This window comes from Sphingobacteriaceae bacterium (assembly GCA_002319075.1).
Classification (GTDB): Bacteria; Bacteroidota; Bacteroidia; order B-17B0; family Aurantibacillaceae; genus Aurantibacillus.
Map to the genome: position 1 here is coordinate 173014 of NVQB01000001.1, position 115343 is coordinate 288356.

Genomic DNA, 115343 nt, shown 5'->3' on the forward strand with positions numbered 1-115343 from the left:
AGCAAAAGAACCCGTAAATTTGCCCCATGATTTTAAGCGAACACCATCCACAAAGTCTTCTCGCAAATTCTTCTTATTCTCCCGAATTAAAAGCCATTGCAGAAAAAGTTTTTAACGGCGAACGCATCACCTTTGATGAAGGCGTTACTTTATATAAAAAAGCCGAACTTGGATTTTTAGGAGTACTTGCTAATTATGTGCGCGAGAAAAAAAGCGGTAACTATGTTTATTTTAATCACAATTTCCACGTAGAGCCTACTAACGTTTGCGTCTACTCCTGCTCTTTCTGTTCATATTCACGTTTGATAAAAAATCGTGATCAGGGCTGGGAACTATCCGTTGACCAGATCATGAACATCATTAAGGGTTACGACAACCAGGCTGTTACAGAAGTTCACATTACCGGCGGCGTAGTCCCTAAACAGGACCTTGCTTTTTATACCGAATTATTTCAAAAAATCAAGGCACACCGTCCTGATTTGCATATCAAAGCATTAACCCCAGTTGAGTTCCACTATATTTTTAAAAAAGCAAAACTAACTTACGAAGAAGGTTTGAAAATTTTTAAAGAAGCAGGACTGGATAGTCTGCCCGGTGGAGGCGCAGAAATTTTTGATAAAGACATTCGCGATAAAATTGCCGGTGGAAAATGTACTTCTGAAGAATGGTTGTCTCTTCACGAGATCTGGCACAAGATGGGCAATCAAAGTAATGCCACCATGTTATACGGCCACATAGAAACCTTCGAACACCGCATTGATCATATGAACCGTCTTCGCGAATTGCAGGACAGAACACATGGCTTTAACGCATTCATTCCTCTTAAATTTCGCAATAAGGAAAATGAAATGGCCAACGTGCCTGAAGTAAGTGTGATTGAAGATTTAAGGAACTACGCCGTGGCGAGAATTTACCTTGATAATTTCCCGCACATCAAAGCCTATTGGGCAATGATTGGAAGAAATACAGCACAATTGTCTCTGAATTTTGGCACCGACGACCTTGACGGAACGATAGATGACACAACTAAAATATACAGCATGGCCGGTTCTGAAGAGCAGAATCCAAAACTCTCTACACAGGAACTGGTAGACCTGATTAAATCCGTTGGCAAAACACCTGTTCAACGCGACACTCTTTATAACGTTGTAAAAGAATATTCGGAAGCATAAAAAAGAAAAGGATTATCCTTATTTTTATAGCCAGATTATTCACACACACATTTTACAATGAAAAAACTATTTACTCTCTCGCTAATATTTTTAGCGGTTCAATTTTTTAATGCACAGGATTCTATCCGTCCACAGGTACGCGATACATCGTGGAAATTTTCAGGATTTTTCGGATTAAATGCAAGCCAGACAACCCTAAGCAATTGGCAAGGTGGAGGACAAAACAACGTTGCCATAAACGGAATTTTCAATTATCAGGCAGTCTACAAAAGGGATGCTTTTGAAGAATGGACGAATAAAATAGATGCTCAATACGGTATTTTCAGACCAGGACAAGCCGGTTTCCGTAAAAACATCGATCAACTTTTCGCGCTTTCTAAATATGAAATCCTGGCTTTTAAAAAGGTATATTTCTACACAGCGCAGGCCGATTACCGCACTCAGTTTGCACCAGGTTACAAATATGCAGGCGACACTATCCAGGGACGTGCTACTTCAGATTTTAATTCGCCAGGCTACATTCAATTAGCATTAGGTCTTTCTTATAAACCGAAAGACTATTTCTCAATAACTGTTGCACCCCTGGCAGGAAAAATTACCTTAGTGAACCGTCAATATTTAGCAGATGCCGGTGAATATGGTGTTGAGCCCGCCAAATATGACGAGGCTGGTAATATGACTGAAAAAGGCAAGAGAATGCGTTATGAATTTGGGGGAAGGATCATTGTAAAATTTAAAAAAGATATATTTAAGAATGTAAACCTCGATTCTTATTTGGACCTCTTTTCTAATTACACAGATCATCCACAAAACATCGACGTGATTTTTAATAATCTTATAACGATGAAAATCAATAAATATTTCTCTGCGAGTCTTATCTGCCAAATGATCTACGATGATGATATCACTGTAAAACGTTATAGCACAACTTTTAATGCGAAAGATAATATTGATGGGCCAAGACTTCAAACCCTTACAACCCTGGGCGTAGGCTTCGGCTACAAATTCTAAAGTTTGTATGCGCTTTATTATTTGCATATTTCTGGTTCTTTCTTATGCAGGTACAGCGCAGGATAACACTTCTGTTTTTTCACTTAAACCCTCTTTGGGTTTAAATGCCTGCCAGGTGCATGGCGATAATTACAGCGGCTATAAAAAGCTGGGTATTTTCGCTGGGATGGCGGTGAACGCGAAAATTAACGAAAGGTTAAGTTTCGAACTGGGATTCTATTTCTCGCAAAAGGGCGCACGTAAAAATCCAAACAAATACGATTTAAATTATTATCGTCTGAATCTTAATTACATTGATCTTCCTCTGTCTTTGAGGTATATGCTCAACAAGCGTTATTTTATTACCCTCGGACCTTCCCTTGCTTATCTTATAAATTATAACGAGGATATTAATTACTCCAACTTTACAGGCATGTATACTTTTAAGAAATATGAGATGGGCGTGAATATTGGTTTGGGAAGAACCGTAATTCGAAATCTAAGTGTGGAAGTACGTTGCTCCAATTCAATTACTGCGATCCGCGAGTATGGAATTGCCTCCAGTGTTTACTATTCAAATCCGGTGGCACGCTTTTTTAATAAAGGTTTTTACAACAATATCCTTACTTTAATGTTATCTTATAAGTTAGGCAAGACAAACCAAAGTGAAAATCCATAAACAAAAAATAGCAATAGCAGTAACCGGCGCAAGTGGCAGCATTTATGCAAAAGTATTATTGGATAAAATTTCTAAACTTTCTGAGCAGATCGAAGAAGTAAGTCTTGTTTTTAGTGATAACGCTAAGGATGTCTGGAATCTGGAATTAGGCAACCGCGATTACGAAAACTATAAATTCAAAACCTACGCGAAGAACGATTTTTTTTCCCCCATTGCCTCTGGATCTGCAAGATATACCACTTTAATTATCTGCCCCTGTAGTATGGGAACACTAGCCCGCATTGCATCGGGCATCAGTAACGATTTAATTACCCGTGCCGCAGACGTAATACTTAAGGAGCGTCGCAAATTAATTCTGGTAACGCGTGACACACCTTTAAGTTTGATTCATATCAACAATATGAGAACCGTTACAGAAGCCGGCGCCATTGTTTGTCCGGCATCGCCTTCTTTTTACTCCAATCCCAAAACCTTTGAAGAATTAGCGGCTACGGTTGTAGACAGAATTATCGATCTGGCAGGACTTCAGCAGGATTCCTTCCGTTGGGGAGAAAAATAAAGGGATCACCACAATCAGACATCCCTAATTCTATCAGTGCAAGCCTCTTCATCTCACGGTAAAACGCGTCTAATCTATAAGGGCTAAAAACCTATGTTAAAGCGCAAACACCCCCTATAATTTTTTCTGTATATCTACGTTAACAGAAAAAACATTCTCCATGTCAAAAACCCTTAAGATTATTTCACTATCGCTTATCAGCACTGTATTAGTGGCGGCTCTCGGATACTTCGGATTTCGCCAGTTCGCCCACTCCATCTACCTTCAGCGGACATGCGAATGGGCTAACATTGATAATCTTGAAATGCACACAGGCATAGACATTCCTAAAATAAAAAGCAGTGAGTGTAAATATGAAAAGGCTCAAAACACAAAATTAGCCCGTTTCGACCTTGATAAAAGTGTGGAAATGAACGCTTATCTCCAGCGAAATAAATTTAAAAAATTAGAGAAATTGACAGGAATTGATTTTGGGACCTTTTTAGATGGAGCACAGATCAACACAAGTCTAAGTCAGACATCTGAACTCTACTACATGGAAGGTTTTTATGAGACAGAAAACTGGAAAGGTCTACTTGATAAATCAACCGGTAAACTTTGGATAACACTTAAATACAAGGATTAAAAAATAACGGTAAAGTAATCTGTTGTTAGATATGTATGCAAGGGGCACGATAGAAAATACATCTTACTAGGAACTCTGCACTACCAACTTCCTCCTGATCCGCCACCGCCAAAACTACCCCCGCCAAAGCCTCCAAACCCACCTCCTGAAGAACCGCCACCGCCAAAGCCTCCGCCACCGCGACCGCTACCACCAAGCATGCTACCCCAAAAAAGAGCGCTGCCGGCACTTGAAAATGTACGACCACCGCGACCACCGCCGCCAAACATGCTTCTTAAAAGAATAATTACCACAATAACAATAATGATAAGCGCCAGGGGTGTTTTACCTTTTCCACCTCTTTCACGGGTATAATCCTTCACATTGATCTCGCCCTTTGCAAGTTTCATCAGGACATCTGTTCCGTTGTCAAGTGCCTTAAAGTATTCGCCGTTTTTTAAATAGGGAGTAATTTCATTGTCGCGAATTTTTTTAGTCGCTAAATCAGGAATAGCACCTTCAAGACCTTGTCCTGTAGCAATAAATAAGCTACGTCCTCCATCAGCTTCAGTTGGTTTAATAAGAATAACAATACCATTGTCTTTATCCGCTTTACCAACTCCCCAGGTATTACCAATTTTAAATGCGTAAGAAGAAGCATCCAGACCATTAAGATCATCAACAATCACCACTACAATTTGATTGGAGGTTTCGTTACTAAACACTTCCAGCTTCTCTTCTAACTGAGCCGCTTCTGAAGCGTTTAAAAAATCCGGAAACTCTTTTGAGAGATTGTTATATAAACGAGGTGGATTCGGACGTTCAGCTACCTGCGAATTCAGTATTCCTGCAAAAATGATAGAAAGAAAAATCAGTATTTTTTTCATGATTAAAAAGAAATGCTGTTACTTAATTCGTTTTTATCATCGTCTTTTAACGGAAAAAATTTACCGAGCTGTTTTCCACATTCTACTATAGCTCCACACAATGCCTCGGCTTTTTTATCCGCTTTAAATTGCAGAATCAGATTTGCCACAAGCTTGTCCCAGTAGTCTGTTCCAAGTTTTTCATGAATTCCGGCATCACCAATAATAGCTACCTTTTTACTTAGTGTTGCCATATAGATAAGTACCCCATTTTTCTCTGCCGTATTTTGCATGCCCAATTTTTCGAAAACTTTTTGCGCCGTCTTAACTTCATTACCAAAACAAAAATTTTCCATGTGAAGGCGAATTTCGCCACTGGTATGTAATTCTGCTTGCGTAATGGCATCAATAAGAGATTGCTGCTCTTGTTCTGTAAAAAAATTACGGGCTGTTGGCATAGCTGATTATTTTGCTTCGCTGAAATCTACTTTAGGAGCATTTTCAGATCCTGCACTTTCTTTGAAAGGCTCTTTCTTAGGAAAAGTTTCTTTGTTTAAAAACATGCTATTAATAAACCCACGAATGTGAGAGTTATATTCTTTTACCGATTCGTTATAATTCTCACGGGCAACAGCAATTCTGTTTTCTGTACCTTCTAATTGCGTTTGAAGTCCTGCGAAATTTTCAGTAGAACGAATTTGCGGATAAGCTTCAAAAGCGAGGTTGATCGCTGTATTGATTTTTTTACCAGCTATGTCCATATCTTCAGGAGTTTTAGCAGCTACAATTCCAGCACGTGCCTGAGTTACTTCAGTAAGAATTCCCCTTTCATTAGCTGCAGCTCCTTTTACAGTTGCTACTAATTGTGGAATTAAATCCGCTCTGCGCTGATACGTTGCGCCTACATCGCCCCATTTTTCGTCAACATTTTCCTGGTAACTTACAGCAGTGTTATAAGAACTTCTGTACATCATAAAAACAATAAATGCGAATAAGAGTACACCTCCTATTATTAATACACCTTTTTTCATTTTATTTTAAATTTTAATGTAAATGTAATATTAAAATCGCACCTCGATCAAAAGCATTAACAATAATTCTATCTTTAGATCGACCTTTCGGATGAGGGGCTCATTTTAATTATGAATGTGCTTTTTCCCTGAGGAAAATTCATCTAAATTTCCATTTTGTAACGGTATGATTTTTAGAGCACTCTGTAAATGAAAAAGTACTTAAAGGCAGAAGAACTTCAACTTGTTTTTAGTGGCAATAATTATTTTGACCTGCTACACGAAATCATCGATAACAGCAAAGAAATTCTTCAGCTTCAAACCTATATATTTGAAAGCGACGAAACCGGCCTTAAAGTGATTGCTTCTCTAAAAAAGGCTGCTGCGCGGGGTGTGAAAGTAATTGTGCTGGCGGATGCTTACGGATCTTTTCCTTTTAATAAAGATTCTGAACGCGAACTAAAATCGGCAGGAATACAGTTCCGCCTGTACTCGCCGCTTTTTTCTTCTGAAAGTGCTTTTTTTGGCAGAAGATTGCATCATAAAATTGTTGTTGCTGATAAAAAAATAGGGATGATTGGAGGCATTAATGTTGCTAACAAATACAACGTCAATAAAGATGAAGCCACTTGGTTAGACTACGGTGTGCTGGTAAAAGGACAAGTTTGCGAATACCTCGATTTACTTTGTGAGCAGGTTTACGATAAAAGAAAAAGAAGCAAACTGCAAGGCTGGGAATTAAAAAAGCAAGATCCTGTACCTGGAGATTCTCTCATTCGCTTTCGTCGCAACGACTTTATTAAAAGCAGAAACGAAATACACCAGAGTTACCTCGAGAGTATTAAACACGCGAAAACATCTATAACAATTGTAGCTAGTTACTTTTTACCTGGAAATAATTTCCGGCGTCTGCTCCGGCAAGCTTCTGCACGCGGAGTAAAAATCCGTATAATTCTTGCAGGTATTTCAGATGTAAACTCTGTTAAACTGGCGCAGGAATACCTCTACGAATTTTACCTGACTCATAACATTCAACTTTTCGAATGGCAAAATTCTGTATTGCATGGTAAAGCTATGATGATTGACGATAAGTGGATCACCATTGGTTCTTACAACCTTAATTTTTTAAGTCATTACATTAGCATAGAATTAAACGCCGACATTATCGATGAAAAAGTCATTCAGGATTTTTCGAAGCATATAGAAACCATCATTCAACAGAGTTGTTCGAAGGTTGAGCTCAAAAACGTAAAACGAAAAGCAACTTACTTCGGAAAATTAAAAATGAAAGCTGCCTATCTTTTCCACAGAACACTCATGAATGTAGTAATGATGAGTAAAAAACACAAAAAATAAAATAACATGGATACACTCACGCACACCGTTCTTGGCGCCTGTTTAGGGGAAGTTATAGCCGGAAAAAAACTGGGCAAAAAAGCTATGCTTATCGGAGCGCTGGCGAATAATCTTCCAGATATTGATGTGCTAACTTCTTTGTGGACCGGCCCGGCGAAAGAACTGCTTGTTCATCGCGGCATCACACATTCTATTTTGTTTGCCCTGGTAGTCTCACCACTGTTAGCCTATGCTTTTCAAAAAACGCTTCGAACCTACGATGTCTCTTTTAAACGTTGGTTAGTTTTGATTGGAAGTGGCTTATTCATTCATATTATAATGGACGCCTTCACCACCTATGGCACAGGTTGGTTTGAACCATTTAATCATTATAGGGTTAGTTTTAATACACTTTTTATTTTAGATCCTTTTTTATCGGTGTCTATGCTGATTGGTTCAGTTATTTTATTGATCGTTAAACGTACAAGGTATCCTTCGCGAACAAGAATCGCCGTAATAGCGCTTAGTATAACAGTTCTCTATCTGGTAACCACTATTTTTATAAAGCTTCATGTTAATGGTGTAATCGAAAAAGACCTCACTAGTCAAAATATTCCTCACCAGGAATTTATGGCCACTCCTACCCCACTTAACACTATGCTTTGGTATTCGGCTGTTAAAAGTGGAGATAATTTTTACGTGGGGTATTACTCCATCTTTGATAAACATCCAAAACTCAGATGGGAATTTTTTGAAAAAAGAGATTCTCTGCTTCATACATTAACAGCAAACGAAGACGTAAACTACTTAAGACAATTTTCTAAACATTATTACTGTGTTAGTAAACAAGACAGTGTGCTAAATTTCAGCGACATCCGTTTCGGCCAGATTGGCGGTTGGTATACACCTCAGGCTCCTTTTGTTTTTAATTTCGATTTACATCTTAAAAAAGGAAATGAAATTAATTTACAGCAAGGACGATTTAAATCGGTTAGTGCTAAAGAAATGGGCTACCTGATTGATCGGATTAAAGGGGTTGAAAACTGATCGCCCGACCCACGCTGATCTCACAAATTTCGCCGCACTGCACCCCTGAAATTTAATTTAATTTAATTCGCTGGAGCTAATGATCTACGTATAGATTACAAAAACTCGTACTCGATTGACATCAGGTAAACTTATCTACGAAATTATACTCGCCATAGGCGAAATATTCTCCTTGAAAAAAAATCGGTTAAATCCGTGAAATCTGCGTCCAACCAATTGAGTAGAATAGATCCCAAATTTTTAGTCGAAAGACTGCGATGCCTTTTTCGAAAGTTCCACCAGCATCTCGTACTGCTGCGGCGAAAGATCATTGTAGTAATAGTTGATTGGATTTACTTTCTCACCATTACGAATAACTTCATAGTGAATGTGCGGAGCAGTGCTCAAACCCGTACTTCCCACATACCCGATCAATTGTCCCCGGCTAATTTTTTGCCCCGTTTTTACCGCAAGGCGGCTCATGTGGCCATATAACGTTTGATATCCAAAACCATGATTAATAACCACGTGATTACCGTAACCTTGAGCTAAATTGTCAGCGCGATCTACCACACCATCGCCGGTTGCATAAATGAGAGTTCCTTGTTCAGCAGAAAAATCCATTCCAGGATGAAACTCCTGCGTTTTGTAGATTGGATGGGTTCTCCAGCCAAAACCGCTAGTTACCGCATGGGCCAGATCTTTTTGATTGATGGGCATAATAGCGGGGATTGACGCTACAAGTTTTTCTTTGTTTTTGGCAAGATTTACCACTTCATCAAACGACTTTGACTGCACATAAATTTGTTTCGAAATCCTATCCATTCGCTCAGTAGCAGACTTCAAAAGATCTGCATTGTCGTAACTGTCAAAAATAGAATACTTGTCACTCCCTCCCGAACCACCGTATCGCATAGATTTCGGTAAAGGATCACTCTCAAAAATGGCTCTGTAAATATTGTCGTCGCGGTCTTCAAGGTCCTTTAAAACCTGTTCGGCCTGATTCATTTTTTTATTCAATAATTCGTATTGCAAACGCAGCGCCTCAATTTCACGCTTTCCTTTTTTCTCTGTGGGAGAAGGTAAAAATTGCCGTGCCAAACCAATAGTAATAGTCGCAAATACTAATCCCGTAGCTACATACGACAAAAACTGCCAGAAACGCTGACGAAAAGTAATCTTTACTTTTTCGTAGGTCAATGACTTTGTATTGAATCTATATTTAACTTTTGACATTAGTAAGCCTTAAATATAAGGATTAAAATAAAAAATAGCGACAAAAAAAGAGTCTCCCCATTTCCTGCTTTTTAGCAATAATTCAGAAGTCTGCACGAAGATGAACTGTAGAGATTTTGGCTGAAATCTTGTAAACTATTGCTTTAAAAAGCTAAGAGTTTAGTATCTTCGCAGCTCATTTTAAACTATTATGGACTCTAATAAAGTACGTCAAACATTTCTGGATTTTTTCAAAAGCAAAGGACATCACATTGTGCCTAGTGCACCTATGGTGGTAAAGGGAGATCCCACGCTGATGTTTAATAACAGTGGTATGGCCCCTTTTAAAGATATTTTTTTAGGCAACTCTCCCATCAAATACCCGCGTATTGCCGACACTCAAAAATGTTTACGTGTAAGTGGTAAACACAATGACCTGGAAGAAGTTGGAGTAGACACCTACCACCACACCATGTTTGAAATGCTTGGCAACTGGAGCTTTGGCGACTACTTTAAAAAAGAAGCCATTACCTGGGCATGGGAATTATTGACCGAAGTTTATAAAATTGATAAAGACCGCTTGTATGTTACTGTTTTTGAGGGAAGCAAAGACGAGGGTTTAGCTTTTGACCAGGAAGCTTACGATACCTGGAAACAATTTATTGCAGAAGACAGAATTTTAAACGGAAATAAAAAGGATAACTTCTGGGAAATGGGTGATATGGGGCCTTGCGGACCCTGTTCAGAAATTCATTACGATGGAAGAAACGAGGAAGAACGTGCTAAGGTACCAGGAGCGTCGCTTGTAAATAATGACGATCCTCAAGTGATTGAAATCTGGAACAACGTCTTTATGGAGTTTGAACGTAAGGCGGATGGCTCACTGGTAAAACTTCCTAAACAACATGTGGATACAGGGATGGGATTCGAACGTTTGGTGCGTGTACTGCAGGGAAAACAAAGCAATTACGATTCAGATGTTTTTACGCCGCTCATTCACAAGATTGAAGAATTAAGCGGACTCCGCTACAAAGCAGATGAAAACGACAAACAGAAAAAACAGCAATTAATAAATATTGCCATGCGTGTGATCGCCGATCACATCCGCACTATTTCTTTTAGTATCGCAGATGGCCAGCTACCGGGCAATACAGGTGCAGGGTATGTAATAAGAAGGATTTTACGTCGCGCAATACGTTATGGGTACCAAACTTTAAATTTAAAAGAACCCTTCATGTACCGCATCGTGCCAACCCTGGCGCATCAAATGGGGAACGCTTTTCCGGAATTAAACACACAAAAAATCCTGATTGAAAAAGTAATTAAAGAAGAAGAAATTTCATTCTACAAAACTCTGGAAGTCGGCTTAAAACGCATTGACCAGGTGTGTATTGATACAACTGCCGCAGGTAAACAAGTTATCGATGGTAAAATTGTTTTTGAACTTTACGATACTTTTGGTTTTCCTTTCGACTTAACATCACTCATTGCCCGCAGCTATAGCCTTAGTGCGAACGAAGATGATTTTAAAGCGCATTTACAGGAACAAAAGGATCGTTCAAGAGCTGCTACAGCAGTAGATACAGACGACTGGATCTACATTGAAGAAAACAAAAACCTTACGGAAAGCCAGGAGAAAGAAACTGAATTTATAGGTTACACGGAGCTGGAATGTGAAGCTGTAATTATCCGTTACAGAAAAGTAAAAGCAAAAAATAAAGAACAGTATCATCTTGTGCTGAACAAAACACCTTTCTATGCCGAAAGCGGTGGTCAGGTGGGTGATACAGGAGTGATTGAAAATATAAACGAAAGCGTTTTTATTACAGATACTAAAAAAGAAAATGGCGTTATTATTCATTATTGCGATAAACTTCCCGTAAAGCTTACTGCAACCTTTAATGCGAAAGTAAACAAAGAGAAACGCCTGTACACAAGCAATAACCATTCGGCCACTCACCTGCTGCATGCCGCCCTCCGAAACATCTTAGGAACGCATGTGGAGCAAAAAGGAAGTCTGGTGAATGACGACTATTTACGTTTTGACTTTTCACACTTCTCTAAAATCACCGACGAAGAACTCAGCCAGATTGAAAAAATGGTGAACACAAAAATTCGCGAGAACATCCTTTGCAAAACAGAATTAATGCCGATTGAAGAAGCTAAAAAGACAGGGGCAATGGCATTGTTTGGCGAAAAATATGGCGATGTTGTGCGTGTTGTTACCATTGATAAAAAATACTCTGTAGAACTTTGCGGAGGAACACATGTTACCTCTACAGGACAGATCGGATATTTCAAATTGAGCAGTGAAGGTGCTGTAGCCGCTGGAATCAGGCGTATTGAGGCCATTACATCCATTAAGGCGGAAGAGTTTTTCGACAATCAAAGTAAATTGATAGAAGAAGTAAAGCTACTTCTCAAAAATCCACGCGATATCGCAAAAGGTATTTCCGGACTTCTGGAAGAAAACGCGAACCTTCAAAAACACTTGCAAGCCTTATTTAAAGAAAAGGCAGCAGTAATTAAAAAAGACCTGATTTCAAAAATTGAAAAAAAGGGCGATATAAATTTCATTTCGCATCTCATACAATTTGATAGTGCCGAAGAAATTAAGAATTTACTTTTTGAATTGAAGAACGAAGTACCGAATCTGGTTTGCGTGTTAGCAGCTGAAGTAAATGGTAAACCTAGTATTTCCATAGTTATAAATGAAAGCCTGGTAAAAGAAAAAAATCTGAACGCAGGAACGCTGGTTCGTGAATTAGCGAAAGAAATTAACGGTGGTGGTGGCGGTCAACCCTTCTATGCCCAGGCTGGCGGAACCAAAATGGAAGGACTCCAAAGCGCGCTCAACAAAGCGAAAACGATGATCTAAATAACCTATTAAGAGGCTGTATCCGAATAGATCAGCCTCTTTTACTGTTTTTTAAATTAATTATATTCTAACCAGAATAATTGAAACGCTGCCCTACTTATTATTTCTCTTTCAGTATTTTTAACCCTGCATAATCGGGAGCATACATCATAGTTTTGAAAACCCGGTTACTCATAACGCCACTTCCGGGGCTAGCTTCACCAGAATAAGGATTTAGATAACTCCACACAATTTTTTTATTGGCATCAATCTCAAAAAAATATCCTTTAGCGCCTTCGCAAATAAAAACATGACCATTCGGCAATACTTGCGCACTTGATACATTTGCCGAATAAAAGTCTGAACGTTTTTCAGCTGTATAAGACCAACTGGATTTTTCGGGAAAATAAGTTTTGTTTTCCTGCAAACCGAATGTTCCGTTTTTTTTGCGATGCGTAGGTAGAATCTCAACACTTGAATATTCTTCAGAAGGTCTCCCTAGTCCGTTATTAAATACTATAATTTTAGAACTCGAATCTCCAAGCCATGCGGCGCAGTGCTGACTAAAAAGTTTCTGATCTTCCACTTTACCTCTATCATAAGCCCTTGTATTTCCCCAACGGTATAATAAATCTCCACCATGCCCGCTTTTACCTCCCTTGTGACTTGCTGCCTGCTTAGTGGTAGTACTGTGATCCAGCACAAAAATCTCACTTAGGTTTCTATTGCTGATCACAACCTGGTCATAAGTTGCGTCGTAGGAAATAGAATTAAAATGGAGCCAGTCTCTGTCAACAGTAGCCATAAAATTTATGTTCAGCAATTGCGGATTGTCTTCTACTTTACCGAAATTTTTTTTTGATTTATCAAAATCCTGCACGAGGTGATCCCATACATGCCACTCCCATACTACGTTTGCCGAATTCTTTCCTTTAGGACGAAGCTCGACAATCTTTTCACTCCATAATAATTCTCCCAGGAGTTTAGGATTGCGACCAGCTTTTATGGCCTCTTTTTTTGTTTTTACTTCCCAAACAAGCGCCAGTATATTTCCATTAGGAAGCGCACAAATATCGTGATGCCTGCGTTGCTTTTGGTCTGAAATAAGGAATGACCAAATAAGCTGATTATTCCAGTCAAATTCTTCTATCCAGCCGCCGCTTTTTGGAAAGTTTGTATTAAACAGTGTATCAATCCCTGTTCTCAATAAATGCCCATTAGGCAGCAGGTAGGCTGATTGAGCTGGCAACCACTCACTTTTCCAGGTTTTTACTTCCGTTCCAGCTTTGTCAATAAGGTAGGTTGTTTTCGATAAAAGAGGAGCAAAAAGAATATAGCCTTTTGTATTTGAAGAATCCGCCGAAATAACACCGCTCTGCTGGGCAGTAGCAAATCCAACTGTCAGGATTAAAAAATTGAGACTGATAAAATATTTCACCTGGTAAATTTGACTGTTTAAACTGTAATTTTCAAGAAATAATAAATCGCGGCAATATCGGTAAAAAAAAAGCCGTCTTCCCAGACGGCTTTTTAAAATTTATTACTTTTTAGCCTTTAGATAAAGTTCATTTACTTTATTCCAGTTGATGACATTAAAAAATGCCGCCATATAATCCGGACGTCTGTTTTGATAATTTAAATAATAAGCGTGCTCCCAAACATCCATTCCTAAAATCGGAGTTCCTTTACAGTCGCTTCCCACGTCCATAAGAGGATTGTCCTGGTTAGCTGTGCTGCATATTGCAAGTTTTCCATCAGCTTTAACACATAACCAAGCCCATCCACTACCAAAACGTGTTGCACCAGCCTGAGAAAAATCTGTTTTAAATTTTTCAAACCCACCCAGATCAGTTTCAATTGCTTTAGCTACTTCATTAGTTGGAACACCGCCAGCGTTTGGTGCCATAATTTCCCAAAATAATGAGTGATTGTAGTGTCCTCCGCCATTATTTCGTACAACCGGCTCATATTTTGAAATATTTTTGCAGATTTCTTCTATACTAAGCGCGTCAGCATCGGTGCCTTTAATAGCGTTATTTAAGTTGGTTACATAAGCCTGATGATGTTTATCATGGTGAATCTCCATGGTTTTAGCATCAATATGTGGTTCAAGCGCATTAAATGCGTGGTTTAATTTTGGTAATTCGAATGCCATAATATTAGTTTTAAGTTAAGTAATGCAGCAAATTTAGCATTTATGAATTGTTTTAAATAAAAAAAGCCCCCAAAAATTGGGGGCTTTTAAAGATTTAGAGTTAAATAACTATTGTTTTACAACTTTAATTACTTCAGTAGCATTTTCAGATTTAACTTTTACATAATAAACACCATTAGCAAAAGTGCTGATGTTGATGTTAGTATTTAAATCAGAGTTAGTGTTTGTTAAGATTACTCTTCCTGTTAAATCTACAACTTCAATTGTTTTTACAGAAGTTGAGTTTGATTCTACCACGAAAGAAGCTGCAGTTGGATTTGGATAAAGTTTAATTCCGCTTGTAGCGTTTACTTTACTTAATCCTGTACATGCATCAACGTTTAACACATAAGTAGTTTTTCCTACACAACCGTTAGCTCCTGTTCCTGATACTGTATAAACAGTATTAGCTACCGGGTTAACCATGGCTACGTTAGACTGAATAAAACCAGTAGAAGAAGCCCATGCAAATGAAACAGCTCCGTTACCAGTTAAAGTAGCATACTCACCAACACAAATTTGATTTGAATTAGCAGTACTTGAAACTGTAATAGTTGGATTTGGATTTACAATTACTGAGTACTCAGTTGAAGTTGAACAACCTGCTGCGTTTGTACCTGTAACTGTGTAAGTTGTGCTTTGACCTGGAGTTACAGTAATTACTGCTCCTGTTGCATTGGTATTCCATACATAACTTGGTGCACCATTTGCCATTAAAGTAATGTTATCGCCTACACAAACCGCTGGTTTGCTACCAACAACAATTATTGCCGGACTTTGAAGTACAGTTACATATTGAGCGTTTAATGTTTGTGAACAACCACTTAAAGTGTTTGTTGCTACAACATAATACTGCATGTTTTGGTTAGGATACTCTGTGATGTTTCCACCAGTTGCTCCATTGTTCCAGGTATACTCATCTGCTCCTGTAGCTGATAAATCAAGTGGCTGACCATTACAAAGAACATTTGTGCTGGTAGATACCGTTACACTTGTAGTGTTTAAAGAACAAGGAATAATAATATCTAAATCATCCCATGACAAGTAATTAGTACCGTAACTACCATTAGTAGTAACTTGAAGAGATACATAATAAAGTCCTGAAGTTGCAACCACAAATGTATTAGTTAAAGGAGTGTAGATACCACTTGAAGCAGGACCACCGGTTGTAGCGATAGTTGTTAAACCTGTTTGAGATTGTGTAGTACCATATTTCATTGACAGATCAGTTACGTTAGTATAACCATAAAATTCTGTTTTCCACCATACAGATGCAGAATAAGTTACACCTGCAATTAACTGAATACCGTTAGTATAATAAGCATTTGTTCCTGAAACATAAGAAGTAGCAAAAGCTCCAAATTTAGTACCTGTGCGGGCACTTCTGTTTTGGTTGGCAGAACCTGTATAAGTAAGTGCTGTACCTCCCTGGTTAGGAGCGAACCATGAACAGTTTGGAAAGTCATTCGGCATATTGATACCTTCAAAACCTTCGTGAACCGGAACTACACTAGTGCTTGTTCCTGCGATATTAATAACGTTAGCTACAGTTGCAGTTGTACCAACTAAAGTACAGCTCACTGCTACTCCATAATAAGTAGTAGCATTTAAGTTTGGTGTTGTGTAATAAACAGAGTTAGCACCGCTAATAACTGTCCATGGACCTACTGAAGAAGTAGTAGAAGTTAACCATTGGTAAGTAACTCCTAAATCACTTGTATATCCATTTACTCCGATATCTGCATTTTTATTAGGACAAAGAGCATAAGTTGGAGTAACTACTGATATATTAGTTGGAGTAGAAACACAAGTATTGCTTAAAAATTCTAAAGCCCCGATATCAGGATTGGTTTGGCTTCTTGGAGCTCCATCGTGGTCAGTACCAACATTTAAAGGAGTACCTGTGTTGTTAATGGTATTGTTAGTTGGATGTAAATCTCCCGCTGCAGAGTTAGTGTAAATAGGATCCACATTAAAACCATTTGCCTCTACACTATAAGTTTGTAAAGAAGAAAATGAAGAAACGTTTGTTCCGTTTAATTGAGCAAAGTAATTATTTCCACCAAGACCATTAATATACCAATCGTTATAATTGAATTGATGCCCTGTAAAAGTTGAGTTGTAGTCCCAGTATCCAATTTTTTGTCCTGAACCACCTCTGGTAATTGTAAAAATATTGTTTTTTACAGTTAATACTTGTCCACCACTACTGTAGCAGTAGTAAAACATATAAGTATAAGTGTTACCACCTGAAGCGGCAGTATGATCTAAATTGATAGTGTTATGTGAGATCTCAATACCACCATAGCAATACATAAACATATAAATGTAACCGTTAAACTGAATGTTACGAACGATGTTATTTGTAATTTTATTTGTATTAGATGGATTTGGGTTACCACCCACATTGTAAAAGCAAATAAACTGGCCAGTACTTGACTGAGATGCATTCATTACTTTTTCGATAGTATTATTTACAAACCTAAGACCTTGAGGGCCGTAACCATAAAACAAATAAGGGTAGTTATTTGTGGTTGAAGTTAAACGGTCAAATAAACAACCATCTACTTTCAGATTTCTTGAGTAATAAGCACTAATACCATATTGGTACCAATCTGAGATATGGCAATTTTTGAAAGTATTGTTAGTTGTACTTGCTCCACTGTAAGCACCATCAGCATAAATACACATGTAGCCACCAATTAGTGTAGTGTTCTCTACCATATTGTAGCTACCAGCATTTCCACCAGACCAGTATGAGCTGTTTGAACTCAAAACAAATGCCCCGGTATAATACCCAGTTGCATTTACAGGTACAGAAATCGTACATGTTGTAAAGGCATTGTAATTTGCCTGGTTAGTTAAAAAAACCGGCCATGCATAATTGGTGTTAGTACCACGGATCTGAAGATTATTTACATAAAAATAATCAGTACCATCTAACTTCATTGTATGCATTGATCCCGAAGTGGCGTTGTAAGTCAATATATACCCGTTACCGTTAATAGTAATAGTATTAGTCGCGCTTGCTCCGGTAATCTGGCTAAAAGTTACCTGTTCGGTGTAAGGACCGGTACCGCCAACGTTTACCACAAGTGTTCCTGTTAAACCACCTGTATTTAAGGCGGCAGCAAAACTTGTAAAACTAGTGTAGTTAGTTGCGGAAGCCGCAATGGAATTGTTAATGGTCACTACTCCTGAAAGAGCTCCCATTTTTAGCGTTAGCATGCTTAGAAGCACAATAAACGCCGTGAGTGATTTGTAGTTTTTTTTCATTTGGTGTGTTTTTTTTAGTTATTTACCAAACTTATTAAAAAAAATGTTAAGTCCAACATTTATATTGATAAAAATCAACCAGAAACTCGAATTTAACAATTGACTTGTAGTTGCAGTCATTACAAGTTCTACAAGCTAAGGCCTATTTGATCATGACGTAACAAAATAAAAAAAGCCCCCAAAAATTGGGGGCTTTTAAAGATTTAGAGTTTAATAATTATTGTTTTACAACTTTAATTACTTCAGTAGCATTTTCAGATTTAACTTTTACATAATAAACACCATTAGCAAAAGTGCTGATGTTGATGTTAGTGTTTAAATCAGAGTTAGTGTTTGTTAAGATTACTCTTCCTGTTAAATCTACAACTTCAATTGTTTTTACAGAAGTTGAGTTTGATTCTACCACGAAAGAAGCTGCAGTTGGATTTGGATAAAGTTTAATTCCGCTTGTAGCGTTTACTTTACTTAATCCTGTACATGCATCAACGTTTAACACATAAGTAGTTTTTCCTACACAACCGTTAGCTCCTGTTCCTGATACTGTATAAACAGTATTAGCTACCGGGTTAACCATGGCTACGTTAGACTGAATAAAACCAGTAGAAGAAGCCCATGCAAATGAAACAGCTCCGTTACCAGTTAAAGTAGCATACTCACCAACACAAATTTGATTTGAATTAGCAGTACTTGAAACTGTAATAGTTGGATTTGGATTTACAATTACTGAGTACTCAGTTGAAGTTGAACAACCTGCTGCGTTTGTACCTGTAACTGTGTAAGTTGTGCTTTGACCTGGAGTTACAGTAATTACTGCTCCTGTTGCATTGGTATTCCATACATAACTTGGTGCACCATTTGCCATTAAAGTAATGTTATCGCCTACACAAACCGCTGGTTTGCTACCAACAACAATTATTGCCGGACTTTGAAGTACAGTTACATATTGAGCGTTTAATGTTTGTGAACAACCACTTAAAGTGTTTGTTGCTACAACATAATACTGCATGTTTTGGTTAGGATACTCTGTGATGTTTCCACCAGTTGCTCCATTGTTCCAGGTATACTCATCTGCTCCTGTAGCTGATAAATCAAGTGGCTGACCATTACAAAGAACATTTGTGCTGGTAGATACCGTTACACTTGTAGTGTTTAAAGAACAAGGAATAATAATATCTAAATCATCCCATGACAAGTAATTAGTACCGTAACTACCATTAGTAGTAACTTGAAGAGATACATAATAAAGTCCTGAAGTTGCAACCACAAATGTATTAGTTAAAGGAGTGTAGATACCACTTGAAGCAGGACCACCGGTTGTAGCGATAGTTGTTAAACCTGTTTGAGATTGTGTAGTACCATATTTCATTGACAGATCAGTTACGTTAGTATAACCATAAAATTCTGTTTTCCACCATACAGATGCAGAATAAGTTACACCTGCAATTAACTGAATACCGTTAGTATAATAAGCATTTGTTCCTGAAACATAAGAAGTAGCAAAAGCTCCAAATTTAGTACCTGTGCGGGCACTTCTGTTTTGGTTGGCAGAACCTGTATAAGTAAGTGCTGTACCTCCCTGGTTAGGAGCGAACCATGAACAGTTTGGAAAGTCATTCGGCATATTGATACCTTCAAAACCTTCGTGAACCGGAACTACACTAGTGCTTGTTCCTGCGATATTAATAACGTTAGCTACAGTTGCAGTTGTACCAACTAAAGTACAGCTCACTGCTACTCCATAATAAGTAGTAGCATTTAAGTTTGGTGTTGTGTAATAAACAGAGTTAGCACCGCTAATAACTGTCCATGGACCTACTGAAGAAGTAGTAGAAGTTAACCATTGGTAAGTAACTCCTAAATCACTTGTATATCCATTTACTCCGATATCTGCATTTTTATTAGGACAAAGAGCATAAGTTGGAGTAACTACTGATATATTAGTTGGAGTAGAAGCACAAGTATTGCTTAAAAATTCTAAAGCCCCGATATCAGGATTTGATTGACTTCTTGGCGCATAATTATGATCAATACCAATGTTTAAAGGAGTACCTGTGTTGTTAATGGTATTGTTAGTTGGATGTAAATCTCCCACTGCAGGGTTCGTGTAAATAGGATCCACATTAAAACCATTTGCCTCTACACTATAAGTTTGTAAAGAAGAAAATGAAGAAATGTTTGTTCCGTTTAATTGAGCAAAGTCATTATTTCCACCAAGACCATTAATATACCAATCATTGTAATCTATAACATTTCCGGTAAAAGTTGGATTGTAATCATAGTATCCGATTTTTTCGCCTGAACCACCTCTGGTAATTGTAAAAATATTATTTCTTACATTTAATATTTGTCCACCACTACTGTAGCAATAGTAAAAGATGTAAGTGTCAGTGTTACCACCTGAAGCTGCTGCATGATCTAAACTGATAGTGTTATGTGATACATCAACACCACCGTAACAATACATAAACATATAGATGGAACCGTTAAACTGGATATCGCGAGCGATGTTGTTCGTGATTTTGTTTGGATTAGATGGATTAGGATTACCACCAATATTATAAAAGCAAATAAATTGCCCTGTACTTGACTGAGTAGCATTCATAACTTTTTCGATAGTGTTACCTGTAAAATTAAGACCCTGACAAGCATAACCGTACATCAAATAGGGATAGCTATTATTCGTTGCCGTTAAACGGTCAAATAAACAACCTTCCATTTTGAGATTTTTTGAATATGGATTGAAAACACCATACTGATACCAATCAGCGATATGGCAATTTTTAAATGTATTGTTAGATGAAGTAGCTCCACTGTAAGCACCTTCAGCATAAACACACATGTAACCACCAATTAGTGTGGTGTTTTCCACCATATTGTAACTAGCTGAATTTCCACCACCCCAGTATGAGTTGTTTGAACTCATAACGAATGCCCCGGTATAATATCCAGTTGCATTTACAGGGCAAGAAATAGTACATGTTGTAAATGCATTGTAATTTGCCTGGTTAGTTAAAAAAACCGGCCATGCATAATTGGTGTTAGTACCACGGATCTGAAGATTATTTACATAAAAATAATCAGTGCCATCTAACTTCATTGTATGCATTGCTCCTGAAGTAGCATTAAAAGTTAGTATGCGACCATTACCGTTTATAGTAATAGTATTAGTAGCACTTGCTCCGGTAATCTGGCTAAAGCTAACCTGTTCCGTGTACGAAGCAGAGCCTCCTACGTTTACCACAAGTGTTCCTGTTAAACCACCTGTATTTAACGCGGCGGCAAAACTTGCAAAACTCGTGTAGTTAGTTGAAGAGGCGGGAATTGAATTGTCAATGGTTATTACTCCCGAAAGAGCTCCCATTTTTAGCGTTAGCATGCTTAGAAGCACAATAAACGCTGTAAGTGATTTGTAGTTTTTTTTCATTTTTATTATGTTGGTTAAGTTATTTTTCAAACATATTAAAAAAAAACTTTCCTTCAAAAAATTAACTAAAAATTTAAGCATATAATGGCCCTACGCTCTGTTAATTAACTTTTATCTTTTAACTAAAAAGGCCTTAGATTGAAAATAGACAGTTAAAAAATCCCTAATATAAAAAAAATAAATACGCGTGTTTATCTGCGAAGTATGGGTAATAAAAAAAGCCCCCAAAAATTGGGGGCTTTTAAAGATTTAGAGTTTAATAATTATTGTTTTACAACTTTAATTACTTCAGTAGCATTTTCAGATTTAACTTTTACATAATAAACACCATTAGCAAAAGTGCTGATGTTGATGTTAGTATTTAAATCAGAGTTAGTGTTTGTTAAGATTACTCTTCCTGTTAAATCTACAACTTCAATTGTTTTTACAGAAGTTGAGTTTGATTCTACCACGAAAGAAGCTGCAGTTGGATTTGGATAAAGTTTAATTCCGCTTGTAGCATTTACTTTACTTAATCCTGTACATGCATCAACGTTTAACACATAAGTAGTTTTTCCTACACAACCGTTAGCTCCTGTTCCTGATACTGTATAAACAGTATTAGCTACCGGGTTAACCATGGCTACGTTAGACTGAATAAAACCAGTAGAAGAAGCCCATGCAAATGAAACAGCTCCGTTACCAGTTAAAGTAGCATACTCACCAACACAAATTTGATTTGAATTAGCAGTACTTGAAACTGTAATAGTTGGATTTGGATTTACAATTACTGAGTACTCAGTTGAAGTTGAACAACCTGCTGCGTTTGTACCTGTAACTGTATAAGTTGTACTTTGACCTGGAGTTACAGTAATTACTGCTCCTGTTGCATTGGTATTCCATACATAACTTGGTGCACCATTTGCCATTAAAGTAATGTTATCGCCTACACAAACCGCTGGTTTGCTACCAACAACTACTAAAGCAGGACTAGGAAGTACAGTTACATATTGAGCGTTTAATGTTTGTGAACAACCACTTAAAGTGTTTGTTGCTACAACATAATACTGCATGTTTTGGTTAGGATACTCTGTGATGTTTCCACCAGTTGCTCCATTGTTCCAGGTATACTCATCTGCTCCTGTAGCTGATAAATCAAGTGGCTGACCATTACAAAGAACATTTGTGCTGGTAGATACCGTTACACTTGTAGTGTTTAAAGAACAAGGAATAATAATATCTAAATCATCCCATGACAAGTAATTAGTACCGTAACTACCGTTAGTAGTAACTTGAAGAGATACATAATAAAGCCCTGAAGTTGCAACCACGAATGTATTAGTTAAAGGAGTGTAGATACCACTTGAAGCAGGACCACCGGTTGTAGCGATAGTTGTTAAACCTGTTTGAGATTGTGTAGTACCATATTTCATTGACAGATCAGTTACGTTAGTATAACCATTAAAATCTGTTTTCCACCATACAGATGCAGAATAAGTAATACCTGCAATTAACTGAATACCGTTAGTGTAATAAGCATTTGTTCCTGAAACATAAGAAGTAGCAAAAGCTCCAAACTTAGTACCTGTGCGGGCACTTCTGTTTTGGTTGGCAGAACCTGTATAAGTAAGTGCTGTACCTCCCTGGTTAGGAGCGAACCATGAACAGTTTGGAAAGTCATTCGGCATATTGATACCTTCAAAACCCTCATGAACCGGAACTACACTAGTGCTTGTTCCCGCGATATTAATAACGTTAGCTACAGTTGCAGTTGTACCAACTAAAGTACAGCTCACTGCTACTCCATAATAAGTAGTAGCATTTAAGTTTGGTGTTGTGTAATAAACAGAGTTAGCACCGCTAATAACTGTCCATGGACCTACTGAAGAAGTAGTAGAAGTTAACCATTGGTAAGTAACTCCTAAATCACTTGTATATCCATTTACTCCGATATCTGCATTTTTATTAGGACAAAGAGCATAAGTTGGAGTAACTACTGATATATTAGTTGGAGTAGAAGCACAAGTATTGCTTAAAAATTCTAAAGCCCCGATATCAGGATTTGATTGACTTCTTGGTGCATTATCATGATCAATACCAATGTTTAAAGGAGTACCTGTGTTGTTAATGGTATTGTTAGTTGGATGTAAATCTCCAGCTGCAGGATTCGTGTAAATAGGATCCACATTAAAACCATTTGCCTCTACACTATAAGTTTGTAAAGAAGAAAATGTAGAAATGTTTGTTCCGTTTAATTGAGCAAAGTAATTATTTCCACCAAGACCATTAATATACCAATCGTTATAATTCAACACATTTCCGGTAAAAGTTGAATTGTAATCATAATATCCAATTTTTTGCCCTGAACCACCTCTGGTAATTGTAAAAATATTATTTCTTACATTTAAAATTTGTCCACCATTACTGTAGCAATAGTAAAAGATGTAAGTATAAGTGTTACCACCTGAAGCTGCTGTATGATCTAAATTGATTGTGTTGTGTGATACCTCAACACCACCATAACAATACATAAACATATAAATGTAACCGTTAAACTGAATATCGCGAACGATATTATTCGTGATTTTATTTGTATTAGATGGATTTGGATTACCGCCAATATTATAAAAGCCAATAAACTGCCCTGTACTTGACTGAGTAGCATTCATAACTTTTTCGATAGTGTTACCTGTAAAATTAAGCCCCTGACAAGCATAACCATACATCAAATAAGGATAGCTATTATTCGTTGCCGTTAAACGGTCAAATAAACAACCTTCCATTTTGAGATTTTTCGAGTAAGGATTATAAACACCATACTGATACCAATCAGCGATATGGCAATTTTTGAATGTATTGTTAGATGAACTAGCTCCACTGTATGCACCTTCAGCGTAAACACACATGTACCCACCAATTAAAGTGGAATTTTGAACCATGTTATAGCTACCTGCATTTCCACCAGACCAGTATGAGCTGTTTGAACTCATAACGAATGCTCCGGTATAATACCCAGTTGCGTTTACAGGACAAGAAATCGTACAAGTTGTGAATGCATTGTAATTTGCCTGGTTAGTTAAAAAAACAGGCCATGCATAATTGGTGTTAGTACCACGGATCTGAAGATTATTTACATACAAATAATCAGTACCATCTAACTTCATTGTATGCATTGATCCTGAAGTGGCGTTGTAGGTCAATATATACCCGTTACCGTTAATAGTAATAGTATTAGTAGCGCTTGCTCCGGTGATCTGACTAAAAGTTACCTGTTCGGTGTAAGGACCGGTACCGCCAACGTTTACCACAAGTGTTCCTGTTAAACCACCTGTATTTAAGGCGGCAGCAAAACTTGTAAAACTTGTGTAGTTAGTTGCGGAAGCCGCAATGGAATTGTCAATGGTCACTACTCCAGAAAGAGCTCCCATTTTTAGCGTTAGCATGCTTAGAAGCACAATAAACGCTGTAAGTGATTTGTAGTTTTTTTTCATTTTTATTATGTTGGTTTAAGTTATATTCCAAACTTATTAAAAAAAAACCTCGGTTCAACATAACCAAAATAAAAAATAAAAGAAAAATAATTCAGGCACTGTAAATTTATTCCCATTAAAAAAAGAAATTTAAATCCCTGATAGCCCGACTTTTAAAAAAAAAATAATTTTAGATCCTTGGTAGTGCCCGAAAATGCAACAAAAAAAACACTTTTGACACCTATGTCTTTTTAGAGAACTACGAAAAATTTTCACGTTTTAATACACCGGAAGCTAACCTTTTCGAAAAAAAATATGCTATAAAAACATATCAACACATATTTAAAAAAGATAAAAACTTGATAAAAATCAATAAAAAAAGCCTTTCCACTTCTGGAAAGGCTTTTTTACTGCATTCAGACTTTTTAATTCTTTACAACTTTTACAACTTCCGTTGTATTGTCGGATTGAATTTTTACGTAATAAATACCTTTAGACAGATGTGAAATATTAATTTTAAAAGATTTCAAAGTGCTGGTACCTGAATATACAAGTTTACCCATAACATCTGATACTAAAATTACTTTTTCTTCTCCATTCTGGGTAGAAATGTTTATATCACCTGAAGTTGGATTAGGATAGATAGTTAAAGCCGATAGTTTATTATCTTTCAAACCCAGGCAAGCACTTACATTCTGTGTTACGCTGCTTCTGTTTATACAGCCGTTAGCATCACTACCAGTTACAGTATAAACAGTATTCACAACAGGGTTTATGATAATTGAAGATCCCTGGTAAATACCGCCACCGCTGGAAATCCACTGGTAAGATAAGCCGCCGTCTGCCGTCAAGGTTTGAGTTTCACCAGCGCACATCATAGGTTGTTGACCTGAAATACTCACATTTGGCGCACTCAAAACAGTAACGGTTTGCATGGCCGATGCAGTACACCCAACACCGTTAGTGCCCGTTACTGTATAAACAGTTGTAACACTTGGACTAACAGACATAAATGCTCCTGATGCTCCTCCTACCCAATTATAAGTAATTGCATTTCCTACAGCAATGAGGTTAGCCGATTTACCTGGGCAAATAACCAAACTGTTGGTTGTAATGTAAACTTCTGGTTGAGGGTTAACCGTTATCATTTGTGAAACTGTAGTAGTACAACCACTTAAAGAATTAGTTCCCACAACTTCATAAGTAGTGGAATAGGCAGGCATTTCGTTAAGCGACGCATCCGTTGAGCCTGTACTCCATGTGTAAGAGTCTGCTCCGGAAGCTGTAAGACTCACGGTGCTATTACTACATATTACAGTAGAATTCGTGGCTATTGCCATACTAGGAGCGTTAAAAGAGCAGGGAATTGTAATGGAAAGATCATCCCATGTTAAATACTGAGCAGATCCAGAACCAGAGGTTGCGCGAATTGCCACATAATAAAGCCCGGAAGTAGCTACCGTAAAGGTATTGGACAATGACTTGTAAATATTACTTACAGCTGGTCCATTTGAATTAGCTATAGAAATGAGGCCCGTTGTGCTCTGTGCAGCTCCATACAAAATTGAAAGGTCAGACCAATTGGTATACCCGTAGTATTCTGTTTCATACCAGAGTGCAGCTGAATAGGTAATACCTGCGTTTAAATAAATGCCATTTGTATAAAAATGATTTACACCAGCAGGACTATAATAAAAAGAAGCAAATTTGGTTCCGGTACGGGCTATTCTTCCCAAAGTGTTACTGGATGTGTAGGTAAGAGAAGCACTACCAAGGTTAGTGGCTGACCAGGAGCAATTAGGTAACTTGTTTTCACTTGTTATTCCTTCAAACCCTTCATAATAAGGAACATTAGAGGTAATTACAGGCGATACAGTTACCATGCCAACGCTGGCCGTTGTTGTGATATTGCTAACCGTGCAGGTAATAACAGCCTGAAAATAAGTAGAGGTAGTTAAATTAGGTGAAGCAATAACAGGATTAATACCTGGAATTTGTGTAAAAGGCCCTACAGATGAAGTAGAAGAAGCATACCACGCGTAAGTTAAGCCTCCAACCGTATAATTATTTGCCAGGCTTAAATTTGCAGACGAATTCGGACATATCTGGAAAGTGGGTGTAATTATCGAGTTGGCAGCAGGAGTACCACTACAAGGCGTTGGATTGATCCACTCAAACCGAATGTTAGGACGGGTGGTAGCGGATGTTGAAGTACTTGGATCTGTGCAGTTAGTAGAAATATCTGCATTTCTCCAGCGTGTTTTAATCGAAGTTCCACTTAGGTTAGTAGTCCAATAAGTAGAATAATTATAAGTATAGGATGAATTATTAAAACAAGTTTCAATGACAAGGTTATCGGCACCATTCCATATGAATGGAGTCACTAAAGCTGTTTGATTCCAGCCGGTAGTACCAGTAGCAGTTATTGGTGATGTTTGAGCCACGAGACCAGTGCTCACCCATCCGCTAAGCAAAGGGTCTGTAGAACTTGTAGTATACACTTTCACATTCCAGCCAACATGATTTGCAGCCGAATTCGTTGAAAAAATATTAAAACCAATGGTGTTAATTTGGGCTCCGCCAGAAATACCTGCCGCAGAAAGTTCAGCAGCGGTGATAAACATTTGGTGCCTGGCTCCCCACCAAAAATTTCCATAAGGGGAAGGGAATGATGTGTTGGTATTATAGGTGGTGCCGGTACCAACCGCGCTAAACACTTGAGCGCTCAGGCTGGCCGTAAAAATGCTGGATAAAAATAAGCAAAGATTTAGTAGTTTTTTTTTCATTGACTTTAATTTAGTTAGTTTAAAATTGGTCTAAAAAAAGAAACCATGCCGTTTGGCATGGTTTCTAAGGGGAAAGATTAGTGTTTTACTATCTTAACAACTTCCGAAGAGGAGTTGGATTGTATTTTGACATAATAAATTCCATTTGCAAAATTTGAAAGATCAATTTTAGTAGACTCTTTCGAACTTGAATTTGAAGAAAGTACACGGCCAGTTAAATCTATTACAGTGATAATTTTATCAGAATTATCAGGTAAAGTAACCGTTAGTTCGCTTGAAGCTGGATTAGGGTAAACACTTAAACCTTTTAAGCCGTTAACTTTTAAACCTAAACACTGACTCACATTTTGAGTAATAGCTGCTTTACTAGTGCAACCATTAGCATCGGTACCTGTTACACTGTAAACAGTAGATACAAGAGGGCTGATAACGATGGATGCACCTTGAGAGATAGCACCTGTTCCACCTGAAACCCATTGATAAGAAACACCACCACCTGCAGTTAAAGTTTGTGGCTCACCAGCACACATTTCATTAGGCTGAGAAGTTGAAACCGTAATAACCGGAGCATTTTTTACTGTAATCATAACAGAAGCTTCTGTATCGCATCCATAATTGTTAGTACCTGTAACACTGTAATTAGTGGTAACTGTTGGACTCACAGAAATATTTGGACTTGTGTTGTTGTTACTCCATACGTAACTGATAGCATTACCAATCGCATTTAGATTAGCAACTTGTCCTGCACAAATACTCATTGAATTTGCAGTAATAAACACTGAAGGAGCTGGATTTACATTAACCATTTGAGTGATAGTACTTGTACAACCACTTAATGCATTCGTAGACCAAAGTGTGTAAGCTATGTTGCTAGCTGGTGTCTCACTGATACTGTTCGAGTTTGATCCATTGCTCCATGTATAAGTATCTGCTCCACTAGCTGTAGATGTAAACTCATCACCTGCACAAATAGTTGTTGTATTTGTGTTTAATGTAACAGTTGGTTGGTTTAAAGCACAAGGAATAGTAATTGATAAATCATCCCAGCTTAAATAGTATGCGTAGCTACCAGATGCTGAAGTTGCTCTAACATCGATATAATACATGCCAGAAGTAGCTACAGTAAATGTATTCGACAATTGTTTGTATACATTACTGATGGCAGGGCCACCTGTACTAGCAATAGAAACTGCTCCTGTTGTAGTTTGTGTAGTACTGTAAAGAATAGAAAGATCTGTCCAGTTGTTGTATCCATAATATTCTGTTTGATACCATACAGAAGCTGAATAAGTAACACCTGCATTTAAATAGATACCGTTAGTGTAAACATGGGCTTGTCCGTAAGGCATATAATTAAATACGCCAAATTTTGTGCCTGTACGAGGGTTTCTTCCCTGTGTATTTGAAGATGTATAAGTGTTAAGAGACGGACCTGTACCTGGTGCATACCAAGAACAATTAGGAAGTTCATCTGCTTTGTTAATTCCTTCAAAACTTTCAAAATACGGAACTACACTTGTAGTAGTAGCTGCAATATTAATAACGTTTGCCACAGTTGCAGTAGTTCCCACAAGAGTACAGCTAACTGCTACTCCATAGAAGGTAGTTGCATTTAAATTTGGTGTAGTGTAAAGCACTGTGTTAGCACCGCTTACAACTGTCCACGGACCAACTGAAGAACTTGTAGAACTTAACCATTGGTAAGTAACTCCAAGATCACTTGTATACCCATTTACGTTGATATTCGCACTGCTGCCAGGGCAAATTGCGTAGGTTGGTGTATTTACAGAAATATTTGTAGGGGTAGCAGCACAAACGTTGCTTAAAAATTCATAAGCCCCAACATCCGGAGTTTGTTGACTTCTAGGAGCACCAAGAACATCCATTGCAACACCTACCGGCGCGCCTGTGTTGTTCATAGTTGCATTTGTAGGATGTAAATCTCCTGTTGCAAGACTCACATACTGCGGATCTAAATTTGATCCATTAGCATCAACACCTTGTGTTGTCCAAGTTCCCATTGAATTTGCCTGAGCCGTTACATATCCTATGTAGTTATTTCCGCCAAGACTATTTACGTAATAATTGTTATTGTTTACTACTACTCCTGTTAAGGATGTTCCACCATTGTAGAAACCGTATTTAGTACCAGTTCCACCTCTTGTAATTGAAATATTATTATTCATTACAGACGCATACATACCATTACCACCGTAGATGTAATAAAATCCATAAGTAGAACCACCAGTTGCTGCAGTATGATCAAAAGATAAAGTATTGTGTAAGAATTTTGTGTCAGAATAATAAGAATAATAGAACGCATAAATTGTTCCGTTAAAATTGATATCTCTGAAAACGTTGTTTGTAACACGGCAAGGATTCACATCCTGAGCCATTGGGTTATAAGACCCCACATAAGCTAAACCATATAAAGTTCCAGTGTAGGCGGTATTTCCGTTATATAATTTTTCATAAATGTTACCGTCAAGTACCATCCCTTGAGATCCGTAACCATAAAGTAAATAAGTAGTTGTGAAAGTTGTTCTGGTTAAACGGTCAATTTTACACCCTTTAATAGTGAGGTTTTTAGAGTAATAGCAATAAACGCCATAGTAGTAAAAATCAGTCATGTAACAATTTAAGAAACTGTTATCATGTGTGTATGCACCTGAACTAGCTCCGTAGTGATAAATACCGTAATAACCACCCACCAAAGTAGAAGTTTTAACCGTATTGTTATTTCCCGGATCTCCGCAGCAGCTGATACCTGTAGCCGAAGAGCTAAAAGCAAAAGGACATTGCGAAGAACTTGTGCCGTTTGCAGGAGCAGAGAACGTACAAGCCGTAAAATTGTTGTAGTTCGCCTGATTAGTTAATAAGGCAATAATTGCGTAAGTAGTATTTGTACCCATCATGTGCAGATTGTTCACATTAAGGTAATCTGTACCATTCAACAATAAAGTATGCGGCGCAGTAGAAGTCGAGTTAAACGTCAAAATACTGTTGTTACCATTTATTGTAATGGTATTTGTAGCCGAGGCACCTGTAATCTGATTAAAAGTTACTTGTTCGGTATAGGTTCCGTTGGTAACGTTCACAGTAAGAGGGCCATTGATTCCACCTGAATTCAAGGTAGTAGCCAGACTCGTAAAACTTGTGTAATTGGTAGCAGATGCAGGGGCAGCGGCGTTAATAGTAACAATGCCGGAGATTTGCGCTCCCATCTTCAACGTGATCATGCTTAGTAGCACAATAAACGTGGTGACTAATTGGTAACTTTTTTTCATAGGTAATTGTGTTAGATTGTTATAAAAACAAACATAATAAAAAAGATTAAAAGTTTAACAAATATTTACAACAAGCGTAACGATTAGATAACCTGAATAGATTTAGACTTTAAACCTTAAAATAGGCGAAAACCCCTTATTGGCAAAGGATAGCAGCGCGAAAAACACAAAATTTATTATAACATGCCCCGTTTATTTGAGGCGAATAAAGGTATCTTTGAGGTAAATAACCTAAAAATATATTTTCTAAAAGTAGAGGTTCAAGCGCAGGGAAGCCGAAAGTCCTCCTAAAAGATTGGTATTATCCGTATCAATTCCCACATGATTAGAGGCGCCCCCATCAATAGTTGTACTTTTTACAGAGGCTCCCGTAGAACCTTGTATATTCGATTGTCCAATGGACTCAAGTTTCGTTTCAGACCTTCCGGAAGTTGAAAATGCGGCACCCCATCCAAACTCTCCGCCTATACTCATCTTTGGCAGTACAAAATATTCTGCCCCAACAAATACACGCGCGCCAATCGTTAATGCCAGGCCGTTTTTCCTTTCTGTTACACGCGCCGATCCTTGCACACCTTGTATCCTTGGAACGGTGTCTACATTGTTTGCGTTACCGAAAATGGGGCTAGACATGGCGTCTCCCGCAGGATCAATAACCAATTGAGGAGAAGAGGAAACGTTTAATTTGTTTCCGTATGTAAATTTATCGTTCGTAGTGGAAAGATAAACACCGCCTTCAACACCATAAACGCCTTGCAAACGCGTTGCTCCACGACGTTTTTCAATTCCAAAACTTAATCCGATGGATGTAGATGCTCTTCTCCAACTATTTTCTTTAGAAGGAACAGCCGCAGGATAAGCTATAATGGTGCTTGATGCCGCTGCGCGGTCTGTTACCATGGCTTTAGTAGTCCAACTGTTAACCCCTATTCTAACTCCTATTCTGTAGGCTGTAGACGCATCCTTAAAATATTTACCAGTGATAGCTTGTGAAGTAGAAACAAAATCAAAACTGGCATTTTTTATCAGGCGTGTGGCATCTAAGCCTATGCTCCAGTCTTTGGCTTGAGGCAAGATAGCCTCCCCATTTTTGGAGGTTAAGTCTTGTGCAAAAGTAGCACCACTAATACATATGGATAAGGCAAGAAGTAAATTTTTCATAGTTGGATTCTATTTCGTGACAAATTTAAAGGTAATATAAATAGTATGGTACAATTAAACGCAAATAAAATTACTTTAGTGTAGACAGAAACTTATTTTTATGCTTCATAAAGCGAGAACATGCAAACCTATTTCTCTGTTGATTTTATTAACTCCCTGATTTATTCTGCAACAAGGGCACAAATTTAAAACTACCCAGAACTTTCTTGTCGAAGTTGCTTTCACTCATTTTTTTTAGCCACACCATTTCTTGCGTTTGCCCTTCACCAAGAGGGATAAGGAGAATGCCGCCAACTTTTAATTGTTGTAATAAATCGTTTGGAATGTAAGGTGCTCCCGCGGTAACAATAATTTTATCGTAGGGAGCATATAATGGCAAGCCTTTGTACCCATCGCCATAAATTAATTTTGCGCCACTGTAACCTATATAGGGCAGAAATAATTTTGTTTTATCAAAAAGGGTTTTCTGGCGTTCAATACTATAAACCTTCGCCCCTACTTCCAGTAATACAGCAGTCTGGTAACCACAGCCGGTGCCTATTTCAAGAACTTTCTCCCCTGGCTTTATTTCTAATTGCTCGGTTTGAAAGGCAACTGTGTAAGGCTGCGAAATGGTTTGTCCGGCTCCAATAGGTAAAGCTTTATCGCTGTATGCGTGATCCAGTAGGGCCGGACGGGCGGTACTGGTGTCAAAAAATAAATGTCTTGGAATTTTTTCTATAGCCGACAAAACCTTTGAATCCTTTATTCCTTTTGTTTTTAGCACATCGACCAAACGTCGCCGTTTGCCCTGGAACAGGTATTCATCTTCTTTAGAAACGTTGTAAAACACGGGTAGTAATTTGAACAGTAAATCTAGAGTAATAAACAAGGGGTGTTTTAAAATTAAATTTTAATTACCAACAGCCGGTTTTTAAAAGAAGTAGTTTTAGGGACTATGATAAAAGATATCGCCTTAATAGGATTAGGGTACATTGGGAAGATCCACCTGCGTTTATTGAAAGAAAACCCGAACTGGAATTTGGTGGGAGTGTTTGATATAGATCAAAAAATAACGAAAGATCTCGCTCTTCAATACAACGTTAAAGCATACCATTCTCTGGAAGAAACTCTGCTAGAGTGTGAAGTTGTAGACATTACCACGCCAAGCAGCACCCATTTTGACATCGCCAAACAAGCCATAATTGCCGGCAAACATATTTTTATTGAAAAACCAGTAACCTCCACACTTAAAGAATCAAAACAGCTTCAAAACCTTATCAAGGAAGCAGGAGTTATCTTCCAGGTCAGCCAGGTTGAGCGCTACAATCCTGCTTTTATAGCTGCCCTGCCCTACACCAAAAATCCGGTTTTTATTGAGGTACATCGCCTGGCCCAATATAACTCCAGGGGGACAGATGTTTCGGTTGTGTTGGATCTTATGATGCACGACCTGGACCTTATATTAAACATTGTAAAATCAAATGTCAGAAAAATACATGTTTCCGGAGGTAACCTTGTAAGTGCTGCCGCTGATATTGTGAATGCAAGAATAGAATTTGAAAATTCGGTTGTTGCAAATATTACCACTAACCGTATGGCTTTTAAAAACAGTCGCAAGTTTAGGGTATTTACTAAAGACAACCTTGTGAGTATTAATTTATTAGATAAAATTACGGAAGTAATTAAATTAAAACCTGCAGTAGCCAATACCAAAAACCTCGTATTAGATCCGGGCAGAGGTTTGCCAAAAAAAGAAATTGTTTTCGAGCATCCAATTATTTTACCAACAAACGCAATAAATGAAGAGTTAAATACGTTCCATAATAACGTTAATTCAAATAAGGTTATAAAAGCCGGCATCGACGATGCTATTCAAACCCTCGAACTGGCGTTTGATATAGAAGAAAAATTGAATTTGTAAAGTTCTTTTTTTTAAGTCTGAACCGTTTTATTTCATTATTTTTGAAACGACGCAAGACAGATTTTATTGGCATTGTATGAGATTACTTTTACTTTTTTGTTTATTGGTTAACCTGTTTTTGCTCAGTTCCTGTAAAAAATACCAAGCGGCAAATTCATCTTTTTTTATTAAGTCTGATGTTATTTCGGTAACAACCGCTTCTGCATCTGAAGGTTCGGGCAGTCATAAAATTACAGACCTATGGCTCTATGTTAACGGCAAATACCAGGGAACCTATCCTGTTGGCAGTCTTATGCCCATTGCTAATAAAGACCAGGCAACCACAATTAACGTATTTGCCGGGATTAAAAATAATGGCATTTCAGACACTCGTATTTTTTACCCTTTTTACCAATTTCTCACACTTGATACGTTTGTAACGGCAGGAAAAACAATTTCAAGGTCTTTTAGCTTTAACTACAAACCGAATACACAGTTTCTTTGGATGGAAAATTTTGAAAATTCGGTGGGCTACTCCCTTAAAACTTCCGATAATAATGTGGGCACACTGCAGTATGCCAGCGCTGGCGATAATTTTGAAGGTAAGTCAATTCTAGCTTCTTTAACCGGCAGCCAGAACTATGCCAGGTTTGAATCGACGGGCAGCGGCTTCGAACTAAAAACCGGGGTGAGCGACATTTTTCTTGAACTTAATTATAAATCCAATGTAGCCTTTACGGTTGGCCTTGCTGATCTCGCAGGCACGCAGGAAGCAGAAGCTGTAGTTGTAAATCCCCAGGCAAGCTGGAATAAAATTTACATTCAGCTTGCCAGCTCTGTAAACGCAATAACTGCAAACAAATACAAAGTATATTTCAAGTTTGTAAAGACCGATGATATTGACAAACAAGTATTTATAGATAACGTTAAACTGCTTTATCTGCCCTAACGTATGAGTCGGAAATTACGAACCCTTTATTATATCCTAACGGATTTTTTGTCAGCGGCTCTGGCATGGACACTGTTTAATTATTACAGGAAGACTCAAATTGATATTTTAAAAACCGGTGGACAGCAGCAAGGGTCTATATTTGATGATCAGTATTTTATCAGTATAAGTATTTTACCTTTAATCTGGGTACTTGTTTATTATTTATCTGGCTCCTACAACAATGTGCTTCGTAAATCGCGTATCAATGAGTTTGTTCAGTTATTGGCCACTTCTATTATTGGTGTAACTGTTTTATTCTTTGTGTTGTTATTGGATGATTCTGTGGTGTCTTACAGACTATATTACAAACTTTATTTTGTTCTTTTTACTTCTCATTTTATAATCACCGCATTTTTCAGATTGCTATTGTCGAGTAATACGAATAAAAAAATACACAAACGCGAATTTGGTTTTAATACGGTTATCATTGGAAGCAACGAGCGTGCTTTAAAAATGTTTAAGGAAATTAACGCGCTTAAATATGGCATTGGGAACAAATTTATCGGCTTCATTCACATAGAAGGAAAAAACGGCTACTCGGAACAATTAAGAAAAGAACTTCCGCATTTGGGGGAATACCACGAAGTGAAAAGCATTATCGAGAGGCACCAGATCGAAGAAGTGATCATTGCCCTCGAAAGCTGGGAACACGAATACATTAAAAACATTGTAAACGATTTAGGTGATCTTGGTGTCATCATAAAAATCATTCCCGATATGTATGATATTTTGAGCGGACACGTGAAGATGACCAGTATTCTTGGAACGCCGCTTATCGAGATAAAAAACCAGATCATTCCGGAGTGGCAGATTTCTGTAAAACGCTTTATTGATGTGAGTGTTTCCATCGTCGTAATTATCTTTTTCAGCTGGCTATATGTGCTTATCGGCATCATTGTAAGACTTGGCTCCAAAGGCCCCATGTTCTTCAGACAGGAGCGTATCGGCATTCATGGTAAACCTTTTTATATTTTTAAATACAGAACAATGGAGATTGACGCCGAAAAAGATGGTCCATCGCTTTCCAGCGCAAACGATCCCAGGGTTACTTCTTTCGGAAGATTTCTTCGTAAAGTGCGGCTCGATGAAATGCCTCAGTTCTTTAATGTAATTATCGGAGATATGAGTTTAGTAGGTCCGAGACCCGAACGTAAATATTACATTGAACGTATAGTTCTAAAGGCACCACATTACAAACATTTACATAAAATTCGCCCTGGTATTACCAGCTGGGGACAAGTAAAATTCGGTTACGCAGAAAATGTGGACGAGATGATTGATCGTTTAAAATTTGATATTCTGTATGTGGAGAACATGAGTTTGCTTCTGGATTTTAAGATCCTGGTGCATACTATTTTGATTGTTTTGCAAGGGAGAGGGAAGTAGTTCTCGACTACGCTCGAACTGACATCGACTACGCTCGAACTGACATCGACTGCGCACAGGCTGGCCTTAACATCCACTGGATGTTAATCCTGCTCGAACTGACATCGACTGCGCACAGGCTGGCCTTAACATCCACTGGATGTTAATCCTGATCGAACTGACATCGACTGCGCACAGGCTGGCCTTAACATCCACTGGATGTTAATCCTGCTCGAAATGACATCGACTGCGCACAGGCTGGCCTTAACATCCACTGGATGTTAATCCTGCTCGAACTGACATCGACTGCGCACAGGCTGGCCTTAACATCCACTGGATGTTAATCCTGCTCGAACTGACATTCTTCCAAGCTTGAGCTGACATTTCTTTCGCGACTGCCGGCCTTAACATCCACTGGATGTTAATCCTGCTCGAACTGACAGCGACTACGCACAGGCTGGCCTTAACATCCACTGGATGTTAATCCTGCTCGAACTGACATCGACTACGCACAGGCTGGCCTTAACATCCACTGGATGTTAATCCTGCTCGAACTGACAGCGACTAGGCTCGAACTGACAGCGAAAACTCCAACTAACAGAGTACATTTCAACTAAAAAGGAGGATTACAGCGTTTCTTGTTTCTTGTTTACTGTATCCATATCTTTGCGGTGCTTATGATCAAGTCCATCAACAATTATTTATCCCTTATAAAATTCTCTCACAGCATCTTTGCATTGCCCTTTGCTGTTATTGGTTTTTCTCTGGCGGTTCAATCGGGTAAAGCCGAATTTAGCTGGGAAAAATTTATGCTGGTAATTTTATGTATGCTCTTTGCGAGAAGTGCGGCTATGGCTTTTAACCGTTACATCGACCGTAAATTCGATGCTAAAAACCCAAGAACAGCGGTACGCGAAATTCCTGCGGGAACAATCGCTCCAGGCTCTGCTTTGGCAATGGTTATTATTTGCTCTACTGGGTTTGTAGTTTGCACCTGGCTCATTAATCCACTTTGTTTTTACCTTTCGCCTGTGGCCTTATTAGTCATTCTTGGTTACAGTTATACTAAACGTTTTACTCCATTGTGTCACTTAATTCTGGGTGTGGGACTGGCCCTGGCGCCAATTGGCGCTTATATCGCGTTAACTGAGGAGTTTGACCTTATTCCTGTATTACTAAGTGTTGTTGTTTTTTTATGGGTGAGTGGTTTTGATATTATTTACGCTTTGCAAGATGATGAATTCGATAAAAGCCAGAACTTAAAATCTATTCCTGTTTTTTTGGGAAGAAAAAATGCTTTACGTCTTTCTGAATTTTTGCACCTGATCGCAGGGTGTTTAGTTGTTGCCGGTTATTTTTCCGGACTCTTTGGATGGCTCTACGTTATTGGCGCATTAGGCTTTGTAGCATTGTTGATTTACCAGCATTTACTTGTTAAACCAGACGATCTGAGTAAGGTCACTTTAGCATTTGGAACTACTAATGGTGTTGCCAGTGTTGTATTTTGCGCTTTTGTATGCGCGGATATTTTCCTTTGAGGCCTAAGTTTAAAATCATGCACAAAATTTGAGATTTAAAAACTTCGCCCGGTTTTAAATTTGATTAATTTTTAAACGCCTCCCCTCAAACAATTTATAAATCGAAAAATGAAAGGCAGTTAGTACGACTGATCTCTTGAGAAAATTCTTACTTTATTGCAACATTTAATTATGTGATTCAAACCTCAGGCCTATAGTTGCCGTTACCTGAGCTGTGAAGAAATGGTGATTAGCATTGCCGTTGCCGCGACCAAGAATGAAACATCTTCTGTAATCCGCATAGGAACCTTTGGCAACAAGTTCGAATAAACCATATTTCAAAAATTCGATTCGTAAACCACTCTCCACACCTACTATCCAACCGGCTACATGCCAATCGTTATTTAATTCCTGTCCGAAAATAGTGACATCTGTTCTGGGAAAAACAACTCCCGCGCCTGGTTTAATAACTGCTGATGCAGAAAAATTTTTATTCGGTTTATAAAACTCAATTTTTCTTACAGCGTTTAACATCCAGAAATTTGCGCCATCGGTATGTTCAAAATGTAAAAAGCGATCCGGATTCAAGATTGTGTCTTTGTCTATAGGTTCTCCATCGATCTGACCTTTTATGCGCACTTTCTGCCAATCATTAACGACATATTTTGTATGATCGTAATTCATCTCAATACCCCATTTATCGTTTATCATAAAACCAACTCTTCCAACAAACTGAGGAATAGTTACGTTGATGACGTCCTTAATTTTATCCAAATCGGGACGATCAGAAGCATGCACATTATAAATAGTAAAATCGTAATTATCTGGTTTACCCCTATACTCATTGGGTTTCATGGAAGTATTCTTAAAATGAATGGTGCTTTTACTATAGGCCGCTTTAGTGTAGCCCCAGGATAAGTAAAATTGTCTGAATTTTTTTTTCGGTAAAAGAGAATCCTTTTGAGCAAACAGACATCCTGAAATCAGAATTGTTGTAAGCAATAAAAAATAGCGCATGAATCAACTAAAAGTGTGAAGCGCGAAGGTAACGATTATTTTCGGTTACTTCTATCTCCATTTTCAGGTAGTCTGACCCTATCAAATTCTCTACGAGCTCGGGCCACTCAAAAAAACAGTAATTTCCAAAACTTAGATGTTCTTCGATGCCAAGATCCAATAACTCCTCCTGACTTTTAAGACGGTAAAGGTCGAAGTGATAAATTTTTCCCTCTGGATAATCGTATTCGTTGATGATTGAATAGGTTGGACTACTGAACTGATCAACACTTCCCAACTGAATACAAAGCTCTTTTATTAGCGTAGTTTTACCCGCTCCCATAGGTGCATAAAGCAAAAACAATTTAGTGTCGGGCGCGAAATCAAGAATTGCCTTCGCGTGTGAAGAAATATCATTGATATCTGAAATATCAAGTTCTAGTGCAGCTTTCATTTTTTCTGAGTTTTTAGATAATGGATCCAGGCAATTTCATTTTCAGTAAGAGTAGATGTCTTATCGAAAAAATCAATTTGCCGGTTTGGGTCGAGATAATACATCACGTTATCCCCCAGGCCCAAAGAGATAAGCTCTTTGGTATCTTCGTTTATAAATCCAATTAAAACCTTGTCGTCATAATTTTTTAAATCACTTGTCTCTTTTTGATAAACATCTGAAAACAGCAAAAGGAACTTTACTTCGCGGTGCTTCAACAAAAACAAAGTACTGTCAACTCGGCCGAGACAAGGTTGACAATAAAGGTAATTGTAGTTTACTACCATTTCTTTTCCTGAAAAATCAGACAGGGCATAGACTTTGTTTTCGGCATCTACAAAATTAATATCCGGAAAATTCATATTAGCTAACTTACCGGTTAAAGGACTTAAACTGTCTTTGAAAAAAAGAGCGCTTCTAACCTGTAATTCTTTAAAGGCAGAAGTATCTTTCCGTTTGATAACCTGTACTTCATGAGAATCAGCTACTTTTTGTCTTTTTAAAATAGCATCAATCTTGTTATGAATACTAAAAAAGTCATCCTGCGAATAGGCAAGATGACTAAAAACAAAAAAGGATATGAAAACTACTACCTTCATTCCAGTCAAAAAAAATTATTTAGCGCTTAATACAATATAAGGAATAATAACTTCCTCAAGACTAACGCCGCCATGCTGAAATGTATTCTTATAATAATTCACGTAGTGATTAAAATTATTTGGGTATGCAAAAAAACGATCTTCCCTTGCGAACACAAAACGTGTGCTGGGATGCTGTTTCGGTAAAAATGCATCAGCAGGATTTTTAATTTCAAAAACCTCTTTAGCATTGTATTCGAGTGCCTTACCTTGTTTGTAGCGGAGATTCGAATTAACATTTTTATCGCCAAGAATCTTAGTCGGTTCATGAACATGCACTGTTCCATGATCGGTAGTGATCACAATCTTTACTTTTTTAGCTGATAATTGTTTTATAATATCAAATAAAGGCGAATGTTCAAACCAACTGTAGGTTATACTTCTATAAGAGGTTTCGTTCTCTGCCAATTCGCGAATCACTTCCATTTCGGTGCGGGCGTGACTTAACATGTCTACAAAATTATAAACAATCACGTTTAATTTATTCTGAAATAAATTATTGATGTTATCAGAAAGTTTTTTGCCGGCATTAAAATTGGTGATCTTATTGTAACTGATTTTAATATCCTTACCTAAACGTTTAATTTGATTTTGGATAAAGGCTTCTTCGTGAAGATTTTTTCCACCTTCTTCTTCATCGTTCAGCCACTGATCCGGAAAACGTTTTTCAATCTCACTTGGCATTAATCCGCTGAAGATCGCATTGCGTGCATATTGAGTAGCGGTAGGCAAAATACTGTAGTATGATTCTTCTTTATCTACTTTATAATATTCCTGAATTAAAGGCTGAATAATTTTCCATTGATCGAAACGCAAATTATCGATGAGTATAAAAAACACGGGCTCTGGTCCATTGCCTAACTCCTGCAAAAAACGATTTTTTACAAGTGTATGACTCATGATTGGAGGATTTGGATCTTTGCCGTTTAACCAATTGATGTAATGCTTTTCGATAAATTTAAAGAACTGGTTGTTGGCGTCAGATTTCTGCATCTTTAATACATCGAGCATACTTTTGTCCTGAAGTTTGTCCATCTCCAACTCCCAGTAAATAATTTTTTTGTAAAGGTCTGCCCATTCGTCCCAGCTCAAATTTTCGTTGATGGTCATTCCAATTTGTCCGAATTCCTTACGGTAATCGGTGTTGGTTTTTTCACTTATAAGACGCCTGTTATCCAATGCCTTTTTAAGAGACAACAAAATTTGATTTGGATTCACCGGTTTAATAAGATAATCGGCAATCTTACCTCCAATAGCATCATCCATAATGTGCTCTTCCTCACTTTTGGTGATCATAATCACCGGTAAATCAGAATTAAGTTGTTTAATTTTCAATAAAGTTTCGAGTCCTGAAATTCCTGGCATGTTCTCATCCAATAAAACGGCATTGATACTGCGGTCTTCTCTAACAATATCAATAGCTTCATCTCCGCTCAGTGCCGGTACAACTTCATAGCCTTTTCCATCCAAAAACAAAATGTGTGGTTTTAAAAGTGCTATTTCATCATCGGCCCATAATATTTTTATTTTATCCATTCTCTGATTGTTTTATTAAGATATAACGTATTAAATTTATCTCTATTATTTTAATTGACGAATATATTAACGAATTTTGGAGTTTTAGATTTTAATGTACACAAACAAACGCAAAATCATTAACGATCCCATTTATGGTTTTGTTACAATACCCAACGATCTTATTTACGATCTTATCAATCACCCTTATTTTCAACGCCTGCGAAGAATTAAGCAATTAGGTCTTACCAATTTGGTTTATCCCGGTGCTTTACACACGCGTTTTCATCATGCGGTAGGTGCCATGCATTTAATGCAGGAGGCGGTTCTAACTTTGCGACAAAAAGACATTAGTATTACAGATAGTGAAGAGCAGGCGGTTTTAATTGCCATATTATTGCACGATATAGGACACGGTCCGTTTTCACACGCGCTTGAACATAGCATTGTTAAAGGAGTAAGTCACGAAGCCATCAGTACTCTTTTTATGGACAAGCTCAATGAAGAATTTGGAGGTCAGTTAACTCTTGCCCTTGAAATTTTCAACGACCGTTACCCGAAAAAATTCCTGCATCAATTGGTGAGTTCTCAATTGGATATGGACCGTCTCGATTATTTAAAGAGAGATAGTTTTTTTACAGGCGTTAGTGAAGGGGTTATTAGTAGTGACCGAATTATTAAGATGCTTAATGTGGTTAATAACGAATTAGTAGTTGAGCACAAAGCCATTTACAGTATTGAAAAATTTCTTATCGCCAGGCGTTTGATGTATTGGCAGGTGTATTTACACAAAACTGTTTTAAGCGGTGAAACTTTACTGGTAAACATTTTGAAACGTGCAAAAGAACTTTCAGCAGAAGGAAAAGAATTGTTTGCTACACCGAATCTCTCGTTATTTCTGAAAAACAATTTCACGCAAGAAGATTTTAAAAAAGATGACAAGCTGCTGGCAAAATTTGCCAAGCTTGACGATAGTGATCTGGATGCTGCAATAAAAGTCTGGAGCGAGAACGACGATAAAATTCTCTCTAAACTCTGTCAGAATCTTTTAGATCGAAAATTATTTAAGATCGAGATTCGCAACGAACCTTTTAGCGATGCCTATATAAACGGTTTTACCGAAAGAGTGTGCGAACTTTACAATATTAATAAAAGAGAAGCCTCTTACTTTGTTTTGACTGATGTAGTGAATAACAGCGCTTACAATGCCAATCAATTCAATATAAATATTTTAATGAGCAATGGCGATCTTATTGATGTTGCTGAGGCAAGCGATCAACTGAATATACAGAGTTTAAGTAAAACGGTGAGCAAATATTTTATTTGTTATCCGAAAGAATTGAGACTTCCTTAAATTGAAACTTTGCTGATTCAGGTTATAGTGTTTGACTTTTTACCGTTGCAAACCCAGCAAATAAATACTAAACTTGTATCCTTATAAAAAAACCAGCATGAAAAATTATCTTACCGTAGCGGCCCTGGCTGCTGTATTAGTCTCCTGCAAATCTTCAGATAATGAACTTGCAGCTTTAGAAAACGCAAAAAAAGACAGCGTTGCTGTTGATTCTGTAAAACCTATGGATGATTTTAAATATGTATCCGAACAGTTCGCAGACCTAAGAGTTTTGCGTTACAATGTTCCTGGATTTGAAAAATTAGATCTCAAAACCAAAACTTTACTTTATTATTTATCGGAAGCCGCTTTATGCGGGCGTGATATTAATTTCGATCAAAACTATAAATACAATTTAGTTATCCGTAAAACTTTAGAAGCTATTTTGAGTACGAGTAGTCACGATAGCAACAGCGAAGATTTTAAAAAATTAGAATTGTATGCAAAACGCGTGTGGTTTAGCAATGGAATTCACCATCACTACAACAATGATAAATTTGTTCCTGAATGTTCACAAGATTTCTTCACACATGTTTTATCACACGTTGATGAAGCTAAACTTCCAATGCAGACAGGACAGACAAAGGCAGACTTCATTAAGTTTGTAACTCCTTTGATTTTTGATGCGAATATCGCTGCTAAAAAAGTGAGTTTAGATTCTAAAACGGATCTGGTTAAATCATCAGCGGTTAATTTCTACGAAGGCGTAACTCAGAAAGAAGCTGTGGCTTTTTACGCAGCCCAGGTTAATAAAAAAAGCAATGAAAACCCAATGTACGGTTTGAACAGTAAATTGGTAAAAGAAAACGGAAAGCTGGTTGAGAAGGTATATAAAGTTGGAGGCATGTACACACAGGCTATTGAAAAAATTGTTTATTGGTTAGAAAAAGCAATTACAGTAGCGGAAAACGACAAGCAAAAAGCTTCTTTAGAAGCACTCGTAAAGTTTTATAAATCAGGTGACCTTGTCGATTTCGACTTGTATAATATTGCCTGGGTAAAAGACACTGAAAGCGCTGTAGATGTGGTGAATGGATTTATCGAAGTTTATGAAGATCCGTTAGGTAAGAAAGGGTCCTTTGAATCGGTTGTCTCTATAAAAGATTTTGAGGCCAGTAAACGCATTGCAACAATTGGTGCAAACGCACAATGGTTTGAAGACAACTCAACTCTTTTACCTCAACATAAAAAGAAAGACGTAAAAGGAATCTCTGCCAAAGTAATCAATGCAGTGATGGAAAGCGGCGATGCTGCGCCAAGCACTCCAATTGGCATCAACCTTCCTAACAACGAATGGATTCGCGAAGTACACGGAAGTAAGTCGGTAAACTTAGGAAACATTGTAGAAGCTTACGACCAGGCAGCAGGTGGAAGTGTGGTAAATGAATTTTACTACAACGATGAAATTAAACAACGTGTAATTAAATATGCCGCTTTAGCAGATAAACTTCATACCGACATGCACGAGGTAATCGGTCATGCGAGTGGAATTATCGAAGAAGGTGTGGGCGCTTCTTCAGAAACCCTTAAAAATTATGCAAGCGCTTTAGAAGAAGGTCGCGCCGACTTAGTTGCACTTTATTATTTAATGGATCCAAAATTGATTGAACTAGGAGTAATGCCAAATTTAGAATGTGGAAAATCTGCTTATGATGAGTACATTACCAAGGGCCTGATCGTTCAGCTCTCACGCATTAAACCGGGCAAGGAAATTGAAGAAGCGCATATGCGTAACCGTAAAATGATCTCTGCATGGGTTCTTGAGAAAGGAGCTAAAGAAAATGTGGTTGAGAAAAAAGTAGAAGGCGGAAAAACATATTACGTCATAAATGACTACAACAAACTCCGTATTTTATTCGGGGAGCTGTTAAGAGAGATTCAACGCATTAAATCACAGGGCGACTACAAAGCCGGACATGATTTGATCGAAAATTACGGTGTTAAAATTGATCCAAGCCTTCATGCCGAAATCATTGAAAGATATTCTAAATTGAATATTGCACCTTACCAGGGCTTCATTCAACCGAAGCTGGTTCCTGTGATGGAAGGTGATAAAATCATTGATGTTCAGATCTTCTATCCGGAGAGCTTTAAAACACAAATGATGGAATACGGCAGAGATTACGGGTATTTACCTGCTTATAACTAAGTTGATAACCCATTTTAGGGTAATGAATTCATCCCCGGTAGATTCTTAAATTTAAAGAAACTTACCGGGGATGTTTTTTAAACAATCGGCACTCTTTGTTCTTCTTGCTTTCGTTTTAGGATTTAAATCAGATCCTGCATTTCTTCATATTGAAGGTCTGGTAACAGTTGATGGAAAGCCAGCTCAAGCACAGATTGAAATTAATTCTGTGCAGAAAAATGCGGTTGAACGTATTACTGCCGAGGCAAAAAAAGAGGACGGTAATTTTATTTCGCGCTTGCCCGCAGGCAGCGAATACGAAATCGTTGTGCGGGTAGATCACTTTCCTCAACAGGTCATTATTTTAAATACCATACGCTTAACTTCCGATCAGGCGCTGAGTGTTTTTGCCGACTTTACTTCCCCCGAATATGATAAAAAACTGGAAGAACTAATTACTTCAACAAAGGAACTCTTAAAAAACAAATCTTTCGATACCCGGAGTTTTGCATCCAAATACGGTAGTGCTAAAAAAGAAGATCTTCTATACAAAGTACAGATTGGTGCTTATAAATTTTATGAAAATTTTAATTACAACAACGTCCTTGGACTTCCTAAAATAATTCGCAAAGTAGAAAACGATCAGATCACACGTTTTACCATGGGTGGCTATGGCACGTATAATGAGGCTAAACTACTTTTAGAAAAACTACAAAAAGCAAATGTTAAAGATGCTTTTATAGTGGCAGTTTACAAAGACGAACGTAAAGTTCTACAACAATTGATTGACGAGAATATTCTGGAGTAATTATCTTCTTTTTTTCTTATCACAATTTTCACATTCAGGAAACCAGGTTTCAATTATGTCGGGCAGTTTTACAATGTGGCCGTCTTCTTCTTCGGCAGAAATTTCAGTAAAGAATAGTTTTGCAGCAGTACTTTGTTTATTAAGGTATTTGATCATCTCTGCATTGAGTCTATTACTATAGCCAGTAAACTCTTTGGTTTCTCTTTTTCCTTTTACGTACAATTTATACGAAAGAATTTTATTCTCCCGGGGATTTCCAAAACGGTCTACTACAAAAAGTCTGGTTTCTGTATTATCAAAAACTGCTTTTACCAGGTTTGACTCCCTTTTTATGCGAATAGTCTGAGGTTCTTGCGCACGAAGCGTAAGAAAAGAAATACTGATAAATAAACACTGAAACAGGAAAGACTTCATAATTTAAATTTAAGTAATTTGAACGAAAAAGAAAATCCTACTCATCCTTAAAAAAGCTTAGTTTATGCAGGTCGATCAACTGAATATCCTGATAATAAAAATTGAGTACATCCGTATAAGAGTACCCCAGCTTTACCATGCGCATCGCACCTTCCTGACACATTCCCAACCCGTGGCCGTACCCACGTCCTCTAAAGAGAATTGTATCCTTATTAATTTCACTGATGCTGAAAAAAGTAGATTTTAATTGCAAGTCGAGGCGCACATTTTTTAAGGGCACTTTCGAATTATTGCATTCTAAAAAAATCTTTCTTGTTTCCTGGGTGAAATGCAAAGCCGCATCTTTTTCTTCTTCATTCTCGATAGGAAAATTATGTTTCAGTTTTAAATAACTTAGCCAGTCTTCTTTGAGCATGCGACGCTCCCAGCGGGCGTTTGGCATCTTCGTACTAAAAGTATCCACAATGCTTCTCAAGTAAGTAGTACGGGAGCCCCACACATCCTCGCTATTTGCGGTTTGCCCTCCACTATTGCTATGAAAGGCTGCAACAATTAAATTCAGATTTTCGTCTACAACAACCTTACCTCTTGTTCCCGCCATTGCTTTGTAAATATTCTGATCGCGTGGTTTTCCGTAATAAGCCTGGCAGTGTACCTGGTCGCAGAGACTGAATCCTTCCAGGGCGTGTTTATTTACATGTGCTAAGGCGAAAGTTCTTGCAAGAATAGCCTGTACTTTGTAAAACTCCATTGCAGAGCGGGATCCGGCTTCTGCTTCGGTTACTCCGGCAATATAATTATCCAGTACTATCTGGTTAATAATTTTCATAGCACCTTCACTCACAGAAAAGCTGAGATCATCCTGGTACGTTCTTACTTTGCGATCAGGACTAGTTAATTTCAATTTTAATTCACTGTCGTTGTCGCTTACAAATTTTATATATTTAAAAACGCCCATGAGAATGTCGTTTTTTCTCACTTCAATGCTATCGCCGTTTACAGAGAGTTTAAAATCCATTAGGGGGCGACAATCCGCTATCATAAGACCATCGCCCAGTAATTGATAAGTACCAAGATTAATAATTGTGTGTAGCTCAGTAACCTTTAGATGGGCAAAGACCCGAATTTGAATACTTTCAGCCGGGACAAAAAACGAAGTCGAACCCGCAAAGGCTAAAATGGGGATTAGTAAAAACTTTATTTTCGCCGTGGCGAATGCCTTTAATTTTTTCATTCTTAATTTTTCTCTTTAGCATCAAGTACCAGGTGTTCTGCAATTCTTGCAGATGCACCTCCACCTCCGAGATGTTTTATAAGTTCGTCGTACTCATGAAGCATGTTATTACGATAAGTTGTATCGTGAAGCAACAATTTTAATTCCTCTGAGATATTTTTAGCTGTAAGCTCTTCCTGCATTAACTCTTTAACGATGAGCCTATCCATAATAAGATTCACCAGGCTGATGTATTTTACGTTCACCAAACGTTTCCCAATAGCAAAAGACAGTTTTCCTGTTTTATAACAAACAACTTGAGGGAGTCTGAACAAAGCACTTTCGAGTGTGGAGGTGCCTGATTTTATAATTCCTGCTTTTGCATAGGTCATTAATTCGTAGGTCTGGTTAAACACTACTTTGATATGATGTTTTTGAAGCGCATCATAATTTGATTTTGGAAGATTCGTAGAGCCAGCCACCACAAATTGATAGTCTTTAAAATGGTTTGTAACCTCAAGCATGATCCCCAACATGCGTTCAATTTCCTGAACGCGACTTCCGGGAAGCACGGCAATAATAGGTTTTCCAGATAAACCATTGTCTTTGATAAAATCTTCCAGCGCTCTGAACTTCGGTTTCTGCTGTTCGATGGCATCAATCAGCGGGTGTCCGGTAAAATAGACTTTGTGATTGTGTTTTTGATAAAAAGCTTCTTCAAAAGGAAGAATAACAAAAAGTTTATGGGTATATTTTTTAATCTGTTCTACCCGCCCCTCTTTCCACGCCCACACAGTAGGAGAAATATAATAGTCTACCTTTATGCCCTGCTCTGTTGCCCATTTGGCCATGCGCAAGTTAAAGCCCGGGTAATCCACCAATATTAAAAGGTCAGGTTTAAATTTTAAAATCTCCTGTTTAACTATTTTAAAATTTTTATTGATGGTTTTTATATTTTTAAGCACATCAATAAAGCCCATAAAAGCCATTTGCTTGATGTGAATTCCAGCCTTAACTTTTGTCACTTCTTCCATCAAATCACCACCTGTAAAAGCAAATTCCGCCTGAGGATCACGTTTCAGGATCTCTCTCATGCAATTGCTTCCGTGAAGATCACCACTTGCTTCGCCCGCTATAAAATAGTACTTCATGTTTAAATGTATTCGGGTTCAAGATAATAGGTAACGTAAGCAATGAGCAATACATAAGCTATTACTGAAATAATAATACCTCTGTTAAATCGATCAATCTTTGCATTCAGACCTAAATAGAAAATCAATAAATTACCAAGTCCGCAAATTTTAATCACATTACTCAACAGGTATCCATTTTTAAGGTACCTGATAAAACGGTGAGGAAAAGTAATATTGTGGTGAAAAAAGAGCCAGTAAAAAAAGAACATGATCGCAGGAAATAATAATCCTGCTAATAAGCCAATCCACCATTTATCCGCTTTTTGTATCCAGGTCATAATGTTTCAAAATGTTTTAAGTGTGATAAAGAACTATGCGCTGTTAAATCAGCCTGAGTCGGCACTACCGAAATGTAACCGTTGGCAAGGGCCCATTCATCCGTATCTGTAGATTCCGGTTCAAAATTTACAAATTCTCCTGTAAGCCAGTAATAATTTCTTCCATAAGGATCTTTGCGTTCTTCAAAACGCTCTACCCAATTGGCTCTTGCCTGACGTACAACCTTTATGCCTTTAAAATCTGCCGCTTTTAACTTTGGAATATTTACATTGAGACAAACTCCCTTAGGCATTTTATTTTTCAAGGCTTCTTCAATAATGCTGGACACGAATTTTTCAGCTTGTTCGAAATCAGCTTCCATGGCGTAATCGCAAAGACTAAACCCAATGCTTGGCGTTCCTTCCAAGGCACCTTCAATAGCAGCACTCATGGTACCACTGTAAATAACGTTGATCGAACTATTGCTTCCGTGATTTACACCGCTTACTACAAGATCGGGACGTTTTTTTAGAATATGGTTTACAGCCATTTTTACGCAATCCACGGGTGTTCCACTGCAGGCGTATTCTATCTCAGCATTGTGATAATTTGTTTTTTGAATACGAAGTGTTGCATTTATGGTGATAGCATGCCCCATTCCACTTTGTGGTTTGTCTGGCGCTACCACAATGATACGGCCGAATTTAGAAGCAACTTTTGCAAGAAAAGTTATTCCCGGTGCAAAAATGCCGTCATCGTTGGTTACTAATATTACAGGTTGTTCAGAGCTTTCCATATTTTTATTAAAACTAAGGGAAAGATCGCAGAATTAGGGTGAACAGCTGTTAAACTTACTAAAGCTATTTTGTTAATCTCTTTGCACTTTTCTGCGCCACTTTTTCACTTAAATGCCTTTATCTATGCAATTTTGACAGGGTTGTGAAGTGGCATAACACTTGTTTCCTTATCCCTAAAAAAGACACAATGTTTGATATAGGACTAATAGTAATTGCCGGAATTTTTATGTTGATTGGACTTTTAGTAAGTTCTCAGCTAAAGGCAAGATTTAAAAAATACTCTCAGGAGCGTTTGAGTTCAGGTTTGAGCGGAAAAGAAATAGCTGAGAAAATGTTACGTGAAAATGGAATTTACGACGTAAGGGTTACCAGTGTGGAGGGGTCATTAACCGACCATTATAACCCTGCAAACAAAACAGTGAATTTAAGTCACGAGGTTTACAGTCAGAGAACCGTAGCGGCAGCGGCGATTGCAGCGCACGAATGCGGTCACGCCGTGCAGCACAGCACCGCATATGCCTGGTTAAAAATGCGAAGTGCGTTAGTGCCAGCTGTGCAAATAGCTAGCCAGGTGATGAGCTTTTTATCTTTTGGGTTGCTTCTTGTAGGTGTAGGTTTACCGCATTTAGGAAACACGATGCTATTACTTTTTATTGTTTTACAGGCAGCGATCACATTATTCAGTGTGGTGACTTTACCTGTTGAAATTGATGCAAGTAGGCGTGCATTAGTATGGCTAAACCATTCTGGAATTACTTACCGCCAGGAACACGAAGACGCTAAAGATGCTTTGAAATGGGCTGCCTATACGTATGTAGTGAGCGCTTTAAGCGCGATAGCCACATTGCTTTATTTTATCTGGAGATTCACGGCTAATAACCGCGATTAGAAATTTTAATAAGATGGCGGGTTGCTTTCTCGACTACGCTTGAAATACCATTTCTCGACTACGCTCGAAATGACAAGTCTCGACTACGCTCGAAATGACATTTCTCGACTACGCTCGAAATGACAAGTCTCGACTATGCTTGAAATGACAAGTCTCGACTATGCTTGAAATGACAAGTCTCGACTATGCTTGAAATGACAGAGCTCGGGTACGCTCGAAATGACAAGCCTCGACTACACTCGAAAAGACATTTCTCGACTACGCTCGAAATGACAAGCCTCTACTATGCTTGAAATGACATTTCTCGACTACGCTCGAAATACCATTTCTCGACTATGCTTGAAATGACAAGTCTCGACTACGCTCGAAATGACAGAGCTCGGGTACGCTCGAAAAGACAAGCCTCTACTACGCTCGAAATGACGGAGCTCGGCTACGCTTGAAATGACAGAGCTCGGGTACGCTCGAAATGACAAGCCTCGGCTATACTCGAAATGACAGAGCTCTACTACTATTGAAAGAACACCCCTTGAAATATCCTGTCGGGCGAGGTCGAAACATAAAAAAACCGGAACATTTCTGTTCCGGTTTTTTGTTTAAGATTATTTAAACCTTCTCTATGGAATATTTTGTCATAAACTCCATGGCTTTATCCACCATCTCTGAGCTTCCTAAGAATAAAGGCGTACGTTGGTGTAATTCTGTAATAGGAATTTCCATGATACGTTTTCCACCAGTAGTGGCTTTGCCTCCAGCTTGTTCAATAATGTAGGCCAAAGGATTACATTCGTAAAGCAAACGTAATTTCCCATTAGGAGATTTGGTTGTAGTTGGATAAATGTAAACTCCACCGGTAATTAAGTTACGGTGAATATCTGCAACACCCGAACCAATATAACGTGAAGAATAGGGACGATTTGTGGCCTTGTCTTCTTCCTGGCAATATTTTAAGTATTTTTTTACACCATCAGGAAAATGCAAATAGTTTCCTTCATTTATAGAATATACTTTTCCTTGTTTAGGAGTTTGCATGTTTGGATGCGATAAACAAAACTCTCCAATACTAGGATCGAGTGTAAATCCGTTAACTCCCTTGCCTGTTGTGTAAACCAGCATACAGCTTGACCCGTAAATAATGTAACCCGCAGCAACCTGTTCGGTGCCACGTTGCATAAAATCTTCAAGAGTACCAGGACCACTTAAACTTACCCGGCGGTAAACCGAAAAAATGGTTCCAATAGAAACGTTTACATCTATATTGGAAGAACCATCCAATGGATCCATCGCAACAACATATTTTGCGCTCTTTGAAATTTCTGAATCAATAGGAATAATATCATCGTTTTCTTCGCTGGCAATTGCACAAACTTCACCTCCGGCTTTAAAAGCGGCGATAAACTGTTCATTGGCATAAATGTCTAATTTTTTTACGCGTTCGCCCTGAATGTTTGTCTCACCGGTCTCTCCTAAAACATCTACAAGTCCCGCTTTATTTACTTCGCGGTTCACGATTTTTGCAGCAATACCCAAATCGCGCAAAAGTCTTGATAATTCTCCTTTTGCATAGGGAAAATCAGCTTGTTTCTCAATAATAAATTGACCTAATGTTTTAACGTTCATAAATTAAATTTTGGAACCCAAATTTAGGTAAATTAAACGTAAAGAAAATGATTTTTTTAGGAAATATTAGCTAGCAAAGTCCTCTTTAAGGAACTCTTTCCAATCACTAAGATTGGCTATTACCTGAATCTGGCGGTATTTGTAGTGGAATTTTTGCTCGTCGGTTTGCGAATTCAAAACGGTAATTCTGTATTTATCAAAATTAGACAAAGCAGTTTTTTCTTCTCCAGTTAATTTTATACCACTGAATTCCTTGTCGCGCAGATCATTGATGCTAACAACAAGTCCAGTAGTTTTCTTATTTAAAAGCGCTGATAAAAAATCTGTTTTATAATCCACAAAGTAAAAATAATCTAAACGCCAGCAAGTATAAAGCTATTTCCATTTATTATACTAACATTGCGCTGTTAATTGTCATTTTTTAAGAAATGTAATGCATGCTTCAAAAGTTCCTGCTACTGTTTGTACTTTTTAATTTCACCTTAGGGGCACAATCTCCTAAAGTCAGTGGACCAGAATTGGGTTGGGCCCTGGCTCACCCTTTTGCAGCTATAAAGATTAAACGGCTGACAAACACATGCAACCAACTGAACTCCGTTAGTAAGCCAACACTACAACTGGATAGCTTTAGTAATGGGGGCAAAGCAGATGCCTACCGACATGCATTCTATATGGCTGCATATGCGCAGAAAATAACGATTCGTAAATTAAGAAAACTTGGCAGAGCTCATGAAAAGGCAAACTACCAGCAATTTCTTAAAGCGAAAAAAGAAGATGGTGAAGTGGCTGATAGTTTAAGCTGCGTTATGGACCTGGCAAATAATGAATTAGGATTTAAAATTGGATCTGAGCATAAAAAAAACGCTTTAAAGGAATTAAGTCTGATTACCATTAAAGAAATTCAAAATGGACAAGCCATTATTATGAAGCGCGATGGGCAGGGAAACTATTTGATGTGTGATGGCAGGAGAATTAACTTGAGTTTGTACAGAGGAGTATGGTATGTGCCTAAGTGTTTAGTGAAATCTTCGGATGGAAAGTAGCGGCAGGTTTCAACGATTGTTTTTGCTGCCTAAAGAATTAAGACTTTATTTGTTTAAAATGAATTGTGAGATGATGTCTAACTACTGATTCTTTCATTGAGACTACTCAATGAAAGATTTTTCCATCCCTGAATTTGAAAAAATACTGCTCAAAATTGTCGGCCGCTGAAATCTGTTTAATCTGTCTGTTTTTTTTCTACACCTTTAGAATACCTAAGACTTTTGCAATTGCATATCGCTCAACTTACAGTTAATCCACTCGCCATCAAAATTAGCCTTGTATTTTTTATAGAATTCAATAGCGGGCGTATTCCAATCTAAAACCTGCCACTCCATGCGGCGGACTTTTTCTTCTTTAGCAACCTTTACAACTTCATTGAATAATAATTTTCCAAAACCATTCTGACGTTCTTTTTCCGTGACAATGAGATCCTCTAAAAATAAACATTTCCCTTTCCATGTTGAATATTTGTAATAGTAGAGTGCCATACCAACGATGACGTTTTCTTTTTCAAGGACAAAAAAATCGAAAAGTTTATTTGGACCGAAGCCCCAGTTGCGCATTTCTGTGGATGTAACTTCCACCTCAGCAGGAGCTTTTTCAAACACAGCAAGTTCCTTCACTAAATTTAGCGCTGCCTCTAAATCTTTTTCTGTTCCTTTTCTTAAAACAACTGACATATTATGACGAAAATTTTTTTCTTAAAATAACCTTTTGCAAAACCCGTTTGATAATAAGTTCAGCCAATACTTCTTCAAAATCCATGGTCTTATTTTCCTGTTGATACCTTCGTAGTTGAAAATCACTAATATCTATACGGTAGAGCAATCCGGGAAGAGCAGAAGCATTTCGTTGAGACAACCTAACTAATTCGTGATGGATTTTCTCTTTCAGACTTTCAAATGCAGGAGGAAGAGTTTCTGCAAAATCTCCGTTCAGACCAGAGCCTTCAAAATCTTTTTTGAGTTGAACTTTAAACAATTCAAAAAAATCTTCTTTGAGAAGCTGTTTATTTACATCTATTTCCAATCCTTCAACAATAAACGCTCTACCGGAATTTTATTCACTATATGTGATTGTATAATTTCTTTCACATCTTCCTTTTTAACACCCACATAGAATGTCCCTTCCGGATAAATGGCCACAGTAGGACCAAAATCGCAAATACCAAGGCAGCCGCTTTTATTAGCTCTTGTTTTTAAACCTATGTTGAGATCCTTTAATTGCTTTTTGAATTCGCCTGCTAACTCCAGACCATGCGCCTCACCACAACTTAATTTCTCACTGCCTGTGCGTTGGTTGTTACAGACAAAAATATGAACATCAAAAATCATAAACTTTTTGTAATTTAAACTGTTAGTAAAAATACTATGGCAAAGATATTAATTACCGGCGGAAGTGGTTTGGTTGGAAAAGCTATTTCTGATTTATTACTAACTCAGGGGCACGAGGTTCGCTGGTTAAGTCGCGAAGCGTCACAAAGTCCTTCAGGATCAGGAAAAATTGTAAGTTTTAAATGGGATATCAAAACCGCTTACATCGATGAAAAAGCGATGGAGGGTTTAGACCATATCATTCATTTGTCAGGTGCTGGTATTATTGACAAACGCTGGACCGAAGCTTACAAGAGAGAACTCGTTGACTCACGGGTAAAGAGCACCGAGCTCCTATTTAAAACCATTTCTAAACGGGCACCTAAATTAAAATCCTTTATAGGAGCAAGCGCTGTGGGGTATTACGGCAGTGATGTAACAGATCATGTATTTACTGAAACAGATGAAGCGGTTCTTGATAACTCCCGGCATGATTTTCTAGCCGAAGTTTGCATTGCCTGGGAGAACAGTTATAAACCCATCGCTCAAACTGGCCTGCGCACAGCAATTATCCGTACAGGAATTGTTTTGAGTAAAGAAGGAGGCGCTTATGCGAAAATGGTTACACCCTTTAAGTTTGGTTTGGGTGCAGCGATCGCAAGCGGCAAACAGTACTTTCCCTGGATTCACATAAAAGATCTGGCACAAATTTATGTCTATGCTTTGTTTCAGGATAACGTTAGCGGCGCCTACAATGCAGTAAGTTCTGTGTCTATAAACAATGACAATTTTTCCAGAGCATTAGCAAAAAGTTTAAACAAAGCTTTTTTTCTCCCGAATGTTCCGGAGTTCGCTCTAAAACTGGCACTTGGAGAGCGCGCTGTGACTATAACGCGGGGTGTGCAAATTTCAAATGAAAAAATCAAAGCGGCGGGCTATAATTTTGCGTTTGATGATCTTGAAGAAGCTTTAAGGAGTTTAAACTAAGATCAGTAGATCCATTTAATATCCTTAACATCCATTTCTCTTTCTCCACCAGCTGAATCTTGCAACACCAGCAGACCGCTCTCACCTACTCCTTTCACACAAAAACTTTCCGTCTTTCCATTCAACTCAAAGTCGCGGAATGTATTTAAGCCGAAAAGATTTTTCAGGTAAGACGAGGTAATGTTTTCTTTTTTTGAATTTAACAATGCCAGGTAGTGTTTCTCCAGCTGCTGGCAAAGTATCTCCAAAACATACTGGATAGAATAAGTTCTTCCGGTAATACTTTTAAGAGACGCGGCTTTTAAATTTTCTCCAAAAAATTCCTGGTTTACGTTTATTCCAATACCCGCTACACACCAACTTATTTGTCCATTGTGAATGGTATTTTCAATTAAGATTCCCGCAATTTTTTTCTGATTTACCAATATGTCATTTGGCCATTTTATTTTAATGTCAATTTGGCTACTATCCAATATTTGCGCCATTGCGTCATAACAAGCTAAAGCGGCAACCTGGTATAAAAAAAATTGATTTTTAAGTTCCAGAAAAGTAGGACGTAAAATAAACGAAGCCGTCATATTCCGCTCTGGCTCTGCGGTCCAGAGTGAGCCACGCTGACCCTTACCATGCGTTTGATTTAGAGCATGCACCACTGTGCCCTCAGGAAGGTTAACGTTCTTTAACAAGTCTATGGCATAAGAATTGGTACTCTCTATCTCAGGTAAAAAAATGATGTTTTTCCCAATAAATAATGTTTCCATTACGCCAAATAAGTTAAATTTGTTGTTTAGTGTAAACCTAAGAAAATTAATTAAAAGCTAAGCAAAATAAATATCTTCATGGCCAAAAAACCAGTAACAAAAATCGCTGCAAAAAAAACTTCAAAATCACCAGCAAAAAAAACAACTGCTAAAAGTTCAGGTTCTTCAAAAAAAGTTCTGGTAAAAAAATCAGTAGGAGGAGCAGGCGCTAAAAAATCCGCAGTAAAGGTAAAAAAGCCATTAACAGATAAAGAACGTGAATTGCGCGAAGCAAACGTTATAGCGAATTCTGAGAACAAGAAAAAACCTTCAACTACAAAAAGGCCAAAAAAAACCAGCACCGCTAAACAAACCACAGGTTTGCTTGATTCGATTGTAGAAGGGATGCAGGAGCGCAAAGCTAAAAACATTCAGATTTTAAACCTGCAAGGTCTCGAAAACCGTGTAACAGATTATTTCGTTATATGCGATGCCGAGAGTAATACACACGTTAACTCTATTGCCGACAGCGTAGAGGAAACGGTTGAAAAAATGACCAGTGAAAGACCGTACCACTCCGAAGGCCAGCAAAATGGCGAATGGATTCTGATCGATTACATCAACATTGTAGTACACGTTTTTTTACGTGAAGCAAGAGAGCATTACAATATTGAAGGTTTGTGGGGTGATGCGGAAATTACAGAGGTTAAAGATTAATCTAAATTAGAACTTACAAAATGAGCGACGAACAAAAACAGGAACCAACACAAAATACAAACAGCAACGATCAACCTTCTTCGCAAGAGGAAGAAAGAAAGAAGCAGTTTGAACGCATGAAAGAAAAATTCGGGCGTCAGAACTCTCCTTTTGGAGGAAACAAAGGTGGTAACGGTGGCAATAATTTCTATTGGATCTACGGTGCCGTTGTAGCTATTTTACTTTTTATTGTTTTTTACGGAAATGATTTTAGTTCCCGTTTAAAAGAAGTGCCACAAAGCAAATTTTATCATGACATGCTCTTAAAAGGGGATGTGCAGGAAGTAGTGATCGTAAATAAAAACATTGCCCGTATTACCGTAAATCCGGATAGCGCGGCAACACTCGACCGATACAAAGATCCTAAAACAGGGCAATCCTATTTCCCGGATAAAAAATTTAAAGGCCCTCAATTCTTTGTAACCATTCCTTCGATTGATTATTTCTTATCGAGTATGGAAAAAGTGCAAACAGATGCGGGGATTCCTAAAGACAGACAAGTGTCGGCACGCAGTGTGGAAGAAACAAACTGGATGACAGATAATTTGTCTTTTATCATTCCAATTTTATTAATGCTGGTTATCTGGATAGTAATGATGCGCCGCATGGGCGGTGGTGGAAGCGGTGGTCCGGGACAGATCTTTAATATTGGAAAATCGAAAGCGACTTTATTTGATAAAGACACCCATGTAAATATCACCTTTAACGATGTGGCCGGCTTAGACGGTGCAAAAATGGAGGTTATGGAAATTGTAGACTTTTTAAAGAATCCGAAAAAATATACAGACCTGGGTGCGAAAATTCCGAAAGGAGCCTTATTAGTAGGACCTCCGGGTACAGGTAAAACTTTACTGGCTAAAGCAGTTGCCGGTGAAGCAAAAGTTCCGTTCTTTTCTTTAAGCGGATCTGATTTTGTGGAAATGTTCGTAGGAGTTGGAGCTTCACGTGTACGTGATCTATTCAGACAAGCGAAAGAAAAAGCACCTTGTATCATTTTTATCGATGAGATAGATGCTATCGGACGTGCTCGTGGTAAAAGCGCTTCAGCTGGTGCCAACGATGAACGTGAAAACACTTTAAATCAATTGCTAACGGAAATGGACGGTTTCGGAACTAATAGCGGTGTTATTATTTTAGCGGCTACTAACCGTGCGGATATCTTAGACAGAGCGTTAATGCGCGCCGGCCGTTTTGATAGGCAGATTTATGTAGATATGCCCGACTTAAATGAACGTAAGGAAATTTTCGCGGTGCATTTAAAGAAAATTAAAATCGACGATACTGTAAATATTGATTTCCTTGCCAAACAAACACCTGGATTTAGCGGGGCCGACATTGCTAATATTTGTAATGAGGCAGCTTTAATTGCAGCCCGTTCAAACAAGAAAAATGTTCAGAAACAAGATTTCTTAGATGCTGTTGATAGAATTATCGCAGGTCTTGAAAAGAAAAATAAAATTATCACTGTTGGAGAAAAACGTGTGATCGCGTTTCACGAAGCTGGTCACGCTACTGTGAGCTGGATGTTGGAACATGCCAGTCCTCTGGTTAAAGTAACTATTGTACCTCGCGGTAAGTCTTTGGGTGCTGCCTGGTATTTACCGGAAGAGCGCCAGATTACTACGCTTGACCAGATTTTTGATGAGATGTGCGCTGCTTTAGGCGGACGTGCTGCAGAAGAAATCGTTTTTGGAAAAGTAAGTACGGGTGCATTGAGTGATCTTGAAAAAATAACCAAACAAGCTTATGCCTGTATCGTGTATTACGGTTTAAATGAAAAGATCGGTAACATAAGTTACTACGACAGCTCAGGACAAAGTGAATATAACTTCAGCAAACCTTACAGCGAAAGCACTGCTAAAACCATTGATGAAGAAGTTAAGAAAATGACGGATATTGCTTATGCAAAAACGAAACAAATCTTAATGAGCAATAAGGATAAGCTGACTATGTTAGCAGAGAAATTGCTTGAGAAAGAAGTGATCTTTAAAGAAGATTTAGAAGAGATCTTTGGTAAACGTCCATTCGATAAACACGAAGAGGCAATGAAACCACAGATTGATATTCCACCAATTTCAATTTAATCTGAATGAAAATAAAAAAACGCAATCTCAAAAGGGTTGCGTTTTTTGTTTAAGGTCTAAACTACTTTTCCAAAAAACCGGAAAAGGTTATGCGATGTTTTCGAATAAATTTTTAAGTAGTGGCTCAGGTTAATTAAAGCCTTTTTTGATTGTCTGAAAATGCCGACTGTTCTATGCGCCACCGAAGAGCGATCCTGGTAAAGTTGCCATAAGAATTCACGAAAAAAATTGCTAATTAACCAATATCTGAAGGATGTTCACAGTGCATCCAATAGGTAATAATGCTTTTTATTTGTTCTTTAATGATAGAATAGTTGTGCTCTTTCTTAAAAAAGCCCTGAATAGTTAAGTCCTCATAAGCTTTTGTGACCACGTATTTGTCAACAGCAGTGGAGTAAAATATAAATGGAATACTTTTTCTTCTTAAGTGTTCATTAGCCTCTATTTCGTGTTTAAAGGCAATTCCATTTTGTTTTGGGAGATTTACATCACATACAATCAGGAAGGGTTGTCCACTGCTGTTAGTAAGGTAATCCATTGCAGTTTGAGTGTCTGAAAACCACAACAAATTATTCCCAATTTCAAGCTCGAGCAATACCGTTTTAAAAAGTTCGGCATCATCTTCATCATCTTCTATTAATACTATAGGTCCAGTCTTAGCCATGCAGCATGTATGAAAATACTGTGCCTATTGCCTTCTCCTTTGTATTGCCTGTTCTGAGATATTCTATGTGAAAGCATCACCAATTAGTGTAATTAAGACCTCACTTTGAGTCTTAGGGTTTGAATTTTATTATTACGCCAGAACACTTATTTTTGCTTATGGCCTATGCAGAACATATTGCAGATCGTATTCGCGAAGCATTAGTAGATCTTCCGCTTGTGGATGAGAAAAAAATGTTTGGTGGCGTTTGTTTTATGGTGGATGGAAAAATGTGTGTGGGCGTTATTAAGGACGAAATGATGTGCCGCATTGATCCGGAAATAGAGGAAATGGCTTTAGAACAAACGGGTTGCCGGCAAATGGATTTCCAGACCAAACACATGAAAGGGTACGTTTACATCAGCGACGAGGGTATGCGATCCAAAAAAAAATTCGATTATTGGATAGATTTATGTCTTGATTTTAATAAAAGAGTTCAGCCCTCAAAAAAATCAGCTAAAAAAAAGAAGCAGGGGTGACATTTCATAAAGCTTACTAGTTGAATTTTAAACGCTAACCAGCGAAAAATAAACGCAATTCTTAAGATGCATACCCTTGCCGATAGAGTTTCAACTATAAACTTTCGACTATACCCTTTACTACTGAATCACCAGCTTCCTTACTTCATGCTTAAACAAATTAGAAGTATAAGAAATAAAATAAACCCCCGGTTTTAATTTTACAGGTACCAATATAAAATTAGTTCCCTTCTTTAGATCCATTTTTTCAGAATGGCACAGTCTACCGAGATTATCGGTAATAGAAAAAGTACCGTCTAAATCACTTGCTGAAACATTAAAAACAAGATTTATTTCGTTGCGGGCTGGATTTGGGAAAAACCGAAACTCGTTCTGAGCAAGATGACATTGACTCACAACAGTTTTAAGCATCTCTTTGTGTTGATCTTTATCTACTTGCCACAATCGGTAATAAGATGTTTCATCGGCAAAATTATTATCTGTCATAACATAAGTTTTCTTTAACGCAGAATTAGCTCCAGAATATTTTTTTGCTATCTCTACCCACTCTTTTCCGTCAACACTTCGCTCGATATAAAAATAATCGTTGTTTCTTTCGCTTGCCGTAGTCCAGTTAAGCTGTACCCCTTCCTGAACACAAACTGCCGTAAAATCCAGTAATTCAATAGGCAAAGGATTTAAATTTGTTTTAGATCCGAGAGTAAAAGGACTAAATACCGTAACCGGAGAACTACTTTGCATAGAACCTGCAGCGTTAGTGCCGGTTACATTTATCGCTCCGTGATCTTTCCATTTCACCTGGCCAGCGTCCCAACGGGCAATAACAAGGTCGGTGTAAGTGGTAATACCGCAACTATTTGCAGCCCATGTTAAATTAACATTCACGATAGACGATCCTCCTGTTCTGTTTAAAATCCAATGCTCGCAACTACTAATATGATCAATGGTTGCATCTTTAGAAGTGCTTGTATACGGAGGACTAGGATTCGAATAAAAATATTGTGCTGTGAAATTATCACTTGTATTTACCGGCGCTGAAATGGATACAGGTCTGTATAAATCATTTAAACCAATTGGAAAAGTAAAAGCCTGATTTCCGAATTTAACAACGGGTCCTTCGACATAACTCACATCACTTGCATTAGTAGCGGTGGCTCCATTAAGAAACTGCAATGTTCCTGTAGATACAACTACTCCATTTTGAAAATCCATGTTAGAAGTAATTCTGTGAATAGTTGGAGATAATGTTACATCACCCACATTATTTATAACCAGCCTGTTAAAAGTTTGAGTGGTATTGCAACTCATTGTTTTTGCACCCGTTCCCAATATACTTACTGTTCCCGTTCCAGCATTAAAAAATCCCCGGTTAATCCAGTCACCATACACCGTTAGGCCAAAAGCGCCACTTACTACAAGACTCGCTGCAGGAATTGCAGCGCTTGTGGCTGTTGCGGCCGCAGCGCCAAAAATTGTAAGATCCAGGCAGGTAGCGCCTGAAGCTCCTATAACAGGTTGAAATGCGGTACCTGAATTAAAGATGATGGCGTCATCTGTAACGCTCGGTGTATTTGATCCGCACCAGTTGGCGGCATTAAACCAATCTGAACTAACGGCTCCGGACCAAACGGCAACGGAAGAAGTTATTGAAGCTGGTACAAAAGCGATATTCAAACTGGCAGTAGAAGTATTCTGAAGTAACCTTATTTCTACCGTAGTTAAGTTAGAAAGTACACCTACCCAAAGAACAACGCTGGCGCTTGATGTTGCGCGCGTAGCTACCTGCGTTCCATTTATATTCACATAAACGTTGTCGTCGTTACCGAGGGCTATTATCGAATAGGTGTTGCATGTAAAGCCGGTGCGCTTGAAACTCATAGTGTAAGCGCTTGTAGGCATGGTACACCCTTGATATGCCAGGCCATTGGTGGCATTAGCCGTTGACGGTGCGGCATTCGCTGCCCAGCGGGTAGTGGTATTAAAATCGTAACCACTGGCTCCCCCACCGTCTTCTGTATAATAGCCATAATAATTCGTATACGTGGTGCTATTAAAACAATAAGCATTCCAGGTACCTGTAGGAAAGACAGTGGGATTAATTAAAGGCACAACCATTACAGTAGCACTTGAAACAACTGCAGTACAATTATTACTTCCTGTTACGGTGTAAATTGTATTTGCGGTGGGTGAAGCAATAACCGAATAGCCTGTAGTGGCACTGAGTCCTGCTGAAGGCGCCCAGGAATATGTATTTGCCCCGCCTGCAGTAAGGGTGGTGGATTCTGCAGCGCAGTTAAGAGTAGAACTAAGCGGCGTAACACTTGTAGTAGGCAGAGGGTTGATAGTAAGTGAGGTAGTGGAAGCAGATGTGCAACCTGTTAAAGTATCAGTGATTGTGCAGGTATAATTTGTACTTACAGTGGCAGAAGATGTTGTAACGGTTCCTGTAGTTGAACTCAGATTCGTTGCGGGTGCCCACAGATAAGTAGCCCCTGTAATGGCGGCAGCTGTAAAGGTTGTACTTGTACCTAAACAAATGGTAACAGGCGGACTTAATACCGGTGCCGGCACAGCAACAAAGGTAGCTGTAATATATCCTCCCGAAGAAACATTTACGTAACGTATTTCAACAGTCGATGAGCTCCCCAGAAAGCCGGTCCATACGCCTCCCGCAACACCAGAATGAACATCCCCACCAGTGAGATGCTGAAATACCTGTACATTGTTTATAAGAATGGTAACGTAATCATCGTGGGCGGTTTCTATTCTGTAATAACCACATGGAAAATTAGTTCTCTTAGAAATTGTACCATGTGTTGCAGGAATAAGGTTGCAACCAGAATAGCCAGTGCCAGCTGTAGTTGTTAATGCTACGCTGGGGGTTGAAGAAACCGCCCATCTGTTACGACTATCGAAACTTAAATTATTTTCCGTATAAAAACCATAAAAGTCCGTCAGCGCTGTGTTGTTGTAGCAGTATACATTCCAAACATTATTACCAAAAACACTGGGAGAAATGGTGGGCGTATTTCTTACTGTTACCACCCTGGTGGCTATGGATGTTGTGCAATTATTAGAACCCGTTATAGTATAGGTTGTAGTGATTGTAGGTGTAGCGGTAACTATAGTTCCGGTAGTAGCACTCAATCCGGCCGGAGGCGCCCAGGAATAGGTATTGGCGCCGGATACCGTTATAACTGTATTGTTAAAGCCGTTGCAAATGTTACCACCGGCGGTGATAGAGGAACTGGTTGCCGCCGTTGCGCTCACTGTTACTACAACACTATTACTAAATACAGCACAGCCTGTAACCGGATCTGTCCCGGTAACAACATACGTAGTAGTGGCAGCCGGAGTGGCTATGGTTGTGGGTGATCCTGTACTCGGGCTCACCGAACCTGCAGGCGTCCACGAATAATCGATCGGCAATGTCCCCGTATTTGCACTGGTGAGGGTTGCCGTAGTTAAAGAGCAAACCCGCACAGGGGCGCTGATTACCAACTGATTTAGTTTTGTAAATGTAGCTTGCAGTAAACCATTGCTCGGAGTGTTGGAACAACGTAATTCAATTTCGTCTGTAGCCTCTATCACGCCCCTCCACGCGTTGGTATGACTGTCACAACATCCGTTGGTATGAGTAAATACGGCTACTCCATTTATGATAAAATAAACTTCCTGGCGGTGATTGGGAATATCTAACTGATAATAACCACAGGGTATATTTGTTCTTTTATAAACGAACGAATACATCGCAGGATTAATCACGCATCCGCTATAGCCGCTGGCGGCACTCGGACTGGCGGTATTAGCCCAGCGGGTAGTGGTTGTAAAACTTAAGCTGGTTTCGGTATAAGTACCTACATAATTGGTTGTGTAATTATTATCGGCTGCATAACAATAAACATTCCATCTTCCATTTCCAAAAACGGTGGGCGTTCCTACAGGCGCGATTATGCTCAGGTTAGAGCCGTTATCGGGACCAATCACGGAAGGGTTGGACGCGACAACACGCATACGGTAACCCGTACCCTGCGCAGTTCCTCCTGGAATAGTGCAGGTAATGGGGCCAGGCACAACGGCCGTGTAGGTACCTATCACAACAGGACTTGTAAAACTTCCGGCAGCGTTTGAAAGTTCAACAGAATAAACATTGGTACTCGGAGTGCTCATAAAGGCACAAGAGGTTTGTGTAAATGTTAAACTGAATACTTCCGTCTGACAAAATGAACTCTGCGTTACCGTGGGAGAATTGAGTGTTATAGCATAAATAAGCTGATCGGCGCCGTTATCAGATCCATTAATTGCGGGATTATTACTGATAACACGGTACCTGTAAAGATTACTCGTTAATAACGTGGAAGGAAGCGTGCAGGTGATCGTGCCACCTGCAGTAGCAGTGAGGGTTCCTATAGTAACCGGACTACCCCCAAAACTGCCTATCGCATCAGATACCTGTGCAGAAAAGACGTTTACAGAAGGGGTATTTGAAAATGTACCTGTAGTAGTAAAGGTAATGTTCAAAGTTGTTCCAGCGCATATTGAGCCAGAAGCAGCGGGTGCTGTTACACCAATTGCCTGAGCATAAAATCTGGAAGGAAAAAGAAAAACCAGGAGAACGACAAAGCGCAAAATAGCATCGACCAATGAAGGAAAATTATTGATTAACTTATTCATTTTTAAGAAAAAGTTAAAAGTAGTAAATAAAATGCTAAAATTGATTTTAATCAAAGTTTATCCGGGTAAATCAGGATGGCAACACTAATTTGGGTGTAGCTTCATTTGTAAGATTTGAAAATAAGCCGGAACATTCCAAAACTTAACCAAAACTTAAACACACTAAGGTCTGATTTTTTGATACAGCTCTGGCATACTATTTTAAGGTAAAACCGTTAACCTCATCCAACTATTAAACGAGCAGAAATCAAAACAAAAATTACTTCGTCGAAATTCAAGAGCTTTAGCCAGGAAAAAACCATGGCTCTTGTGGGTCATGAAAAGATTATTACCTTTAAAACCTAATCAACCCTTGCAAATAATTTAAAAAACTAACTTATGAAATCACTTACCAGGAATCTCCTAGTATTAACCCTAGCAGTGGGAATGTCATTTACGTCCTGCACCAATAAAGAAAAAGAAGAAGCTGCGTTAGAGCAGGTTCAGGTTATGAGCTCTTCTAAAGATTCTATTGAAAATGAAATGGTAAAAACCATGGATGAGATCAACAAGAACTTAGATATGATCCGTGATAAACAAGGCATGGTAGCAAACACATCGGCTGCCGAAAGCATGACTAAAAAAGAAGAAATTCTTCACAACATCAGCCTTATCAATGCTTTATTAGAAGACAACAAATTTAAGATCGAACAACTTACCAAACAATCCAAAAAATTAGGTAAGGAGAACAGCGCTATGAAGAAAATAGCGAAACAAACCAAAGAGCGAATTGAAAAACAAGAGCAGGAAATTGCCATGTTAAAAGAGCAATTGGCACAAGCTGAATTTAAGATCGCTGATCTGAATAATAAATTAGACGAATCACAAATGGCTAACGAAGTTTTATCGTCAGAAAAAGCTTTATTAACTGAAACTAATTCTAAACTGGATAAAGACTTAAACAAGGCATATTTTACTTACGGTACTTATAAAGAATTAAAAGAGAAAAGTATCGTAGAGAAAAAAGGTGGTTTTCTGGGTGTTGGTAAAAAAGAAGCCCTTGCAAGTGCTTTTACAAAAAACAGATCTTCGTTTACCGAAGTGGATATTCGCGAAGCTAAATCCATTCCTATTCAAGGTAAAAAACCAAAATTGGTAACTCACCATCCAGAGGGGTCTTACTCGTGGACAGAAGGTGAAAATGGTTTTGCCACTTTAAATATTACAAAGCCGGAAGAATTCTGGAGCACATCTAAATTCCTGGTAGTGGAAATTAAATAATCTTAAAAATCACTTACCAAAAGGCTTTCCCAAAAGGAGGGCCTTTTTTTTTGGGAAAAATTTTCCTGATGGGCTCCTTTTACCCAATTGGTAAAGCGAAAAAACACTTATTCCTTTCACTATTAGCAAGATAGACTGTTGGCATAATATTTTCTCCCTAAAAGTAAAAGAAAAAAACCATGACAACATCAAAATTTTCATCCCTTTGCCTTGGATTGGCAGTTGTAGGATCCAGCTTATTTTTTACGAACTGTAAAAAAGACGAAAAGGATCCGGAACCAGAACCAACTCCCACACCGGTAGTACAAACAAATACTGAAAAACTAACCGGCAAAAACTATAAAATGACAGCCGCGACAGTAGAACCAGCAATTTTTGGTATCACTGATTTTTACGGACAAATGACAGACTGTGAAAAGGACGATTTAGTACGTTTTGACACGCCAAACATTTATAAAGATGATGAAGGTCCGACAAAATGTAATACCAATGATCCTCAAACCACTTCCGGAACATGGGTGTGGAACACGGACGAAACTATTCTTACTATCACCAGTGGAAGCGAAAATACAAGCTACAATGTTCTTCAGAATGATGGAACTACTTTAAAAGTGAAGTACACGGAAAACATTAACGGTACTAATTATGCACTTACCGCAACTTATGTAAAACAGTAATTTATTAGTCTTTTACATAACAAAAAAAGAGCGGGATTAATTCCGCTCTTTTTTTTCTCGCTATTTTCATCAACGCTTGCGCATGCTCCTGCTTTTCTCAAGAGCGCGTCTTTGTTTTTCCTGGCGGCGTTTTCCGCCTAATTGTACCTTGGCATTTTTTGCTTTTTTCTCATGGAAGGCTCCGGTAGGAATGACTAATTTCTTTCCTTTTTTAAGGTTTTTATCACGAACTGCAGGAATTTCATCGGGTGTAAGATCTTCTGAAATCTCAACATCTTCCGGTAAATCGAGTACCGTTATTTTTTTTGCCATGAGTTCTTCGATGGCTTCCTGCATTTCGAGTTCTTTATCGGTTATAAAACTTAAGGCAATACCAGTTTTATCTGCCCTACCCGTTCTACCAATACGGTGAATGTAAGAGCTGGGATCTTTTGGAGTATCAAAATTTATAACGTGAGTTACGTCTTGCAAATCGAGTCCGCGGGCAATTACATCTGTAGCAATCAATAAACGGTGCGTACCTTCCTGGAATTGTTTTACCGCATTAAAACGGTGGGGCTGCGACTTATTGGAGTGAATGATGCCAATGTCGTCGCTAAAGGCTTCGAGCTCTTTTTCAAGATCATCGGCTATTTTTTTATTTTTCACAAACAACAATACTTTGCTCATGCTGGCATCATTCTCTAAAAGCCATTTCAGCGTGTTAACCTTCGTGTAAAAATTCGGAATGTGATAAGCTTGCTGAATGATTTTCTCTAAAGGCGTTCCGCGGGTTATGACCTCTATGTATTCGGGAGCGTTAAAATATTTTTCAATCATCGCTTCCACATCTTCGGTAAGGGTTGCCGAAAACATTAAATTCTGACGTTTTGGTGGAAGAACTTCTAAAATTTGTTTGAGTTGGGGCCTGAATCCTAGATTCAGCATTTCATCCACTTCATCGATCACCAGTTTTTTTACAGCACTGAATTGTAAAGTGCGGCTCAAAGTAAGATCGATCAATCGTCCGGGAGTTGCCACTAAAATATCGAGACCATCATATACTTTTTGTTTTTGTGTATTGATATTGGAAGCACCATAAACTCCGAAAACGCGAAGACTCATGTACTTTGCAAGCTTTTCAATTTCTGTTACTACCTGCACCACCAGCTCACGTGTTGGAACCACAATGAGCACGCGCGGGTGACGTTGTTCTGAATAAGTAAGCTGACGTAAGATCGGAATTAAATAAGCAAATGTTTTTCCAGTACCGGTTTGCGCAATCCCCACAGCATCTTTGCCCGACATAATGATCGGGAAAGCTTTTTCCTGAATAGGTGTTGGATTTTCCAGCTCCAGATCCTGTAAAGCTTTTACAAGTGGTTTAGAAAGGTTGAGATCGTTAAAGGAAGTCATATGGCTATTTTACGCGAAGATACTTAAATCTTAGGCATTTAAGGCTTTAATTTTATGGCCTAAACGTAAGGCAGGCTTGCAGAGCTGCTAAAAAAAACCGAACCCAGGGCAATTAAACCACATAGAAGCATAGAACGCATAGAAAAACGCCTAGAACGCAGAAAGTCATGCATAGGAAATATTTCGCTTTGCGAAATATTTATAAACTGCAGCTCAGAGAAATTCGGCGCTTACTAGAACCATGGATTTTCTAACGTTTCCATAAGCTCTAAAAAAACCGAAACCCACTACAGGAAATTGAAACACATAGACATAGAGAGATAGAAAGAGACTAACACAGTAAGTTACACACATAACATATTTCGCAAAGCGAAATATTTTGTTGGGTTGCCAATGTTTCGCAAAGCGAAACATTCCTATGTGCGCCTGAACTATGCGCTTAGAAGATCCTCTATCCCTCTCTATGTTTCTATGTGGTTATGTGCTAAAAACAGCCCAACTGATTTTTTTTTGGCGGTTAAAAAGCATAACTCAAAACTTCCAAACCCTGACAAATATCTGTTTTTAACCAATTTTGCATTTCATACAATTCATAAATAGGTATCTTCAAAACCGGTTAAAAAATCCTTCTTCTTTAAATTTTTGATATGAAAAAACATTTTAGACTTTTCATCATAGCGCTGTTTTATGTCCTCGTTGGTCACGCACAGACAACACAAACCATGAATTCTGCGGAAATTCTTCAGGGTTTAAAAAAATTAAATACTGTAGGCGCAGTGCTTTATGTAGCGGCGCACCCGGATGATGAGAACACCCGTCTTCTGGCTTATCTTGCTAATGAAAGAAAAGTGCGCACGGGTTATCTTTCACTTACGCGGGGAGACGGCGGCCAAAATCTAATTGGTAAAGAGCAAGGTGAGTTGTTAGGTTTAATTCGCACCCAGGAATTGCTTGCTGCCAGAAGAACGGATGGCGCAGAACAATTTTTTACACGCGCTAATGATTTCGGGTATTCTAAAAATCCGGAAGAGACTTTTAGCATCTGGAACAAGGATAGCATTTTATCGGATGTTGTTTTGACTATCCGCCGGTTTAAACCGGATGTGATCATTTGCCGTTTTCCTACAACGGGAGAAGGTGGGCATGGTCACCATACGGCATCTGCTATACTTGCGTTGGAAGCTTTTGACGCAGCGGCTGATCCCACGAAATTTCCTGAACAATTAAAGTATACACAAGTTTGGAAGGCAAAACGTATCTTTTTCAACTCTTTTAATTTCGGATCTACAAACACTACTTCACCCGATCAATTAAAAATAGACGTAGGCGTGTTTAATCCTTTATTGGGAAAAAGTTATGGAGAGATTGCTTCTGAAAGCCGCTCTATGCATAAGAGTCAGGGTTTTGGTTCTGCGAAACAACGGGGTTCTGCTACTGAGTTTTTTAAATTCTTGAAGGGCGACAGTACAAAAGCTGATATTCTGGCCGGTGTAAATACCAAATGGGACCGTATGCGCGGAACAGAAAAATTACAGAATACTATCGAAGAATGCATTAAATATTTCGATGCCCAGGCTCCCGAAAAAAGTGTGACTGCTTTGGTTTCTATTTACAAACAATTGCAGGCTTTGGATTCTAAAAACGAGCAATTGAATTACTGGAAACAACAAAAACTAAAAGAGACGGAAAATTTACTTTTTGCCTGTTCAGGATTATGGTTAGAAAGTTTTGCCGGAGACTACATTGGTATTCCTGAAAAAGACGCTCAGATAACTGTAAATGTTGTAACCAGAAATAAATCGGACATAAAATTAAACCGCATTTCTTATGTGGGGATGAGTGACACGAGCATGTCTTTAATTCTAAAACAAAACGAATTATACACTTTTAAACGTAAACAAAAATTAGCTGCGGATCTGCCCTACTCCACACCCTATTGGTTAAGTGAGAAACATGAGCCCGGTTTGTACATGGTTAGAAATAAATCTTTGATTGGAAAACCAGAAAATGAATCCGCTTTGAAAGTTGAATTTAACCTCAGCATCCAGGATCTTGCGTTAAAAGTGGAACGTTCGCTGGTTTATAAATATACCGATCCGGTTAAAGGAGAAATTTACAGACCATTTGAAGTGCTTCCTCCTGTAACGATTACTATTCCGGAAAAAGTTTTTGTGTTTACGGATGCAAATCCAAGAACACTTCTTATAACGGTTAAAGCAAATGCTGCAAACATAACAGGCAATTTACAAATCAAAGCCAGTGAAGGCTGGAATATCACTATTAAAGACCCTGCACTTAAATTAAGCAATAAAGGAGACGAACAAATTTTTGAAGTCAGCATAGTAGCCGGAAAGGGTGCTAAGGACGGCAAGTTTGAAGCTTCTGTAATTTCAGATTCGAAAATCTACAACAAAAGCATTAAACGTATTGAGTACGATCATATTCCTTACCAATTTACTTTAAGCGATGCTGAAGCAGGACTGGTAAACGTAGATTTAAAAAAATCGGGAACTAACATCGGGTATATTCCAGGTGCGGGTGATGATGTGGCGGCCTGTTTAAAACAAGTTGGTTATAATGTTACAATTCTCAGCGACGAACTATTGACTAACAGTGATCTTTCCAAATACTCCAGTATAGTTACGGGAGTGCGTGCTTATAACACAAGCGATCGTTTACAAGTGCACTACACAAAACTAATGGATTACGTAAAAAATGGTGGTAACTTAGTTGTGCAATACAACACCAATAGCCGCGTTGGCCCGTTGCAGGCAAAGATGGGACCTTTTCCTTTTTCTATTTCGCGTGATCGCGTAACGAATGAAAAAGCAGAAATTCGTTTTGTAAATGAAAAACATGCCGCTTTAAATTTTCCTAACAAGATTGAACAAAAAGATTTCGATGGATGGATCCAGGAGCGTGGAATTTATTTCGCAGAAGACATTGACAAAAATTACGAAACTATTTTTAGTATAAATGATCCGAAAGAAAAAGCAAGTGAGGGCAGTTTGATCATTGCAAAATATGGGACAGGTAATTTTGTTTACACGGGACTGGTTTTCTTTAGGGAGTTACCTGCCGGAGTGCCGGGAGCGTACCGCTTATTTGTGAATCTATTAAGTTTACCACAGAATAAATAAATATGCAGGAACCAGAAAACGAAAATTCACCCATTTTAGGAACCTGGCGCAATGTTTACATTCTTGTGATTGTTGTGGAAGTAATCGTTGTAGGTTTTCTTTATTTTTTTACACAGTATTTTAAATGAGTCAGATTGATTGGATAGTTCTTGCTCTCACGTTAGTGTCCATCGTTTTGTATGGTGTTTGGAAAAGTCGCGGTACCAATAACCTGGATGGATACCTTCTTGCCGATAAAAAAATGCCCTGGTACCAGGTAGGATTCTCGGTAATGGCAACGCAGGCAAGCGCCATTACTTTTCTTTCGGCACCCGGACAAAGTTATAATGACGGCTTACGCTTTATACAATTTTATTTTGGTTTGCCATTGGCAATGATCGTTTTGTGTATCACGTTTATTCCCATCTTTAGAAAATTAAATGTTTTTACGGCTTACGAATACTTAGAAAAACGCTTCGACAATAAAACGCGCTCACTAACCGCTTTTTTATTTTTATTACAACGTGGGCTTTCTACCGGAATCACCATGTATGCTCCTGCCATCATTCTCTCTACTATTTTACATACAGACATTAATTACATGATTGTGTTTACCGGATTCGTTGTAATTGGCTACACCGTTTATGGTGGCGCTAAAGCTGTTTCGCACACACAATTGCTTCAAATGAGCGTTATTTTTGCGGGACTATTTTTGTCAGCTTACCTGGTTTTAAAAATGCTTCCAGGCGATATAGGATTTATAGAGGCATTGGACATTGCCGGTAAAATGAATAAGCTTAATGCCATAGATACCCATTTTGACCTTAATAACCGTTACACCATTTGGTCAGGAATTATTGGCGGATTTTTTTTACAGCTCTCTTATTTTGGAACAGACCAATCGCAGGTGGGAAGATATTTAACCGGCAAATCAACCTCTGAAAGTCGCATGGGCCTTGTTATGAACGGCCTTTTAAAAATACCGATGCAGTTTATGATTTTAATGATCGGCGTTTTGGTTTTTGTTTTTTACCAGTTTCATCAGGCCCCTATTTTTTTTAATAAAGTAGAAGTAGACCGTATTGAAAACAGTGCCTATAAAGAAGAGTTCAAAAAACTCAACGATGATTATGAAGTTGTGGGAATTGAAAAACAGTATCAACTTAATAAACTTGTTGCGGCTTTAAAAGAAAAAAACGAAGCGGAAATAAGCAGCACAAGAACGCGGTTACAGGAAGCTGATCAACGCTCGATCGAAATTCGCAAAAAAGTTCCGGCGCTCATTGAAAAAAACAATAAGAAGGCTGACAGCAATGATGGCAATTATATTTTTTTACGTTTTGTTACTGAGCAATTTCCAGTAGGAGTAATTGGCCTGCTTATTGCCATTATATTTCTTGCAGCTATGGGTTCTATGGCTAGCGGATTAAACTCACTGGCTTCCACAACGGTTGTAGATTTTTATAAACGTATTATTAAGAAAGATCAAAGTGAGACCCACTATCTTTCGGCATCGCGCTGGGCAACTGTTGCCTGGGGAGTGTTTTGTATCGTTGTGGGCATCTATGCCAGCAAGTTGGGAAATCTCATTGAAGCCGTAAATATTCTCGGATCCTTATTTTATGGCACCATCCTTGGGATTTTTTTAGTGGCCTTTTATATGAAGAAGATAAATGGCAATTCCGTTTTCCTTGCAGCAATTATAGTAGAAATTTTTATCATCTTCGCCTGGCTGACTGAGCTTACGGCTTTTTTATGGCTAAATGTTATTGGCTGTTTGCTGGTTATGGTTCTCGCTTATATTATTCAATTTTTCGGCACCACTAAAAAAGATGCATCCGGTGTTAGTGTGAGCGCTCCCTCACAAGACTAAATTACTTACTTCTTTTTTATCTTTTATTTTCTTTAAAGTACACAAGCCTTAAAAAACGAAATCATTTTTTCGCTGCGTGAAACTTTATTATCGGTGAGTGAATAAAAATTCACTTAGTGAGATTTAGAATTGAATGAGTGAGAGTGCTTGCTAATTGAGGCTTTCGCACGGTACCTTTATCGAAACTAAACGTGCTATGAAAAATCTACTCATCACCCTGTTGCTCCTTCTGAGTATTTTAGAAACAAACTTATATTCACAAACAGATAGAAATTCTGCGATCCAGAATACTTCTGTGGACGCGAAGGCAAGCTATATTTCAAATCAGAGCTATTTATCTGCAAGCACTGTAAAAGATTACAAAAACTTTTATGGAGATTCCTTAAAAGGATTTAATGAAGCCGCGGTTAAAACCGAACTCCTGGCGCGCTTATATGTTGGTGAGGAGTTTATAAATGTGATGGCAATACGCAAAAGAGAATATATTAATCAGAAATATAAGCTGGGACGATTTGCTCCTAATCAACAAACCACACAAACGCAAACTACACCTAAAGGCAAAACATCAGGAGCCGGAGCAAGCATCAATGGAGCTCCTTGTACTAACGAAGACTTTGAAAGTACTACTCCCGGAACTTATAACACTTCCAATGCTGTATCTGGCTGGGTGGTTGAAAGCACCAGTTCTTCTACCTGCCAGGTTACCTGTAATAACCCGGCCCCTATCTGGGTAGGAGGAAGTCCGGAGTTTTCAATTGTAAGCACACCTATATTAGGACATCCCTATATTGGAAATATTGGCGCATCACCTCTGGGAGGCACCAATGTTGCAGTATTAAACGATGTTGTTCCAGGTTTCACAGTAACAAGAATCAGTACTACTTTTCCCGTTACAACTCAAAACTCTCTTTTTCAATTTGCTTATGCTGGCTCCTGGGATGGTTCGGGGCATCTCTGTTGCGACCAACCATTTTTCACAATCAATATGTTTGACTGTAACGGCGCGGCTTTGGGTTGTTCGTCAGTAAGCTTAACCCCGTCCGGACCAAGTTGTAATAGCGGTAATAACGGCTATACTGTTACCAATAATGTTTCATGGACTAACTGGCAGATACAGTATATTGATTTAACACCCTATATAGGAAGTTGCGTTACGATGCAGATAGTTAACGGCGACTGCACTGGCGGGGCTCACCACGGATCATTGTATTTCGATGCCAAGTGCGGAGGTTCTATACTTTGCGGTAATTGCTCACCTCCGACCACCAACACAATTTCTATCGCCGGTCCTGTAAGTTTTTGTTCCGGCAGCGGAGTGGCGCAGATTGCGGCACCCTTAGGCTATGCCACTTATTCCTGGGTAGCTCCTGCTTCCGGTCCAACGCTTTCGCCCGCCATGTCAACGATGCAAGTCATTTCAATCTCTAATCCGGTAGCTAATTCGGTTTACACTTTATATCTAACTTCTTTTTCAGGATGTCAATTTGTATCCACCAACACAATTGCTCCCAGCTCCGTTAACATTGCAGGACTTGCCTCAGCACCGTCCTGTGCTGGCGGTGCCAGCGGTACAGCCACTGTAGTTGGAAACGGCAGTGGAAGTGGTTATAACTACACCTGGCTGAATAGTGCCAACCTTGTAGTGGGAACAGCCTCTATAGTTACAGGTTTACCCGCGGGAATTTATTCAATTGTTCTCACTGGCTTAGGTGCGGCAGGCTGTGGATCGGCAGTAGCTACCACAACCATTGGAACAGCCGCTCCTGCTGTACAAAGCATTCTTAAACCTTTTTGTGGAAACGTAGCTCCAATACTTACGAATGGCGGAAGTAATTTTCAGTGGTACAGTGGTACCAGCGCTATCACAGCAAGTCTGGGAGGTAACTCTCCAACTATTGCGATACAAAATCCTGTCAACGGGCAAACTATTTCTGTAACGTATATAAGCAATCAGGGTTGTCAGGATTCTGTGCAGTATATTCTAGCATCTACAACACCCGGATTTCTTATGGCAACGGGTATTACCTCTGTATGTTTAAATGGAACCAATGGCACGGGCCAAATAAACCTGGCAACCGCGCAAGGAGCGCCTTCAGGATTTAATTACATCAATGTCGCCTCAAGCGGCAGCAATACCCCAGCGTACAACACAAGTACTTCTGCAGGAACTGCGACCAATCTTACTTTAAGCGGGCTTGCAGCAGGCACTTACAGTGTGAACGCATTTGATGGTGCCTGTTATTATACCAGCACTTTTGTAGTGAACACACATGTTTTTAATTATACGTTAACACCATCCTCACCCACTCTTTGTCCTGGTAACAGCCTGGCAGCTTCGGTCAACTTCGGTTATGCGCCCGGCGGCATGTATACTTATCAATGGTCTCCTTCTACCTGGCTTATCGGTACAACATCTGCCAATTCTATCGTTAGTCCCACTGTAGTGCCAGGAACTCAGGCTACAATAGTTTATACTGTAGTTGTTACCCCAACTCTGATTAATTGTCCTCTTGTAAAACACATGACCATTACTGCTGTTAATCCCGGAACTCCTACTTTTAGTGTTATTCCAGCCTTGTGTAATAATTCTTCTGCTTATCAAATTCTTACTAATCTTCCTGGTGGTAGTTTTTCAACGAGCTTTTCTGGTACTGCGAGTCCGGTAAGTGCAGGTGGACTTATTACTCCTTCTCATACAAACATTGTATTTGGAGTGAATACATTTACTTATTCAACATCCGTTTATACCTGCGCGGCAAGCAATACCGGTACTTATGAAGTTTCTGAATTCCGGACTGCCGCTTTAAGTGCTGGGGTTCCGGCCCTTTGTGTTACCAGCCCTGCATTTAACCTGATGACTATCGTTCAGGGTACCGCTGGCGGCAGTTGGAATGGAACAAATGTAAATGCAAACCAATTCAGTCCTGCTAACCTTCTTAGTGGTAATTATACTCTAACTTATTCCAGAACGTCTTCTCCGAATACACTCGCCTGTCCTTCAAACACAAGTATTAATGTTGCTGTAACAAACACGCTTATACCAACTATTACTCAAGTATCTGAATTCTGCACGAACGCTGCCCCTTTTTCTTTAACTGCTAATCCAGCAGGTGGCGGATGGTCGGCGGCTATGGGCGTTACGAATAGCGGACTGGTTATGCCGGCCAACATCACAAGTCCTAATCTTACGGTGACCTATACTTTGGTTGACGGACCTTGTTTAGACATGTCCAGCACTGTGCTACAAATTTCGAAATTTATTCCTGCCACCTTAACCGGACCTGCTCCTGATTTTTGTTATTCGACTCCCGCATTCAATCTCATGAGCTTAGTATTAAATACAAGCGGAACATGGACTGCAGCGAGCGGTGTTGCCACCAATTCTTTTTTTCCAAATGGTTTGGCTACTAACACCTACGCCTTAACTTACAACACCACTTCAGTACCGAATGCACTTTTGTGTCCGGATAGCCAAACACTTTTTGTATCTGTATTAAATCCAGCACAACCCACCATTACTCCGGTTTCGACTTTGTGTAATAATGTAAATCCATTTCAATTAAGCGTCAGCCCGAATACAGGCCAATGGAGCACAACTGCTTATTTGTCGGACAATGGGTTGTTTTCGCCGGCCCTCAGCTCTATTGGAAATAACTTAATTCAGTACAGTATTGGAACTCCTACTTGTAACCGACACCAGGCCATGAACATTAACGTAGAAGCATTTGTTCCAGCTACGATTACAGGAAATATTCCTGATCTGTGCAACAACAGTCCGGTTATTAACTTATCTCCATTTACTTCAAATAACCTGGGACACTGGACGGGAACAGGGATCAGTGGCACTGATTTTAATCCTGCCGTTGCCGGTGCAGGAAGTGTTACTCTACAGTATAACACAGCTTCTTCACCATCAGGCCTTTGTCCTGACGTAGCCTCTATTGCTGTAAATGTGTTTTCGCTTGCAGTACCTGTGGTTTCACAAGCCGGGCCTTTCTGTAATTCAAGCTTACCTGTGCAATTAAACGTAAGTCCCATCGGAGGGTTATTCGGTGGCCCGATTACAGGCGTTGTTTCGTCAGGAGGCCTGTTTAATCCCGCATTCGGTGTTATTGGAAATAATCTAATTACTTATAGTGTTACTTCTGGTCCTTGCAAAGCTTATGCGCAAACAATTGTTAAAGTTGAGAAGTTTGTTTCAGCAGCATTTGAAAAACCAGTGGGACCATTTTGTAACACCGACCTTGCTGTAAATCTTAATAGTTATGTGCAAAATCAAGGTGGTACATGGTCTACCAAAAATGGCGCTCCAGGTTTACTTGGAACACTGTTTAATCCTTCCATTGCGAACCCCGACAATGCAATTGTTCTGGTATACACAACACATTCTGAACCTGGCGAAGCTAACTGTCCTGATGTTGCCGAAATGCGCGTTGAAGTTCGCAAAGCCCCTCAGGTAGAAATAACAAGAAGTTTACAGGAAGGATGCGCTCCTTTAAAAATAGAATTTAATGCACCGGGGATAAATGCGGGGAAAGGCCTATGGAATATTAGTGATGGATCTGATCCAGAGAATGGATATAACATCGAACACGTCTTTTCTACTCCAGGAAATTATAAAATTCAGTTTGACTATGCTGACAACCTGGGTTGCAAAGCAGATACGAAAACAACAGAAATAGCAGTATATGCTTCACCGAAAGCTGATTTTAGTTTCCCCGAAGAAATTTACATCAGCGAACCAAAAGTTCAACTTATCAACCTTAGTTCTGATCTTGACAATAACTTGTATCAATGGAAAGCCGGCAATGTTTATCAAAGTTCTGAGCTTTCACCGGTTATAAATTTCACTGCTATTGGAAAATATCAGATAACGCTTACTGCTACATCTTTAAAAAACTGTTCGAGTGAGGTGAGTAAAGTGATCGAAGTAAAAAACAACTACAATATTTTTATACCAAATTCATTTACACCAAACTTTGATGGCATAAACGATTATTTTATCCCGGTATTCACTAAAGAGGGTGTTGATCCAAAAGGATTTGAAATGAAGATTTATGATCGCTGGGGTCACCTCGTTTACCAAAGCAATGAAATGAGTAAAGGATGGGATGGATCTTTCCAAAACAAGGGAGAGACTTTAAAAGAAGACTCGTACGTTTTCAAGATAAAATACAAAGATTCAGAGGGAAGCACTTTTGAGAAGATGGGAAATGTTTCTTTGCTTAAATAAAAACACCCAAAATAAACATAAAAAGAGGCTGCTACATTCGGGCAGTCTCTTTTGCTTTTTAGATCCTTAGCCCGTTATAGACAGGAAAAACTTTACCTAAACAGGATAAAAACCAATTGGAACGCCTAAAAATAAAAACGGAGTGAAGAATTCTTTAGTGAATACTATGAGGGCTAAAAAGAAGAAGGGAACGTGGAACGGCAAAAAAAAATCTAAACTAACAAAGAAGACTTATAAGGATAAGGAAAAGGAAAACAATTGGGGTAAAGAAAAGTAATTACTCGATGCGACAGTTTTTAAAGTCTGCTAAAAGACTTTCGTTTTTCTCACAATCTTTTTCAAAACCACTGACACCAATTTTCGTGGTGTGCACCGTTGTTATAAGCGTATCTCTTTTTTTGGAGACCGATTCACAAACACAATCGTATCTCTTCTGACAAGAAAAAGAGATCAGGATGATAAAAAGTAGAATTATTTTCTTCATAAATGATTTATTTTAGGGTTAGTAATAAATCTGCACAAAACTAAGGAAACCTATATTGTTTCACAAGTTTCCATTATTATTCCGTTAATTATCAATAAATTAGGATATTAACAAGCGAGAAGGTTTTGCATAATTAACGAACCAATAAACTGAATATTGCTTAGTTGACGCCTATCAACTTTTTGTAAATTAAAAAAGAGTAAATTTAATTCCACACAACGCTTTTATTTCCTTATGCCGGATTCACATCCAGAAAATCACCTTTTACAAAATCCTCTTATAAAAAAAATCATTTTTGTAATCTGCTCTCTTCTTTGTGTGAGTACTTTTATTGCTCCTCCTTTTGCTTTGTTACTAGGACTTGTGGTTGTTAATATTTTCGGGAATCCTTTTCCTGAACAAAGTCAAAAGCTCTCGAGAATTTTATTGCAAGTTTCGGTTATAGGACTTGGCTTCGGAATGAACATTCATTCAGCGATCGCAACCAGCAGAGAAGGATTTTCTTTTACCGTAGTTTCGCTCATCTGCACATTAATCTTTGGTGGGCTTCTGGGTTACTTTCTAAAAATCGATAAAAAAACCTCCCATCTCATTTCGAGTGGTACTGCCATCTGCGGAGCCAGTGCTATTGCAGCCATTTCACCCGTTATCTCAGCCGAGGGAAAACAAATAACGGTGGCACTGGCCACTATTTTTATTTTAAACTCGGTAGCCTTATTTTTATTTCCTTTCATCGGACATCTTCTTAATTTATCGCAGTACCAATTTGGAATCTGGAGTGGGATTGCTATTCACGATACCAGTTCTGTTGTTGGCGCGGCGGGACGCTATGGGAGCGAAGCTTTGCAGATTGCTACAACGGTAAAACTGGCCCGAAGTCTCTGGATAATTCCTCTCACATTTATGAGTGCGTTTCTTTTTAAAACGAGTGCCAAAAAAGTAAAGATTCCTTATTTCATTCTCTTTTTTGTTCTGGCTATGATCTTAAATAGTTATGTCCCTCAATTAGCTATTGTCACTCCCTCACTATTAACGCTTTCAAAACTTGGCATCACACTTACACTGTTTTTAATAGGCGCCGGCCTTGATAAAAACGGACTAAAATCAGTAGGGCCAAAACCCCTTTTGCAAGGGGTTTTACTTTGGATCTTCATTTCTTTACTTTCGCTTTACGCTGTGCTGCATATGTTTTAGAAGAATTATACATTAAAACTACCGTAAACAGGCGGTTTTATGTTCAATACCTTCCATAAGTACTGACATGAGGCCTTTTTGTAATAGTTGTATTACATTTTACTATCTTTGCCGGACATAAAAAACGCTACATGGTTAAGGTTATTCTTTTGATTGATGATGATAGTGACGATCTGGAAATGTTTTCAGAAGCACTAAGCGAAGTTGATCCTACTATTAAATGTCTGAAGGCGATAGATTGTTTTATTGCTCTTGATCTTCTTGAGAAAAAAGCAGAACCTGACCTTATTTTTCTGGACATTAATATGCCGCGTATGAACGGGTGGGAATGTCTGTCGAAACTTAAGAATACTGAGGAATACAAAGATATTCCTGTAATTATGTATTCTACATCGTCGCATCAAAAAGAAAAAGAAACCGCCTCGCAACTGGGAGCTTCTGATTTTATAAGTAAACCTCACAATTACATGGATCTGAAAAATATGATCCGGAATGTGATTGCCACTTCCTGATTTTCGCCACAGATTGCGCTGATCACACAGATTAACCTTCAGACGCTAGCATGAAAATGAAGGTTTAAGATCAGTTAAATAATCGCTGAAGTATTGAATAACAATCCAGGTTCAGACGAAACAGATTAAATTTTTCCTTTCAGTCGTCAATAAACCTTACCCCTACTGAACCGGTAATTTCACTACCTTCTTAGAATTTTGAGAAAGAATATTTAAGAAATAAACACCTTTTGCCAGGCCTTTAAGATCCACTTCCAAATTCAAATTTTTGGTATTGAGAGATCCATAATTTGCAATTTCTTTTCCGCTCACATCTGTCACACTTGACTGTAAGACAAGCTCTTCATCAAATCTGGCTTCTATTACAAACAAATTATTTCCAAGTGTCTTCACTTTAAACTCTTTCGCATTTAATTCAAAAGCTTGCAGTCCTACCATTCCATCGAGAACTGTAACCACTTTATAAGCTGTATCCTGGCAACCTGTACTGCTGGTCACCAAAAGATTTACGGTATAAACGCCACTGGTATTATATGAAAACGACGGAGAATTAGTTGTAGAATAATCCAGTCCTGTTCCAAAATCCCACGCATAAGCGTTTGCATTTAAAGAAGTATTAGTGAATTGAATAGAAGAACTCTGATCGAGGTAAATGGTATCGACACTTGTAAACTGAGCCTGTGCAGAAATTTGCTGATTGATAAGGTAATTACTTTCTTTAAAGTCGCACATGCCTACTGTATTAACAGAGAGTTCAAAATTTCCGTTCGCTAAATTCGTTAAGGTATCTGCTCCTGCTTTATTTAAACTTGTTTTAACCGGACTTCCATTGCTTGTCCAGTAATAATTCCATGGACCAGCGGAATTACCAATAGCCGTGATAGAGCCTTTAACAGGAAATTCGCAGGTAGGTTGATGGAGGGTTTCGGTAAGACTTAAAGTGTTGTAGGTTATGGTAAAAACAAAACGTGAAACCGTTGTTGTGTCGCTTAAATTAAACACATAATCAGAAGATTTAAGATCGGTTGTAGTGCCGGTAAACTTATCATACAAAGTAATACAGGCACCATTTGGAAAAGTATGAATATCTCTTGCGGTAATGGTATAGGTTCCTGAAACACCTGTTAATGTTTTTAAAGGGCAGGTAAAGGTTCCTATAACCGGTGCAATGCCGTTAATTTGAAAAACATCGGAATCATTTTCAAGTGCTATACTTGCAGCAGTAAGGTCTTGACCGCGCATTTTATAAGAGTCGTAAAGTAAATCAAATGCAGTGTTGGCACCTGCCTGGTAATACAGAACCGTTTCATCTTCGTAATTATTGGCGCCTAATAGGGTAAGACGCGTTGCAGCAGGATTGGCCGGTTTTAAAAACGTAGGATTACCCGCAACTTTATTTGCTTCTGTTGCGTTTATGCCTGTAGCTCCCGTTGAGTGCACATAAAATCCTTGTCCCATGGCAATTACATCGCCTACACCACCCGAGGCAATCGCAGGACTGCTGATTCCGTTTACATAGGAAGCGAAACCACCTGATCCTGAATTAAGATCAGCATTGTAAACATAAATAGCATTATCAAGATTAGTGGTAGTTCCTCTTAAAGAGGCCCAGCTAACCGGTGATGGATAGGGATTCGAAATAAGGTTCCAGCCATCATTGGTAGTTGAACCAAAATTGGTATAGTTTAGAGGAATTGTGTAATTAAACTTTCTTGGCGTACCAGTAAGGTCCAATGTAATATCAGAAGTTGTATTTAAACCTGTACCAAGATATACCCAATACCCTTTACCAGGAGTTATAGCATCAGAAACACCTGTTAAAGGAATGTATGAGGCACCGTCATCGTAAATACCACTTGCTGTTTCATCGTAATTGTAAATAGATAAAAACCCTGCTGAACTCCCGTCCGGACAACTGTTGCAGGAGATATAAATATTATCATCCCAATCTGCTAAAGTTAGGGCTGAAGAAATAGGAGAACCTAAAAAAGCCCAACCCGTAGTTCCACCCGGAGCAAATCGCTGCGCCGTTACATTGCCGGTATAATCTCCGGTACCTGTAATTTGTGCAATGCGCGCGGTACCAGTAGCATCCGAGATCATTGTAAACACCTGTCCGGTAGCATTAAAAATTCCATTACTAAGCGTTAATGTTCCTTTTAAATTTTCAGCATGAGCTAAAGAAGCACCCGTTGTATTATTTAAAGTAAGATTATAAAAATCTGTTGCAGATGAACCTCCGATGCTTTGAGCACTCGTACCATTGAGTAACACAAGGCCGTTTCTTGCGTTAAACGTCCCACTATTTATAAAATTACCTTTTACCGTAGTTGTAAAATTAGAAGCAGTCACATCGACACTTGCACCAGAAGAAATTGAAAAATTAGCATTAGCAGTAAGATTCGATCCAAATGTTTTCACTCCGGCGTTGCTAAACATCACCGTATTAAAAGTTTCTCCGCCTGTTTTTGAAATGGCCTGAGCGCTTGTTCCATTAAAATTCACCAAAGCTGTTCCGGGCGTGAAAGTACCGCTATTAGACCAATTGCCGCCCACAGCCATATTTAAATTATTAGCATTAAGTGTGCCTGCGGCAATGGTTACTTTATCTGCTACGGTTAAACTGTTGGTAATTAAAAAACCGGTAGCATTTGCGCTATTAAGTAGGAGATTCTGAATTTGTGTATCCGTATTAATATTCATAATCTGTGCTGCAGATGTTGAAGCATTTCCAATCTGCAATGTTCCGCCGGTTACAATGGGTGCATTTGTATTTACGTTTACAAAGCCAAGATTCTGTGCGCCTGTGCCGCCTTCGTTTCGTATTATTATAGTTCCTCCGGTCATGTTACAGGTAGAACCTGCACTGGCAATGTGAAAAGGTGCTATGGAAGTATTTGTGCTACCGAATGTAGGCACTACTAAGGTTCCTCCACTTATATTAAAATCGCAGATGTTATTTACGTTTGTAACTCCTGAACCATCGAGTTTACCTGCAACATTTAAAGTTCCACCGGATATTGTAATGGCCCCGCCATTTGAAACAAGATCTTCATCTGCTGCATTTCCCACATTTAAGATCCCGTTACTTAAAACAATGTTTCCATACAGGGTAATTCCTGCACCCGTATTAACTGTAAGATTTGCAGAGTTGAGCCACATTGCGGTATTGGCAGCCATTGTAGTAGCTGCAGTAAAAGGAGTAATATTCACCGCGTTTACCGTAGAAAGTTTTAAAGTTCCTGAAATCAGGTCCAAAAAATTGGAAGCTGCTGAGAAATTAGAGGAACTAATCTCCAGGGTATTTTCTACTACAGAGCCAAGGCTCATATTTATCCGGTTAAATGCCGTAGTTGCCCCTGTTCCGCTCACTGTTTGGTTTCCGTCTTTATCAAAAATAACATCTACTAAACTGTTCGCATCTTGTATTAAATTTAAAACCCCATTGTTTACGATATTTCCTTCCAAAGTAATGGTATGTGTAACATTTGACGTAGAGAAGGTAGTAAGCACTGCAGAAGAATTTATAGTAACATTATTATTCACAAGTAAAGTTCTCGCTGTTGCGCCTGAAAAATTAAGGGTGCAAGCTGATCCAGCTCCCACTGTTAAGTTATTGCACACTGCATTGGCAATTATATTTACAGAATGGCCATTAGCAATGGTTACATTATCTGCAGCAGTGGGCACACCTGTAGGACTCCAGGTTCCAGCTGTGCCCCAGTTACCGGAAGACACAGAAACCTTATTTCCTGCAGCGGTTGTTGCCTGCGTACCTGTTAAAGCGGCGCTCAATGCCCCTTCAGTTACAGCATAAATTCTCCAGTAATAAGTTGTAGAAGGTAATAAACCCGTGGCCGCGTAGCTGGTAGCATTTACAGCAGTTTGAGCCAGAAAATCAAAATCACTATTATTTGTTGAATAATACACTACATAACCCCGTTCATTGTTTGCCAGATCTGTCCAGTTAAGGGTTGTGCCCGTTTGTGAAACTCCCGAAAACGTAAGACTACCTGGTGCTGATGAAGGAGCAACAGGGGTAAAAATATAGTTGGATGCTGAAGTCGGCATCGCAGAAAGGTTATTTTGAACTGTATTATTCAAAGTAGTGCTGTTTGCAGTTTGTAACATCTTAAGTTGGGCTGCAGTAGGCGTGTTAGATACTGTTGGGCCATTAAGTCCCATACAATAAGAGAAAGTATTACTTCCCGCAGACATAGTGCCATAGTGAACGATAATTTGTCCGGTTGTTTCGATCAATTTTACCTGGAAATTTAAACTAGGCGTTGTATTATTGTATACCGCCATATTGATCCACTCTACTGTGAGTGTTCTGTTGGGAGCAGATCCTGTTACCAAATATTTAATGCTGTTTCCTAATGCGGCGGTTCCCCCTTGTGCTGTTAAATCGTCGTAAAAGGGAGCTACAGCAGGGCGCGTAGCATTTGCAGCGTTAGCCGCAGTAAAGGCAGTGTTATCATATCCAAAATCGTCGTTTTGCGGACCGCCATCGTCTGTGGAAGTTGAAAAATCAAGAAAACCATTCGTAGAAACAGAAAATTGCGTATACCGGATACCATTGTACCAAAAGTCAAATCCAATATTGGTAAAATCCGACCGGTTGTCATCCTGCGTGTTACTGGTTTGATTTCTCCAACTGGCGAAGGAAGAACCCGCCACATTTATAGAGGTATAAGTGACAGAAGTGTTTCTTGCAGAGCTATAATTTGCAAGCGACTGTGAGTGAATTTGTGAAAAGGTAGAGAAAAGAGCGAAAAAAAAGAAAACTTTCATGCGTGTGTGCCGGTTTTACCCGATTAAATTATTTAAAAATGGAACCAACCCTTGTCTATTACATTTGATTCAAAAAGCTTGCAAATGTAAGATTTATACGCGGTTTGTAGTTTGGGGGTTTCGGAAGAAAGGCTAAAATGCGGTGATTGTTATTAATTGGAGGTGAACAAATAGTTAAGCTGACTAAAGTTTAGACCTTAAAATTGACTATTATCAGGTTTTTGAAAAACCAAAAGGATAAAGACCAGATGCATTATAGCAAGATTCGGGTAGTACAAAAGGGGGATGGTGCTTATTTTTGTGTCGTAATATGAACCAGAAAAACTATAATTATGAGCGCATTGCCCAAGCAATAGATTTTATACGCTCAAATTTTAAATCACAACCTTCTTTAGAACTCATTGCTGAAAAAGTAAACATGAGTCCTTTTCATTTCCAAAGGCTTTTTACAGAATGGGCGGGAGTGAGTCCTAAAAAATTTTTACAGTATATTAGTCTTCAGCATGCAAAAAGCCTCCTTCAGGAAAAAGAAATGAGTCTTTTTGATACTGCTCACGATACCGGACTTTCAGGTTCGGGAAGATTACATGATCTTTTTCTTACGATTGAAGGAATGAGTCCCGGCGAATATAAAAACGGGGGCGAGAATTTAAATATCAATTACAGTTTTGCAGAAAGTCATTTCGGAAAAATAATTGTAGGGTCTACAGCCAAAGGCATTTGTCACATTGCATTTACCGAATCGAAAGAGGAAGGATTATCCGTTTTAAAACAACGTTTTCCAAATGCTTTTTATTCAGAAACTGTCGATCGCAACCAACAAAATGCTTTATTGCTTTTTACAGAAGATTGGAACAAACCCTCAAAAGTAAAACTTCATTTAAAGGGAACAGATTTTCAATTAAAAGTATGGGAATTATTATTAAAAATTCCCACCGGTAAACTATCAACTTACGGTGCCATTGCCAAACAACTCGACAAGCCTCTGGCATCACGCGCGGTTGGAACAGCTATCGGCGATAATCCGGTTGCTTTTTTAATTCCTTGTCACCGCGTAATACAAACAAGTGGTGGCCTTGGTGGCTATATGTGGGGCGAAACCCGTAAAACCGCTATGATTGGCTGGGAAGCCGCTTTTGTTGAAACAGATAAAGGCTAATGTGGTATCATTCCGATATTAAAAACAAGGAACTTCACCAAAAAATCAGGAACAAACAAATTGTTTTTGGAGGAAATATAAACTTAAAAATCTTCGGCACTTTAAGTTGTAAATCAGGACAACGTATGCAGAAAAAAAACAGAATCTTTTTTTCGACGGCAAACGAAGCAGAACAACAACACTACAGGCCTTGTGGACATTGCATGAGGGAAGATTATAAAAAATGGAAAGAAAAAAATGGACTTATTTAATACCGAAGAAATACATAACATTTTACCCTACGATGGCGACGCGGTTTATTATGGAAAGATCATGACTATAAAAGAGGCTAGCCGGTATAATGATCTGCTGCTAAACACCATTGAGTGGAAGAACGACGAAGCCGTAATTTTCGGAAAACACATTATTACCGCAAGAAAAGTTGCCTGGTATGCCGGCGATACTTTTTCTTATACCTATTCAGGAACCACCAAACAAGCACTTTTATGGACTAAAGAACTTCTTGAATTAAAAAAAATTGTAGAAGAGTTAACGGGAACTGCATTTAATTCCTGTCTTCTTAATTTATACAACACGGGTTCAGAAGGCATGGCCTATCATAGCGATGATGAAAAATCACTTGGAAAAAACGCCAGCATTGCGTCATTAAGTTTAGGCGCGGAAAGGAAATTTTTATTCAAACATAAAACCAGCAAACAAACCATTCCCATTGTTTTGGAGAACGGCAGTCTGCTGGTTATGAAAGGCACAACTCAAACCCACTGGTTGCACCGCTTGCCAACAACCACGAAGGTAAGTAAGCCCCGCATTAATCTAACTTTCAGAACTATGATTGACCAGGCTAATCTTTAGGAGCACCCCGGTTCAACCAACACTTTATTTTTTCTCTTTCGGCCAAAGATAAACTTCCATTAGCCGGCATATCCTTTGTATAAAGCACGCGTTTTGAAAAGGTACCATTGTTTATGCGGATAATCAGCCCTTCGTAAGTTGTGTAGTTACCGTTGGACGAGCCCGCTCCGTGGCAATCAGAGCCTGCACAGTGCAGAGCGATCAGAGGCTGAATAGTCTGCCTGTAAGAGGAGTTTAAAGACGAACAATCTAAATCCTTGTATTCATCTTTTTGCTTACATGCAATAGTTCCTAACATAAGGAGCCCTAAAACGATTGATGAGTATATTTTTCTATTCTCCAACCTGCACCGTAACATCTTTACTTCTTTTTCGTTCGCTCCATTTAATCTTTGTTGCAACGCCACCCTTTACATTAGTTTTAGCGAGGCTGTCATAAGCAACAGCATACAAATAATAATTGCCGGGACGGAGATCTTCTACATGCACATGGTTGTCGTCTTCATCTCCTGTTAATTTTAAATCGTAATTACTTGTTGGATCTGTGGGTTGATTTGTGGCATCGAACTTTACATACAAGGTAGTGGTTCCAATAACGGGTGTTTCATGGTGGTAGATAAGTGCGTGAATTTCGGCGTTCCCGCCCGTCTCATTTTTTTTACAGAACGTTAGTGTCCATGTTATTGTGCATAAAAGAGAAACAAGGGTTATTTTTTTAGAGTTATTCATAAATATTATTTTATTTTTTAATTATTAAATTTAAAAGGTGAGTGACCACGAAAGAAACAACGCATGTGTAGTTATCATTTGTACACCCTTCATCTTTTGATAAAAAGGAAGGCCGTATTCAGCACCGAAGCGATTTTTCTTCAGAAAGCCTTGCTTAAACTGCAATGAAGACCCGAGATAAACAAAAGCGCGTGTGCCTCCATAATTTGCAGGATTTGCTGACAAATCCTCGTACATGTTAAGTGAACTGTCGCTGCCTTTTATTTTACCCGCTTTCGTTGCTTCCAGTCTCAACGAAGTGGCCGCAAAGGGAAGCCATTGCCAGGCTCCCCAGGCATTGATACTAAACTCATTTCCAAGTTTATAATGCAAATCGTTATAGGCTGTTCGAATAACTCCCGAAGCCTGTGCGCTGTAACTTATTTTATTTTTCACAGCAAGATAAGTCATGCCAGGTAAAAGATCTATGGTGCCTGAACCTAACTGCATGTTATACGGAAGCCGCCTACCAGGAAACATGGCACTTCCAGCCTCCCCTTTCGCATGGAGGCTGCCGCTTGGCAAATTTAAACCCGCAGAGAGGTTCAGTTGTGAAGATGTTTTTTTGACCAGAGCATACAAGGCATAAAGCCTGGTATCCCCTATCCCACTGCTACTCATAGCATGGTGATGCATATTTTTTGCTACCGGCATTGTCATTTCCATGTAGTTACTGTTATACTGAAACATCACCATGGTGGTAAGTTTATTGGAGATACCATACATGGCCATTAGCATGTGCATATTCATTTGCATCCTGTCTGGAAAAGCCTGGTAAGTTTCAAGCACTTCGCCCTTGTTCACTTCCTGATTTCCTTTGTGAATTCCTGCCATTCCCATTGCCATATAACGGTAAGAAATCATCCATTCTTTTTTGTTGTGAACATGACTGATCATCACGCCGGCAGGGGTAAGATCGTTGGAACAGCAACATTCTTCTGCTGTGCACTCGCTGTGGGATCCGGAAATCTGAGCGCTTACAATTCCTGCTAATAAAACAAGAACCATTAAACTACATGTCTTTAAAAATTTTAAGTCCATAGTGTAAGTATTTAATAAATAAGGCATGCCAGCGACTCTTGCAGAGCCAGGCACAGACAATTAAATAGAAAAGGGGAACTTAAACCAGGCGCGGAGGACGAAAAAGAGAAGACTTATAAGCACAGGAATAGGCACTCGTCTGAGTGCAGGGAATGAGTTTTACACCTGCATCTTCCCTATTCAAGGTAAAGACAGTTTGCTGGCAAATTAAATTAATCTCTTTCTGTTTGAGATCCGGAAACTTTTGCTGTTCCTTTTCTTTAGCTTTGAGTTGTTTGTCGAGATAACAACTTCCTTTACAAAGCTGTACCGCGTCGAAACGGTTAACACAGATGTTCTGGCTGATGTAGCTTCGGTTTAAGTAAAAAGAAGTAATTATAAAAAACGTGGAAACACTTTGAAAGCAGATGACAAGTACAAAAAATATGGAAATGATGCGTTGCAAATCTTTGCAAATATACACTCAAAGTTTTTACTAAAATTGCTCTTTGAGTAATAATTTTATATCCTTAATTAATCTTTCAGTCTCCAGCTCGTTGGTGCCATCATAAACACCACGAATATGTTTGTTTTTGTCAACCAGTAATAATCCGCCTCCATGAATAAAATTGCTTTTGTCTGAACTATCCGGGTAAGCAGATGTGAAGTAATTTTTTTGTGCCAGGTTGTAAATACTATCCTTGTTTCCAGTTACAAAATGCCACTTTTGCGAAGAGACGCCCAGCTCTCCGGCAAAACGTTTTAATCGGGCAACGGAGTCCTGCTGGGGATCTATGGTATGAGAGATGAATAAAACCCGATCATCTTTCTCAAATACTTTGTACGCTTTAAGCATTTCGTTATTCATTTTAGGACAGATGGTACCGCAGGATAAAAAAATAAAATCAGCAATGTAAATTTTGTCCTCAAAGGTTTTATCTGTCACGGATTTATTTTCCTGGTTAATGAATGCAAATGGAGGAATGGTGGGAGCCGGATCTTCCTTATCTCCATTCGGGTTACCTAACACAGGAAGTTCCCTTGTATTACACGACTGGAGCAGGCAGGCCAAAGCTAAGAAATAAAATCTATAATTCACTTTTACAAAAGTAAAGAATGCTTTTACATTTTACATTATTTTGACGGGATATTCCTGATGATTGGAACGGGTTGCGGAGTTCACTTTTATAACTTTTTTAGTTTTATTAACCTAAGTAGGTAATTCTTGTTACTGGTGATGCTTAATTTAGAAGGATAAGGCTATGTCAAATTTTAGACAAAAATTCGCGCTCCTCTCAGTACAAAGCAAGGTTGTTGCAGCATTTATCTGCGGCTGCGCGGTTATCGTTTTTGCATGGACGTTGTCGCAGGTAGTATTTAAAAAAACTTTTTCAGCAGTTGAAATCCTATCCCAACCAAATCCCAAGCTCAGGCTCATCAATACCCTTTTTCAGAAAATTCAACGACTCGATTATTTGCAAAAAACGCAGGAACTAAATCTTGCCGCCAAACCCTATAATAAAATAAACAAGCAGTCAAAAATAATCAGTGAACTGCTGGATAGCCTTCAACTCTTTTGTGTTGACGACACTATTCAAACTGCAACCATTAAACACATGCAAACCCTTTTGTATGAACGCGATGCTTTGTATCTGAATTATCTGAAATTTCAATATGGTATACTCAAGAATAATCCTCTTTCAAAAAACATCAGTGAACTATCGGAGTATATTTCAAAAAACATACAAAAGAATGATAGTGCACTTATAAAAACGACAAAAAAAAACACGACAACAACGACACTGCTGAACCTAGAAAAAGCGAAACCCGAAAAAAAAGAGCCTTTTTTTAAACGCGTTTTTGGCAAGAAAAAAACAAAAGAAGATCAGAATGAGTTCCCACAAAAACTGATAACGGAAGAGATTGAGCAAACTATAGATACCGTTGCGATTACGCAGCGCGACAGCTTTATGAAAGACATTGAGCGGTCGATAACTTCGTTGGAGAAAAACCGGTATAACAGGCGCCATAAATTACAAGACCAGGAGCTAAGGCTTATTACGGCCAGCACCAGTTTTATTGATGAACTGGAGAAATTACTCCGACAAGTGGAACATGAAGAAATCAATGAACTTCAACAAACCACCGATTCATTAAGTAGTGTTTTTGACGATGCCTTTACCTGGATTGAAACCATACTCTGTGCTTTCCTTGTGATCATTCTTATTCTAATCTTCCTGATCTTTTCAGACATCTCTCACAGTAACCGCATACAACTACAATTAATTGAGGCTAAAGAAAAAGCTGAACACCTTGAGCAGGTAAAACACCGCTTTCTTGCTAATATGAGTCATGAGCTAAGAACCCCTTTGCAATCTATTCTTGGCTATTCAGAACAGCTAAAAGATCTTAACAGTCCTCCGAAGCAGTCTCTTGAAGCCATTCACCAGTCTTCAGAACATTTGCTGCAGATTGTTAACGAAGTTTTGGATTATAGCCGCATTGTGTCAGGAAAATTTACCTTAAGCAAGAAGGATTTTAATTTGGAAGAAACTATAGCTGAAGTAGCCAGCATTATGGAAGACCAGGCTGAAAAAAAAGAGATAGGATTTCGATTAAAAAGTGACATTCCCGAAACCATTTTTTATTATGGCGATCCATTTCGGTTAAAACAAATCCTTTTTAATTTACTAGGCAATGCTATAAAATTTACCACTACTGGAGAAGTTAGTTTTACCATAAAAGGCGAAGAACTTTCTTCTGAAAAAACGGAGTTCACCTTTGAGATCCGCGACACAGGAATAGGCATGACTTCCGAAGAATTAAAAAAGATTTTTACTTCGTTTGAACAGGCCGGGGCAGACATTCAAAATCGCTATGGTGGCACCGGATTAGGCCTGAGTATTGCCAAACAGCTTACTGAAATGCAAGGTGGAACGCTTGAAGTGCAGAGCCAGAAAGACAAAGGCACTTGTTTCACATTAAAACTTATCTATTCAGCTGCACACCATATACATCCATCTGAAACTGAATACAAACCCGCTCCTGTCATCGGATACAAAAAAATTCTTATAGTCGATGATGATTTACCTATACTTCAACTTTGTTCGCTTATTCTAACAAAATATGATATTCCCCATGTGAGTTATTCTTCGTCTGAAAAAGTAGTGCATGATTTGTGGGACGAACACATTGAGCTTGTGCTATTGGATATTCGTATGCCTGTAATTGGTGGCATTGAACTTTTTAAAATTTTGAAAGCGAAAGTGCTATCTACTGTTAGGTTTGTGGCGCTAACAGCCCAGGCATTACCAGAAGAAAAAGAGTTTATCAAACAACAAGGATTTGATGCCGTTCTTTTAAAACCATTTCGCGAAAAAGAGTTTTTAGATGTACTGACGGAAACTATAGAGCCGGCGTTGTTGCCCCTCCCGGAGAAGGACCAGTTTGACCTTTCCTCGCTAAAAATAATGTCTGCAAATGATGAGACTCTTTTTAGAACAACACTTAGTCTTTTTCGTGAAGAGATTATTAGAGATCTCCACTTGCTTCGGGATGCAGCAAGCACGAAGGACTTTACAAAACTTTCACATGCCGTGCATAAACTCGCGGCTAAAGTAGGACAGTTAGGAATGAATGAGCTATCAGGTACTTTCAGAAAAATGGAACAGGCTGCAGGAAAAAAAGAGAAGAACGTTTTTGAAAATGCAGAGTATGCTTATAAAAAGACGGAAGCGCTGATTAGAACCTTAAGCCTGCAATGACCAAATAATTACCCTTCTATGCCGTAGCGCATAATTTTCAGGTATAACGTTTTCCGGTCAATATTCAGCAAAGCTGCAGCCTTCGTTTTATTGAACTTTACTTCTTTCAGGGTTCTAACAATAAGTTCCTTTTCGTTTACTTCCTTCATCAATTTAAGATCTGAATCGGAAGAACGGACCGGGTTTTCAGGCGTATTGTGCATCTCTGCTGGAATATCCTCCTGCCGGATAAGGGCTCCAGATGATAATAAAACCGAACGTTTCACAATGTTTTTGAGTTCTCTTAAATTACCCGGCCAGTTATACTTTTTAAAAAGGGTGAGAACATCTAAAGAAACACCAGTGACTTTTTTTGACAAATCAGAATTAGCTTCTTCTATAAAATGGCTAATGAATAAATGCAGGTCTTCTGTCCTTTCCCGCAAGGGCGGAACATAAATCTGAAATTCATTTAAACGGTGAAAAAGGTCTTCTCTGAATGATCCGTTTTTTACACTTGATCTTAAATCATCGTTGGTAGCAGTAATGATACGGACATTAACCTTTATGATTTTGTTACTCCCAACAGGCTGTATCACGCGCTCCTGAACAGCCCTCAGAAGTTTAACCTGCACGGCATAACTTAAATTCCCGACTTCGTCTAAAAAAAGAGTTCCCCCATCAGCAGATTCAAATGCACCTTTCTTATCGAAATTGGCGCCTGTAAAAGATCCCCTTACATGTCCGAATAATTCGCTGGAAGCTAATTCATCTGACAAAGCTCCACAATCAAGGGCAATAAATGGTCCCGACGAAAAATTACTTTGTTGATGAATGCTTCTGGCTACATTCTCTTTACCTGTACCGCTTTCACCTTGTATAATAACAGACATTTTTGTAGGTGCTATGAGCTCAATATGACGGTAAAGCTCCTGTGAGATCATACTTTCTCCTTTAACAGAAGTATTTTTTACAGGCAGCTCCTCACTTACTTTTTCTTTTTGAAAAATAGTCTTTAAAATCATCGCTAGCTCTTCGGGATTTACCGGTTTGGTAATATAGTCGCTAACACCCAGACGCATGGCTTTTACAGCAGTACGTACATCATGAAAACCGGTCATAATTACAACCGGCCAGCTAATAGCGTGTTGATGCAGAAAAGTGAGAACATCAAAAGCATCACCATCCGGCAAATGATAATCGAGTAAAATTAAATCATAAGACTTTTCTTTTATCTCTTCCCGCGATTCTTTGAGAGTGCGTTTGTAATTTACCGTGTGCCCATTTTTTTCAAGAAAATTCTTAATCAGGTTAACAAAAGCAATATCATCTTCAATGAGTAAAATGTTTGGCATAATCCAGATACAGTATTTCGAAAAACTTAAAGTTATAATAAATAAAAAAACCGGACAAGTCCGGTTTTTCTTAAACGGAAAGAGGTAACAACTTATTTTAAAAGAGTACCATCTTCCTGAAATTTTACTGTTTGTGTTTCTTTTTCTTTGGTTAAAACAACTTCGTAATATGCTGCAGGTGCTTTAGCATCGGCTGCTACCTTGGTAGTAACTTTAGCAGCTTCTTTTACTGCCCATCCTTTGTAAACCTCAGAAGACAGGTTTTTCTGAATTGCAGCAGGAAGTTCTTCCGATTTAATAACCCGACGCTCGTCATTTTCAGTTAGCACCGTAGCAACGCGGTTGGAAATAGTGGTTGCTGTGGCGTTTAAAGCAGTTAAAGTTAAGCTAAGGCAAAGAGCCGGTAAGATCATTTTTTTCATATGCTATGTTTTAGATTTTGTTTGACTTGAGCCAAACGCCATACCAAAAAAAAGATATAACAGAATCAACTCAGCTTCAATAGTTTGAAAAAATAGTTTGACTTTTTGCAAGGCGCACTAGTGTTGACTTTTGCCCCATGCTGTTACATTAGGAAACGCTTTTTAAAAAAAATTACTCATTTAAAAAATGGCATAAAAAAAAGCCGCCGCGATTTTATTCGGGACGGCCCAATAAATGCCATTTAAAAATTAATTCTCTACACGACCATCTTCCAGAAAACGAACCGTTTTTGATTCTTTCCCCTTGGTTAATTTCACTTCATATTGCGTTGCAAGGTCGGGTCTGTTAACAGCCCCCGCTAATTTAATTTCTTTGATTTCTTTTACCTTCCACTCTTTGTAGGCATCAGCTTCTAAAGCAGTTTTAACCGCTTGTGGCAGCTCACTCATTTTGATAATGCGGCGTTCGTCGTTTGGACGCACCACAGAACTTTTAGAAGTAACAATTACGCTGGTAGCACTTATTGTGGAAGCGACTAAACATAAAGAAAGACAAAATGCCGGGAAAATATTTTTTTTCATAGTGATTATTTTTAGGTTTAAATGACTACTAGTTGAATATCGAATTTATTAAAAATAAACGAATTATAAAAAAAACGCTTTCCTTCTCGTTTGACCCAACACAAACATAAAGGCGCATTAACATTCATTTACTAGTTAGTGTTAAACTTAATAAAAACTAAACATAGTTACCTGGTCTTAAATCTTCCCCATATTTTTAAAAGCTGCGGTTTTATTTTCGCAAAAAGCAGTGCCTGAGGCCTTAAAAACGCTGGCATAAAAATAACGCTATAAGCGTATCTGAATTTCTATAACAGATCCCGAAAACGGATGATAGTCCGGAGCCAGGAGTACATTATAGAAATCAAAACAACCACGGACCTTCCCTTAAAAGAAGGTCCTGGTTGTTTAAGTATGTTCTGTAAAAATAGGAGGCCTTTCGCTTCAAAGGACCCTGCCCGCCGCTATATCCCGCTCTGGGTAGTGACGCTTGGGTAGGTATATTATCTCTTTAAATTTTTGAAAAATTATAAATTGAGAAGTTAAAGTTTAGTGCTTCTTCATTTAGTTAATCTAAAATTAACTCCGATTAATTAGCTTTTTAGTGCATCCGCTTCCGGAAATTTTATTGGAGCTATTCTTATATTTGTCATAAATTTCTGTTATGTCAAACATCCAACTTATTATTGAAGAGCGCGCTGCCAATATTGGAAACTTTATGGTGGGACGTCTATTGCCCTTCCGTCAGAAAAGAATGGTGGGTCCTTTTATTTTTATCGACCACATGGGTCCTGCCACGCTTAGCGAGCAAGAGAATTTTGATGTATTACCGCATCCGCATATAGGACTTTCGACTCTTACTTTTTTATTTGAAGGAAGCATTTTACATCGCGATACATTAGACAATGTGGTAGAGATTAAACCCGGTGAAGTAAATTGGATGACCGCTGGAAAAGGCATTGTACATTCAGAAAGAACGCCGGATTATTTGCGCCATGCTGTTAAAACTATGCACGGTTTACAAATTTGGGTAGCATTGCCAAAAGAGCTGGAAGAAATGGACCCACAATTTTTTCACATCGATAAAGAACATCTGCCGCAGTGGATGGATGGCGATGTTTCTTATAAATTAATTGCCGGAGAAGCCTTTGGCAAAAAATCTCCGGTGCCTGTTTACAGTAAACTTTATATGATAGAATTGAAAAGTAAAACCCAGCAAAAAATAAATTGCGGGAAAGATCTTTTTGGAGAATCTGGTTTGTATATACTCGAAGGCAGCATCAGCAGTGAAGAACACACTTACGGCCCTAAACAGATTTTGATTGCGAACAACGCTACTCTCTGTGAATTCACTATTGAAGCAAACAGTACCATTTATATTTTCGGAGGAGAGCCTTTTTCTGAAGAACGTTTTATTTATTGGAATTTTGTTTCGAGTAAACATGAGTTGATAGAGAAGGCGAAAGAGGATTGGAAAGAGCAAAGGTTTCCGGTTATTAACGGAGAACATGGTTTTGTGCCTCTGCCGGAGCCGAGGAAAAATTGAAACACATAGGCATTCATAGTTTTCCATAGGGATAGAAACCAACTGTTAGACTATAGAAGAGCATAGAAAATATTCCGCTTTGCGAAATATTTGCGGAGACTAAAAAGAATTAATTGAGAACAAGAAAGAGGATGGAAAAGAACAAAGTTCACGTGATTAACGGAGAACATGGCTTTGTGCCGCTGCCGGAGCCGCGGAAAAATTGAAACACATAGACACATAGGCATTCATAGTTTTTCATAGGGATAGAAACCAACTGTTAGACTATAGAAGAGCATAGAAAATATTCCGCTTTGCGAAATATTTGCGGAGACTAAAAAGAATTAATTGAGAACAAGAAAGAGGATGGGAAAGAACCAAGGTTCACGTGATGAACGGAGAACATGGCTTTGTGCCTCTGCCGGAGCCGCGGAAAAATTGAAACACATAGACACATAGGCATTCATAGTTTTCCTTAGGAATAGAAACCAACTGTTAGACTATAGAAGAGCATAGAAAATATTCCGCTTTGCGAAATATTTGCGGCCACTAAAAAGAATTAATTGAGAATAAGAAAGAGGATGGAAAAGAACCAAAGTTCACGTGATTAACGGAGAACATGGTTTTGTGCCTCTGCCGGAGCCGAGGAAAAATTGAAACACATAGACACATAGGCATTCATAGTTTTCCGTAGGAATAGAAACCAACTGTTAGACTACAGAAGAGCATAGAAAATATTCCGCTTTGCGAAATATTTGCGGAGACTAAAAAAAATTAATTGAGAATAAGAAAGAGGATGGAAAAGAACCAAGGTTCTCGTGATTAACGGAGAACATGGTTTTGTGCCGCTGCCGGAACCGAAAAAAAATTAAATATAAGTGTCACATCGAGCGTAGTCGAGATGATACACAAAACAAAGAGGTCGTAATCGACTAAACATAAGCTGGGCTTAACAGCCACTGGATACTTATGCTGCTATGACTTACTGCTTAGGTTTTGAGAACCCGTCCCATTAAAGAACTAGACTAACTGCTCCGAAAACCTGGAAAAATCTACTAATTTGACAGGATAAATTTGCAAAGCTACTCCCTTAATTCATCTAAAAAAACAAGGCAATACTTCCTTTCAAAAAGAAAGGTGTGCCAGGTGTGTAATGCAATTCATTTACAGATTGCGTCTCTCCTTTAAGCCTGCTCTCGGTGTCAAATTGCGCCTGGTTCCATTCTGTGTTTAAAAGGTTCTCTGCGGTTAAACCAACCTGATATTTCGGTGTTGTGTAATTTACAACGGCATCCAGTAAAAAATACCCTAAAGCGGTTACTGTATTTGTTTCGTTGGCCGGTCTTGAATCAATATAGCGGTAACGCAGGCTCGCGTTAAAACCTTTCGCTCTTTTATAACTTAAACCTCCTGTGCTTGTTAAGGTGGGTGCTAAGGGAATTCTGTTCTCACCTTCCGGAAGATTTACAAATCGTCCGTAGCTGTAATTAATATCCCCATCTAAAAATAAAGTTTCTGTCAGTTGCCATCTAAGCGACAAGTCTGCTCCCAGGCGCCTTGTAGCACCATTAATCTCCACAACAGCTTCGTCACCCACGTAAACTAATTCGTTCTGCAGATCAAGTCCCCACAACGCCGCGTTCACGACTATTGATTTGCCAATTTTAAAAGTAGATCCAGCCTCGTAACCTAAAGCAGTTGGAAGACTATGCTCTGTTGCGTTGATGACTACAGAGCGTGCGTCGTTTGAGTGGAAGCCAATTCCACCATGAACGTAGAGTTGCACCGCAGACGTAAGATTATAATACAAATTTAATTTCGGACTTACCTTCGGAACTTGTTTGCGTCCACTCAGACTGTCGTATTTAAGGTTGGTGAATTTAAAATCAAAATAATCAAAACGTACCCCGGCATTCACTGATAATTTAGGGGTAAGTTCTAAAGTCTCGTCTATGTAGGCACTTGCATTTTGTTGGTAAAGACGGCCGATTGAAAATGTATCGATGATTGTGCGTTTTACAGAATGTGTTAATGAAATTACACCAGCATCTATTCGCGTTCCGAGGCCAATAAGGGTTTTAAGGTTTTTAGAACCCAGTTTTGAATTTTGCTCGTAAGTAGTTTTATATCCATAAACACTTCTTCCATTCTCTCTTTGATTAATTTGATCACCATTTACAGAATCATTTAGAAAGAAAGTGAAATTAGAATACAAATTAAACTGGTAGTAGGCATAAAACGCCTGGTTTTTGAGAATAGCGCCGTTTTTTAAAGAAGTGGTTAACATGAGATTTGCGTTGGTTCTATTTGTATTTCCTCCCTCTGTTGGATCAATACTTCCAAAACGGCTAATGGCACCATCACTCACCGCGCGTTGCGGAATTTGTCCAGAAGCGTCCCATCCTGAATTAAAGGTAGAACCTGAAAATGAAAGAAAGTTTTTTGAATTAATTTGGGCGCTGTATTTTGTAAAAATATTGTAGCGGTAAAAATGTTGTTTTTGTTCGAAGTAAGCATTCGAGAAATTGTACTCGCCGGCTATGTAAAAGTTTTCAGGATTATTTTTTGTAAACAAATGTTTGCCTTTTAAAAGGTCCAACATCACTAAAGCTCGGTAAGTATCAAATTGACCGGCCTCCAGTTTTACCAGGCTTTTTTCGAGGCTGTTTTTGGTAGAGAATTCGCCTGCTCCTGAAGTTGCAAAATCTCCGATAGCCGCATTGTAAGTTCCCTTAAATACTTTAAGCTTGTCAACGGTTTCAGGAATTACAAAATGAAAATCTGCGTACCCTTGTCCATGGGCATGCGAAACCATGTTCACCGGCATTCCATCAATGTTTACTGAAAAATCGGTACCGTGATCTGAATCGAATCCACGTAGAAATATTTGTTCTGCCTTACCTCCACCCGCGTGCTGTGCGATGAAAAGTCCGGGTACTAAACGCAAAAGATCCTGTGCTGAATTAGTGGGACGTAATTGTCTGTCGATACCGCTGATGATCTCTGAAGCAGCCTGGTTATTTTTAGAATCGGAAATCACAACTTCACTTAATTTGATCGTCCCTTTTTTTGAAGACAAAGAATCAGGTGCTTGTGAATACGCTATGTTTGAAAGGAATAAAATTATTCCTGTAAAAATGTAATTTTTAATCATAAGCTATTATTTTGTTGGGCATTAAAATAAAGCTGTAAGACATGTGCACTTTTAAAAAGCACCTGTTAACGAGAACTAAAAATCTACAAAAATTTTCATGAAGTCTTCATCAAATGACCCTCACCAATTTCTTATTTACTTTTTAGCGCATACACCTTACAGCCTATTGAATAATAAATCTGCAGCTTATGCTTTTGGCGGGGGAATGGTGATCTGTGTGTAACCGGAAAAAATATCCTGCGAAGAATGAAACGTTGCAGGAATAAAAAGAGTTACGTGTGGAAAATTAAAAGTGACTTGTTCCAGATCCTGAGCAGTGCTTTCCAGTATTTTTTCTGAAGAGGGAATTTTTTGCTGCGAAGATTTATTTTCTTTTTCAGCAATATCTTTCAATTCAGTGTGAACGTGGTAGTGACCGTTTTCGTAATGTACGGTAGCCATGTGTTGCACTTTCCAGAACGTATGAGCCAGAACATCCTCAACCACCACGGCCAAAGGCTTCAACTGGGCAAATGCGTAAACGGATAAAGCAAGATATATGAAAAGTTTCTTCACTGTAGTTATATACGAAAAGAAATAAAAAACGGATTACAACTACTAGTTAAAAAATGCCCGTTCTATTGTCCAGTAAAGAGCAACAATAGCAATAAGGGCAGAAAGCGGATAAACAATGGCTTTCCGGTACCAGGATTTTTGACTGAACCATTTTCCAAAAGCCAACCAGCACAATAAAATGATGGTAACTTGTCCTAATTCTACTCCAACATTAAAGCTTATAAGGGCATTTACAAATTCTTTTTGGGGAAGTCCCAGGTCCATCAATACGCCAGCGAAGCCAAGGCCATGAATAAGTCCGAAAGCAAACACAATGGCAATACGAGTGGCTTTTAATTGCTCTGTAATAATATTTTCGAGAGCTACGAACATAATAGAAAGTGCAATAATGGGCTCAATAATGTGTGAAGGAGCTGAAACCACACCATACATAGCAAGTCCGAGTGTTATGGAGTGAGCTATAGTAAAGGCGGTGGCTTGCCAGAGAATAGTTTTTAATTTCGGACTTAATAAAAACAGTGAGATGATAAATAAAATATGATCAAAGCCTAAAGGGAGTATGTGTGTAAAGCCTAACTCCAGGTACACAAAGAAAATGCCACTTCGCGATAATTTTTCAAGCTCCGGATTATTTACATGCGCACTTGCAGAAAACGGAATAAGATACGCTACTAAAAAAAGCAGCGTCCATAGTTTTTTGTTTTTCAATTCTTTTAGCATTTCAAGAAAGGAAAGGCGCTGCCTCTTTTTTTAATTCGATCTCCATAAATGGATTAGTTTCTATAGCCTGCTTTACAAGGATCTTTCCCTTTTGTGTTTCACCTGCTTTAATCATTATTAAACCAGCACGACAAAGCAAAACCGGATTTTTACTATTCGTTTTTAAAGCCACCTGAATCAATTTGTTAGCTTCTGCAAAGTTGCCTTTTTTGTAGTTCACCCAGGCAAGAGTTTCGGCCACGTCGATATTTGCGGGACGTCGCTCATATTCAATTTTTGCATGTTCCAGGGCTTTATCCATTTCTCCTGTTTTTAAGTAGGCATAAGCCAGTTCTTTGTCAGCGTAGTGACCATGGCCGCTTTCACCTTCCACATTCGCATTTGGTCCCAGCATTTCAATTACTTCTTTGGCATTTTTATCTGCTTTATCTTTTTCATTATTTAATCTATATAAATCGGTGAGTTCATCTGAAAAAGAATACTCTACAATCATGCTTTTTGCCTTTTCGTAATTTGCGATAGCCTCTTTATAATTTCCTTTGGCTTTTGCAATACGTCCAAGACCCGCTATAGCAAAAGCATAATCTGGTCTTTCAGCCAGGGCAATTTCATATTGCATTTGAGCACTGTCTAAACTTCCTTTACTTTCATACAGATGTGCCAGGATGCAACGCGTCCATTCTGTTTGTTCAAGTCCGGGATACCCTGCAGCAACGGCCATTTTCATAACGGAGATAGAACCAGGAATATCACCATAAATTTCACGTAAATACGACACGCGCGAATAAGAACGAATATCCGGACGTATGGAAATCATTTTATCGGCCATAGTAACGGCATTGGTATAATTTCCTAATTCAAGATTGGCATCACATAAAATGCCGTAAATAAATGCGCTGTTTGGATTCAAAGGTAACGCGGCTTGCGCTACTTCCAGCCCTTCGGTAAAATGATGTTGTGATAAGAGCACTGTAGCTTTACAACAGAGTGCATCAAAATTCTGAGGCTCTGCTTTTAATATTTTATCTAATAAATCTAAAGCCGCTTTATCGTAGTAACCATGATCGCCTGTTTCGCGGCCTTCCTGGATATACGCTTGCGACAAGGCCAGCATGGATTTATAGTCTTTCGGATTTTGTTCTATGGCGGCTAATAAACCTTCCATAGCTTTTTTAGAATTGAGCCATTCCCCTGATAGAGCTATTGTTCCGCTTCTATCCTTGAATGGCGGTATTTTTGTTTCGGGTTCTTTAGCGAATAAAAAAATTGCACCTAAAAGAATTCCTGTAGCAGCAATTAAAATAATATATAAATTTTTACGCATCGTGTGGTAAACTTAAAAAAAAGAATCGGGTAAAATTACCCGATCCTTTATAAAATAAACTAGCAGAGAATTATTTAACAACAGAAATCTTGATAGATTGAAGCGTTTTATAACCCGTAGATAAAGTAGCTACATAAATACCTGTAGGTAAATTACTACCATCAAAATTGTATTCATAAGTACCGGCAGATTTTCTTTCGTTAACCGCTGTTGCCACTTGTTTACCAGCAAGATCATAAATAGTGATCACTACCGGAGAAGTTTCCATTACACGGTATTTAAAAGTAGTTGCACCTTTAAACGGGTTTGGATAATTTTGCATAAGGGCAACTTTGGGAGCACTCATACCAACACCATATTCAGCAAGACCAACAGTATTGTTTATTGCAGAAGGTCCACCGCATTTTCCATAACCACTCCAAGGCGTTTGCACATAAGGGAATGAAGTTCTGAAAGTTGTATCGTTACGTTGAATACCTGTACTGTAGCTTAATACACCACCTAATTTCGCAGTCACAGGATTTGGTCCGCCAACTGTGTAATCATCATACCACAAACCGATTGCAGCTAAAACAACACCACTCACCGCTTGTAATTCAATACGGGTAACATCATCCTCTAAACGTCTGCCATTTGGAAAACCGTCCATGTTAGGAATCCATTGTAAGTTTGCATTAGCATTGTAAGCAGGATCTGTTAATCCTAATACTGCCGCTGCAAGAAGTCCTTCTGAGCTAAAAGCTGCAGAGTTACGTGCTGTAACCGGCACTGCCATATTTAAACGTAACATGTCACCAAAAATTGGCATAAAGTTATTGATGAAGGGTTTACCTGCTGCAAGTGGATTACCAGCTTTACCTGTAGCCAATTGGTACGGAGGTAAATTCGGAACTCCTGTGTGGAAAATCGGAAGAATATCCACTGAACGCGGTTTACCCGGACGCAATAAATAAGCACCGAAGTTAGCATTGTCAAGCGCGGTACCTGCTACTGCCGGACTACCAGCTAAACCAGACAATCCTGCTTTTCCATTACGGAAGTCATAAGATTGCAATGATAAACTTTGAATACGCAAGGCACTTAATGCCGGAACAGCACCACCAAATTGTGAGTCATCCATATACAAAGCTAACTCAGGATTACAAAAATAATTTTCGTGGTAAGCAACTTCGTTGTACGGAGTACGTGAATTCCAAACATCTTTTGATCCGATTGGAATAACAGCTTCGTTAGTTAAAGGCATACCAATACGTGACACCTGTACCCAGTTTCCTGAATAAGACTCAGTACCGTTAGTACCTAAAGTTCTGGTTTCTTGTCTGCTTGCAGAAGCCCAAACACCAATGATAAAACGACCGTCTAAAATGTTAGTCGCAGAGCTAACTGCTAAACCATTTTTCTGCAGCGTTGCAATTGGAATTTGTAAAGCGATGCTGTGAATGTTTTTACAAGCAACACCATCCTCTGGTCTGTTGTTTCCTGTACCACCGGCACGGGTTTGTCCGAGATCAAAAATACCACCCAGATCAACAAAGAAAGGATCATCACATGGACCAGCAAACACGCGTTCTCCACCACTACCCGATGCTGTACCAACAGCAGCAGCCATCAGGGAAGCATAAGAAGGCGCGTTTAATCCAGCAGCACCGCTGATAGAACGCGGCCCAATGTTTGGAGGAGGAACAATACCGTTTTGTAAAATGGTAGTTGTAACCGGAATGTTTAACACATTCGTAATCTTTTCAACCTTGTAAGTGGTTTTAAGATTTTGTTTTCCCAAACGAATGTTGAAGAAGGTTGTAGTATCTTCATTTACTTTGTTAAACGTAAAACGGTAAGTAATATCGTCTCCGGCAGTACCGTTGTTTTCGATGTGAATTTCGTAACGGATGTTTTCTCCGAAAGAGGCATAATTTGGTCCGCCTTGCGGTAATTGCAAAGGAACATAGTTAGCGATAATGGTTACCATGTTAGTATCATCAGGACTGCGGAATGCGTAAAGGTCCGTATTATCTGCCAACGGATCATTTGCGATCAGCGGCGCTTCCCTGTGACTTGAAGCCTGCAGGGTAGATTTTTGCGAATCCAAAGTGAACACTGTAACTGCCGTAGCAATCACCAGAGTAGCACCAAGAATTTTAGCTATAGTTTTATTATTCATGAGATTATTTTTAAATATTATTTATTTGAGAACTCTTAACTTATTGTCCACTGTGATTATCGTAACCACTCCATGGATTTTGAACATAAGGGAAAGTAGCTTTAAAAGTTGTATCGTTGTTTCTTACACCTGCGCTGTATCCCAAAACATTACCAAGATTTGGAGTAACAGGATTTGCAGCACCAACAGTGTAATCATCATACCATAAACCAATAGCAGCTAATACCACACCACTTACCGCTTTAAGTTCAATGGTTGTAACATCATCTTCTAATCTTCTTCCGTTCGGGAAACCGTCCATGTTAGGAATCCATTGCAGCGTGCTTGAGCCATTGTAAGTTGGATCCGTTAATCCTAAAACCGCAGCTTGTAACAATCCCATTTCACTGAATTGTCCTGAGTTACGAGGAGTAACAGGCACTGCCATGTTTAAGCGCAACATATCTCCAAAAGTTGGAAGGAAATTGTTGATGAATGGTTTACCTACAGCCAGCGGATTGCCACCTTTACCTGTAGCCAATTGGTACGGCGGTAAATTTGGAACACCTGTATGGAAGATTGGAAGGATATCTACTGAACGTGGTTTGTTAGCTCTCAATAAATAATTTCCGAAAAGAGCATTGTCTAAAGCAGTTCCTGCAACAGCTGCTGAACCTTTCAGAGCGAATAAACCGCCTTTACCATTACGGAAATCGTAAGCTTGTAAAGAGTTTGCCTGGATACGTAATGGCGTTAATGCCGGAACAGCAGAACCAAATTGCGATTGATCCATATATAATGCTAACTCCGGATTACAGAAGTAATTTTCCTGGTAAGCAATCTCATTATAAGGTGTACGTGAATTCCAAAGATCTTTTGACCCGATTGGAATAACTGCCTCATTGGTTAAAGGCATACCAATGCGGGATACCTGTACCCATGTACCTGCATCTGTAGGATTCGTTCCTGCAGTATTTAAGGTACGTGTTGTTTGTCTGCTTGCTGAAGCCCAAACCCCAATGATAAAGCGACCGTCTAAAATGTTAGTAGCAGAACTTACTGCCAAACCATTTTGTTGCAGAGTGGCAATCGGAATTTGCAAAGCAATGGTGTGAACATTTTTATGTCCTACTCCATCTGCCGGTGCATTTGTTCCTGTGCCGCCAGCGCGGGTTTGACCTAAGTCAAAAATACCACCTAAATCAACGAAGAAAGGATCGTCAACAGGACCGCAGAAAACTTTTTCTCCTCCGCCACCGCTTGCATTTGTGATGGCATTAGACACCAAAGTGCTGTAGGAGGTGTTTAAACCTGCAGCTCCGTTAATGGAACGAGGTCCGATATTAGCCGGAGGCACTGAACCTGCTGCTACAATCGTAGTAAAGGCTCCACCGTTTACACTTTTTTCTGCTTTGTAAGTTGTTTTTAAATTTTCTTTGCCTAAACGGATATTGAAGAACGTTGTACTGTCTTCATTCACCTTAGAAAAAGTAAAGCGGTAAGTAATATCATCGCCGGTTGTACCATCGTTCTCGATATGAATTTCATAACGGATGTTTTCACCAAAGGATGCGTAGTTAGGTCCGCCTTGTGGTAATTGCAAAGGTACATAGTTAGCAATGATGGTGACGTTGTTGGTATCGTCGGGACTACGGAAGGCATAAAGATCCGTATTGTCGGCCAGCGGATCGTTCGCGATCAGCGGAGCCTCCCTGTGGCTCGAGGCCTGAAGGGATTTCTGTGAGTCCCATGCATAGAAAGTGATTACCGAAGCAACCACACATCCTATACCGAGAATCGTTTTTGTAGATTTTTTCATCGTGTTAAACAGGTTTTTATTATTCTTACCTATTTACGAGAGAAAATAAGATCCAGATGTCAGATATCTAAAATGTATTTAAATTTTACCGATTTACTGTAGAGAAAATTCCCACTTGTGGGTTTTGGCGAATTTCATACCAGCCTTTCCTATAACGTGATTTTCAGGAATGAAGCCCCAAACCCTTGAATCTATTGAGTTGTAACGATTGTCGCCCATCACGAAAAAATAATTGTTTTTCACTAAAAAAAACTTTGAAAATTTTTCATTTACAAAAACAGAATCGCCTTTAAATTGAAATTCAGCCTCTTCAAAACGTTCTAATGTTCGTTGGTATAAAACCAAATTCTCTTTAGATAATAAAATACTGTCTCCTTTTTTAGGAATGTAGAGCGGCCCAAAAAAATCGAGGTTCCATTTTAAAGCGGCGTAATTCGGAAAAACAGATGGATGATAGTAGTCTTTTACTAAAGGTTGTTGAGTGATTGTTTTTATGTAAGGAAGTTTTTGAAGTGAGTCGGACTGCGAATCACTCATATAAAATGAATATGTTTTTTGATCAGCGGTAAAACTGTTTTGAAAAATATTCAGCCTTTTCAATAAAAAAGAATCCAGGGGCTGGTCACTCACCACTGTATAATTTTTATAAATTGTTGAAGGCTCATTTAGTTCTTTGTTGACGTAAACTTTTCCATTTACGATTTCAATGGTGTCGCCGGAAATAGCGACGCAACGTTTTATGTATTCTTCGCGAAGATCTACAGGTAAATCTTCTGTGAGATCAAAATTAAAAGCAACAATATCATTCCGTTTTATTTCGCTGTAACCCGGCACTCGCATATAAGGCAGCTGGATCCAATCTAAAAATTTCTTTTTGCCTCCCACACTTAAACTCAGAGGTGTCATTGGAATGCGAGCTCCATAAGCCAATTTATTTATAACTACATAATCGCCTTCAAATAAAGTTCCATGCATGGAGGCGGACGGGATGCGGTAAACCTGGAATAAAAAAGTACGGACAATGAACCAAATTAAAAGAGCCAGGAATAAAAGTTTAATTATTTTGCGGATGAGAAACATTTAAAGATTTCAAAGCTAAGCTTATTTGGAGAAAAATCAATTACTGTTATGGATACCCTGCGAAAATTAAACACAACTTGTCCCGAACTTGTTTCGGGATAGAGACATAGGCTGGACCACTTTCGGCAGCTTAGATTGATCTTCTTTTGCGCTTACTTCAGAGAACATAGGAAGAAAGCTTTGCTTTCCTGTGTGCTGTTATGAATTGCCTTGCTGGTGATTACAAGTTAAAGCTAAGCCTTTTTAAATCTGATAGTAAATGCAGCCCCTTTACCTGGCCTACTATATACGTCAATGCTTCCGCCCATGGCTTCTATTTGAGACTTTACCAAAAAAAGTCCCATACCTTTGCCTTCTTTATGTAAATGAAAACGCTGGTAAAGCTGGAAAATTTTTCCTTTCTGAAATTCCGAATCGAATCCGCTACCGTTGTCTTCAAAATACAGTACAACCTGATGATCTTCATACTCAGTTTTGATAGTTATTTTGAGATCCCTGTCCTCTGCCCGGTATTTTAAAGCGTTGGTAAGCAGATTTGTAAACGTGCTCTCCAGGTAAGGTTTATAAAAAACGACTTCTTTTGCCTCTTCAAAATTGTAAATAATTTCAGCTTTGCTCTCCTCTATTAAAGGCTGAAAAAGAGCAATGACCTTATTCCATGTTTCGCTAAACTCAAGAGCTTCCAGACTTTTAGACGAGTCGCCCTTTACTGTAAGTATAGTGGAGAGATCACGAATGGTGCCATCAAAAAGAAGGGATGACGTTTTTATGCCTGCGAGTATCTTATTCAAATCATTATCTTTTAAATCATAATGATCGAGCAAGCTCGTAAGGCCAAGCAAATTGGCAACCGGACCCCGTAAATTATGAGAAGTGATATATGCAAACTGGTTAAGATCTTTATTGTTTTTAATTAATTGCTTAATTAGTTCTTCCTTTTCTAAAGCCGTTTTTCTGGTCTCTGAAATATCTCTTGAGAAACAAGCTGTTCCAATAACCTGCTCATTTCTCTGAATGGGGTAAAACGAAACTTCTGACCACGAACCATCCTTTCCGTTTTGCAGAACTTCAGAAAATGCTTCACCGGTAAATGCCCGCATATAGCTGCTTTTAACGTTCAGAAGAGATTCCGCTGCAAACTCTTCGTTCAATAAACTATCCCCTCTTTTGATAGTTTTTTTCATTGTTTTTTCTATAAACACGTTAAAAGGTTTGTTCGACGTTATCAATCTAAATGACCTGTCGACACTCCACATAAGATCTTTAGTATTATTGATCAAAGCATTGAGGTTATTTTTATCAAACTCTCTGTGTAATTCCATTTGTTTTTTTTCACTGATGTCTCTGAAATTTGTTACCATGGCTTCAATCGCAGGTTCATGTAAAAAATTGGTCACGGTTCCTTCGCACCAAATCCATTCTGAATTTTTATGCAGAAGTCTTGATAAGAAAGTGTAAGAGGCTCCGGGCATATCAATTACTTTATTTCTGCTTATCACAATGGAAGGCACGTCTTCGGGGTGAAAAAACAGAAATGCTTTTTTGCCCACAAATTCTTCACTGGAGTAGTCAAAAGTCTTAAGAACAGAAGGACTGCAATAGATGAGTTCACCTGTGGAATCGGTAAGCGTTTTCATATCGTTACTTTTTTCAATCAAAGCTCTGTAACGTCTGTCGTTTTTAGAAGCTGCGTCCTCCACTGCTTTATGTCTTTTAATCTTTTCAAAATTTTCAAGGGCAAAAGAAATGTCACCGGCTGCTTCTTTAAGCAAAGAAATTTCTTCCGTATCAAAAAAATCTTTTAAAGAGGCATGAATACCAATAACCCCTTTCACTTTTCCAAAGATGATAATGGGAAGAGAAATGCTCGAATTTATTCCGTGTTCAATAAATTTTTCCGTCCATTGCGCCAGTAGAGGATCATTTTGCATGTCGTTGTGATGACTGTATACGCCGGTTTTTAGAACTTTTACAGTGGGCACATGTTGGTAAGCCTGATCATTCACATCGAGCCCATTAATATTTAATAGTTGCGCGGCTCCTTTTTGATCTCCACGTAAACTTTTGATACGCAGTTTTTCATGCTCATCCAATATACCAATGTAAGCCATTTTAAACTCTCCAATTTCTGTGGCAATGGAACATACTTTATCTAAAAGATGTTGTTCCGTCTCTGTATGCACAATACTTTGATTTATCGCGCTTAAAAAAGAATAGAGCCGGTTAACCTTAATAAGCTTCTGTTTAATTTTGTTCCTTTCTGTACGATCGATCGATAGTATAAAAATCCCTTCCGGAACAGGTTGAATACTCAATTCAAAATCTGCTTTTGAGCCATTCGGAAAAACAAATTCTGTTTCTATGTCCTGCGAAACTCTTTCAAGCATAGATTTTTGCAAAATTTTAAACAAGTCTGATTGCTCTATGCCTGGATATTTCTGCAAGAGTGTTTGCCCAATAAGTTCTTCACGCTTATAGGTGCTGTAGTTTACCAAGGCATTATTCACATAGGTATATGTCCAGTTAAAGTCATGTATCTGTATACCCTCCTGCATGTGATCAAGTGTCGACTGAAAATAAACGTCCTTTTGCCGCAGATCTTCTTCTCCTTTTTTTCTTTTCAGTTTCTCTACTCTAAATCTCCAAAAGACTGCAATTAAGATCGCGAGATAAACCTCTATAAACAGAGTTAACAAACTCGCCACTTTATTGAATGACGATTCCATTTTACTTGTTTTATAAGCGCTGAGAAACTTTACTCTTTTTTTTCCAATTTTCAGCAAACTATCTATGCTTACTAATAGAGTTAAATGACTATCCGAATTTCCTTGGAGTATTGAATCGGTTACATTGCTTGAAATCATCCATGGCAATTCCGGCAGAACTTTTTTAGTAAGTTCAGTTATAATCTTTTTATTTACGGAATCGACCGAGGTATTTTTCAGAGAAGTTAAAATGGATTTAATCTTTAAACTGTCAGTAAAAAACAGATTACTTCCATTATAATTCTTCGTTTTTTTAAGAAGGTCAGGGTGAGAAACAGAAGCGTTGTTTAATTCTAAGGCTAATTCCTGAAAGAGAAAAATAACCTTAGTTAATAATTTGGTCTCTTTACAATACTGCCTCCAGGACTTATAACTGCTCGTTAACCCAATACCACAGGCAAGTACCAACAAAAATGTTGCTAGGTATACGATTACATTTCTTTTCATTTCCTGGTTATTTTTAAAATTATTAAAAGCATGTTTTTTTAAAACGCCTTTCGGTACCCTCAGAGCTGCATTAAAGGATAAGTTTGTTTAACGTTTGTTAAACAAAATAAATTAGTTTATACTATTTCATCGCCTATGATTGGACTAAAGTTCTTGCCATAAAAAAAAGGTAAAGATGAAGAGGATTCCTCCATGCTGAATTTAAGTCATTTTGTTCAGCAAAATCAAATTACACGATAATTAGTTACAACCTTCTTATTTAAAAAACTAAGCTTGCAACACTGTTTTCGAAGCGACGTTTTGTCTCCAATTTCACGTCCAAGTCTAAAAAATCAGATACTAAAGTCAAAGCTCGCGTTTTTTGAGAGAGAAATTATGTCAATATTGATCAAAACCTTACATGCCACCATTCCTCTCAAAAAATAAAGTCTACTTTCGCAACAAGAAACCTGTATGGAGCATACTTGCCAGTTTACCAGTCTCATTAAAGCTTTACCTTCGGCAAACTTGCTGATAAGCGAACAAACTACAGGATCTTACGTGGTAGCGGTAAGTGCCGGCTTTTTAAAATTGACAGGTTCTGTTGAGACGGATATTGTAGGAAAAGAAGTATTTCAGGTTTTCGAAGGTGATCTCCAAAATCTTCGCGCAAGCTTAGTATTGGCCGAAAGCAACGAACCCGCTCAAAAATGCGCTCTCAGGTTTCAGTCACCAAGGTACGCCGAAAGTTTTGACCTGTTTGCCGAACATGCTATCATTAAAGAGGGTTCAGGTAAGACTTATATCCTTCAAACACTCGAAAAAACAATAGACACTCCATATCCCCAGGATGTAATAAAGTTAACCCAAACTAAAACCAATCTGCGTAATTTGATCAACGGTACTGATGACCTTGTATGGTCGGTGGATAAAGATCTCAAAATTATCACAGCCAACCAGCCCTACTGCGAAATGATGAAACTAGCTACAGATCGTTTTTTTGGAGAAGGGGATGAAGTTATTATTGCAGGTTTTGGTGAAGAACGCACTTCCCGATGGAAAGGATATTATCAAAAAGCTCTAAGTGGCGTAAAGTTCACCGTTCGCGAAGAAATTTTAAATACTTCTGCAAACAAAATGCAATATGGCCTGATTTCTTTTAGTCCAATGTATGATGACTCCGGCCAAATTTTTGGCGTGGCTTGTTTCAGTAAAGATATTACAAGAGACGTTGAACAAATCTCACAACTTAAAGAATCGGAAAAACGCTACAGTGATCTTTTTCATTTAAGTCCACAACCCATGTGGATTTACAGTTTAAAAACTTTACAATTTATAGACGTCAACGATTCGGCTGTCCGTCACTATGGTTATAGCAAAAGGGAGTTTTTTTCTATGACTATTCGCGATATAAGGCCAGTGGATGAATTAGAGCGTATGGAAAAAGCAGTAGAATCGCACCGTCGCAGCTATGATTATTTTTCAAACGAAACATTTACCCACCTCAAAAAAAACGGGGAACATATTAAAGTTGAAATTCAAAGCAACACTATTTCCGTAAGAGGAATAACCTGCCGAATTGTTTTGATAAATGACATCACCGAGCGAATTAACTATTTAAAGGCCCTTGAAAGCCAGAATAAAAAATTAAAAGAAATTGCCTGGACTCAGTCGCATATTGTGCGCGCTCCACTTACGCGGATTATGGGGCTTATTGATGTAGTAGAAAATCAAAAAATTTCATCCGCAGAAGAAAGCATGATACGGACTAACCTCTTAAAGTCTGTGCACGAAATAGATACCATTATTAAAGATATTATATTAAAAGCAGAACACGTAGAATACGACATTAAGCACGATGGAAATTGAAACACTAATCATTGACGACGATGATATTATAGTTTTCATTCATGAGAGAATTCTCATAGATTGTAAATTTAGCGTAGTTCCAAAATCCTTTCATAGCGCGAAACAAGCCTTAAACTACATGCAAACCCAACCTGCGAAACGGTACCTGATTTTCCTGGACATAAACATGCCGGAAATGAATGGCTGGGAATTTATGGAAGCCCTAACTGCAGGTGATTTAGACAAACAATTTGCGGTACTGCTTGTGAGCTCTTCAGTAAACGTTTCAGACCATGAAAAATCAAAAAACTATCCCTGTGTATTAAATTACATTGAAAAACCTTTGGATAAAGAGAAATTACAAACCATGAAGGAGAGCGAGGCATTTAAAAATTTTTGCGCGTGAAAGCCCGCCGAAAATTACTTTGAAGTAACAACCGGCGATGAACATACAAAAAATGAACCTGGCAGATTTAAAAATTTCCTATCTTTAAGAACTACTGCCAAAAAACAAAAGGTAATCCAACTTTGTAAAAACCACCAGATTGGAGGAAGAAGGTAATGGTATGAGGTGGTTAGTGGCAAGGCTGACAGACATTATGAAATTTGTAATCATCGCCGACTCTCATGGACAACATAACGAATTGACACTTCCAAAAGGTGACGTTATAGTACATGCAGGCGACATAAATAGACGTGGTGAAGAAACTGAAGTTCTTGATTTCCTAAATTGGTTTGCAAATCTCGACTCATGCTTAGACATAAAAACAAAGAATGTTAGACAAGTTTAAAAAATTCATTGCTGATTTATTTTGGCAAGACCAAGTTTTAAAAGAACATTGGGAAACAAGCAAGCACGGTGTTGTTCCCGAATTTCCTGCGATCGTTTACGACAAATCAATAAAAGACGATTTTCGTTTCTTTATTAGGGCCGACCAATTTTATTCGAACGAATTTATCGGTGACCAGCCAAATCCTGACGAAATAATAATCGACAAAAAAGGACAGGCTTTTAAACTTGACTTCAATGACAATGAAAGATTTCAGGTTCCTAAAATTATCTCGACAAATTTTCCTGTAAACGAATTGAAAAAAATACTTTCACACTATTGGGCGACAATAAATAAAGACCAATACTTAAAATTAGAAACAGTGACCGCCATTATAAATAAAATGGCCGGCAACAAAACGGAATTTGGTTATAAAGCATAACCCAATGCCCGCGCCCTAACAAAATTGGTACGGTAAAGCGTCCTTGCGCTTGCCTGACCAGCCATAAATCGCGGCCTGCCGGCAACAAGGCAGACAAGTTTTTATTTGTTGACAACTGTAATGGTTAATTTATTTTTTTGCTGTTTAATCTTAACGGTCTGACCTCTCTTAAAACCAAGGCTTTCAAGCCATTTGCCTTCCAGACGAATTTCAGGAATTTTAGTTTCATCATATTTCCGAGTACGGTATTTTTTGTGAATTTTGAGTTTTCTGAAATTAACCATCGTCATACAATTATATGACAATATAATACAAGCACTTCATTTGTCAATCTTTAATATGACAAACTTGTCAACAAATTAGCTGACATTTGTTTTAGTGACACGCGATAAACTCAAAAAGAAAATCGGTCAACGGATCATCGAATTCCGGGAACAAAAAGGTTGGAGTCAAGCTGACCTGGCAAGAGCTTGCAGTAAAGACAGACAGGCGATTGAAAAACTGGAGAACGGGAAAGTAAATCCGACGCTTTACACTTTGCTTGAGGTTGCGAATGCTTTGGAAATTTCAATATCTAAGTTAGTAGATCTTCTTTAATCATGCATGGGTTAAATTAAAAATACTACAAGTCTGTAATAAGAAATTCATTTTCACCAGATGAAAAGGCAATAAAATGCGCATGGAAATCAGGCGAATCATTCAAATCGTAGATTATCGAAATTTCTTCTTTATCAATTAAAAACCTTTTCCCAATAGGAATTGATTTGCAAGCGGCATTAACTAAACAAAAAGCACCTTCGTTTAAAATATATTTCACGTCATTAATATTCTTTACGGTTATCGTTAAAATGCTTTGTTCTCTCTGGATAATAAAAGAAATATTTTTGGTTAACATTTCTTTAGTGCGGTCAAACCAAATATAATCTACAGGGAGATTGATTAGACGAAATATCAGTCTGTAGATTGTGGTGTATGGATTTAGATCATATATGGGTACATTAAGACTTCTACCTTCGACTATATTCTTCATCCAAATGGAATTCTGAATTGCATCTACATGGCTAGGGAGTTTATTAAATAGAAATTTCTTTTTATTAACATCCCCGTCAAAAACATTTAATGTAGCTAAATGTGGAAAAAAGCCAACAGTTAACAGCAAACGTCTCGCCACCGCAGACGAGAGGCAGGTTCTATACAAACAAAAGAAATTTCAATTTGGTACGCTTCGCGTGGGACGCCTCGATAAGCTTAGGGCAAGCTATTGTTTTGCTTTTGCGTAATTTATTTTAACTTCACGGTAGACTTTAGAGGTTTTTAAAAACCTGCGGCATAGAATCCCGATAGTAATCGGGAGCTGCGATGCCAGCTCGCCAAACGTTAGATGCAAGTGCCACGACCCTCAGACATTCAAATTGCAAATGAAATTTCTAAATATAATATTTCTTTCAATCGCATTTATTTTTGGATCTTGTGGCAGAAGAATCGACGACGACTCAGTACCAATTGCAGACAGCACTTTTAATGACAATAAGAACTATGAGCTTTCGGACAAACATAACAACTATGACAGCGCTC

General features: G+C 38.6%; 91 protein-coding genes (1 of these 91 running past the window's edge). 40 read left to right on the forward strand and 51 right to left on the reverse strand.

Translation table 11 applies throughout. The annotated features are described in order from the left end of the window. The first annotated feature begins 26 nt into the window (after positions 1–26). From CNR22_00775 to CNR22_00795, 5 genes are all read left to right on the forward strand, one after another. The gene (locus CNR22_00775) at positions 27–1172 is read left to right on the forward strand and encodes an aminofutalosine synthase MqnE (GenBank protein PBQ30354.1); all 1146 of its coding nucleotides are present in this window, start codon (positions 27–29) and stop codon (positions 1170–1172) included. A 57-nt stretch (positions 1173–1229) separates the two neighbouring features. Further along, the gene (locus CNR22_00780; GenBank protein PBQ30355.1) at positions 1230–2183 is read left to right on the forward strand and encodes a hypothetical protein; all 954 of its coding nucleotides are present in this window, start codon (positions 1230–1232) and stop codon (positions 2181–2183) included. A gap of 7 nt (positions 2184–2190) precedes the next feature. Continuing rightward, a complete protein-coding gene (locus tag CNR22_00785; protein ID PBQ30356.1) occupies positions 2191–2841 on the forward strand; it encodes a hypothetical protein in 651 nt (216 codons plus the stop codon). Beyond that, entirely contained in the window at positions 2834–3400 is a 567-nt protein-coding gene (locus tag CNR22_00790) for a 3-octaprenyl-4-hydroxybenzoate carboxy-lyase (protein ID PBQ34782.1), read from the forward strand. Before CNR22_00785 ends, CNR22_00790 begins: the two co-directional genes overlap by 8 nt. A 160-nt stretch (positions 3401–3560) precedes the next feature. Continuing rightward, positions 3561–4025 carry a hypothetical protein gene (locus CNR22_00795; GenBank protein PBQ30357.1) on the forward strand — a complete coding sequence of 155 codons (465 nt, stop codon included), beginning with the start codon at positions 3561–3563 and terminating at the stop codon, positions 4023–4025. Between the two features lie 80 nt (positions 4026–4105). On the opposite strand, the gene CNR22_00800 is transcribed toward CNR22_00795, so the two are convergent. From CNR22_00800 to CNR22_00810, 3 genes are read right to left on the reverse strand one after another with little or no spacing between them, the layout of a single operon-like run. Continuing rightward, positions 4106–4891, reverse strand: coding sequence for a methanol dehydrogenase (locus CNR22_00800; GenBank protein ID PBQ30358.1), 786 nt, complete (start codon positions 4889–4891; stop codon positions 4106–4108). A gap of 2 nt (positions 4892–4893) precedes the next feature. Then, positions 4894–5328: a hypothetical protein gene (locus CNR22_00805; protein ID PBQ30359.1), complete on the reverse strand. Its 435-nt coding sequence runs from the start codon at positions 5326–5328 to the stop codon at positions 4894–4896. A gap of 6 nt (positions 5329–5334) precedes the next feature. Next, positions 5335–5901, reverse strand: coding sequence for a LemA family protein (locus CNR22_00810; GenBank protein PBQ30360.1), 567 nt, complete (start codon positions 5899–5901; stop codon positions 5335–5337). Between the two features lie 189 nt (positions 5902–6090). Between CNR22_00810 and CNR22_00815 the strand changes: the two genes are divergently transcribed. Further along, positions 6091–7236: a hypothetical protein gene (locus tag CNR22_00815; protein ID PBQ30361.1), complete on the forward strand. Its 1146-nt coding sequence runs from the start codon at positions 6091–6093 to the stop codon at positions 7234–7236. A 6-nt stretch (positions 7237–7242) separates the two neighbouring features. Continuing rightward, the gene (locus tag CNR22_00820; GenBank protein ID PBQ30362.1) at positions 7243–8262 is read left to right on the forward strand and encodes a hypothetical protein; all 1020 of its coding nucleotides are present in this window, start codon (positions 7243–7245) and stop codon (positions 8260–8262) included. 240 nt (positions 8263–8502) lie between these two features. Here the strand turns inward: CNR22_00820 and CNR22_00825 are convergent, their stop codons facing one another. Further along, positions 8503–9477, reverse strand: coding sequence for a peptidase M23 (locus CNR22_00825; GenBank protein ID PBQ30363.1), 975 nt, complete (start codon positions 9475–9477; stop codon positions 8503–8505). A gap of 190 nt (positions 9478–9667) precedes the next feature. Between CNR22_00825 and CNR22_00830 the strand changes: the two genes are divergently transcribed. Further along, the gene (locus tag CNR22_00830) at positions 9668–12334 is read left to right on the forward strand and encodes an alanine--tRNA ligase (GenBank protein PBQ30364.1); all 2667 of its coding nucleotides are present in this window, start codon (positions 9668–9670) and stop codon (positions 12332–12334) included. 100 nt (positions 12335–12434) lie between these two features. Here CNR22_00830 and CNR22_00835 read toward each other — a convergent pair whose 3' ends face one another. The 9 genes from CNR22_00835 to CNR22_00875 all read right to left on the reverse strand — a co-directional run bounded on the left by CNR22_00835 (position 12435) and on the right by CNR22_00875 (position 32722). Continuing rightward, entirely contained in the window at positions 12435–13850 is a 1416-nt protein-coding gene (locus CNR22_00835; protein ID PBQ30365.1) for a hypothetical protein, read from the reverse strand. 3 nt (positions 13851–13853) lie between these two features. Continuing rightward, positions 13854–14468, reverse strand: a complete 615-nt coding sequence (locus CNR22_00840; GenBank protein PBQ30366.1) for a superoxide dismutase — start codon at positions 14466–14468, stop codon at positions 13854–13856. A 108-nt stretch (positions 14469–14576) separates the two neighbouring features. Next, on the reverse strand, positions 14577–17783 hold the full coding sequence (locus tag CNR22_00845) for a hypothetical protein (protein ID PBQ30367.1): 3207 nt from the start codon (positions 17781–17783) through the stop codon (positions 14577–14579). Between the two features lie 217 nt (positions 17784–18000). Then, positions 18001–21288, reverse strand: a complete 3288-nt coding sequence (locus CNR22_00850) for a hypothetical protein (GenBank protein PBQ30368.1) — start codon at positions 21286–21288, stop codon at positions 18001–18003. 182 nt (positions 21289–21470) lie between these two features. Further along, a complete protein-coding gene (locus CNR22_00855; protein ID PBQ30369.1) occupies positions 21471–24677 on the reverse strand; it encodes a hypothetical protein in 3207 nt (1068 codons plus the stop codon). Positions 24678–25081: 404 nt separating this feature from the next. Beyond that, on the reverse strand, positions 25082–27442 hold the full coding sequence (locus CNR22_00860) for a hypothetical protein (GenBank protein ID PBQ30370.1): 2361 nt from the start codon (positions 27440–27442) through the stop codon (positions 25082–25084). 77 nt (positions 27443–27519) lie between these two features. Next, positions 27520–30729: a hypothetical protein gene (locus tag CNR22_00865; GenBank protein PBQ30371.1), complete on the reverse strand. Its 3210-nt coding sequence runs from the start codon at positions 30727–30729 to the stop codon at positions 27520–27522. A gap of 246 nt (positions 30730–30975) precedes the next feature. Next, positions 30976–31890: a hypothetical protein gene (locus tag CNR22_00870; GenBank protein PBQ30372.1), complete on the reverse strand. Its 915-nt coding sequence runs from the start codon at positions 31888–31890 to the stop codon at positions 30976–30978. Between the two features lie 148 nt (positions 31891–32038). Beyond that, on the reverse strand, positions 32039–32722 hold the full coding sequence (locus CNR22_00875) for a protein-L-isoaspartate O-methyltransferase (protein ID PBQ30373.1): 684 nt from the start codon (positions 32720–32722) through the stop codon (positions 32039–32041). 105 nt (positions 32723–32827) lie between these two features. Here CNR22_00875 and CNR22_00880 point away from each other — a divergent pair, with 105 nt between their 5' ends. The 4 genes from CNR22_00880 (at position 32828) to CNR22_00895 (ending at position 37666) form a co-directional block, all read left to right on the forward strand. Beyond that, a complete protein-coding gene (locus tag CNR22_00880) occupies positions 32828–33793 on the forward strand; it encodes an oxidoreductase (GenBank protein ID PBQ30374.1) in 966 nt (321 codons plus the stop codon). A gap of 76 nt (positions 33794–33869) precedes the next feature. After that, positions 33870–34721 carry a hypothetical protein gene (locus CNR22_00885; protein PBQ30375.1) on the forward strand — a complete coding sequence of 284 codons (852 nt, stop codon included), beginning with the start codon at positions 33870–33872 and terminating at the stop codon, positions 34719–34721. Positions 34722–34724: 3 nt separating this feature from the next. Next, a complete protein-coding gene (locus tag CNR22_00890) occupies positions 34725–36149 on the forward strand; it encodes a polyprenyl glycosylphosphotransferase (GenBank protein PBQ30376.1) in 1425 nt (474 codons plus the stop codon). Between the two features lie 656 nt (positions 36150–36805). Beyond that, a complete protein-coding gene (locus CNR22_00895; protein PBQ30377.1) occupies positions 36806–37666 on the forward strand; it encodes a 4-hydroxybenzoate octaprenyltransferase in 861 nt (286 codons plus the stop codon). 165 nt (positions 37667–37831) lie between these two features. Here the strand turns inward: CNR22_00895 and CNR22_00900 are convergent, their stop codons facing one another. From CNR22_00900 to CNR22_00915, 4 genes are read right to left on the reverse strand one after another with little or no spacing between them, the layout of a single operon-like run. After that, the gene (locus CNR22_00900; GenBank protein ID PBQ30378.1) at positions 37832–38662 is read right to left on the reverse strand and encodes a hypothetical protein; all 831 of its coding nucleotides are present in this window, start codon (positions 38660–38662) and stop codon (positions 37832–37834) included. Between the two features lie 7 nt (positions 38663–38669). Beyond that, positions 38670–39095 (reverse strand): tRNA (adenosine(37)-N6)-threonylcarbamoyltransferase complex ATPase subunit type 1 TsaE, encoded by a 426-nt coding sequence (locus tag CNR22_00905; GenBank protein ID PBQ30379.1) that lies wholly within the window; start codon positions 39093–39095, stop codon positions 38670–38672. After that, complete coding sequence (locus CNR22_00910; protein ID PBQ30380.1) at positions 39092–39733, reverse strand: hypothetical protein; 642 nt, start codon at positions 39731–39733, stop codon at positions 39092–39094. The genes CNR22_00905 and CNR22_00910 overlap by 4 nt, the downstream gene beginning before the upstream one ends. Positions 39734–39748: 15 nt before the next feature. Beyond that, positions 39749–41308 carry a two-component system response regulator gene (locus CNR22_00915; GenBank protein PBQ30381.1) on the reverse strand — a complete coding sequence of 520 codons (1560 nt, stop codon included), beginning with the start codon at positions 41306–41308 and terminating at the stop codon, positions 39749–39751. Between the two features lie 94 nt (positions 41309–41402). On the opposite strand from CNR22_00915, the gene CNR22_00920 reads away from it, so the two are divergent. The 3 genes from CNR22_00920 to CNR22_00930 all read left to right on the forward strand — a co-directional run bounded on the left by CNR22_00920 (position 41403) and on the right by CNR22_00930 (position 45616). After that, positions 41403–42641 (forward strand): phosphohydrolase, encoded by a 1239-nt coding sequence (locus CNR22_00920; GenBank protein ID PBQ30382.1) that lies wholly within the window; start codon positions 41403–41405, stop codon positions 42639–42641. A gap of 223 nt (positions 42642–42864) precedes the next feature. Further along, positions 42865–44829 carry a dihydrofolate reductase gene (locus tag CNR22_00925; GenBank protein ID PBQ34783.1) on the forward strand — a complete coding sequence of 655 codons (1965 nt, stop codon included), beginning with the start codon at positions 42865–42867 and terminating at the stop codon, positions 44827–44829. A gap of 70 nt (positions 44830–44899) precedes the next feature. Continuing rightward, positions 44900–45616, forward strand: coding sequence for a hypothetical protein (locus CNR22_00930; GenBank protein ID PBQ30383.1), 717 nt, complete (start codon positions 44900–44902; stop codon positions 45614–45616). Here the strand turns inward: CNR22_00930 and CNR22_00935 are convergent, their stop codons facing one another. From CNR22_00935 to CNR22_00955, 5 genes are read right to left on the reverse strand one after another with little or no spacing between them, the layout of a single operon-like run. Then, positions 45617–46030: a hypothetical protein gene (locus tag CNR22_00935; protein ID PBQ30384.1), complete on the reverse strand. Its 414-nt coding sequence runs from the start codon at positions 46028–46030 to the stop codon at positions 45617–45619. A 37-nt stretch (positions 46031–46067) separates the two neighbouring features. Continuing rightward, positions 46068–47264, reverse strand: a complete 1197-nt coding sequence (locus CNR22_00940; GenBank protein PBQ30385.1) for a hypothetical protein — start codon at positions 47262–47264, stop codon at positions 46068–46070. A 2-nt stretch (positions 47265–47266) separates the two neighbouring features. Further along, on the reverse strand, positions 47267–48394 hold the full coding sequence (locus tag CNR22_00945) for a lipid-A-disaccharide synthase (GenBank protein ID PBQ30386.1): 1128 nt from the start codon (positions 48392–48394) through the stop codon (positions 47267–47269). A 2-nt stretch (positions 48395–48396) separates the two neighbouring features. Beyond that, positions 48397–48714 carry a hypothetical protein gene (locus CNR22_00950; GenBank protein ID PBQ30387.1) on the reverse strand — a complete coding sequence of 106 codons (318 nt, stop codon included), beginning with the start codon at positions 48712–48714 and terminating at the stop codon, positions 48397–48399. Beyond that, a complete protein-coding gene (locus CNR22_00955) occupies positions 48711–49490 on the reverse strand; it encodes a 5'/3'-nucleotidase SurE (GenBank protein PBQ30388.1) in 780 nt (259 codons plus the stop codon). The genes CNR22_00950 and CNR22_00955 overlap by 4 nt, the downstream gene beginning before the upstream one ends. A gap of 188 nt (positions 49491–49678) precedes the next feature. On the opposite strand from CNR22_00955, the gene CNR22_00960 reads away from it, so the two are divergent. Further along, entirely contained in the window at positions 49679–50380 is a 702-nt protein-coding gene (locus tag CNR22_00960; GenBank protein ID PBQ30389.1) for a hypothetical protein, read from the forward strand. A 606-nt stretch (positions 50381–50986) separates the two neighbouring features. Here the strand turns inward: CNR22_00960 and CNR22_00965 are convergent. Continuing rightward, entirely contained in the window at positions 50987–52000 is a 1014-nt protein-coding gene (locus tag CNR22_00965; protein PBQ30390.1) for a class 1 fructose-bisphosphatase, read from the reverse strand. A 66-nt stretch (positions 52001–52066) separates the two neighbouring features. Next, on the reverse strand, positions 52067–52339 hold the full coding sequence (locus tag CNR22_00970; protein PBQ30391.1) for a hypothetical protein: 273 nt from the start codon (positions 52337–52339) through the stop codon (positions 52067–52069). A 98-nt stretch (positions 52340–52437) separates the two neighbouring features. On the opposite strand from CNR22_00970, the gene CNR22_00975 reads away from it, so the two are divergent. Next, positions 52438–53043 (forward strand): hypothetical protein, encoded by a 606-nt coding sequence (locus CNR22_00975; protein PBQ30392.1) that lies wholly within the window; start codon positions 52438–52440, stop codon positions 53041–53043. A 213-nt stretch (positions 53044–53256) separates the two neighbouring features. Here the strand turns inward: CNR22_00975 and CNR22_00980 are convergent, their stop codons facing one another. Genes CNR22_00980 through CNR22_00990 form a run of 3 tightly spaced genes read right to left on the reverse strand, consistent with a single transcriptional unit; the run spans position 53257 to position 54378 of the window. Continuing rightward, on the reverse strand, positions 53257–53724 hold the full coding sequence (locus tag CNR22_00980) for a GNAT family N-acetyltransferase (protein ID PBQ30393.1): 468 nt from the start codon (positions 53722–53724) through the stop codon (positions 53257–53259). A 1-nt stretch (position 53725) separates the two neighbouring features. Next, complete coding sequence (locus CNR22_00985; GenBank protein PBQ30394.1) at positions 53726–54073, reverse strand: hypothetical protein; 348 nt, start codon at positions 54071–54073, stop codon at positions 53726–53728. Further along, complete coding sequence (locus tag CNR22_00990) at positions 54064–54378, reverse strand: ferredoxin (GenBank protein PBQ30395.1); 315 nt, start codon at positions 54376–54378, stop codon at positions 54064–54066. The genes CNR22_00985 and CNR22_00990 overlap by 10 nt, the downstream gene beginning before the upstream one ends. 36 nt (positions 54379–54414) lie before the next feature. Here CNR22_00990 and CNR22_00995 point away from each other — a divergent pair, with 36 nt between their 5' ends. Beyond that, on the forward strand, positions 54415–55344 hold the full coding sequence (locus CNR22_00995; GenBank protein ID PBQ30396.1) for a TIGR01777 family protein: 930 nt from the start codon (positions 54415–54417) through the stop codon (positions 55342–55344). A gap of 2 nt (positions 55345–55346) precedes the next feature. Here the strand turns inward: CNR22_00995 and CNR22_01000 are convergent, their stop codons facing one another. Next, the gene (locus tag CNR22_01000; protein PBQ30397.1) at positions 55347–56105 is read right to left on the reverse strand and encodes a biotin--[acetyl-CoA-carboxylase] ligase; all 759 of its coding nucleotides are present in this window, start codon (positions 56103–56105) and stop codon (positions 55347–55349) included. A gap of 78 nt (positions 56106–56183) precedes the next feature. On the opposite strand from CNR22_01000, the gene rsfS reads away from it, so the two are divergent. Further along, complete coding sequence (gene rsfS, locus CNR22_01005) at positions 56184–56801, forward strand: ribosome silencing factor (protein ID PBQ30398.1); 618 nt, start codon at positions 56184–56186, stop codon at positions 56799–56801. A gap of 20 nt (positions 56802–56821) precedes the next feature. Next, entirely contained in the window at positions 56822–58924 is a 2103-nt protein-coding gene (locus CNR22_01010) for a peptidase M41 (protein ID PBQ30399.1), read from the forward strand. 235 nt (positions 58925–59159) lie between these two features. Here the strand turns inward: CNR22_01010 and CNR22_01015 are convergent, their stop codons facing one another. Further along, the gene (locus CNR22_01015; protein PBQ30400.1) at positions 59160–59588 is read right to left on the reverse strand and encodes a response regulator; all 429 of its coding nucleotides are present in this window, start codon (positions 59586–59588) and stop codon (positions 59160–59162) included. A gap of 158 nt (positions 59589–59746) precedes the next feature. Between CNR22_01015 and CNR22_01020 the strand changes: the two genes are divergently transcribed. Next, positions 59747–60106, forward strand: a complete 360-nt coding sequence (locus CNR22_01020; protein PBQ30401.1) for an RNA methyltransferase — start codon at positions 59747–59749, stop codon at positions 60104–60106. 120 nt (positions 60107–60226) lie between these two features. On the opposite strand, the gene CNR22_01025 is transcribed toward CNR22_01020, so the two are convergent. After that, positions 60227–64834, reverse strand: coding sequence for a hypothetical protein (locus CNR22_01025; protein PBQ30402.1), 4608 nt, complete (start codon positions 64832–64834; stop codon positions 60227–60229). Between the two features lie 324 nt (positions 64835–65158). Between CNR22_01025 and CNR22_01030 the strand changes: the two genes are divergently transcribed. Continuing rightward, positions 65159–66040 carry a hypothetical protein gene (locus tag CNR22_01030; GenBank protein PBQ30403.1) on the forward strand — a complete coding sequence of 294 codons (882 nt, stop codon included), beginning with the start codon at positions 65159–65161 and terminating at the stop codon, positions 66038–66040. Between the two features lie 179 nt (positions 66041–66219). Beyond that, entirely contained in the window at positions 66220–66717 is a 498-nt protein-coding gene (locus CNR22_01035) for a hypothetical protein (GenBank protein PBQ30404.1), read from the forward strand. Positions 66718–66786: 69 nt separating this feature from the next. Here CNR22_01035 and CNR22_01040 read toward each other — a convergent pair whose 3' ends face one another. Then, positions 66787–68112 (reverse strand): DEAD/DEAH box helicase, encoded by a 1326-nt coding sequence (locus CNR22_01040; GenBank protein ID PBQ30405.1) that lies wholly within the window; start codon positions 68110–68112, stop codon positions 66787–66789. Between the two features lie 393 nt (positions 68113–68505). Between CNR22_01040 and CNR22_01045 the strand changes: the two genes are divergently transcribed. From CNR22_01045 to CNR22_01060, 4 genes are all read left to right on the forward strand, one after another. Next, positions 68506–68712, forward strand: a complete 207-nt coding sequence (locus CNR22_01045) for a hypothetical protein (GenBank protein ID PBQ30406.1) — start codon at positions 68506–68508, stop codon at positions 68710–68712. 47 nt (positions 68713–68759) lie between these two features. Further along, the gene (locus tag CNR22_01050; protein PBQ30407.1) at positions 68760–71252 is read left to right on the forward strand and encodes an LmbE family protein; all 2493 of its coding nucleotides are present in this window, start codon (positions 68760–68762) and stop codon (positions 71250–71252) included. A gap of 124 nt (positions 71253–71376) precedes the next feature. Then, entirely contained in the window at positions 71377–73104 is a 1728-nt protein-coding gene (locus CNR22_01055; GenBank protein ID PBQ30408.1) for a sodium:solute symporter, read from the forward strand. Between the two features lie 196 nt (positions 73105–73300). After that, positions 73301–78337 (forward strand): hypothetical protein, encoded by a 5037-nt coding sequence (locus tag CNR22_01060; GenBank protein ID PBQ30409.1) that lies wholly within the window; start codon positions 73301–73303, stop codon positions 78335–78337. Between the two features lie 277 nt (positions 78338–78614). Here CNR22_01060 and CNR22_01065 read toward each other — a convergent pair whose 3' ends face one another. Then, positions 78615–78821, reverse strand: coding sequence for a hypothetical protein (locus CNR22_01065; protein PBQ30410.1), 207 nt, complete (start codon positions 78819–78821; stop codon positions 78615–78617). Positions 78822–79055: 234 nt separating this feature from the next. Between CNR22_01065 and CNR22_01070 the strand changes: the two genes are divergently transcribed. Both CNR22_01070 and CNR22_01075 read left to right on the forward strand, forming a co-directional pair. Then, on the forward strand, positions 79056–80015 hold the full coding sequence (locus CNR22_01070) for a putative sulfate exporter family transporter (GenBank protein ID PBQ30411.1): 960 nt from the start codon (positions 79056–79058) through the stop codon (positions 80013–80015). A 131-nt stretch (positions 80016–80146) separates the two neighbouring features. After that, positions 80147–80527, forward strand: a complete 381-nt coding sequence (locus CNR22_01075) for a response regulator (protein PBQ30412.1) — start codon at positions 80147–80149, stop codon at positions 80525–80527. 162 nt (positions 80528–80689) lie between these two features. On the opposite strand, the gene CNR22_01080 is transcribed toward CNR22_01075, so the two are convergent. After that, a complete protein-coding gene (locus CNR22_01080; GenBank protein PBQ30413.1) occupies positions 80690–85321 on the reverse strand; it encodes a hypothetical protein in 4632 nt (1543 codons plus the stop codon). A gap of 310 nt (positions 85322–85631) precedes the next feature. On the opposite strand from CNR22_01080, the gene CNR22_01085 reads away from it, so the two are divergent. From CNR22_01085 to CNR22_01095, 3 genes are read left to right on the forward strand one after another with little or no spacing between them, the layout of a single operon-like run. Beyond that, a complete protein-coding gene (locus CNR22_01085; GenBank protein PBQ30414.1) occupies positions 85632–86480 on the forward strand; it encodes a cysteine methyltransferase in 849 nt (282 codons plus the stop codon). Then, entirely contained in the window at positions 86480–86731 is a 252-nt protein-coding gene (locus tag CNR22_01090) for a metal-binding protein (protein ID PBQ30415.1), read from the forward strand. Before CNR22_01085 ends, CNR22_01090 begins: the two co-directional genes overlap by 1 nt. Next, the gene (locus CNR22_01095) at positions 86718–87332 is read left to right on the forward strand and encodes an alpha-ketoglutarate-dependent dioxygenase AlkB (protein ID PBQ30416.1); all 615 of its coding nucleotides are present in this window, start codon (positions 86718–86720) and stop codon (positions 87330–87332) included. Before CNR22_01090 ends, CNR22_01095 begins: the two co-directional genes overlap by 14 nt. On the opposite strand, the gene CNR22_01100 is transcribed toward CNR22_01095, so the two are convergent. Genes CNR22_01100 through CNR22_01120 form a run of 5 tightly spaced genes read right to left on the reverse strand, consistent with a single transcriptional unit; the run spans position 87322 to position 90218 of the window. Next, complete coding sequence (locus CNR22_01100; GenBank protein ID PBQ30417.1) at positions 87322–87630, reverse strand: hypothetical protein; 309 nt, start codon at positions 87628–87630, stop codon at positions 87322–87324. The genes CNR22_01095 and CNR22_01100 overlap by 11 nt on opposite strands. 34 nt (positions 87631–87664) lie before the next feature. Then, on the reverse strand, positions 87665–88060 hold the full coding sequence (locus CNR22_01105; protein PBQ30418.1) for a hypothetical protein: 396 nt from the start codon (positions 88058–88060) through the stop codon (positions 87665–87667). Positions 88061–88090: 30 nt separating this feature from the next. Continuing rightward, positions 88091–89167: a hypothetical protein gene (locus tag CNR22_01110; GenBank protein PBQ30419.1), complete on the reverse strand. Its 1077-nt coding sequence runs from the start codon at positions 89165–89167 to the stop codon at positions 88091–88093. A 52-nt stretch (positions 89168–89219) separates the two neighbouring features. Then, complete coding sequence (locus tag CNR22_01115; GenBank protein ID PBQ30420.1) at positions 89220–89585, reverse strand: hypothetical protein; 366 nt, start codon at positions 89583–89585, stop codon at positions 89220–89222. 30 nt (positions 89586–89615) lie between these two features. Then, positions 89616–90218 carry an SCO family protein gene (locus tag CNR22_01120; protein ID PBQ30421.1) on the reverse strand — a complete coding sequence of 201 codons (603 nt, stop codon included), beginning with the start codon at positions 90216–90218 and terminating at the stop codon, positions 89616–89618. Between the two features lie 163 nt (positions 90219–90381). Here CNR22_01120 and CNR22_01125 point away from each other — a divergent pair, with 163 nt between their 5' ends. Further along, positions 90382–92883 carry a hypothetical protein gene (locus CNR22_01125; GenBank protein PBQ30422.1) on the forward strand — a complete coding sequence of 834 codons (2502 nt, stop codon included), beginning with the start codon at positions 90382–90384 and terminating at the stop codon, positions 92881–92883. An 8-nt stretch (positions 92884–92891) separates the two neighbouring features. On the opposite strand, the gene CNR22_01130 is transcribed toward CNR22_01125, so the two are convergent. The 3 genes from CNR22_01130 to CNR22_01140 all read right to left on the reverse strand — a co-directional run bounded on the left by CNR22_01130 (position 92892) and on the right by CNR22_01140 (position 95221). Further along, positions 92892–94217 carry a sigma-54-dependent Fis family transcriptional regulator gene (locus CNR22_01130; GenBank protein ID PBQ30423.1) on the reverse strand — a complete coding sequence of 442 codons (1326 nt, stop codon included), beginning with the start codon at positions 94215–94217 and terminating at the stop codon, positions 92892–92894. A gap of 92 nt (positions 94218–94309) precedes the next feature. After that, complete coding sequence (locus tag CNR22_01135; protein PBQ30424.1) at positions 94310–94639, reverse strand: hypothetical protein; 330 nt, start codon at positions 94637–94639, stop codon at positions 94310–94312. Positions 94640–94888: 249 nt separating this feature from the next. Beyond that, on the reverse strand, positions 94889–95221 hold the full coding sequence (locus CNR22_01140; GenBank protein PBQ30425.1) for a hypothetical protein: 333 nt from the start codon (positions 95219–95221) through the stop codon (positions 94889–94891). Between the two features lie 643 nt (positions 95222–95864). Between CNR22_01140 and CNR22_01145 the strand changes: the two genes are divergently transcribed. Beyond that, positions 95865–96746, forward strand: a complete 882-nt coding sequence (locus CNR22_01145) for a hypothetical protein (protein PBQ30426.1) — start codon at positions 95865–95867, stop codon at positions 96744–96746. Positions 96747–97824: 1078 nt separating this feature from the next. Here the strand turns inward: CNR22_01145 and CNR22_01150 are convergent. The 8 genes from CNR22_01150 to CNR22_01185 form a co-directional block, all read right to left on the reverse strand. After that, positions 97825–99879 (reverse strand): TonB-dependent receptor, encoded by a 2055-nt coding sequence (locus tag CNR22_01150; GenBank protein ID PBQ30427.1) that lies wholly within the window; start codon positions 99877–99879, stop codon positions 97825–97827. A 186-nt stretch (positions 99880–100065) separates the two neighbouring features. Beyond that, entirely contained in the window at positions 100066–100434 is a 369-nt protein-coding gene (locus tag CNR22_01155) for a hypothetical protein (protein PBQ30428.1), read from the reverse strand. 42 nt (positions 100435–100476) lie between these two features. Then, entirely contained in the window at positions 100477–101154 is a 678-nt protein-coding gene (locus CNR22_01160) for a hypothetical protein (GenBank protein PBQ30429.1), read from the reverse strand. A gap of 1 nt (position 101155) precedes the next feature. Beyond that, the gene (locus CNR22_01165) at positions 101156–102478 is read right to left on the reverse strand and encodes a transposase (GenBank protein PBQ30430.1); all 1323 of its coding nucleotides are present in this window, start codon (positions 102476–102478) and stop codon (positions 101156–101158) included. Positions 102479–102548: 70 nt separating this feature from the next. Continuing rightward, on the reverse strand, positions 102549–104639 hold the full coding sequence (locus CNR22_01170) for a hypothetical protein (protein PBQ30431.1): 2091 nt from the start codon (positions 104637–104639) through the stop codon (positions 102549–102551). A gap of 40 nt (positions 104640–104679) precedes the next feature. After that, entirely contained in the window at positions 104680–106437 is a 1758-nt protein-coding gene (locus tag CNR22_01175; GenBank protein PBQ30432.1) for a hypothetical protein, read from the reverse strand. Positions 106438–106530: 93 nt separating this feature from the next. Beyond that, positions 106531–107517 (reverse strand): signal peptidase I, encoded by a 987-nt coding sequence (gene lepB / locus CNR22_01180; protein PBQ30433.1) that lies wholly within the window; start codon positions 107515–107517, stop codon positions 106531–106533. A gap of 233 nt (positions 107518–107750) precedes the next feature. Beyond that, positions 107751–110729, reverse strand: coding sequence for a hypothetical protein (locus CNR22_01185; GenBank protein PBQ30434.1), 2979 nt, complete (start codon positions 110727–110729; stop codon positions 107751–107753). A gap of 453 nt (positions 110730–111182) precedes the next feature. Between CNR22_01185 and CNR22_01190 the strand changes: the two genes are divergently transcribed. From CNR22_01190 to CNR22_01205, 4 genes are all read left to right on the forward strand, one after another. Next, complete coding sequence (locus CNR22_01190) at positions 111183–112577, forward strand: hypothetical protein (GenBank protein PBQ30435.1); 1395 nt, start codon at positions 111183–111185, stop codon at positions 112575–112577. Then, positions 112567–112962 carry a hypothetical protein gene (locus CNR22_01195; GenBank protein PBQ30436.1) on the forward strand — a complete coding sequence of 132 codons (396 nt, stop codon included), beginning with the start codon at positions 112567–112569 and terminating at the stop codon, positions 112960–112962. Before CNR22_01190 ends, CNR22_01195 begins: the two co-directional genes overlap by 11 nt. A 139-nt stretch (positions 112963–113101) precedes the next feature. Then, complete coding sequence (locus CNR22_01200; protein ID PBQ30437.1) at positions 113102–113347, forward strand: hypothetical protein; 246 nt, start codon at positions 113102–113104, stop codon at positions 113345–113347. Then, a complete protein-coding gene (locus CNR22_01205) occupies positions 113331–113768 on the forward strand; it encodes a hypothetical protein (GenBank protein ID PBQ30438.1) in 438 nt (145 codons plus the stop codon). The genes CNR22_01200 and CNR22_01205 overlap by 17 nt, the downstream gene beginning before the upstream one ends. A gap of 101 nt (positions 113769–113869) precedes the next feature. On the opposite strand, the gene CNR22_01210 is transcribed toward CNR22_01205, so the two are convergent. Further along, a complete protein-coding gene (locus CNR22_01210; protein ID PBQ30439.1) occupies positions 113870–114052 on the reverse strand; it encodes a hypothetical protein in 183 nt (60 codons plus the stop codon). A 94-nt stretch (positions 114053–114146) separates the two neighbouring features. Between CNR22_01210 and CNR22_01215 the strand changes: the two genes are divergently transcribed. Next, a complete protein-coding gene (locus tag CNR22_01215) occupies positions 114147–114365 on the forward strand; it encodes a transcriptional regulator (GenBank protein ID PBQ30440.1) in 219 nt (72 codons plus the stop codon). Between the two features lie 25 nt (positions 114366–114390). On the opposite strand, the gene CNR22_01220 is transcribed toward CNR22_01215, so the two are convergent. Further along, a complete protein-coding gene (locus tag CNR22_01220; protein ID PBQ30441.1) occupies positions 114391–114939 on the reverse strand; it encodes a hypothetical protein in 549 nt (182 codons plus the stop codon). 247 nt (positions 114940–115186) lie between these two features. On the opposite strand from CNR22_01220, the gene CNR22_01225 reads away from it, so the two are divergent. Further along, on the forward strand, positions 115187–115343 hold the 5' portion of the coding sequence (locus CNR22_01225; GenBank protein ID PBQ30442.1) for a hypothetical protein. The gene runs 440 nt beyond the window's last position; only the first 157 of its 597 coding nucleotides appear in the window; its start codon is at positions 115187–115189; the stop codon falls past the right edge of the window.

Excerpts from the sequence above, each read along its gene's own strand:
- CNR22_00775 (PBQ30354.1), top strand. The coding sequence starts at position 27 with ATGATTTTAAGCGAACACCATCCACAAAGTCTTCTCGCAAATTCTTCT.
- CNR22_00780 (PBQ30355.1), top strand. The coding sequence starts at position 1,230 with ATGAAAAAACTATTTACTCTCTCGCTAATATTTTTAGCGGTTCAATTT.
- CNR22_00785 (PBQ30356.1), top strand. The coding sequence starts at position 2,191 with ATGCGCTTTATTATTTGCATATTTCTGGTTCTTTCTTATGCAGGTACA.
- CNR22_00795 (PBQ30357.1), top strand. The coding sequence starts at position 3,561 with ATGTCAAAAACCCTTAAGATTATTTCACTATCGCTTATCAGCACTGTA.
- CNR22_00800 (PBQ30358.1), bottom strand. The coding sequence starts at position 4,891 with ATGAAAAAAATACTGATTTTTCTTTCTATCATTTTTGCAGGAATACTG.
- CNR22_00805 (PBQ30359.1), bottom strand. The coding sequence starts at position 5,328 with ATGCCAACAGCCCGTAATTTTTTTACAGAACAAGAGCAGCAATCTCTT.
- CNR22_00810 (PBQ30360.1), bottom strand. The coding sequence starts at position 5,901 with ATGAAAAAAGGTGTATTAATAATAGGAGGTGTACTCTTATTCGCATTT.
- CNR22_00815 (PBQ30361.1), top strand. The coding sequence starts at position 6,091 with ATGAAAAAGTACTTAAAGGCAGAAGAACTTCAACTTGTTTTTAGTGGC.
- CNR22_00820 (PBQ30362.1), top strand. The coding sequence starts at position 7,243 with ATGGATACACTCACGCACACCGTTCTTGGCGCCTGTTTAGGGGAAGTT.
- CNR22_00825 (PBQ30363.1), bottom strand. The coding sequence starts at position 9,477 with ATGTCAAAAGTTAAATATAGATTCAATACAAAGTCATTGACCTACGAA.
- CNR22_00830 (PBQ30364.1), top strand. The coding sequence starts at position 9,668 with ATGGACTCTAATAAAGTACGTCAAACATTTCTGGATTTTTTCAAAAGC.
- CNR22_00840 (PBQ30366.1), bottom strand. The coding sequence starts at position 14,468 with ATGGCATTCGAATTACCAAAATTAAACCACGCATTTAATGCGCTTGAA.
- CNR22_00845 (PBQ30367.1), bottom strand. The coding sequence starts at position 17,783 with ATGAAAAAAAACTACAAATCACTCACGGCGTTTATTGTGCTTCTAAGC.
- CNR22_00850 (PBQ30368.1), bottom strand. The coding sequence starts at position 21,288 with ATGCTTAAATTTTTAGTTAATTTTTTGAAGGAAAGTTTTTTTTTAATA.
- CNR22_00855 (PBQ30369.1), bottom strand. The coding sequence starts at position 24,677 with ATGAAAAAAAACTACAAATCACTTACAGCGTTTATTGTGCTTCTAAGC.
- CNR22_00860 (PBQ30370.1), bottom strand. The coding sequence starts at position 27,442 with ATGAAAAAAAAACTACTAAATCTTTGCTTATTTTTATCCAGCATTTTT.
- CNR22_00865 (PBQ30371.1), bottom strand. The coding sequence starts at position 30,729 with ATGAAAAAAAGTTACCAATTAGTCACCACGTTTATTGTGCTACTAAGC.
- CNR22_00870 (PBQ30372.1), bottom strand. The coding sequence starts at position 31,890 with ATGAAAAATTTACTTCTTGCCTTATCCATATGTATTAGTGGTGCTACT.
- CNR22_00880 (PBQ30374.1), top strand. The coding sequence starts at position 32,828 with ATGATAAAAGATATCGCCTTAATAGGATTAGGGTACATTGGGAAGATC.
- CNR22_00885 (PBQ30375.1), top strand. The coding sequence starts at position 33,870 with ATGAGATTACTTTTACTTTTTTGTTTATTGGTTAACCTGTTTTTGCTC.
- CNR22_00890 (PBQ30376.1), top strand. The coding sequence starts at position 34,725 with ATGAGTCGGAAATTACGAACCCTTTATTATATCCTAACGGATTTTTTG.
- CNR22_00895 (PBQ30377.1), top strand. The coding sequence starts at position 36,806 with ATGATCAAGTCCATCAACAATTATTTATCCCTTATAAAATTCTCTCAC.
- CNR22_00900 (PBQ30378.1), bottom strand. The coding sequence starts at position 38,662 with ATGCGCTATTTTTTATTGCTTACAACAATTCTGATTTCAGGATGTCTG.
- CNR22_00905 (PBQ30379.1), bottom strand. The coding sequence starts at position 39,095 with ATGAAAGCTGCACTAGAACTTGATATTTCAGATATCAATGATATTTCT.
- CNR22_00910 (PBQ30380.1), bottom strand. The coding sequence starts at position 39,733 with ATGAAGGTAGTAGTTTTCATATCCTTTTTTGTTTTTAGTCATCTTGCC.
- CNR22_00915 (PBQ30381.1), bottom strand. The coding sequence starts at position 41,308 with ATGGATAAAATAAAAATATTATGGGCCGATGATGAAATAGCACTTTTA.
- CNR22_00920 (PBQ30382.1), top strand. The coding sequence starts at position 41,403 with ATGTACACAAACAAACGCAAAATCATTAACGATCCCATTTATGGTTTT.
- CNR22_00925 (PBQ34783.1), top strand. The coding sequence starts at position 42,865 with ATGGATGATTTTAAATATGTATCCGAACAGTTCGCAGACCTAAGAGTT.
- CNR22_00930 (PBQ30383.1), top strand. The coding sequence starts at position 44,900 with ATGTTTTTTAAACAATCGGCACTCTTTGTTCTTCTTGCTTTCGTTTTA.
- CNR22_00935 (PBQ30384.1), bottom strand. The coding sequence starts at position 46,030 with ATGAAGTCTTTCCTGTTTCAGTGTTTATTTATCAGTATTTCTTTTCTT.
- CNR22_00940 (PBQ30385.1), bottom strand. The coding sequence starts at position 47,264 with ATGAAAAAATTAAAGGCATTCGCCACGGCGAAAATAAAGTTTTTACTA.
- CNR22_00945 (PBQ30386.1), bottom strand. The coding sequence starts at position 48,394 with ATGAAGTACTATTTTATAGCGGGCGAAGCAAGTGGTGATCTTCACGGA.
- CNR22_00950 (PBQ30387.1), bottom strand. The coding sequence starts at position 48,714 with ATGACCTGGATACAAAAAGCGGATAAATGGTGGATTGGCTTATTAGCA.
- CNR22_00955 (PBQ30388.1), bottom strand. The coding sequence starts at position 49,490 with ATGGAAAGCTCTGAACAACCTGTAATATTAGTAACCAACGATGACGGC.
- CNR22_00960 (PBQ30389.1), top strand. The coding sequence starts at position 49,679 with ATGTTTGATATAGGACTAATAGTAATTGCCGGAATTTTTATGTTGATT.
- CNR22_00965 (PBQ30390.1), bottom strand. The coding sequence starts at position 52,000 with ATGAACGTTAAAACATTAGGTCAATTTATTATTGAGAAACAAGCTGAT.
- CNR22_00975 (PBQ30392.1), top strand. The coding sequence starts at position 52,438 with ATGCTTCAAAAGTTCCTGCTACTGTTTGTACTTTTTAATTTCACCTTA.
- CNR22_00980 (PBQ30393.1), bottom strand. The coding sequence starts at position 53,724 with ATGTCAGTTGTTTTAAGAAAAGGAACAGAAAAAGATTTAGAGGCAGCG.
- CNR22_00990 (PBQ30395.1), bottom strand. The coding sequence starts at position 54,378 with ATGATTTTTGATGTTCATATTTTTGTCTGTAACAACCAACGCACAGGC.
- CNR22_00995 (PBQ30396.1), top strand. The coding sequence starts at position 54,415 with ATGGCAAAGATATTAATTACCGGCGGAAGTGGTTTGGTTGGAAAAGCT.
- CNR22_01000 (PBQ30397.1), bottom strand. The coding sequence starts at position 56,105 with ATGGAAACATTATTTATTGGGAAAAACATCATTTTTTTACCTGAGATA.
- rsfS (PBQ30398.1), top strand. The coding sequence starts at position 56,184 with ATGGCCAAAAAACCAGTAACAAAAATCGCTGCAAAAAAAACTTCAAAA.
- CNR22_01010 (PBQ30399.1), top strand. The coding sequence starts at position 56,822 with ATGAGCGACGAACAAAAACAGGAACCAACACAAAATACAAACAGCAAC.
- CNR22_01015 (PBQ30400.1), bottom strand. The coding sequence starts at position 59,588 with ATGGCTAAGACTGGACCTATAGTATTAATAGAAGATGATGAAGATGAT.
- CNR22_01020 (PBQ30401.1), top strand. The coding sequence starts at position 59,747 with ATGGCCTATGCAGAACATATTGCAGATCGTATTCGCGAAGCATTAGTA.
- CNR22_01030 (PBQ30403.1), top strand. The coding sequence starts at position 65,159 with ATGAAATCACTTACCAGGAATCTCCTAGTATTAACCCTAGCAGTGGGA.
- CNR22_01035 (PBQ30404.1), top strand. The coding sequence starts at position 66,220 with ATGACAACATCAAAATTTTCATCCCTTTGCCTTGGATTGGCAGTTGTA.
- CNR22_01040 (PBQ30405.1), bottom strand. The coding sequence starts at position 68,112 with ATGACTTCCTTTAACGATCTCAACCTTTCTAAACCACTTGTAAAAGCT.
- CNR22_01045 (PBQ30406.1), top strand. The coding sequence starts at position 68,506 with ATGTTTCGCAAAGCGAAACATTCCTATGTGCGCCTGAACTATGCGCTT.
- CNR22_01050 (PBQ30407.1), top strand. The coding sequence starts at position 68,760 with ATGAAAAAACATTTTAGACTTTTCATCATAGCGCTGTTTTATGTCCTC.
- CNR22_01055 (PBQ30408.1), top strand. The coding sequence starts at position 71,377 with ATGAGTCAGATTGATTGGATAGTTCTTGCTCTCACGTTAGTGTCCATC.
- CNR22_01060 (PBQ30409.1), top strand. The coding sequence starts at position 73,301 with ATGAAAAATCTACTCATCACCCTGTTGCTCCTTCTGAGTATTTTAGAA.
- CNR22_01065 (PBQ30410.1), bottom strand. The coding sequence starts at position 78,821 with ATGAAGAAAATAATTCTACTTTTTATCATCCTGATCTCTTTTTCTTGT.
- CNR22_01070 (PBQ30411.1), top strand. The coding sequence starts at position 79,056 with ATGCCGGATTCACATCCAGAAAATCACCTTTTACAAAATCCTCTTATA.
- CNR22_01075 (PBQ30412.1), top strand. The coding sequence starts at position 80,147 with ATGGTTAAGGTTATTCTTTTGATTGATGATGATAGTGACGATCTGGAA.
- CNR22_01080 (PBQ30413.1), bottom strand. The coding sequence starts at position 85,321 with ATGAAAGTTTTCTTTTTTTTCGCTCTTTTCTCTACCTTTTCACAAATT.
- CNR22_01085 (PBQ30414.1), top strand. The coding sequence starts at position 85,632 with ATGAACCAGAAAAACTATAATTATGAGCGCATTGCCCAAGCAATAGAT.
- CNR22_01090 (PBQ30415.1), top strand. The coding sequence starts at position 86,480 with ATGTGGTATCATTCCGATATTAAAAACAAGGAACTTCACCAAAAAATC.
- CNR22_01095 (PBQ30416.1), top strand. The coding sequence starts at position 86,718 with ATGGACTTATTTAATACCGAAGAAATACATAACATTTTACCCTACGAT.
- CNR22_01100 (PBQ30417.1), bottom strand. The coding sequence starts at position 87,630 with ATGTTAGGAACTATTGCATGTAAGCAAAAAGATGAATACAAGGATTTA.
- CNR22_01105 (PBQ30418.1), bottom strand. The coding sequence starts at position 88,060 with ATGAATAACTCTAAAAAAATAACCCTTGTTTCTCTTTTATGCACAATA.
- CNR22_01110 (PBQ30419.1), bottom strand. The coding sequence starts at position 89,167 with ATGCCTTATTTATTAAATACTTACACTATGGACTTAAAATTTTTAAAG.
- CNR22_01125 (PBQ30422.1), top strand. The coding sequence starts at position 90,382 with ATGTCAAATTTTAGACAAAAATTCGCGCTCCTCTCAGTACAAAGCAAG.
- CNR22_01130 (PBQ30423.1), bottom strand. The coding sequence starts at position 94,217 with ATGCCAAACATTTTACTCATTGAAGATGATATTGCTTTTGTTAACCTG.
- CNR22_01135 (PBQ30424.1), bottom strand. The coding sequence starts at position 94,639 with ATGAAAAAAATGATCTTACCGGCTCTTTGCCTTAGCTTAACTTTAACT.
- CNR22_01140 (PBQ30425.1), bottom strand. The coding sequence starts at position 95,221 with ATGAAAAAAAATATTTTCCCGGCATTTTGTCTTTCTTTATGTTTAGTC.
- CNR22_01145 (PBQ30426.1), top strand. The coding sequence starts at position 95,865 with ATGTCAAACATCCAACTTATTATTGAAGAGCGCGCTGCCAATATTGGA.
- CNR22_01150 (PBQ30427.1), bottom strand. The coding sequence starts at position 99,879 with ATGATTAAAAATTACATTTTTACAGGAATAATTTTATTCCTTTCAAAC.
- CNR22_01160 (PBQ30429.1), bottom strand. The coding sequence starts at position 101,154 with ATGCTAAAAGAATTGAAAAACAAAAAACTATGGACGCTGCTTTTTTTA.
- CNR22_01165 (PBQ30430.1), bottom strand. The coding sequence starts at position 102,478 with ATGCGTAAAAATTTATATATTATTTTAATTGCTGCTACAGGAATTCTT.
- CNR22_01170 (PBQ30431.1), bottom strand. The coding sequence starts at position 104,639 with ATGAATAATAAAACTATAGCTAAAATTCTTGGTGCTACTCTGGTGATT.
- CNR22_01175 (PBQ30432.1), bottom strand. The coding sequence starts at position 106,437 with ATGAAAAAATCTACAAAAACGATTCTCGGTATAGGATGTGTGGTTGCT.
- lepB (PBQ30433.1), bottom strand. The coding sequence starts at position 107,517 with ATGTTTCTCATCCGCAAAATAATTAAACTTTTATTCCTGGCTCTTTTA.
- CNR22_01185 (PBQ30434.1), bottom strand. The coding sequence starts at position 110,729 with ATGAAAAGAAATGTAATCGTATACCTAGCAACATTTTTGTTGGTACTT.
- CNR22_01190 (PBQ30435.1), top strand. The coding sequence starts at position 111,183 with ATGGAGCATACTTGCCAGTTTACCAGTCTCATTAAAGCTTTACCTTCG.
- CNR22_01195 (PBQ30436.1), top strand. The coding sequence starts at position 112,567 with ATGGAAATTGAAACACTAATCATTGACGACGATGATATTATAGTTTTC.
- CNR22_01205 (PBQ30438.1), top strand. The coding sequence starts at position 113,331 with ATGTTAGACAAGTTTAAAAAATTCATTGCTGATTTATTTTGGCAAGAC.
- CNR22_01210 (PBQ30439.1), bottom strand. The coding sequence starts at position 114,052 with ATGGTTAATTTCAGAAAACTCAAAATTCACAAAAAATACCGTACTCGG.